A 114,273-nucleotide genomic window follows, 5' to 3' on the forward strand; every position below is an offset into this window, starting at 1 on the left:
ACGCGGTACCGCACATCACTGACCGCCTCTTCGAGGGTCAGCCCTTCATGGGTGATGAGACTGATTCCGAGATTGTGCACCTCATTACCCGCTATTTCCTTCGGGAGCGAGCAGAGGTCGTTGTACCAGGCGGCGAATTCCTGACTGAGCAGGGCCGCCTTCCGGTAGGACGGGTTCTTCCGCACGGCCTCCGGGAGTTCACAGCCCGCACTTGGCTCCAGGAGATCGGTCCAGATCCAGTGCGCGAAGGTGAGCCGACGCAGTTCGAGGTATTCCTCGACGGTGGGGACGATCCCCTCCGTCCGATTGTGGAACTCCCGGTCGTACGCCTCGATCACCGTGTGGAAGTGCCGGGCGAACCGCGCGTTCCAGGTGTCCGGAAGGAACGAGTACAGCCGCCGCACACTGTCCGCGAGCCCGGCCACCAGTGAATCCTCGTGGCACAGGTGGTCCGTGGGGCTGTCGAGGGCCGTGTGCAGCAGGTCCTTCAGCCGCCGCCAGGCGGCGGATCGGCCGTGCACGATGTCGCGGTCGTGACGGTCGTCCCAGACGAAGAACCACGCGCTGTAGTCCGCTATCGCCTGCAGGACCTCGTCGGCGGCGCCTGTGTAGTAGCCCGCCATGAGATCCGTGTAGCACAGGCCGTCGGCATATTCAGTCACCTTGTCGGGCGGCATCAGCCGCTTTTCGAGCAGCCACGCACGGGTTTCCTGCTGGAGCTTCGGCCAATACGGATGGATTTGCCGGGGAAACGCCGCCTCGATCACCGGGAGAGACAGCGCCGGTGGAACCGCGACGACGGTCGGTTTCGATGTGGTGCCGTGTGACAAAGCATGCACGAACAATCCCCTCTCGGCCGCCAGTTGACATGCGCCCGGCCCTCTCTGCCGGGCGTGCGCCGGTGCGTATCCCCGCACCTCCATTCAGCATCACAACTGACGGCTCTGGGAACGTATTTGCTTCATTCGCCACCCCACGGTGCCGAGATCCTCCCCTTGTGTGGCTGGTTTCAGGGTTGACGATCCGTCGAGGGGTCGAACATGTGACGAAAAGACGAACGGCGCCTGGTCCGGAAGGGAATCCGGACCAGACGCCGTGCGCAAGGGAGTTCTGCGCCCCGGGGGACCTGAGGGGCGACAGGGGCCACCGGGCTCCAGGGGGCGAAGGCCGCCGGCGGTCAGTCGTTGGCGACCACGGGATAGCGCGGCTCGTTCTCGGCCATCTGCCGCAGCGCGTCCTTGCGTTCCCGCTTGGACAGCCGGTCGATGTAGAGGTAGCCGTAGAGATGGTCGGTCTCGTGCTGCAAACACCGTGCGAAGTAGCCGGTGCCGCGCACCTTGACCGGGTTGCCCTGCTCGTCCTGACCGGTCACCTCGGCGTAGTCGGGCCGGGCCAGCGGCGCGTACGCGGCGGGTACCGACAGGCAGCCCTCGTTGGTGTCGTCCAGCCGGCGCCTCTCGGCGGGCAGTTCGACCAGCTTGGGATTACAGACCACTCCGGCGTGACGCACGCCGTCGTCGTCCGGGCAGTCGTAGACGAAGACCTTCAGGTCGACGCCGATCTGGTTCGCGGCCAGCCCCACGCCCTCCGCGGTGCGCTGGCTGGCGAACATGTCCGCGACCAACTGCTGGAGTTCGGGGCCGAAGTCGGTAACATCCCTGCACTCCTTGTGCAGCACCGGGTTGCCGACCACGGTGATCGGTCGCGAGGTGCCTCGCTCGACCCAAGCGGCCTCGCGCTCGGCGCAGTCCTCCGTGTCGATGACGTACCCCTCGTCGTCGACGGGGAGCACGCCCGCGTGCTGCTGATCGGTGTCCTGCTGAGCCATGACCGACGTACGCCTTCCTGGAAAACATGGGGGTGATGCTGATACAGGGTACGGTGACCGACCCACCGGCCCCGGTCCCCGCCCCGTGGCCGGCCCGGCGTACGGACCCCGACAGTCGACCTAGCAAACCTCTTCCAGGTCCCGCCAGTCGCGTGATTCCGGACTGTCCGCGACCCAGCCGTCCAGCAGGCCGCGAACCAGCGAGGCGGGCGCGGCGAGCCCGCACTCCCGCTCCGGCACCCACAGCTGCCCGTCGGTGCGGTGACCGAGCGGTCCGGGGCGGCCGGGCTCACTGTGGTCGTGCGGGTCGAGGTGCTCGCCCTCACCCTCGTCGGACGGCATCCGGGACTCCGAGCACATCCGGCACAGCAGCCGCACCGAGGACGACCAGTCCTCGGCGGCGAATCCCGCGTCCGCGGCCAGCTGTTCCAGGGCGTCCCGGTCGGCCTCGCTGGCGGCCTCCAGCAGGACCACCCAGGTCGGCACGGGTGAGGGCGCCCACAGCTCGATCTCGTCGAACACGGGGTAGGTGTGCCCGGCGGCCGTGCTCCGCTCGCCGTGCGGCACCCCGTCGTGCAGGACGACCTCGCCCCAGCGACGGCCGGAGGACGGCAGCGGAATGGACAGCACCTCGATCCGCGCGGGGTCCAGCCGCCGCCCCCAGACGACCTCGGCCTCCCCCTCCGGGGACAGCCGTACGGCCGCGCTGCCCAGGTCCATGCCGAGCGGCTCACCTGAGCCGGTGGGGCTGCCGGGCACCCGGAGCCCGTAGGCCTGCCAGGCGCGGCGGGCCAGCGGCCAGTCCTGCAGGGCGGTGGCGGCGATGCCGACGTTCCACCAGTCGGGCGCCCCCGTGTCCCGGTCGAGCAGCGCGACGGCCCTGAGACCCGCCGCCCGTGCCTGCTCCCAGTCGTGCCGGAACTTGTGCAGCAGCGCGAGGTTGAACCAGGACTCCGACAGCCAGGGTTCCAGGTCGGCGGCCCGGGTCAGCAGCGCGCCCGCGTCCTCGTACCGGCCGTCGCCGATGAGCGTGAACGCGCGGTCCGTGGCCTGCCGCCAGGAGGCGGAGGGCCGGTTCCGTCCCTTGCCGAAGATCCTCACGATTCCCGCCTGCCAGTTCCGTTCGGTGGGCGGCCTAGCCCTCCGGACACCGTCTCCTTCGCATCCAACCACGTACGGCCGGAACGGCGCTCATTACCCATGGGTTACCCAGCCCCGGGCCGGGTAAGGCCGTCCCGTTCGCGGCTCTCGCCACGCTCGATACCCGCCCTCACGCCCCGGCGCCGTCCTCACGGCCTCACATCGCATACCGGTCCCCGCGTTCCCGGAGTTCCCGGGACAGTACCCGGGCCAGCGATTCGACGACCTGGGGCGCGTACTCCCCGGCGGCGCCCAGCCTCAGTTCCTCCAGTGCCGTGAGCGGCCCGCCGGGGCCCCCCGCCCGGGACTTCTCGTCGTACGCGTTCACCACTCGGACGATCCGCGCGGCCAGCGGCTGCTCCCGGTGGGGGTCGGCCTGCCGCTCCACGATCCCCGCCACCCGTGGGTCCACCCCGGTCTGGCGGACCACCGCGCCGCCGAGCAGGGCGATCCGCCGCTGTTCCAGGACGGGCAGGGAGGCGGTGGCGCCCACGGGCACCGGGTCGACGAGGCTGAGCTGGCCGATGTCGTGCATCAGGGCGGCGTACTCCAGCACCGTCAGGTCGGGCTCGGTCAGCCCCAGGTCCCGGCCCACCGACCGGCTGAGCTCGGCGACCCTGCGGGCGTGCCCGGCCGGGGTGCAGCCGGCGATCTCGGTGGCCCGCGCGAGGGAGGTGATGGTCTGCCGGTAGGTCGTCCGGACGGCGGCGTACCGCCGATAGGACAGCTGTGCGAGCAGCAGCGGCACGGAGAGGAGGGGCAGCGCCCACAGTCCCACGACCGCGACGCCGAGTGCCATCACCGCGCCCGTCGCGACGACGGCGGCCACGATGCCGGGCAGGGCCCGCAGTTCGTCGCACAGCACCGGCGGGAAGGGCCAGCCGGTGCGGGAGTGGGCCAGCGCGGCGGCGAGCACGGCGTCGCAGAGCGCGGACAGGGACAGCAGGGCGAGCAGCAGCAGCGCGTGGGCGGAGCCACCCCAGTCGTCGAACGTCCCGCGGCCGTGGAGGGGCTGGAAGCACACGGCGACGAATCCGACGGTCAGTGTCCGGCGGGCCAGGTGGTCGCGGGTGGGTCCGGGACCGCGCCCGACGTGCGGCACGCTGCCGAGCAGGGAGCCGGCGAGGACCACGGTGACGATCTGGGCCGCGTCGTGGTGGGTGGGCCGCCCGCCGGCCTCACCGAGCAGCGCGTACGCCAGCGCCCCGGCAGCGGCGAGCGGCGCGGCCTGACGGACGTGCGGTCCGTTGTGCCGGGTGAGCTCGCCGACGGTGACGAGCACCCCGAAGGCGAGGGCGGCACCGCGGTCCGCGACCCCGTTCCACAGGGTGGCGCCGAGACAGCCGGTGGCGAGCACGGCGGCGCCTGCGTGCACGAGGGTGTGCAGCCGGAGGCTCATCGGCGGGCCCGGGGCTGATCGGTGACGGATCCGGCGGGGTAGGGGGCGTCGAGGTCGGGGGCCGGCACGGGAGCGGGCAGATCGGGGGGCCGGACCTCCTCGGCCGTCACCGCGGGGTGCCAGCCGGCCCGGCCGATCGCCCGTACGAGCGCTTCCACCATCCGCGGGTCGAAGTGACCGCCCGCACACCGCTGGAGCTCCTCCAGCGCCACGGGCACCGGCCGGGCCCTGCTGTAGGACCGGGTGGAGGTCATCGCGTCGAAGGCGTCCGCGACGGCCACCACCCGCGCGGACTCCGGGATCTGCCCGCCCGCCAGCCCGTAGGGGTAGCCGCTGCCGTCCAGCCGCTCGTGATGGTGCAGCACCGCCGCGCGGGCCTCACCCAGGAAGGAGATCCCCCGCACCATCTCGTGCCCGTACTCGGGGTGCAGTTCGATCACCCGCCGCTCCTCGGGGGTCAGCGGTCCGTTCTTGGTGAGCAACCGAGTGGGCACACCGAGCTTGCCGACGTCGTGCAGGATGCCCGCGAAGCGCAGCATCTCGATCCGTTCGTCGTCCATGCCGAGCTCACGCGCGATCATCGTGGAAGCCTGTCCGACCCGCTCGCTGTGCCCGCGCGTGTACCCGTCCTTGATGTCGACGGCCTGCACGAGCGCGCGGATCGTCGCCTGGTGGGCGGCCCGCTCCCGGTGGTACTGGGCGAACGCCCACCACGAGACGTACATCGGCAGCAGCACGAGCAGCGCGGTCACCGGCCCGTAGGGACTGCGCCACAGCAGGGCCATCATCAGTCCGGCGAGCCCGTGCACGGTGACCGGCGCGAGCGAGCGCAGGAACAGCCGCCGCCAGGTGGCCGGCCGGGAGTTCAGGCTCCCGCGCCGGAGCGGCACGCCGGCCGTGAGCGCCACGATGCCGTGGTCCAGCAGAGTGAGTACCAGGCAGAACACCAGTACCGAGGCGCCGACCGCACCCAGCGCCGCCGGCACGTCACCGGCCGCGACCGCGTCCCGGCCGCCGGCCGCCTGGTGCGCCCGGCTCGCGGCCCACACGGCGAGCGTCAGCTGACCGGCCCGCCAGATCCGCCGCGCGAGGAACGGCCGCTGTTCCACCGGGGTGAGCAGCGCGCCGGGCAGCGCGACCAGCGCGGCGGCGGACGGCGGCAGCAGGAAGGCCGCGGCCAGCAGTACGGGGTGGAAGGTGCCGCCCGGATTCGGGACGCCGAGGTACCGGGACCGGACGAGGCACTCGCAGCACGCGTACAGCACGGCGAGCGAGGCGAGCGCGCGCCAGGGAACGTGCGGCACCTGCGGGCCGTGCACGAGCTGCGCGACGTGCAGCGGCAGCAGACAAAGCAGGCCCGCCGCGGCGACACCGGCCACATACACGCGAGCCCGCGCCGGTAACGCCTCCATGAGCCCCTCCCCCGACCGTGCCTGCCGCGCTCGACGGCCTGCCGTCTGTCAGACTCCGGAGCCTAGGGGGCGAACGACGCCTCCGCGGGCCCATGACCCGCGGATTAGCGCGTACGAGTGACGTCGCTCCCCTTTCGGGGGACGTTTTTCGGGAACGAGTTTCCAGATCGACCAGACAGCCAGGTCGGCCAGAGAGCCGGACGGCCGTACGACCGGGCAGCCGGGCGGTCCGGTCTCAGGACTCCTGCGGCGTGGCCTGCGGGGCCTGGGACGGCTCGGAGACCTGCGGGGCCTGGGCCGGAGAAGCCGTGACGTCCTGCTCGGGAACGGCCTGACCGGAGCGGATCAGGTCGAGTCGGCCCATGACCTTGGACCGCAGGTCGCCCGGCACGTTGTCATGCCCGCAGCACCGCTTGACCAGCTTCTTCACCGCCTGCTCGAGTCCGTACTTCTCGAGGCACGGCGAGCATTCCTCGAAGTGGTGCTCGAACTTCACGCAGTCGGCATCCGGCATCTCACGGTCGAGGAACTCGTAGAGATGATCGAGGATCTCGCTGCAATCCGTCTCGTGCGGCTCTCCGCAGCTCATGACCCCGAGCCTTTCGCTTCGTTCGACTGTCCGGCACCCGCCGGGACCAGTCCGCGCTCGCGCGCGTAGTCCTCGAGCATGCCGCGCAGCTGGCGGCGACCACGGTGCAGCCGGGACATCACGGTACCGATGGGTGTGCCCATGATGTTGGCGATCTCCTTGTAGGCAAAGCCCTCGACGTCCGCGAGGTACACGGCGATGCGGAACTCCTCGGGAATCGCCTGGAGCGCTTCCTTGACGTCCGAGTCGGGCAGGTGGTCGAGCGCCTGCGACTCCGCCGAGCGCAGACCGGTCGACATGTGCGACGCGGCACGCGCGATCTGCCAGTCCTCGATCTCCTCGGCGCCGCTGCGCTGCGGTTCACGCTGCTTCTTGCGGTACGAGTTGATGAACGTATTGGTGAGAATCCGGTACAGCCACGCCTTGAGGTTCGTGCCTTCGCGGAACTGGTGGAAGGACGCGTACGCCTTGGCGTACGTCTCCTGGACCAGGTCCTCGGCGTCCGCCGGGTTGCGCGTCATGCGCAGTGCGGCCGAGTACATCTGGTCGAGGAATTCGAGAGCGTCCCGCTCGAAGCGCGCGTTGCGCTCCGCGGGCGATTCGGTGCTCTTGCCGCTCCTGCCGCCCTGGCCCTCGGGCTGCTCCGCCTGGCCGTGTTCGGTCCCTGCGCCGGTACCGGGAACCGGACCCACCTCCTCCAGAGTCGTCGTGCGACCCAAAGCGGTCTCACTCGAATCGGAGGATAGACGACGATCCGGTCCGTCCGCCGCCCGAACAGGGGCGGTCCGGGCCGCGTGCAGCACCGTCCAGTCCAGGTCGGCACGGCTACTGCGCCTCGGGCAATACGTCGACCCCATGCGGCGGACTCCCTCTCTCCTAAGACGTCGATGCCGGCGACCGGCGGATATGTCGGGGTCAACAGCGGGGAGGGCCGGGACATTCCCGAAGCTTTACCCGAGGGGGCCGTGCCGCCGCTGCCCGAGCGCGTCGACCCACCGCACGACCGCGTCGGTGACGACCGTCAGGGCCTCGTCCTGCGTGATGTCCGCCCGCCTGGGAACGCTGAGGCCGTGATCGCCGTGAGCCACCTCCACGAGTTCGTACGCCCACCCGTCTCCCACCACCGCCCTCGCACCGACGCTCTTCCAGAGCTGAACGCCTGGGGGGACCCCCATCGCGCGGCCCCTCCCGTACTCGGGGAACTCCCCGGGCCTGCCGAACGGATCGTTGCCCCCCTGCACGACGAGGGTGGGGACCGCGACGCCGAGCAGTTCCCCGGCGCGGGACTTCTCGGGCCTGCCCGGCGGATGCAGGGGGAAGCTGAGGGCGAGTACGGCATGGGCGCCCAGTTCGCCGGCGGTGCGGCACGCGACGCGGGCTCCGGCGCTGCGCCCGCCCGAGATCACCGGCAGGCCCGGTTTCGTCAGCGCGGGCCAGATGTTCCGCCAGGCGACGTCCAGGGTCTTCGGCGCGGGCGCCACCTTCTTCCCGGCCACCCGCCAGGGCTGCTCGACCAGGGCCACGGTCACGCCGTGCGCGGGGAGCACGGCGGCCAGGGCCCTCAGGTCGCGCGCCTCGATGCCGCCGCCGGCGCCGTGACTCAGTGCGAGGACGAGGCGTGGGGTGCGTCGGGCAGGGTGCCAGGTGATGCGGGCGGGACCGGCTTCCGTCTCGACGGTCTCGACGGCTTTGGCGGTCTCGGCGGTCTCGGCGGTCTCGGCGGTCTCGGCGGAAGGTCTCACGTTCGTCACATCAGAAGAGTGTGCTCTCTTCCGGTGCGGCCAGCTCCCTCAGCAGTTCCGGGCCGTTGTTGCGGACGTTGCTGACCGCCGTGGAGACCGGGAAGGCGCGCATCAGGCCGGGGGGCGGCGGGGTGAGCAGCCCACGCAGGTCCTCGGTGTCGGTCCGGGAGGGGTCCAGCCAGGCGTCCCATCGGTCCGGCGTGAGCATCAGCGGCATCCGCGGGTGGATGTCGGCCAGGGCCCGCGGGCCGTCCTCCGGGGACACCGCGAGCGGCGTGGTCTCCGCCTCGGTGGTGATGACGGAGCACGTCACCCACCAGGCCCGCGGATGGTCGTCCGGCAGGGTCCGGTCCCGCCAGAACTCGTACAGTCCGGCCATCGCGAACACCGAGCCGTCGGCCGGCGTCACGAAGTACGGCTGCTTGCGAGGGCGTTTCCTCTTGCCCTCGACCTCCAGTTCCCGCTCCTGCGTGCCGGTGACCCACTCGTAGTAGCCGTCGGCGGGCAGGATGCAGCGGCGGGTGGCGAAGGCGCGGCGGTAGGACGGCTTCTCGTGCACGGTCTCCGCGCGTGCGTTGATCATCCGGGCCCCGCCCTCGGGCGTCTTGGCCCAGGACGGCACGAGGCCCCATTTCAGCTTCCGCAACTGCCGAACCGGCCGCGGGTCGTCCGCGTCCTTCACTACGCGGTCCAGAACGGCGAAGACCTCTTTGGTGGGGGCCACGTTGTAGTCGGGCTCCAGCGTCTCCTCCGGGTCCCACTTCTGGACGCCGAAGATTTCCGCGAGCTCCTCGGGGCTGCGACTCGCTGCATACCGTCCGCACATACATGCAACACTGCCAGACTCCGTGCCACCCGAGGAGCCCCCACCGAACATGGACAGCACCGCATCCGCCTCGCTCGCCTCGCTCTGGGACGAGGTGTCCGGTACCCAGCCCGACCCGGATCTGTGGGTGGTGATCGCCGCACTGGCCGCCGCGCTCGTCGTCGTCACACCGCACGGGCTGTGGCGGCTCTCCCGCAACGCCATCACCATCGCCCACGAGGGCGGCCACGGGCTCGTGGCACTGCTCACCGGCCGCACGCTCACGGGGATACGCCTCCACTCGGACACCAGCGGCCTGACCGTCAGCCGCGGCAAGCCGACCGGCATCGGCATGATCCTCACCGCCGCGGCCGGCTACACCGCTCCCCCGCTGCTGGGACTCGGCGGCGCGGCGCTCCTGGGCACCGGACGCATCACCCTGCTGCTGTGGCTGGCCACGCTGCTGCTCGTGGCGATGCTGGTGATGATCCGCAATGCGTACGGGGCGTTGACGGTACTGGTGACCGGCGGCACCTTCGTCCTGGTGTCCTGGGTGGCGGGCCCCCAGGTCCAGGCTGCGTTCGCGTACGCCGTGGTGTGGTTCCTGCTGCTCGGTGGGGTGCGTCCGGCCTTCGAACTCCAGGCGAAGCGGGCGCGCGGGGGCATATATGGCAGTCGCGGAGCGTCGTTTGAGGGCGGTGGTGTGCGGCGGGCGGGAGACTCGGACGCGGACCAGTTGTCCCGGCTGACACACGTACCGGCGGGGCTGTGGCTGTTCCTGTTCCACGCCGTGTCGCTGTGCGCGCTGCTCGGCGGGGGACGGTGGCTGCTGGGGCTGTGATGCCGGCGGTGCCGGGGAGGGACGGCGACTGCTGTCGTGACGTCTGACGGCTGACGGTTCCAAGCGACGCCCGGACCGCCCGGGGGCGTCGGCTGCTTGCCGGGGAGAGCGTGCGCGCGGGTGGGTGCGACTCGATCGTGTGGTGGTCGGCGGGCGGGCGTGCGGTGTGGTGGGCCGTGCGGGGTGACGCGCTCGTGCGCTCCGGGACGCCGGGTACGGCGCCTGCCGGGTCCCCTGCTCCACCGGAGTGATGGTTCGGGGCCCCCCGTCGCCTCCGGCCATGCTCGTGCCGCCGGGCCGTGCGGGAGCCGGCCCCCGGGTGCGGACCACGCACCGGATGCGTGTCGCCGCCCCGGGGGCGAGTACGCCGGGGACCCGGGGCACCTCCCCCGCCCTCGAGGCAGCGGGGGAGCGCCCAGGACCGTTCGGGGCGTGCGGCTGAGCGGACTCAACCCTGCTCAGCCCAGAGGAACGGTTCCGTCGGGCCTCCCCCGGGAGAATCCGCTGGGCGGCCCGACCAGGAGTGACTCGGACGCGGGGGTGGCTGACCCGGAGGTCCCGGGCACGCCCGGCGGTCGGGGCCCCCACTAAAGTGGGGCGCATGACCGCTAACCCCGCACACACCTCCCTTTGGCCCGCCCCGCACGCGAGCGGAGCCGTCGACGCGACGGTCCACGTGCCCGGGTCGAAGTCGGTCACCAACCGTGCCCTCGTGCTCGCCGCCCTCGCCTCCGAGCCCGGCTGGCTGCGCCGCCCGCTCCGCTCCCGGGACACGCTGCTGATGGCGGGCGCGCTGCGGGCCATGGGCATCGAGATCGAAGAGGGTGTGGGCCCCGACGGCACCGGTGAGGCCTGGCGGGTGCTGCCCACGAGCCTGCGCGGCCCGGCCACCGTCGATGTCGGGAACGCCTGGCACGGTGATGCGGTTCCTCCCCCGGTCGCCGCACTCGCCGACGGCCCCGTCCGCTTCGACGGCGACCCCCGCTCCTACGAGCGCCCGCTGAACGGCGTCATCGACGCGCTGCGTCACCTCGGTGCCCGGATCGACGACGACGGCCGCGGCGCGCTGCCGCTGACCGTGCACGGCGGCGGCGCACTGGACGGCGGCACCGTGTCGGTGGACGCGTCCTCGTCGTCGCAGTTCGTCAGTGCCCTGCTGCTGTCCGCGCCGCGCTTCAACCAGGGCGTCGAGGTCCGGCACACCGGTTCGACGCTCCCCTCCATGCCGCACATCCGGATGACCGTCGACATGCTCCGCGCGGTGGGCGCCCAGGTGGACAGCCCCGAGTCGGGCGGTGAGCCCAACGTCTGGCGGGTCACCCCGGGGGCCCTGCTCGGACGGGACCTGACGATCGAGCCGGACCTGTCCAACGCGCAGCCGTTCCTCGCGGCGGCGCTGGTGACCGGCGGCCGGGTCGTCATCCCGGACTGGCCCGCCCGCACCACCCAGGGCGGTGACAGGCTGCGGGAGATCTTCACCGACATGGGCGGTTCCTGCGAGCTGACCGAGTACGGGCTCGTGTTCACCGGTTCCGGGTCGGTCCACGGCATCGACGTGGACCTCGGCGATGTCGGCGAGCTGGCGCCGGGCATCGCCGCCGTCGCGGCCCTCGCGGACTCGCCGTCCACCCTGCGCGGCGTGGCTCACCTCCGGTTGCACGAGACGGACCGCCTGGCCGCGCTCACCAAGGAGATCAACGAGCTCGGCGGTGACGTCACCGAGACCGCCGACGGTCTGCACATCCGCCCCCGCCCGCTGCACGGCGGCGTCTTCCACACCTACGAGGACCACCGCATGGCGACCGCCGCCGCGGTCATCGGCCTCGGGGTGGAGGGCGTGCGCGTCGAGAACGTGGCGACCACGGCGAAGACCCTGCCGGACTTCCCCGACCTGTGGACCGGGATGCTCGGGGCATAGGAACGCAGACGATGCGCCGCTACGGCAAGCACACCGACGAGGACGACATCCGCTCCCGCCCGAACCGCAAGGGCAACCGGCCGCGCACCCACATCCGGCCCAAGCACGAGGACGCCGCGGAGGGCCTGGTCCTCACCGTCGACCGGGGCCGGCTGACCTGCCTCGTCGAGGACCGGGTCGTGCTCGCCATGAAGGCCCGGGAACTGGGCCGCAAGGCGGCGGTGGTCGGTGACCGGGTGGCGATCGTCGGCGACCTGTCCGGCGGGAAGGACACGCTCGCGCGGATCGTCCGCATCGCCGAGCGGACGTCGGTACTGCGCCGTACCGCGGACGACGACGACCCCTACGAGCGGGTCGTCGTCGCCAACGCCGACCAGTTGGCGGTCGTCACCGCCCTCGCCGACCCCGAGCCCCGCCCGCGCCTGATCGACCGCTGTCTGGTCGCGGCGTACGACGGTGGGCTGACCCCACTGCTGGTGCTGACCAAGTCGGACCTCGCGCCGCCCGACAAGCTGCTGGAGCTGTACGGCGCCCTCGACATCCCGTACGTCGTCACCAGTCGGGCGGAACTGGAGAGCGGCGCGGCGGCCGGCCGGGTGCGGGAGCATCTGGACGGCCGGATCACGGCGTTCGTGGGGCACTCCGGGGTCGGTAAGACGACGCTGGTGAACGCGCTGGTGCCGGAGGAACGGCGGCGTTCGACCGGGCTTGTCAATGCGGTGACGGGGCGCGGGCGCCATACGACGACGTCCGCGCTGGCGCTTCCCCTGTCGGGCGCGGAGGGATGGGTGGTCGACACCCCCGGGGTGCGCTCGTTCGGCCTCGCCCATGTCGATCCGTCCCGGGTCATCCACGCCTTCTCCGATCTGGAGCCGGGTACGGAGGGCTGCCCACGCGCGTGCAGTCACGACGAACCGGACTGCGCCCTGGACGCCTGGGTCGCCGAGGGTCACGCGGACCCGGCGCGTCTGTACTCGCTGCGGAGGCTGCTGGCGACGCGGGAGCACACGGAAGGCGACTGAGCCGGAGCGGCCGGGAGCAGCCGGGTCCCCTCGAGCCATGACGCGGGGCCGTCGGCCCTCGCGTGTTTGTCATGGCGTGCGGACGGTAAGTCCATAATCGCACCGAGTGGGATCCGAAGCTGTCGAATCCGGCGAAGCGGTCACTGTCAGCGGGGACAACGGGAGGACGACACATGGCGTGGCTCATGGTCGTGGTGGCCGGGTTGCTGGAAACCGGGTTCGCCGTGTGTCTGAAGCTGTCCTACGGCTTCACACGGCTGTGGCCGACGGTCGCCTTCTGCGTGTTCGCGCTGGGCAGCTTCGGCCTGCTGACCCTGTCCCTAAAGAAACTCGACGTCGGGCCGGCGTACGCCGTGTGGACGGGGATCGGGGCGGCGGGGACGGCGATCTACGGGATGGTGTTCCTGGGTGACCTGGTGTCGACGCTGAAGATCGTGTCGATCTCCCTCGTGATCATCGGAGTGATCGGACTGCAGCTGTCGGGATCGGCGCAGTGAGCGCGGGACGCCGATCGCCGTGAGCGTGCGGCGCTACGGCACCGGCTGACGGTTCAGGGCGCTGCGGACCAGGTCGGCGATGCCGCCCTCGGCCGGCGGCGGCGCGGCGACGCAGGACAAAGCGAGGCGCACCACCAGCTCGCAGGAGCGGGCCAGCTCGGCGGTGTCGGCCCTGGGCACACCGGCGCTGGTCAGGGCTGCCACGGCGCGGTCGCGGACGAGGGCGACGAGATCGCCGGGCGAGGGCAGTGGGCCATCGGCGCGGCGCTGGGCGGGCACGGCGGAGCCGGACCGGACCGGCGCCAGGGTCGGGGAGGGAAGGCGCTCGCTCCAGCAGCCGGTGAGCATGGCCCGGACCAGGGCGTTCCCGGCGGCCGTGACGGCGGTCCACTCGGCCGCCGCGGTGAGCCGGTCGCGGGGGTCGTGATGGACGGTGAGGGCGCGGTCGACGCCGGCGAGGTAGCCGTCGGCCTCCCTGCGGACCAGGGCCCTGGCGAGTCCGTCCTTGCTGCCGAACTCGTTGTAGAGCGTCTGCCGGGACACCCCGGCGTCCGCGGCCACGTCCACCATCCGCACCGCGGACCACGGGCGACGCGCGAGTGCCGTGTAAGCGGCGTCCAGCAGAGATTCCCGCGCTGCAGGCATCATCGCCTCCCTCGGGGCGGGCGAGCGGCTCTGCGCTTCAGATTTGACGCGCCGCCGGGCACTGTCAAGGGTCCGCGTGGGGTGCGGAGTTCCGGGGCCGCGGGAGGTGTCCCGGCCGCTCGGCCGGTGCGCGGCCCGTGCCCGGTCCGTACGCGCCCCGCGCGCGCCCCGCGCACGGTCCGTACACGGCGGCGCACAGCGGGCACACGCCCGCGAAACCCCCGGTAGCTCTGGCCCCACCTCGGCAGATACGGTTCGTTGCATGCCCGACTACCTTGACGACCTGCGTCTCGCCCACGTCCTCGCGGACGCTGCCGACGCCGCGACGATGGACCGGTTCAAGGCCCTCGACCTCAAGGTGGAGACCAAACCGGACATGACGCCGGTGACCGAGGCGGACAAGGGCGCGGAGGACGTCGTCCGGGGCCACCTGAAGCGTGCCCGCCCGAGGGACGCGGTCCTCGGCGAGGAGTACGGGGTGGAGGGCACGGGGCCGCGGCGCTGGGTGATCGATCCGATCGACGGCACCAAGAACTACGTACGCGGCGTCCCGGTCTGGGCCACGCTGATCTCCCTGATGGAGGCCGGAGAGGGGGGCTTCCAGCCCGTCGTCGGGCTCGTCTCGGCTCCCGCTCTGGGCCGCCGCTGGTGGGCCGCACAGGGCCACGGCGCCTTCAGCGGCCGCAGCCTGTCCCAGGCCTCCCGGCTCCAGGTCTCCAGGGTCTCCAAGCTCTCCGACGCCTCCTTCGCGTACTCCTCGCTCAGCGGCTGGGAGGAGCAGGGGCGCCTGAACGGCTTCCTCGACCTCACCCGCGAGGTGTGGCGCACGCGCGCGTACGGCGATTTCTGGCCGTACATGATGGTCGCCGAGGGGTCGGTGGACATGTGCGCGGAACCGGAGCTGTCGCTCTGGGACATGGCCGCCACCTCGATCGTGGTCACCGAGGCCGGCGGCAGCTTCACCGGACTCGACGGCCGCCCCGGACCGCACAGCGGCAACGCGGCCGCGTCGAACGGGCTGCTGCACGACGAGCTGCTGGGCTATCTCAACCAGCGCTACTGACGTCCGATCCGAGGGCGTGTCCTCGTTCCGCCGCACACGCCCTCTTGTTGACGCCCTCTTTACCTGCGACTGTGAGAGTCCCCCGCTTGTGAACTTGTGAAACCGTGAACTAGCGGATCGGCCCGACGTCCGCCGGCACGGTTTCCGTAGGAGGTGGCTCCATCCCATGCTCGTCCGCGACGCCATGAGTACGGTGGTCCTCACCATCGGTCCCACCCACACCCTTCGCCAGGCCGCCGTCCTGATGTCCGCCCGCCGCGTTGGCGCGGCCGTGGTCCTCGACCCCGACGGCACCGGCATCGGCATTCTCACCGAACGCGACATCCTCAATTCCCTGGGGCTGGGCCAGGACCCGGACTCCGAGCGCGCCCACTCCCACACCACGACCGACGTCGTCTTCGCCACCCCGTCCTGGACGCTCGAGGACGCCGCTCACGCCATGACGCACGGCGGCTTCCGCCATTTGATCGTCCTGGAGCAAGACGAGCCCGTCGGCATCGTCTCGGTGCGCGACATCATCCGCTGCTGGGCCCCCGTACGGCAGCAGGCCGCCCAGCGCGCACCGGCGTAACCGGAGGGAGGGCCGCGCCCGACGTACGCGCCGGGTGCGGCCCGCATACAAAACGGCCGGGCTCCCCGGAAGGGGGCCCGGCCCGCCGCAACGACAAGCGGTCCAGCGCTGGAATCAGCCGCGCAGGGCCCGGACCGCGGCCTCCAGCCGCTCGCCGAAGTACTCACCCTTGGCCAAAGCCAGCACTGATCCCACAATGGACAGTGTCTAAGTCAAGTAACGCTCCAAAATCACACCTGTTCGGGGCCTGGTCCCTCTAGCTGTTAGGCTGGTGTTCATGAGCGACCTTCTGGAACGACTGCGCGGACGTGGCTGGCGGATGACCGCACAGCGTCGTGTGGTGGCCGAGGTCCTCGACGGCGATCACGTCCATCTGACAGCCGACGAGGTGCACGCCAGGGCCGTCACGAGGCTGCCGGAGATATCCCGAGCGACCGTCTACAACACGTTGGGCGAACTGGTCACCCTCGGTGAGGTACTGGAAGTCGCCACGGACAAACGAGCCAAGCGTTACGACCCGAACGCCCACCGGCCGCACCACCACCTGGTGTGCGCGCAGTGCGGCGCGATCCGGGACGTGCACCCGACGGGCAACCCGCTGGCCGATCTCCCCGACACCGAGCGCTTCGGCTTCACGATCTCGGGCGTCGAGATGACGTATCGGGGCGTCTGCCCGAACTGCGCCGCGGCGTAGGACCCTGCCTGCGCCGTCCTCCTCTCAGACGCACGAAAAAGACCCGGCGGTGCCGGGTCTTTTTCGTGCGTCTGAGAGTCTGAAGAGGGACATACACCGAGGGCCGAAACCCTTTCGGATTCCGGCCCTCGATCTTCAGTAGCGGGGACAGGATTTGAACCTGCGACCTCTGGGTTATGAGCCCAGCGAGCTACCGAGCTGCTCCACCCCGCGTCGATGAACGCAACGTTACGTCAAGGACGTGGACGGAAGCAAATCCCTTTCGTGGGGGCCGTGAGCCCTTGAGGTGCGGGGCCCTTGAGGTGCGGGGCCCTTGAGGTGCGGGCCACGGCCCCGACCCGGGTGCGCCGTCACGCGGACAGCTCCTCGCGGAGCGCGTCACGCAGGCGGATCGCGCGTTCCGCGACCGCCGCCGGGCCCAGCGCCGCCGCGCGGTCGGCCCAGCGCTGGCCCTCGGCGAGCTCGCCCCGGCGCGCGTAGACCAGGGCAAGCCGCAGGGCCGCGCGGCCGTGTCCGGCGTCGGCCGCACGGGTCCACCACACGGCCGCCTCGGGCTCACTGCCCTCCCGGGCCAGCAGCAGGCCCAGGTTGAAGGCGCCGTTGCGGGAACCGGCCTCGGCCGCCTCCCGGTACCAGCGGGCCGCCTCGACCACGTCACCGCGGGCCGCGGCGAGCATGCCGACGCGTACCTGCGCGCGCCGGTGACCCTGGGAGGCCGCGCGCTCGTACCACTCCTCGCACTCGCTGCGGCGGCTCACCGGCTCGCCCAGCTCGTGCGCGGGCTCCGGCGGGCGACGGGCGTCCAGGACGGTGGCCAGGCGGTATGCGGCCTCGGCGCTGCCGCCGCCCGCCGCGCACCGCAGGAACCGCTCCGCCTCACCCTCGTCGCCGTCGCGCAGCCGGGCCATGCCGACCTGGAGCGCGGCTTCCGTGTGCCCGGCGGCCGCCGCCCGCTCGTACCAGCGCAGCGCGGCCTCGTTCTCCCCGGCCCGCGTACAGGATGCCGAGGTTGAAGGCGGCGTCCACGCTTCCCGCCTCCGCGGCCTTGGAGAACCAGGGCTCCGCGCCCGTCTCGTCCCCGGCCGTCAGCAGCAGGATCGCCAGCGCGTTGGCCGCCTCGCGGTGACCGGCGTAGGCGGCCCGGCGGTACCACTGCTCAGCCGGTCCGGTCCGGCCCTGCTCGGCGCAGAGCAGGGCGAGGTTGTACGCGCCGTTGACGTCGCCCGCGTCCATCGCGGCCCGGTACCAGCGTTCGGCGGTCTGGGTCTCGCCGCGCTCGGCGTGCAGGGCGCCCAGCGCGTTGGCGGCGTTGCCGTCGCCGTCCTGGGCCGCGCGCAGCCACCAGACGGCGGCGTTGTCGGTGTCTCCGGCGTCACGCAGCAGGAAACCGAGCGCGCAGGCGGCCCGCACCTCCCCGTCCTTGGCGGACGTCAGGTACCAGCGGCCGGCCTCCTTGAGCTCGCCGCGCTTCTCCAGGATCACGCCGAGGTGCAGTGCGGCCCGGCGGTGCCCCCGCGCGGCGGCCTGCCGGTACCACTGCTCGGCCTCCTCCGTTAACGGGCGGCCTCTGTCGTCGGCCTCCTCCGCGGCCTTCCGGTCCAGCGCCCTGGCCAGCCGGTAGGCGGCCTCCCGGTGCCCCCGCTCGGCGGCGGCCCGCATCCAGCGCTCGGCCCCTGCCGTGTCCCCGCGGTGCTCCAGCAGATCGGCGAGTGCGTAGGCGCCCAGCACGTGGTTCTGCTCGGCGGACTGGCGCAGCCAGTACTCGGCGGCGGGCTCGTCGCCGCGCTCGCGGTGGTGCCGGCCGAGCGCGTGGGCCGCCGGGGCGGAACCGGCGACGGCGGCGACCCGCCACCATCCCGCGGCCTCCTCCGCGTAGCCCCGCTGGAACAGGAGGACGCCCAGGTTGTTGGCGGCGGCGCGGTCGCCCGCGGCGGTGGCGGCACGCAGCTGGGGTTCGGCTCCGGCGAGGTCACCGCGCCGCAGCAGCATGGCGCCGAGGACGCTCATCGCCTCCACGTCGCCGGCTTCGGCAGCGAGCCGCCGACGCAGTTCCTCGGCCGCCTCGTCGGCGGCTTCCCCAGTCTCGTCGCGAGGTTCCTCCCGCAGGGAAGGCTGCTCAAAACGCCCTGTCTCGTACAGAGTTGCCCTATCCCCCATAACGTCCATCGTCGCACCACCTGCAACCTGGGTACACCTGGTATGCCGCAGTCAGTAAGGTCACTTCAGCGTTTTGTCGACATGCCCACAGAGAGACAAGTCAAACACAGATCGGTCAACTCCCGTCGCCGGCGCGGCCGTCGCCGGATTCGGCACATGCGTTCGCACACCACAAAGGCCCGGATTCCTTGAGGAATCCGGGCCTTTGGTGTCGCCACCATCGCGACTTCAGTAGCGGGGACAGGATTTGAACCTGCGACCTCTGGGTTATGAGCCCAGCGAGCTACCGAGCTGCTCCACCCCGCGCCGTTGTGTGTACAACCGTACCACGGCGCGGGGTGGGCCTTTGACCAGGCCGCTTGCTAACTGCTCGGACTCGGATCGGGGCTGGGACTGCTCTTTGATGCGTCCGAGCCGCCGGAACCACCTCCGCCGTCCGCGGCCTGGGCCTCCTCGGCCCTGCGCAAGGCGTCCTCGAGATCCTTCTGCGCCTTGCCGTAGGCCTCCCAGTCGTTCTTCTGCAGGGCTTCCTGGCCGGCCTGGAAGGCGTCCTGGGCGTCGCTCAGGGCCTTTTGGACCGACGGGTTGTCGGACGTCGGCGGCGGCTGCGTGCCTTCGTCCTCGCCCGGTGGCGGCTCGGTGGTCGAGCCCTCCGTCCCGAAGACCTTGTCGAGAGCCTGCTCGAGCGTGTCCTCGAAGGCGGTCTGGCCTCCGTAGGTCACCAACACCTTCCGCAACAGCGGGTACTTGAGTCCACCACCGCGTACGTAGACCGGCTCCACGTACAGCAGTCCGCCGTCGAGCGGGACGGCCAGCAGGTTGCCGTACTCAACCTCGGAGTCGCCGCCTCTCAGCAGCCTGATCGACTCGGCGATGTCCTGTTCGGAGTTGAACTGGCTCTGCACCTGCTTGGGTCCGGCTGCCGTGGTGCTCGTCGGCAGTTTCAGGACTCTGATCTTGCCGTACCCCTCGCTGCCCGCCTCGGCGTCGACCGCCATGAAGGCACTGAGGTTGTCACGGCCGTTCGGAGTGAACGTCGTGGTGAGCGAGAAGGCCTGTTCCTCCTGATCGGGCATCTTCATGCTCTGGTAGTACGGCGGTACCGCGTCGCCCGTCTTGTTCGTCGGGTCGGCCGGCACCTGCCACACCTCGCTGCCGCTGAGGAACGTGGTGGCGTCCTTCACGTGGTAGCGGGTCAGCAGTTCGCGCTGCACCTTGAACAGGTCCTGCGGATACCGCAGGTGGTCCATCAGGCCGCCGGAGATCTCGCTCCTCGGCTCCACCGTGTCCGGGAACGCCTTCATCCACGTCTTCAGAACGGGATCCTGGGTGTCCCACTGGTAGAGCTTGACCTCGCCGCTGTACGCGTCGACGGTCGCCTTCACCGAGTTGCGGATGTAGTTGACCTGGTTCTCCTGGGCCACCACCGCGCGGTTGTCGTTGGTGGCGGTCAGCGAGTCGGCCGTGGTGTCACCGAGGGTCGTCCGCGACGCGTACGGATAGCCGTTGGTGGTCGTGTAGGCGTCGACGATCCACTGGATCCGGCCGTCCACCACCGCGGGGTAGGCGTCGCCGTCGATGGTCAGCCACGGGGCGACCGCCTCGACGCGCTCCTTGGGCGTGCGGTTGTACAGGATCCGAGAGCCCTCGCCGATGGCACCGGAGTACAGGATCTGCGGCTCGCTGAACGCCGCGGCGTAGGCGGCCCGGTTGACCGGGTTGGCGAGGTTGACCCCGCTGTCGCCCTCGTAGCTGGTCGTCTTCTCGCCGCTGTCGTCGGAGTAGTCGATCTCCTTCTGGGGACCGCCGACGATCGAGTACGTCGTCGTCCGCTCGCCGTAGTAGACGCGCTGCTCGTACGTGCCGAGGTCGCCCTTGGACGGCAGATCGGACTCGGTGAACACCGGACGGCCGTCGTCGGCACTGGTGCCCTTGGCGGCAACGGCACCGTATCCGTGGGTGTACCGGAAGTGGTCGTTGATCCAGTTCCGCTTCGGGATGCCGTTGAGGTTGATCTCGCGCAGACCGATGACGGTGTCCTGCTCCGCGCCGGTCTTGGGATCGGGATAGCGGTCCACGTCCAGGTTGGTCGGGAACGCGTAGTAGTTCCTGATCTGCTGGAGCTGCTGGAACGTCGGCGAGACGATGTTCGGGTCCATGATCCGGATGCTCGCCGTCTCGGAGACCTGGTCCCGGAGCTTGGTCTTGTCCTCGGTCTGGCTGGTCCCCGGGTACTCGTCGACCTGGGCGTCGTCGATGCCGTAGGCCTCACGCGTCGCCTCGAGGTTCTTCTCGACGTACGGCGCTTCCTTGGCCTGCTCGTTCGGCTGGACCTGGAACTTCTGCACGATCGCCGGGTACAGGCCGCCGATGAGGATCGCCGACAGCACCATCAGGCCGAAGCCGATCACGGGCAGCTGCCAGGTACGCCGCCACAGGGTGGCGAAGAACAGCAGCGCGCAGATGACGGCGATGCAGAACAGGATCGTCTTGGCCGGCAGATAGGCGTTGGCGTCGACGTACCGCAGACCGGTCCAGTTGTCGGTCGCCTTGAAGTCGCTGGACTTGACGGCCAGGCCGTACCGGTCGAGCCAGTACGCGACCGCCTTCAGGGCGACGAAGACGCCGAGGAGCACCGACAGGTGCCCGGTGGCCGCCGCCGTGGCCCGCGCGCCGGGACTGGTGACCCGCAGCCCGCCGTACAGGTAGTGCGTCAGCGCCGCGGCGATGAGTGACAGGATCGCGGCGGCGAAGCCGAACCCGAGCATGAACCGGTACCAGGGCAGATCGAAGGCGTAGAACGAGACGTCGAGCTTGAACTGCGGGTCCTTCTGGTCGAACGGCACGCCGTTGACCCACATCAGCCAGGTCCGCCACTGACTCGACGCCGAGGCGCCGGCGATCAGCCCCACCAGTGCGGTGATGCCGAGCAGCAGCCACTTCTTGTAGGGCGCGATGCTCATCCGGTACCGGTCGAGGTTCTGCTGCTCCAACGACATGGCACTCAGCGGCGGCCGCATCCGGTGCGCCAGCCAGATGTTGAAGCCGACCGCGAGGGCCATCAGCAGGCCGAAGACGAAGAAGAGCCCGATCTTGGTCCACAGGGTCGTCGTGAACACCGACGAGTAGTCGACCGAGCGGTACCACAACCAGTCGGTCCAGAACCCCGCGAACATGGTGAACACCATGCCGAGGACGGCCAGGACGCCCAAAGTCATGAGCAGGGTCCGGACCCGCCGGGACGGGCGGCCCACTCTCATCCGTGGCCCTGTCGGGCCTCCGCCACGGTCCGGCATCTGGAAAGCCAAGGTAGGCACCTCGAAAATCGCTGTTGATTCGTCAGGTCCGCGAGTTCGTGGACCGTGTGTGGCCCTGTAATCGTGGGCCCCACCTATGCAACTTACTCACCCTTTACTCGGTTCCCGATTCCGGCCATGAACGAGAGAGGATTGTGACCATGTCCAACACACCCATGGCGGCGAGCCCGCTCACCCGGGCCGTACTCGAGATCGACGAGTACGTCTCCGGCCTCGGCTGGGACCAGCCTGCCCGTCTCTTCGCCCTTGTAGACACCGCGCGGCTCCGCGCCGAACAGCCCCTGCTGGCGGACCGGCTCGGTCTGGGCGACGAGCAGGAGACAACCGCCCTCACCCCGATCGAGCAGGACGAGATTCCAACGGGCAAGCCGCTCGACGAGTTCCTGGGCACCATCGCCTGGCCCGACTCGGTGGCCGGCTGTGCCCTGACCGTGGAGCGCCTGATGCTGCCGCCGTCCGCGGAGGCCCAGGTTCCGCAGAATCTGGACGAGGCCGCGCTGGCGGCTTGGGTGGCGAAGCACCCGGAGCGCCAGGAGGTCCGTATGACGGTCGCGGTCCTGCGCGACGGTGCCCGCGATTCCGCGCTGCGGCTGCGGGAGAAGGACTCACCCACGGAGGTCCTCACCGGGTCCGCCCTGGTGCCGGGCCTGGCGGAGGCACTGATGGCGACGTTCGCGGAGTAGCCCGCGCGGGCGGCAGGAGGCGTACCCGCGCGGTCAGGAGGTCGTGCACTTCGGCAGGTCCGCGGTGTCACCGGAGCCGAGGTCCTTCATCGCGCCGAGGGCGTCGTCGATGGTGTTCACCTTGATGAGGGTGAGGCCCTCGGGGGTGTCCTCGGCGGCCGCCGCGCAGTTGTCCGCAGGCGTGAGGAAGTACTGGGCGCCCTTGGCGCGCGCGCCGACCGTCTTCATCTCGATCCCGCCGATCGGCCCGACCTTGCCGGTGTCGTCGATCGTGCCGGTGCCGGCGACGAACGCCCCGCCGGTCAGGCTGCCAGGGGTGAGCTTGTCGTAGATGCCGAGCGCGAACATCAGACCGGCGCTCGGCCCGCCGACGTCGGCGAGCTTGATGTCGATGCTGAACGGGAAGGTGTGGTCGGTCCCGGCGGCGATTCCGACGATGGCGCGCTTGTCTCCCGCGTCGTCGGAGGTCGTGGTGGTGATCGTGACCTTCTCGGTCCGCGTCGGCGTCCGGTTCTCCTTCTCGGCGGCGGCCTGCTCCTTGGCGGGCACGATCGTGAAGGCGACGTCGTCGCCGGGCTTGTGCTTGGTCACGAGCTCGGCGACATCGGCCGGCTTGCGCACCGCGCTGCCGTCGACGCTCTTGATCACGTCGCCTGCGTGCAGCTTGCCCTCGGCGGGGGATCCCTTGACGACCGTGGCGACGATCACCCAGGACTTCACCGGGACGTCGAGTGCCTTCAGTGCCGCGACCTTGGCGCTCTCCTGGGACTGGCTGAACTCCTCGGCGTTCTCCTGGGTGGACTCCTCCTCCGTCTTGCCGTCGGGGTAGAGCGTCTCGTGCGGCACGACCTTGTTGTCGTGCGCGAGCCATCCGTAGACGGCCTCGACCAGGTTCATCCGGTAGTCGGCGCTCGTGACCCGCACCGTGGTCATGTTGAGGTGGCCGTCGGTCGGATAGGTCTTGCGCCCTTCGATGTGCAGCACCGGCTCGCCATCGTGATCGCCCAGAGTGTCCACCGTCGGCCCCGGGGACATCTCCGCGTAAGGCACGGGGAGGAACACACCCGCGCACAGGAGTGCGATCAGCATCAGGGTGGAGGCGAGCATCGTCGCGGTGCGGCGTGGCATGCACCGACAGTACGGGACAGGCCTGTCAGCGCACCGTCAGGGCCGCCCGGACGGGCTGCCCTGACCTTGTCGTACACCGGTGACCTGTAGCTTTCCGGCCCTCAGTCGCCCGACGGCCGGGGCCTCTCCATGGCCTCACGGAAACGGGCGTAACCGACGAGCTCGGGGCCGTCGCTCCGCGCTCTGCGAGTGCGGTTGGCCCAGCTTCCCCACAGTCCCGCGCCGATCGCAGCCACAAACGGAATCAGCAACCAGGCAAGAGCGGCCATACCGACCTCCCAACCCCATGAGCGTCCGCGACTGACTGATCAGCAGATTAACCATCCGCAGTGACAACGCTCATACCCGGGGTGCGGTTACGCAACCGGAGTCCAGAACGGGGCACGGAACACCTCAGCAGGCCCCCACCCACGACGGCGCTACGCGCCGACCCGCCCACCCGTCGCCCGACCACCACCCCACCCATGACGGCGCTACGCGCCGACCCACTCCTCTGTTCCGTCCGAGAACTTCTGGTGTTTCCAGATGGGCACCTCGTGCTTGAGGTCGTCGATCAGCTTCCGGCAGGCCTCGAAGGCCTCGCCCCGGTGCGGGCACGACACACCGACGACGACGGCCAGATCCCCGACCCGAAGCTCTCCCACCCGGTGCACGGCGGCCAGCGCCCGCACGGGGTACTCGGCGGCGACCTTCTCGGCGATCCGCCGCATCTCGTCCTCGGCGCTCGGGTGGCACGAATACCCCAGCTCGTCGACGTCGGTCCCGCCGTCGTGATTGCGCACGGTCCCCACGAACAGCGCCGTCCCGCCGGCCGCGTCGTCGCCGACGGCCCGGAAGATCTCGTCCACGGACAGTGGCGCGTCCCGGATCGCGAGCAGTTTGATCGGATCCTGTGCCGCCTGCTCACCGGGGTGATCATTCGTGGATGCCATGCCCCCATCGTGCCCCACGCCCACGACAACACGGAATAGCCCCGCCACCCCGTCACCCCGCACGCGTGCGGGGTCTCCCGGCCGGTGGCTCCCGCCCGGTTCTCAGATCCGCCGACGGGCCTTCCGCGCCCGCCGCACCACCGCGGCCGCGCCCAGCAGGGCCACCGTCGCCCCCGCGGCGCCCGCCGCCGTCGCGTCCTTGCGGCCGAGTCGCCGCCCGACGACCGTGTGCCGGCCGGAGACCTCCCCGAGCAACTCGGCGAGCACCTCCTCGTTGGTGTAGGCGGGCCGCCACCCTGCGTCGTGCAGCCGGCTCCCGCTGACCACCCAGGGGTGCATCGTGTACGCCAGGTCCCCGGCCGGGGAGGGGGTCAGCCCGATCCGGTGCAGCCGTGCCGCCGCGCCCAGCGCGACCGCCGACGGCAGCTCCATCCGCCGGATACCGCTGAGTTCCTCGACCTCCTCCTGCTCCAGCCATCCGTCGCACCCGACGGCCAGCTCACCGTCGACCTCTTCCCGGACCGCGTACTCCAGAGCGCTGCACAGATCATCGACGTGGCAGAACTGCCACGCGGGCCGCGAGCCGGCCACCACGAGCAGTCGCGGGGACTCAAAGTACCTGGTCAGCGCGGTGTCGGTGCCTCCCACCAGCACAGCGGGCCGTACCACCGTGACGTTGAGCCCGGGGTGCGCGCGGGGCGCCCTGCGCCCGAGCCGCTCGATCTCCAGGAGATCGCCCACGCCAGTGGCCTCGGCCGTGGCCCGCAGTTCCGCGTCCTCGGACAGCGGCAGCTCGTTGTCCGGGAGCGCCCCGTAGACCATCGTCGAGGTGCACAGCACCACCCGGCGCACCCCGGCGGCCGCGGCGGCCGTCAGGACGGTCTGCGTCCCCCGGACGTTGTAGGCCGTTCGGGCGGCGGCATCGGTCTCCAGGTCGAGGTCGAGTGCCAGGTGGACCACGACGTCCGCCCCGCGCAGCTTGTCCGCGATGGCGGGATCCCGTACGTCCAGGATGTGCCACTGCGCCTCGGCGCACTCGCCGCGGCGCTCGTCGATGGCGATGACCTGCTTGATCTCCTTCGAGACGGCGAGCCGCTCGGTGAGCAGCGCGCCGACACCGGCCGCGGCGCCGGTGACCGCGACGACGGGCCCACTCGGGGGCGACGGGCGGGTTGACTCGTTTCGCGCTGCGCGAACCTGCGGATCTGGGGAACTCACCGGGCGTCTCCAGCGGTTGTCTTCAGTACGAGCGCATGCGAAGCATGTGTACCAGGTGGCATCCATCCTGCCGCAGGCCTTCTGTCGGCGAAGCATCGAGGCCCAAACCGCTTCAGGTGTCTACGCTGGGTGGTGTTGTCGGGCAACCGTGCCGCCGGAAAGAACCGGTGGCCCTATCAGCCGAGGAATCCCGTGAGTGACACCCCATTCGGATTCGGCCTTCCGCCGGAGGAGCCGGACGACGGCGACGAGGGCAAGAAGAAGGACCCGCAGAGCGGTGGTGGTCAGGACCCGGCCAACCCGTTCGGTTTCGGCATGCCCGGAGCCGGCGGCTTCGGTGGCCCCGGCGCCGACAATCCGTTCGCCGCGATGTTCGGTTCCCTGAACCCCAACGACCTGGGCGCCGCGTTCCAGCAGCTCGGACAGATGCTCTCCTACGAGGGCGGCCCGGTGAACTGGGACATGGCCAAGCAGATCGCCCGCCAGACCGTCTCCCAGGGCACCTCGGACGGCACGAAGGACGCGAGCGTCGGCCCCGCCGAGCGCAGGGCCGTCGACGACGCCGTCCGTCTGGCCGACCTGTGGCTGGACGACGCCACCTCGCTGCCGTCCGGTGCGGCCTCCTCGGTGGCGTGGAGCCGCGCGGAGTGGGTCGAGGCGACACTGCCGGCGTGGCGGGAGCTCGTCGACCCGGTCGCCGAGCGCGTCGGGACCGCCATGGGCGACGTGCTGCCGGAGGAGATGCAGGCCATGGCGGGCCCGCTGATCGGCATGATGCGCTCGATGGGTGGCGCCATGTTCGGCACCCAGATCGGCCAGGCCGTCGGCGTGCTGGCCGGTGAGGTCGTCGGCTCCTCCGACATCGGGCTGCCGCTCGGCCCGGCCGGCAAGGCCGCGCTGCTACCGGTGAACATCGCGGCGTTCGGTAAGGACCTGGGCATCCCGCAGGAGGAGGTGCGGCTGTACATCGCTCTGCGCGAGGCCGCCCACCAGCGCCTGTTCGCTCACGTGCCGTGGCTGCGCTCGCATCTGTTCGGCGCGGTCGACGGCTACGCGCGCGGCATCAAGGTCGACACCGCCAAACTGGAAGACGTCGTCGGCCAGTTCGACCCGCAGAACCCGGAGCAGCTGCAGGAGGCTCTCCAGCAGGGCATGTTCCAGCCGGAGGACACCCCGCAGCAGAAGGTCGCCCTGGCCCGTCTCGAGACGGCGCTGGCCCTCGTCGAGGGCTGGGTGGATGCCGTGGTGCACGCGGCGGCGAAGCCCCGGCTGTTGTCCGCGGACGCGCTGCGCGAGACGCTGCGTCGCCGTCGCGCCTCGGGCGGCCCCGCGGAGCAGACGTTCGCCACGCTGATCGGTCTGGAGCTGCGCCCGCGCCGGCTGCGCGACGCCTCGCGCCTGTGGGCCTCGCTCACGGACGCGCGCGGGGTCGACGGCCGGGACGCCCTGTGGGCCCACCCGGACATGCTGCCGACGGCCACCGACCTGGACGACCCGGACGGTTTCGTGCACCGCGAGCAGATCGATTTCTCCGAGCTGGACAAGATGCTCGGCGAGGCGGCCGACAAGCCCGACCTCAGGAAGAAGGACGAGGGCAGGAACGGAAGCCCGGACGAGGACACCGGCGAGGACAAGGGCGACGGCACCGAGTGAGCCTGTACGACGACACGGTTCTCGTGCTCAAGGGGTACGAGAACCAGCCGGAACTCCGCCAGGCCTACCTCGACCACCTCACCGCGCACCAGGACGGCATGTGGAAGGCCTGCGACACCGGCCACATCACCGCGAGCGCCCTGGTCATCGATCCCGGGCGCGCCCGGGTGCTGCTGACCCTGCACCGGAAGCTGCGGATGTGGCTGCAGATGGGCGGTCACTGCGAGCCGGGCGACCCCTCGCTCGAGTCGGCGGCTCTGCGAGAGGCCACCGAGGAGTCGGGCATCGCGGGGCTGACGCTCCTGAAGGGCGGGCCGGTGCGTCTGGACCGGCATGCGATCCCGCCGCCCTGCCACAGGCACTTCGACGTCCAGTACGCGGCCGTGGCGTCCCCGGACGCCGCGCACACCATCAGCGACGAGTCGCTCGACCTGCGCTGGTTCCCGTACGACGAGGTGGCGGACGTGGCCGACGCGTCGGTCGTCCGCCTGCTGGAAGCGACCCGGACGAGACTGGGCGTCTGACGCACGGGTGCGCACGCGTGAGGGGCGACCGCCCGTGGCGGCCGCCCCTCACCTCTGCCCCGGCTGAACGCTCAGCTCCAGACGTTGCCCTGGTTCTGTCCGCGGGCGCCCTGCTGGCCCATGCCGTACTGCGCGGCGAGGCCGGAGCCGATCTGGGCGTTCTGCGGCGGCAGCAGCTCGCTGGGCTGGACGAGTGCGAAGCCGCTGCCCATGAAGCTGAGCTCCCAGCCCTCACCGGTGTTGCCGCGGCGCCGCCACACTCCGGAGGAGTGGGTCTGGGCCTGCAACTGCACGCGCAGCCCGGTGGACCAGGCCACGATCGCGTCGGCGTCGCAGTTGACGTACTTGTCCGGCGTCACCTGCATCAGCAGCGGCATGCCGGAGGTCATCAGGGCGACCTTGCCCTGGCCGGTGATGTTGAGCTGGTACTTCCCGGAGCCGGAGATGCCGTACAGGCTGTCGACGGCGATGACCTCGTGGTGCAGCGAGGAGTCCATCGCGAGCACGTAGCTGCTGTCGACGGTCAGCCCCTCATGGTCCACGTCCATGACATGGATGTGCTGGGCGAGGTTGGCGAGGTAGACGATGCCCTGCCCGTGGCAGCGCATCAGGTCCAGCCCCTCACCGGTGCGCGCACGGCTGCGTGACTGACCGCGGCTCTGGTACTCGGCGTCGAACTCGACGAGTCCCTGGTAGGCGATCATGCTGCCCTTGCGGGCGAGGATGTCGTCGTGACCCTCCAGGACGACCCGGAGCATCTGCTTGTTCTGCAGGCTCCAGCGTTCCTGGGTCTGCTGGTCGTTGTAGGCGAAAAGCGGGCTCTGCATGGTGTGGTCGCTCCCCCTCAGCCCCGGACCCGGAGACGGTCGGTGCTGTCCTCACTGGGCTGGACGACGACGATGCCCTGACCGGAGAACGCCATCTGGTAGGCCTCGCCGCTGCCGCGGCCGATCAGCGACTGTGCCCGGAAGCTGCGCTTGCCCTTCACCTTGAGGTTCGGGGACCAGGCGACCAGGGCGTCCGGGTCGACGTACGTCTCGTCCTCGCCACCGCCGCAGTCGACGACGATCGGCTTGCCCCGGGAGGTCAGCGCGACCCAGCCCTGCCCGGAGATCTTGGTGTTCCACAGGCCCTGCCCGGCGAACTTCGCCAGGCCCTTCACCCGCTCCACGCCCCACGACAGGTGGGCGTCGAAGGCGAGCAGGTTGGTGGCGTTGACGGAGATGCCGTCGCCATTGAGGTTGATGACGACGACGTTCGCACCGTAGTCGGCGAGGTAGAGCAGGCCGTCGCCGGAGCACTTCATCAGCGGCGCACCCTCCCCGGTCATCCAGTCCCGCGCGATCTGGCGCACGGCCGACGGGTTGGGCTCGTACTGGATGAACCCTTCGTAGGCGGCCATCGACCCCACGCGCGCGAGGAGGTCGTTTCCGGTCTGCATGGCGACCTTCAGCATGTGATTGCCGTGGTTCTCCATGCGCGCGGTGACGGGGGCGGGGGCGTAGCCCGCGAGTGGCTGGTTCATGACGGGCTCCCTCAGATCTCGTACGGCTGGACGACGATGAAGTTGCCGGGCGCTCCCCGGAACTGGAGGTTGACGCTCTCCCCGGTGTCACCGGGGTAGGAGTTGCGGCGCATCCGCACCTGGCTGGAGACGATCACCTGGGAGGCGGCCGACCAGGCGACCACGGCGTTGCAGTCGGCGAACGTGGTGGGGGTCACCGGCAGCACCACGGGCACACCGTGCGTCTTCACGACGATGGTGCCGGTTCCCTGGAACTGCATCGTGAACAGCGCGCCACCGGGAATGCCGTGCCCCTCGATGCGGCGGACCTCATACTGGAGGCCTTCGTCGAAGGCGAGGACGTTCTCGGCGGAGACGCACACGGCGTCGCCCTGGAGCTCGATCGGGTGCAGCATCGTGGCGTCCTCGGCGAAGAACACCTGGCCCTGGCCCGTGCAGCGCATCAGCTGCATCTCCTGGCCAGTCGCGTTGCCCACGATCCGACCGCTGAACCCCGCGCCCTTGTAGCTGAAGTCGACCTTGCCCTGGTAGAGGACCATGCTGCCCTGACGGGCCAGCACGGGCTGTCCGCCGATGCCGAGGTCGACGCGGACGAGCTTCCCGTTCTGCTGGGTCCAGCGCTGCCCGGTGGGCGTCTCCTTGAACATCTGGAGCGCGCCGAGCACACCCGGGGTCTGCGGTGCGCCCTGGGGGACGTCCTGCGGTGCTCCGTAGGGAGCCTGCTGGCCGAGCATCTGTCCGGGCGGCATCTGTCCGGGCGGCATCTGCTGGCCGTAGCCCGGTGGGGGTGTCGGCTGGCCGTAACCAGGCGGCGGGGCGGGAGCCTGCGGTGCCTGCGGCTGCGCGCCGTAGCCAGGGGGCGCGCTCGGACCGGGAGCGGGCGGGACGGGCGGCGGTGGCTGCTGGCCGGGCCGGCCGAAGGGCGCCGGCGCTGGGGCCGGAGGCGGCACCGGGGAGCCGCCGGGCGGAGTGTGCAGGGGCGCGACGATCGTCTGCGCGGCGTGCACCGACGGTGCCGGAGCCGGTGGCGGGGTGGCGGCGGGGGGAGGGACGAAGCCCTGTGCGGCGGGCTGAGGGGCCGGCGCGGGGGCGCCGGGGACGGCGAACGCGGGCGGCGCGAAGCCGGGGGCGGCGCCGCCCGCCTGCGGCTGCTGCGGGGCGGCGGGCTCCTCCTCCGCCACCTCACCGCCGAAGTTCTTCAGCAGTGCATCGAGCCCGCCGTCGAAGCCCTGACCGACGGCGGCGAACCGCCACACGTCCTTGAAGTAGAAGTCACCCAGCATCACGGCCCGCTCGGTGGAGAACTCCGAGCCGTCGAAGGGGTAGCGGGCCACTTCCTCGCCGCCCGCCACGATGCGGATGTACCCGGGACCGATCTGGGACATCTGCCCGGCGCCGTCGAGCGTCGCCGTGAAGGACAGCTTCTTGATCTGCTGCGGGATCCGGTCCAGCGTCACCCGGAAGGATTCCGTGTCGCCCGCCTGTGCACCCAGGAGCTGCAGGGACTCCTCGGGGGACTTCGGCTGGTTGAAGAAGACGAAGTACCGGTCGTCCGAGAGCCGTTCCTCGGCGTCCAGACCGAAGCAGCTGATGTCGAAGGTGAGCCCGGGGCCGGAGATCTGCACGCCTACGTACAGATCCGTGCCCGCGGTGAGATCACTGATCCTGGCCTTGTGGCCGCGTTGGAATTCCCTGGCCATGCGTACGACCGTCCCCCATCCCGAATGTGAGTGCGTCGCGCCAGGCTAACGGCAAATCCGGACAACCGATGAAGTCGGTACAGACCCGGTACACGACAGGCGCGTGCCCCTACGGTGTGCTCACCTCGGACGGTGTTCCCTCGTCGCGGGTACCGGGCAGATGCGGCAGCCGCTCGGCCGCGACCACGCCTTCGAGGTAGCCCCGGGCCCGTTCCGTCTTCGGATACGCCTCCAGCAGGCGCCAGAAACGGGGCCCATGACCGGGCACCAGCAGATGCGCCAACTCGTGGCAGAGGACGTAGTCGACGACGTACTCGGGCATGCCCTGCAGCCGGTGCGACAGGCGAATGCTGCCCTCGGACGGCGTGCACGAGCCCCAGCGCGTGTTCTGGTTGGTCACCCACCGCACGGAGCGGGGCAGGACCCGCCCGTCGAAGTACTGGGCCGACAGCCGCTCGGCACGCTCGGCCAGTTCGGTATCCCCGAGTGCCCGCCTGCTCTCCTGGGCGGCCAGCTTGTCGAGCATGACGTTCACCCAGCGCTGCTCCTCCGCCTCGGACATCCGGGCGGGAATGAGCACGACGGTGCGATCGCCCTCGCGGTACGCGGAGACCGTTCTGCGTCGGCGGGAACTCCGGCGGACCTCGATCGCGCTGGCCCGTGAGCCGTTCGTCGACTGGCTCGTCGTGCTGCGCTGTGGTGTGGCGGCGCGGTGCGGTGGGTCGGCGGGCACGCCCCGACGTTACCCGCTGCACACGGGGAAGTCCCGGCTCCGGGACGCTTCGATATCGATGCCCCCCACCATGCGCAGGATTTATAAGATCATTCTCTCCATCTGTGGACAACCTCCCGCAGACCGATGCGAAGCCGTGCATGCTGGCATTCGTCGACCGCCCCACGAGCGGGTTCGGCGGTACTGGGTTCCAGCGGTACCGGGTACCGCAGTTCAGCGGTGCCGCGACGGGGTCGGTGACACACGGCACTACGGCACTACGGCAGCGATCAAGGGCATACGGGGACCTGGCATGCATCCGATGGTGAAACCCGCGCTCCGGCGCGGATGGCGCGACCTCAACACCGTGCAGTTCGGGATGACACCCGCGCACGCGTTGACCCTGGGGCCGGTGGACACGGCGACGGGCAGCTTCCTCGACCTGCTCAACGGCACCCGCGGGCTCGATCGCCTGCGCGAGGAGGGCCGGCGCATGGATCTGCCCGACGGCCATGTCGACCGGCTCGTGACCAGACTGTCGCGGGCCGGGCTCCTGGACGACTCCCGGGGCGGCGGTCCGGCCGCCGACGCCCTGCGCGAGAAGCGGGAGGTCCTCGACCGGCTGCGCCCCGATCTGGCGTCGCTGACCCTGACCACCTCCGCACCGGGCGACGCGCTCGGGCGACTCGCCGCGCGCCGCGGCGCGCGGGTGCAGGTGAGGGGCGCGGGCCGGGTGGGCGCGATGCTGGCGGCACTGCTGTCGGGAGCCGGCGTGGGTGAGGTCGACGTGCGCGACATCGGGCGGGTCGAGCCCTGGGACGTCGCACCGGGCGGCCTGCCCGCCGAAGCCGTCGGCGATCGCAGGGACGAGGCGGCCCGCCGTGCCGTACGCCGTGCCGCGCCGGACCGACCGCGGCGCCGGACCGCCCGGTCGCCGCACGAGGGGGGCGATCCCGGATTCTCCCTGGTGATCCTCGCTTCCCGGGACGACGTCGCCGTGCACGCCCCGGACCCGTCCGGGGCCGAGACCCTGGTGGCCTCCGGAACACCCCATCTCTACGCGGGAGTGGCGGAGGGAACCGGTGTCGTCGGTCCGCTCGTCCTGCCCGGTGAGACCGGCTGCGCGGGCTGCCTCCAGGGGGGCCGGACCGACCGGGACCCGGCCTGGCCCCGTATGGTCGCCCAGTGGCGCTCCGGGCGGCAGCGCCGTGTGGGAGCCTGCGACATGGCGCTGGCCGCGACCGTGGCCGGACTGGCCGGCGCCCACGCGCTGGCTCACCTGGACGGCCATGTTCCGTCCAGTGCCGGCGCTCGCTGGGAGGCTTCCCTCCCAGGTCTGCACTGGCATCCGCGGCCGGTCCGGGCGCGTCCCGGGTGCCCGTGCGGAGCGGCGGAGGGGGACGCGGCGAAAGGCATGTCGGAACACACCTCCGAATACGGCCGGACGCACGAGACAATGGCCTCGCAAGGGCCGTCGAAGGAGTCGTGCCGTATGGCGGACGCGGAGCGGCCGGCAGGGACTTGGAGGGCTCATGTCTGATCTTCCCCGGAAGGCGGTCACCCGGACCGCCAAGCTGGCCGCGCTCCCGCTCGGCTTCGCCGGGCGGGCGACCTGGGGGCTCGGCAAGCGGATCGTGGGAGAGTCCGCGGAGATCGTCGGCCGGGAGTTGCAGCAGCGCACCGCGGAGCAGTTGTTCAAGGTGCTCGGCGAACTCAAGGGCGGAGCGATGAAGTTCGGCCAGGCCCTGTCGGTCTTCGAGTCGGCCCTGCCGGAGGACATCGCCGGGCCCTACCGCGCGACGCTGACGAAGCTTCAGGAAGCGGCCCCGCCGATGCCGACCCGCACCGTGCACGCGGTGCTGGAGGAGCGGCTCGGCGAGGGCTGGCACGATCTGTTCCTCGAGTTCGAGGACAAGCCGTCCGCCGCGGCCTCGATCGGCCAGGTGCACCGGGGGGTGTGGCACGACGGCCGCGAGGTGGCGGTCAAGGTTCAGTACCCGGGCGCCGGCGAGGCCCTGCTGTCCGACCTGAATCAGCTGAGCCGGTTCGCCCGCCTACTCGGCCCGCTCATCCCCGGTATGGACGTCAAGCCACTGATCACGGAGCTGAAGGATCGGGTCGCGGAGGAGCTGGACTACGCCCTGGAGGCCCAGGCCCAGCAGGTCCACGCCGAGGAGTTCGCGGACGACCCCGATGTCGTCGTACCGGCAGTGGTCCACCAGTGCGAGCAGGTACTGGTCACCGAGTGGATGGACGGCATACCCCTGTCGGAGATCATTTCGGACGGCACGGAAGAGCAGCGCGACCGGGCCGGTCAGCTTCTGGCCCGGTTCCTGTTCTCCGGCCCGGCCCGCACCGGGCTGCTGCACGCCGATCCGCATCCGGGCAACTTCCGTCTGCTGCCCGGCGGTCCGGACGGCGAGGGCGACTGGCGTCTCGGCGTGCTGGACTTCGGCACGGTCGACCGCCTCCCGGGCGGGCTGCCCACCCCCATCGGCGAGGCACTGCGGATGACACTGGACGGCGAGGCGGAGGCCGTCTACCAGATGCTGTGCGTGGAGGGTTTCGTCAGGGAGACCATCGAGCTGGACCCCGACGCGGTCCTCGAGTACCTCCTGCCGATCATCGAACCGGCGCAGGTCGAGGCGTTCACCTTCACCCGCGGCTGGATACGCGGTCAGGCCGCACGCGTCGGCGACCCCCGCTCCCCCGCCTACCAACTGGCCAAGCAGCTCAACCTCCCTCCGGCGTATCTGCTGATACACCGGGTGACCCTGAGCACGATCGGTGTGCTGTGCCAGTTGGGCGGGACGGTACGGCTCCGCGAGGAACTGCGGGAGTGGCTGCCGGGGTTCCTCCTGGAGGAACCGGACGCGGAGGATGCGGAAGGCGCGGGGGCCCCGGCGGAGGAGAAGTCGGCGGCTCAGGCGTGAGACGCACGGGCCGCGCCCGCCGTCACCACCACTGCGCGTGCAGACGTCCCTCGATCGCCCGCAGGTTCTCGCGGGAGCAGCCCGCGCGGTAGTGCCGACGGGTGCCGTTCTCCACGGAGAGGGCTCGTCACCCGGCGACCATAACGCCGTACCCGACGGCCCGTCCGGCACAACGCACGGCGGGGCCGGCCCGTTCGGCACGGACTGGCCCCCGCGGTGGAGGGGGACCGCTGGGTCAGCCGGATCGGAGAAACCGGCCTGCTCAGCGGAATCGCTGCCGCACGACTACTGCATGACGGCCATGGCGAGCGCGCGGCGGGCGCGCCGGGAGGCACGCTCGGCGCGGCGCTGCATCCGGCGAGCGGTCACGAGACGCACGGCCTGGCGCTCCCGCTCGGCCTCGTGCAGCCGCTCGTGCATATGCGCACGGGCCAGGGCTTCTGGAATGAGTTGCATCTCACGGGTCCTGTTCTGGCGCGAGTCGTTCGCACCACTGGTGGTGAAGTCTTCGGTCGCGGAGCCTGCGGGCTCGTCGGGGGTCGGCATCATCGGGGCCTGCTTCTGCGGGTCGTGCGTGAGGGGGCGGTCGATCGTTCCTGGGGTGTTCATGCCGTGACCGGGTTCTTGCGCGGGCGGCCACGCGGCCGCTTCCGGGCGACGACAACGCCCTGGACGAACAGCTCTCCGCCCCAGACGCCCCACGGCTCACGCCGCTCCTTGGCGCCGGCGAGGCAGGCCTCCATCAGCGGGCAGGTACGGCAGAGGGACTTGGCGTACTCCACGTCCGCCGGCGACTCGGCGAAGAAGACCTCCGGGTCGTAGGAACGGCACGGGACGGGTACGCCGAGGTTCTCGATGGCGTCGTCGAGCGCGGTGAGCGCGGTGAGCGGAGTCAAGGTCGGGTCCTCCGTGGAGCCAGGCTTGGGGATCGTGTCGGAAGGCGGTACGGACGGGACGTGCGCTTCGAGTTGCACGGGTCGTCTTCCTCGTCTGGTCGTTCCGGCCGGTGGGCCGGGTGGCGGCTGGTACCGGGTTCTTGTCTTGTCCCGAGGCGCTTCGGTCCGTCGTCCCCGTTCGGGGACAAACAGAAGGGCCGCGGATCCCGGATGGGGTTCCGCGGCCCTGAAGGCGCCGGCCTGATCGAATCAGGCTGGATCACTCCAGGGTTCTGGCCCACGGAAGGCCCACATCAGGTGGTGCTGCGTCGTCTGCTTCCGGAATCCGGCACCGGCCGCCGCAAAGACATAGGTCTGCGCCTGTGCCTCTACCACTTCCAGTGCCTTGATCGGTCGCTCATCGCGCTCACGGAGGACAAGGCCCGCGGGAGCAACGGAGGACGCCGGACGTGCGGCAGGAATGCCGGACAGACCAGTGCCCTGACTCGAGGCGCCGAGCATGCACGGGGAGACGGCCGAGCGATCGGCCATTTTGACGACGGAGCTGGTGTTGATGCTGATCACAGGACTCGCCTCCTCTCGGCGTATCAGGGGACCGGGGTCAGCCGGTCCGGCGAATATGCAAGTACAACACGGACCCGCGGCCTGTGAGAAGGCCGCCGTTCCCGTGCCTAAGAACCTATGGGGATCCCCGGGGCATGCGCAAACTATTTTCTGGACGAGTTGGAATCAGTCCTGATCCTTGTCATGCGCCCCGTCTCCGCCTGCGCATATGGCCAGTACGTCGGCTCCGTAGCGGCCCAGTTTGCGCATCCCCACCCCGGGGATGCGAGCAAGCCCCGCCGCGTCCTCGGGGACCGCCTCGGCGATGGCCATCAGCGTCTTGTCCGTGAAGACGCAGAAGGCCGGCTGTCCGCTGCGCCGCGCCTGCTCGCCGCGCCAGTCGTGCAGCCGCTCGTAGAGGCCCTCGTCCATGTCCGAGGGGCAGTCCTCGCAGCGCATCAACTTCATCTCGCCCGCGTCCGTCAGTGTGCGGCCGCAGACCCGGCATCGGGCAGGGCTGCGCTGCCTGCGTCGAGGGCCCGGGGCCACAGAGGTGGACGCGGCCGCCCCGGACACACCACGCTCCACACCTCCCGCTCCCCCCGTTGCTCCCGCACCACCCCGGCCACCCGCGGCCGTCGAACCGGAACGCAACCCGTCGAGGAAGCGGCTGGCCCGGCGGTTCGCCCTCCCGCCGGGCGAACGGGAGAGCGCCCAGGAGACATGGAGACGCTCGCGCGCCCGGGTGACACCGACATAGAGGAGCCGACGCTCCTCCTCGATCTGCTCGTCGGTCTTTGCGTAGGTGATCGGCATCATCCCCTCGGCGACACCGACCAGGAAGACGACGTCCCACTCGAGGCCCTTGGCCGAGTGCAGCGAGGCGAGCGTGACGCCCTCCACGGTCGGGGCGTGCTGGGCACCGGCCCGCTCGTCGAGTTCGGCGACGAGATCGGCGAGGGTGGCACCCGGTCTCGCGGCGGCGAAGTCCTGGGCGAGGTTCACCAGAGCGGCCAACGACTCCCAGCGCTCCCGCACCGCCCCCGAGCCCGCCGGCGGCCGGGCCGTCCAGCCCTGGCCGGACAGCACGGCACGCACCTGGGAGGGCAGGTCGACGACATCGTCGAGGATGCTGTCGTTACCGCCGAAACGGGCCGCCCCCCGCAGGGCGACACCCGCCTTGCGCACCTCCGGGCGGTCGAAGAAGCGTTCGGCGCCACGCAGCTGGTACGGCACCGAGGCGTCCGCGAGGGCCTGCTCGTAGGTCTCGGACTGGGAGTTCGTGCGGAACAGCACAGCGATCTCACTGGGCCGGACACCCGCGTCGATCAGTTCGCTGATCCGGCGCGCGGCGCCCTCGGCCTCAGCGGGTTCGTCGGGGTACTCGGCGAAGACCGGCTCGGGTCCCGGACCGCGCTGGGAGACCAGTTCCAGCCGATGATCGGCGGCACGACCACGCGCCTGCGCGAGCAGACCGTTGGCGAGGTGGACGACCTGAGGGGTGGAACGGTAGTCACGGACCAGTTTCACGACGGTGGCACCGGGATGCTTGGTGCGGAAGTCGAGCAGATGGTCGGGCGTTGCGCCCGTGAACGAGTAGATCGTCTGGCTGGCGTCACCGACCACGCACAGGTTCTCCCGGTCGCCGAGCCAGAGTTCCAGCAGCCGCTGCTGGAGCGGGCTGACGTCCTGGTACTCGTCGACGACGAAGTGCTGGTACTGGGCGCGGACCTGTTCGGCGATGTCCCGCCGGTCCTGCAGGACGGCCACGGTGAGCAGCAGCACGTCCTCGAAGTCGATGACCCCGCGCTCCCGCTTGAGGTCCTCGTAGGCGGCGTAGAGCTGCGCGATCTCGACGGGGTCGCGGGGCGCCTCACGCGCGGCCTTGGCCGCGGCGGGCGGGTAGTCGGCGGGGACGGTCTGGGTGACCTTGGACCACTCGATCTCGGCGGTGACGTCCCGCAGCTCGCCCCGGTCGAGGCGGACGCGGCAGGCGGCGGCCGCGTCGGCGACGAGCTGGATCTTCCGGTCGACCAGCCGGGGCAGGGAACCACCGACCGCTTTCGGCCAGAAGTACTGGAGCTGGCGGAGCGCCGCCGAGTGGAAGGTGCGGGCCTGGACTCCGGCGGCGCCGAGCTGGCGCAGCCGGCCACGCATCTCCCCGGCGGCGCGGTTGGTGAAGGTGACGGCGAGCACGCTGGAGGGCTGGAGGATGCCGGCGCGCACCCCGTAGGCGATCCGGTGGGTGATCGCCCTGGTCTTGCCGGTACCGGCGCCCGCCAGCACGCACACCGGGCCGTGCAGGGCGGTGGCCACCTCGCGCTGCTCGGGGTCGAGCCCTTCGAGCACCGCGTCGGCCGAGTCCGGTACCCGCGGGAACAGAGGGGAGTGCGTTGCTGCTGTCACACCGCCATGCTGCCAGGTCGCCGGAGACAGGTGAGCCGGTTGTCCACAGGCAGGGCCTCGCGGTCATACCAATGCAGCGGGCGTCACACGGGAGCGCCAGGGCGGATGCGGGGTGGATCACGCCGCAGGGGAATGCTGGCGCTTTCAAGTACGTTCCTCCCCCATCGAGGATTTCCCCGAGCAGCCGAAGGAGCACGAGAGACATGCCGGGCACTGTGACGATGTACAGCACCACGTGGTGCGGCTACTGCCGCCGTCTGAAGGGTCAGATGGACCGCGAGGGCATCGCGTACACCGAGATCAACATCGAGCAGGACCCGGACTCCGCCGCCTTCGTGGAGAAGGCGAACGGCGGAAACCAGACGGTACCCACCGTTCGGGTAGTTCCCGCCACCGGTGGTGACGAGGTCGTGATGACGAACCCGAGCCTCGCCCAGGTGAAGCAGGCTCTGGCGGTCTGACGCTCCCCAGCGTTGCGCCCCCTCCGGCCGAGGTCGCCGGAGGGGGCGCCTCCGCGTGTTCCCCGGTGCGAGGCTGGGCCCATGTTTGTTCAGTTCCTTGCGGCCACGGGTGTGCTCGCTGTCCTGACCATGGTTCCCGGCCCGGACATGGCGGTGGTGACGAAGCGAGCCATTGCGTCCGGCTGGCAGGACGGTCTTCGCACGGTCGGTGGTATCGCGGCGGGACTGCTCATCTGGGGTGTGCTGACCGTGATCGGCCTGGCCGCCGTCCTGGCGGCGTCCGCCACTGCCTACACGATCGTCAAGCTCTCCGGGGCCGTGTACCTCGGGTTTCTGGGTATCCAGGCTCTGCTGCAAAGTCGGCGCAGCCGTTCGGTGGCTTCGGCGGTAAACGTCCCGTCTCCGTCCGGCAACCCGTGGCGCACGGGACTGGTCAGCAACGTTTTCAACCCGAAGATCGCGGTCTTCTACACCGGCCTCCTGCCCACGCTCGCGCCGTCCGGCTTCTCGCCCCACCTTGGGATGACCCTGCTGTTCCTCATCCACGCGACCCTCACGCTCGTCTGGCTCGGCAGCTACGTGCTGGTGCTGGCCAAGGCCCGCGCCTTCTTCGAGAAGCCTGCCGTACGACGCACCTCGGACCGCATCACAGGTGTCGTCCTGATCGGGTTCGGAGTCGAGGTCGCCGCATCCCGACCCTGAACGCCGTTGGAGCCGCGGCTCCGCGCCCCGTTCCGCTCCTCGCCAGGAAGGCCCCGCGGCCACTCGCACTTCGGTGGCACACGGCCAAGGAGCGATGGCACGGGACATCAGGCTCTCTCGCCGCTCCTTGGCGACGGCGCAAGGGTGCACTGAGGTCGCCTGGGCCGGCGGCAAGGACACCGGGCCGGACGTACACCTTCACCTTGTGCTTCTTCAGGAACTCCCGGCGCTCGTCGACGCCCGACCGCTGCCGGCACTCCGCGTGGCTCTCTCCGCTCCCCTCCACACGTCACGGGCTTCGGCCCCTCCTGGCCGGTGGCCTTCTCGCGTTCCTGGGCGAGGCTGGCGGCCCGCGAGGCGTATGCGACGGCGCTGTTCTCGTCCTGCTGGAGTCCCTTGAGGAGCCGATTCGTCCTGCCGTCGCTCACGGCGCGCTTCGCCGCGCGGCTGTCGTCGATGGTCGTCGTCGACTCCATCCGTTCCAGGTGGCCGATCTCTCCGAGCAGCCCCGACTCCAGCCACCTTGTTGTTGAGCCAGTTGCCCGGAGACGGACGCGTCCACGGCGAGATCGACGCCGCCACGTCGATGTCCACGGCGAAGTCGACCGGCTCCATGCCTTCGGCGTCCGCCCGCTTGCTGATGCGTGTGCGCCGCGTTTCCTCGCCGGTCTGGTTTTCGTCGCCTACAGACGGACGGACCGCGCCGAGCGCCCTGGGCTTGTCGCTCACCCTTGCCCCTCCCCAAGACATGGGCGGCCCTCCTGGCCGCCACAGGCAGGAGGGACATGGACAGACCGTGCCCACCGTGCTCTTCCCGGATGGCCCGACGCTCACCAACCCGTCGCTGGCGCAGGTGAAGCAGAAGACCGACGGCTGAGCGAGTGGCTCACCGGGAGTGGGGTGGGCGCCCCTCGTCAAGGGGCGCCCACCCCACTCCCGGGTGTCAGAAGGTGCGGCGGGTCGGGAGGGGCTTGCCGTACCAGCGCTCGATCAGGCGGGCCGCGATCGAGATGCCGTAGGGCGGGAGCACCTCGCCGGCCTCGAAGGCGGCGCCCAGTTCGTCCCGGGAGAACCAGCGGGCCTCGTGGATCTCGTCGCCGTCGACGTTGATGTCGGTCGAGGTGGCGCGGGCGACGAAGCCCAGCATGAGGCTGGAGGGGAACGGCCAGGGCTGGCTGGCGATGTACTCGACCTCGCCGACGCTGATGCCGACCTCCTCGTGGACCTCGCGGCGCACCGACTGCTCGATGGCTTCGCCCGGCTCGACGAAGCCGGCGAGTGTCGAGAAGCGGCCCTCGGGCCAGTGGACCTGGCGGCCGAGCAGGATGCGGTCGTGCTCGTCGACGACGGACATGATCACGGCGGGGTCGGTGCGCGGGTAATGCTCGGCGCCGCAGGCGGGGCAGCGGCGGATGTGGCCGGCCGCGGCGATGACGGTGCGCTCGCCGCAGCGGGAGCAGAAGCGGTGCAGGCGCTGCCAGTTCTCCAGGGCGACCGCGTGCACCATCAGGCCCGCGTCGCGTGGTGACAGGAACAGCCCGGCCTCGCGCAGTCCTGCCGGACGGGCGGAGTCGTCCATGCGGCCCGGCAGGGCGTCCTTTTGCAGGGCGAAGTAGCTGACGCCGTCCTCGTCGGTGCCGAGGAAGTAGCGGTGCGCTTCGGTGAGCGGCGCCTCGAAGGAGGGTGTCATGACGAGTTCGGTGCGGCCGTCCGTCGTCTCGTCGATGAGGACCTGGCCGCCGGAGACCACGAAGCAGCGCGTCGAGGGGTGGCTCCAGGCCGCCGCGAGCCATGCTTCGTCGAGCCGGTGGTGGGCGGCGCGGTTGATACCGCTCGGGGCGGTGAGCGAGACGGGGCGGTCGGCGATGTGGTCGGTCCAAGTGGTCACGGGTGCTTCCAACTCCCCCGGGGGAACGGATTGGGTCGGCGGTTGGTTCGGCGGGACGTACGGCGGGAGGCGACCGGGTCCGGCGGCACACGCGGCGACTGGGGTGCTTCCAGTGTGCCTGCCCCGCGCGGGCGTCCGGGGCCGGGCGGCCCGAGGGCGTTCAGGGCACGCGCCGCCAGTGCTCGGCGAGGTCGCCCCAGAGGTGTGCGGTGGTCTCGACGCCCTTGAGGAGGAGGTCCACTTCGACCTTCTCGTCGGGCGCGTGCCATCCGTCGGACGGGACGGAGATGCCGAGGAAGAGCACCGGTGCGCCGAGGACGTCCTGGAGGTCGGCGGCCGGCCCGGAGCCGCCTTCGCGGGTGAAGCGGACGGGTTTGCCGAAGGCGCGGCCCATGGCGCGGACCACGGACTCGAGGGCGGGGTGGTCCAGCGGGGTCAGGCACGGGCGGGTGGCGGGGCGGAAGACGATCTCACAGCGGATGCCCTCGGGGATCTGCCCCGCCGTCCAGTCGCGGACGGCTTTCTCGATGTGGTCGGGGTCCTGGCCGGCGACCAGCCGGAAGGACAGTTTGACCATCGCCGAGGACGGGATGATCGTCTTGCTGCCGGAGCCCTGGTAACCGCCGCCGATGCCGTTGACCTCGGCGGTGGGGCGGGCCCAGACGCGCTCCAGGGTGCTGAATCCGGTCTCGCCGCGGGTGCCGTGCGATTTGGCGGTACGCAGCCACTCCCGCTCGTCGAAGGGGAGTTCGGCGAAGAGTTCGCGTTCGCGGTCGGTGAGCTCGACGACGCCGTCGTAGAAGCCGGGGATCGCCACGCGCGCGTGTTCGTCGTGCAGGGCGGCGACCATGCGGGCGACGGCGGTGGCCGGGTTGGGCACCGCGCCGCCGAAGGAACCGGAGTGGATGTCCTGGTCCGGGCCGTGCAGCCGGATCTCGCACTCGGCGAGGCCGCGCATGCCGGTACACACGGTGGGGGTGTCCTCGGACCACATGCCGGTGTCGGAGACGATCACCGCGTCGGCGGCGAGCCGGTCGGCGTGCCGCTCGACGAGTGCCCGGAAGTGGGGTGAGCCGGATTCCTCCTCGCCCTCGATCAGCAGCTTCAGGTGCACGGCGGGGGTGGTGCGGCCGGTCGTGGCGAGGTGGGTCCGCACACCGAGGGTGTGGAGGAACACCTGGCCCTTGTCGTCGGCCGCCCCGCGCGCGTAGAGGCGGTTGCCCCGTACGACGGGTTCGAAGGGCTCGCTGTGCCAGCCGTCCTCGCGGGCGGCGGGCTGCACGTCGTGGTGGCCGTAGACCAGCACGGTGGGTGCCCCGGGGTCGGCCGAGGGCCATTCGGCGTAGACGGCGGGGGCGCCCGGGGTGGGCCAGACCTCGGCGGTCGGGAATCCGGTCGCGGTGAGTTCGGCGGCGAGCCAGTCGGCGCTGCGGCGCACGTCGGGTGCGTGATCGGGCTGGGCCGACACCGAAGGGATGCGCAGCCATTCGACGAGGTCGTCGAGGAAGGCGGCGCGGTGCTGTTCGATGTACGTACGGACGGCGCTGACGGCACTGTCAACGGGCTGGCTCATGGTCTCGAGCCTATCGGCCCGCGGGGGTGTCCTCGGAGTGCGGTATCTCACCGGACGGTTCCCCCAGCAGCAGCCGCTCCAGCGCTTCGCGGCCCGGCAGCACGGCGGGGCGTACGACCTCGCCGGTGCGTACGTACAGGAAGGCGGCGGTGACCGACTCCAGGGAGACGCCCTGCTGCTCGGCCCAGGCGAGCCGGTAGACGGCGAGCTGGAGGGGGTCGGCGGTGCGGTTGCGGTTGGTCTTCCAGTCGATGATCTCGTACGTCGTCCCGTGACCGGTGCCGTCGCCGTCTCCCTTCCCGCCGTCGCCCTGCCGGTAGACGGCGTCGATGCGGCCGCGTACGACGCGGCCGGCGATCGCCAGCTGGAAGGGGGCCTCCACGCGGTAGGGCGTGCGGCGGGCGTACTCGGTGCGTTCGAAGGCGTCCTTGAGGGCCGCGAGGTCGTGTTCGTCGGCGATCTCGGCTTCGCTGCCGGGGAGCTCGTCGGGTTCGAGCATGGGCAGCTTCAGTTCTTCGAAGCGGGTCTCGACCCAGGCGTGGAAGCGGGTGCCGCGGCGCGCGGCGGGCTGCGGTGGGCGTGGCATGGGGCGGGCCAGTTCCCGGGCGAAGCCGTCCGGGTCGGCGGCCAGACGCAGCAGCTGGGACGTGGTCAGCGACGCGGGCAGCGGGACCTCGGTGACGCTGTCGCGGGCGCGCAGCAGTTCGCCGGTGAGGGCGTCGAGGTCGCGGTCCCAGGAGGCGACGGCACGGGCTTCCTCGGGGGTGAGCCGAGGTGTGGAGGGCTCCGGAGCGGTCGCCTGGTGCGGAATCCGGTGCGGGGCGGTGGGGCGGCGGTCGGCGGAGAAGCCGTCGTCGGGACGGCTGTCGGTGGGACGGTCGGCGGTGGGACGGTCGGCGGTGGGACGGTCGGTGGTCCAGGAGTCCCAGTCGCCGGAGTCGTCGTCCACGAAGGGGTCGCCCTCCTCGGGCGGGGGGTACTCGTCGTCCGGTGGCGGGGGCCAGTCCGGGTCGGCGTAGATGCCGGGGGTGTGTACGGCCGTGGGGTGGTCGTCCGAGTGGCCGGCGAGGCTTTCCAGGTGGGCCAGGACGGTTTCGGCGGCGGCGCGGCGGCGGGCGAGGGCGTCGTCGTCCAGCGGGAGGGGCCACACCTGGTCCTGGGTGGCCCGGTGCAGGGCGGGGTTCTCGTCGTCCTCGGCGGGCTCGTCCGCCCAGGCCTCGATCTCGCCGTGCCCGGCGGCGCAGTGGTCGTGGAGGGCCTGCAGGAAGGCGGACGGCCCGCGCGGCTTCTTCTGCGAGGGCCCCCACCAGTGGCCGGAGCCGAGCAGCAGCGAGCGGGGGCGGGTGAAGGTGACGTAGCCGAGGCGGAGCTCCTCGGTGTGCTGGTGCTCCTTCATGGAGTTGTGGAAGGCCTTCAGGCCCCTGGAATCCCAGGACTCGACGTCGGGCAGGGTGTCGGCGTCGCCGCGCAGCCCGTGGGGCAGCACCTTGCCCTGTGCGGTCCACTTCTCGCGGCCCTGGCCGCTGGGGAACGTGCCGGTGACCAGTCCGGGGACGGCCACGACGTCCCACTCCAGGCCCTTGGACTTGTGCGCGGTGAGCACCTTGACGGTGTTCTCGCCGCCCGGCAGCGCGTTGTCGAGGCCCTTCTCGTACTGGGCGGCGGTGCGCAGGAAGCCGAGGAAGGCGAGCAGGGTCGCCTCGCCGTCCCCGGCGGCGAAGGAGGCGGCGATGTCGAGGAAGTTGGACAGGGTCTCGCGGCGGCGGGCGGCGAGGGCGTGCGGGGACGCCGACAGTTCGATCTCCAGGCCGGTGACGGCGAGGATGCGGTGCAGGACGTCCATCAGCGGGTCGGCCAGTGAACGGCGCAGGTCACGCAGTTCGGTGGCCAGCCGGGCGAACCGCACGCGCGCGTCCGGTGAGAAGGGCAGCCCGTCGTCGCCCTGTCCGTCCAGGGGCGTCTCCAGGAACGTGTCGAGGGCGTCGGCGAGTGAGATCACCTCGGCCGGGTCGACCCCTTCGACGGCTGCGGCGAGGCGGCGGTCGGGGTCGTCCTCGCCGTCCACGCGCGCGTGGGACACGAGCATCCGCGCGCGGCGCCCGAGCAGGGCGAGGTCGCGTGGTCCGATGCGCCAGCGCGGGCCGGTCAGCAGACGGACCAGCGAGGCGTTGGCCCCGGGGTCCTGGAGCACCTCGCAGACGGCGACCAGGTCGGCGATCTCGGGCAGGTGCAGCAGCCCGGACAGGCCGACGACCTCGACGGGTACGTCCCGGGCGACGAGGGCGCTCTGGATCTCGGCGAAGTCGGCCGCCGTGCGGCACAGGACGGCGACCTCACCGGGCGCCTTCCCGGTGCGTACGAGGTGGGCGAGGGAGTCGGCGATCCAGTCGAGTTCCTCGGCGTGGGTGCTCAGCAGGGCGCAGCGGACGGTGCCGTCGCGTTCGGCTCCCGGGGCCGGGCGGAGGGCTTCCACGCCCGCGTGCATGGCCCGCAGGGGCTCGGCGAGGCCGTTGGCGAGGTCCAGCAGGCGGCCGCCGCTGCGGCGGTTCTCGCTGAGCGACTGGCGGGTGGCGGGGCTGCCGTCGGCCTGGGCGAAGTGCTCGGGGAAGTCGTCGAGGTTGGCGACGGAGGCACCGCGCCAGCCGTAGATCGCCTGGCAGGGGTCGCCGACGGCGGTCACCGGGTGGCCGGTGCCGCCGCCGAACAGGCCGGCCAGCAGGACGCGCTGGGCGACCGAGGTGTCCTGGTACTCGTCGAGGAGGACCACGCGGAACTCGTCACGCAGGACGCGGCCCACCTCGGGGATCCGGGCGAGCCGCGCCGAGAGGGCGATCTGGTCGCCGAAGTCGAGCAGGTCACGTTCGCGTTTGGCGGCCCGGTAGCGCAGTACGAGATCGGCGAGCTCGCGCCGCGCGGCGGCCGCTTCGGGCACTTTGCGCAGGTCGGCGTTGGTGAGCCTGGTGTTCTCCAGGGTGCGCAGCAGCTCGGTGTCGTGGCCGCGCAGGTCCTCGGGCCGTACGAGGTGTTCGGAGAGTTCGCCGTCGAGGGTGAGGAGGTCGCCGACCAGGTCGGGAAAGGAGCGGGTCAGTGCCGGGTAGGGGCCGGGGGCCTCGCGCAGGACCCGTGCGGCGAGCTGGTAACGGGTGGCGTCGGCGAGGAGGCGGGAGGCCGGTTCGAGGCCGATGCGCAGTCCGTGGTCGGTCAGGAGGCGGCCCGCGAAGGCGTGGTAGGTGGAGATCACGGGTTCGCCCGGCGGGTTGTCCGGGTCGATGGTGTCCGGGTCGGTGACGCCTGCCTTGATCAGCGCCTTGCGGACGCGTTCGGCGAGTTCACCGGCGGCCTTGTTGGTGAAGGTGAGGCCGAGCACCTGTTCGGGGGCGACCTGGCCGGTGCCGACCAACCACACCACGCGTGCCGCCATCACCGTGGTCTTGCCCGAGCCGGCTCCGGCCACGATCACCTGGGGAGCGGGAGGCGCGACGATGCAGGCTGTCTGCTCCGGGGTGAAGGGGATGCCGAGGAGCTCCTTGAGCTGATCGGGATCGGTGAGAGGTGCGGGCACATCGTAGAGGCTAACGGCGATCACTGACACCCGAGGCCGGACAGCGCGCCGGGAGCGGAGGACCGCAGGTCGGCGTGGGCGGTGCGATGCGTCACGCCCGTCACTCGACCACGTGCCGCCCCTCGGGCCGGGCGCTGCACGAGGCCCGGAACGCGCAGTGGGCGCAGTGCTGGCCCGTGCTCGGGGTGAAGCGTTCGTCGAGGACCTTGCCGGCGGCCGTGGCGAGCAGGTCGCCAACCCACTCCCCCTCCAGCGGCTCCTGGGCCTGCACCTTGGGCAGGGTCTCCCCGCCGTCCCGTTTGGCGGCGCCCTGGCGCAGCTGGACCAGTTCGGCACCGCCCGTCTCGGGGCGTGCCCCGTCGAACACCTCGTCGACGGCGCCCTCCTGGACGGCGAGCTGGTAGACGGCGAGCTGGGGGTGGCGGGCCACCTCGGCGGAGCTGGGGGCCTGCTTGCCGGTCTTGAAGTCGACGACGTAGGCGCGGCCCTCGCCGTCGGCCTCGACGCGGTCCATCTGGCCGCGGATGCGGACCTCGTAGTCGCCGGCCTCGAGGCTCACGTCGAAGTCGTGCTCGCTGGCCACCGGGATGCGTCCGGCGCGGTCCATGACGTGCCACTGCAGGAAGCGTTCGAGTGCCACGCGCGCGTCCTGCTTCTCCTGCTGCGACTTCCACGGCGCGTCGAAGGCGAGCGCGCTCCACACGGAGTCGAGACGTTCCATGAGGACGGCGAGGTCGGCCGGGGTGTGCCCCGAGGCCACCTCGTCGGCGAGGACGTGCACCACGTTGCCGAAGCCCTGGGCGGCGGTCGCGGGCGCGTCGGCCTTCACCTCCCGGCCGAGGAACCACTGCAGGGCGCAGGTGTGGGCGAGCTGGTCGAGGGCGCTGCCGGAGAGCACGACGGGCTGGTCGCGGCTGCGCAGGGGCACCTTGCTCCGGGTGGGTTCGTACATGCCCCACCAGCGGTAGGGGTGTGCGGACGGCACCAGTGGGCGTCCGTCCTCGTCGGCGAGGGCGGCGAGCCGGGCGAGCCGGTGGGCGGCGGCCTCCCTGAGAGTGTCGGAGACGCGCGGGTCGACCGTGGTGGCGCGAAGTTCGGCGACGAGCGCGGCGACGGACAGCGGGCGGCGCGGGCGGCCGGTGACGTCCTTGGGCTCGACGCCGAGTTCGGTCAGGAAGCGGGAGGGCTGGTCGCCGTCGTCGGCGGGGGCCTTCACGGCCGTCACGACGAGGCGTTCACGCGCGCGGGTGGCCGCGACGTAGAACAGTCGGCGTTCCTCGGCGAGGAGCGCGCCGGGGGTGAGCGGTTCGGCGAGTCCGTCGCGGCCGATGCGGTCGGCCTCCAGCAGGGAGCCGCGGCGGCGGAGGTCGGGCCACAGGCCTTCCTGGACGCCCGCCACGACGACCAGCCGCCACTCCAGGCCCTTGGCGCGGTGCGCGGTCATCAGCCGTACGGCGTCGGAGCGTACGGCGCGTCGGGTGAGGGTGTCGGCGGCGATGTCCTCGGCGTCGATCTCCTCCAGGAAGTTCAGGGCGCCCCGGCCGCCGGTGCGTTCCTCGGCGCGGGCCGCGGTCGCGAACAGGGCGCACACCGCGTCGAGGTCCCGGTCGGCGTGGCGTCCGGCGGCGCCGCCCCGGCGGGCGGCGCGTTCCAGGCGTGCGGGCCATGGGGTGCCGTCCCACAGGTCCCACAGCGCCTCCTCGGCGGTGCCGCCGCCGGCCAGGCGCTCGCGTGCCGTGCGCAGCAGCGCGCCGAGCCGCTGGGCGCCACGCGCGTACGTGGGGTCGTGCACGACCAGCCGCTCGGGTTCGGCCAGCGCCCGCGTGAGGAGTTCGTCCGAGGGCGGTGGCAGTGGGTTGCCCGCCGCCCGCTCCTCCTCGCGCAGGGCCCGGCCGAGGCGGCGCAGGTCCGCGGCGTCCATGCCGGCGAGCGGAGAGGTGAGCAGGGTGAGGGCGGTTTCGGTGTCGAGCCAGCGGGACTTTCGCCGATCCGGTTCCCTCGGTTCCTGTTCCTGCCCCTCCCCCGGCTCCGGGCCCTCCTTCCGCACCGGGCCCTGCCTCCGCTCCCGCTCTTGTCCCGGGCCGTCGGCCGCCTCCGCCGTCGCCACCGCCCGCAGGGCCGTCAGCAGCGGGGCCACCGCCGGTTCGTGGCGCAGGGGGAGGTCGTCGCCGTCGACGTCCACCGGGACGCCGGCCGAGGTGAGGGCGCGGCGGACGACGGGGAGGGTGCGGAGCCGGCCCGCACCAGGACGGCCATGTCTTTCCAGGCGACGCCGTCCTCCAGGTGGGCCCTGCGCAGGATGTCGGCGATGTTCTCCAGTTCCGTACCGGCGGTCGGGTACGTGTAGACCTCGGCCCGTCCGCCGTCCCGCAGCGGGGCGAGTTCCCGGTGGGCGCGGACCTTCTCGGCGGGAAGGCGGGTCAGCGGCATGCGCTGGGTGACCAGGCGGGTGGCGGCCAACAGGGCCGCGCCGGAGCGGCGCGAGACGCGCAGCACCTCGACCGGGGCCGGGCCGCCGTCCGCGCGGGGGAACACGTCCGGGAAATCCAGGATGCCGTTCACGTCCGCGCCCCGGAAGGCGTAGATCGACTGGTCCGGGTCGCCGAACGCGACCAGGGTGCGGCCACCGCCGGCCAGCGCGTCCAGCAGTCGTACCTGGGCCGGGTCGGTGTCCTGGTACTCGTCGACGTACACGGCGTCGTACCGCGCGGCGAGCTGCCGGGCGACCTCGGGGCGGCGGGTGAGGAGCACCGCGCGGTGGACCAGTTCGGCGTAGTCGAGCACGCCCTGCAGGTCGAGGACGTCGAGATACTCGGCGAGGAAGGCGGAGGCGGCGCGCCAGTCGGGGCGTCCGATGCGGCGGGCGAAGGCGTCCAGGGCGTCGGGGCCGAGGCCCAGCTCCCGGCTGCGGGCGAGCACCGCGCGGACCTCGTCGGCGAAGCCGCGGGTGGTCAGGCAGGCCCGCAGTTCGTCCGGCCAGCGCACGTGTGCCAGACCGAGGCGTTCGAGGTCCGCCTGGCCGGCCAGCAGCTCACGGACGGTGACGTCCTGTTCGGGGCCCGAGAGCAGTCGCAGCGGTTCCACGAAGAGATCGCTGTCCTGGTGGGCGCGGATCAGGGCGTAGCAGAACGAGTGGAACGTGGTCGCCTGCGGGGCGCGTGCGGCTCCTGTCCGCAGGGCCATGCGGTCGCGCAGCTCGACGGCCGCCCTGCGGCTGAACGTCAGCACGAGGATGCGTTCGGAATCACCGCCACGGGCGATGCGCGCGGCCACGGACTCGACGAGTGTGGTCGTTTTCCCGGTGCCTGGACCTGCGAGAACGAGCATCGGACCGGTCTTGTGGTCAACCACGGAACGCTGTGCGGCGTCCAGGCGAGGGGGAGCCGTGCGAGTCGGCGGGGTACGAACCAGTCGATGAGTGCCACGGTTCCCCCGCCGCACCTGGGGGTGCGACAGGCCGTTGGTGGAGAAAGAGGAACTCACGTGGTTCGCCGGTCCTGGTGGGTGTGCTGGTTGCCGTTCCACCGCGTGCGGTGGGCGGTGGCCGTGGGGTCGAGGGGGACACGTGCTGGTGACGCTACGCCGACGGAGAGTACGGAAGCAGGGCTTCCTACTCTTTCCTCTCGACACTGGCGGCACACGTGTCACTTGCTTCACGAACGTACGTCATGGCACGGTCGTGCCCCATTTCCCCCGTACGGATCACAGGTCACCCGGCGGTGCGCCCGATGCCGGAAGCTGGCTGGTGTGACCCTCCGCGTGGCCGCCGCCGTCCCACCGCGCGCGCTTCATCTCGAGGCGCGGCAGGTGCCCTTCTGCGGCCCGGCTCGCCTCTTTGAGCGGAGTGCCCTCCGCGCGGTAGTGGCCGAGGGCTCTCAGCTCCTGACCCGGCAGCAGCACACCGTCCGCGCGGACGACACGCCACCACGGGACGGCTCCGCCGTAGAGCGTCATCACACGCCCTACCTGACGGGGGCCGCCCTCCCCCAGCCACTCGGCCACGTCGCCGTACGTCATGACGCGGCCCGGCGGGATCCGCTCGGCCACCTCGAGGACCCGCTCGGCGTACTCGGGCAGGGCGTCCGCGTGCTGGGGGCCGGTGTCGGACGGAAGGCTCTCCTTACTCATCCGGCCCATCCTGTACCACCCCACCGACAACGCGACCGACCATGTGGCGGGTTACACGCGCGCGTGCTTACGCCTCGCCCGGGGACCGTGCTTCGGGCAGACTGTGCGGCCCCGCACGCGGACCCTGATGCCCCCTTGTGGCGGTACGGCATGCCACCATCGTGCGGGCGGTGACTGGTGATACGAGAGCAAGAAGAGGCGATGAAACAGCAAGGTGCGCACCCCGGGGACACGGCGGGCACCTCTGACGCTTCGTCGCGCCCGGACACCGAGAACACCGGCCCGCAGGACGCCAACGCGAAGGGCACCGGCACCGAGGCGGCCGGGAAGCAGGCAGCTCTGGACCCCGGCGGCACCGATCCGGCGCACAGCGACGAGGTCGAGGGCGACGAACCCCTGCTCCCCGCGCGCGTGCACCGCCCGTCCGATCTCATGCGGCTCGTCGTGGGTGTACTCGCCGTCGGGGTGCTGCTGGCGGTCGCCGCCTTCGCCCTCGGCACCACCTCGGGGCTGGAGCAGGACATCACCAAGGGCACCGGTCGGGCGCCCGACCTGCTCATCAAGATCGCCGGTCTGGCCTCCAGCATCGCGATCCTCCTCGTGCCGGTGGCCTTCGCCATCGAACGGCTGATCAAACGGGACGGACTGCGCATCGCCGACGGGGTGCTCGCCGCCGTCCTCGCGCACGGCGCGACACTCGCCACCGATCTGTGGGTCGCGCGGGCCGCGCCCGGCTCGATCCAGGATGCGCTGACCCAGCCCTCCCCCGGCGACATCCACGCCCTCACCGATCCGGTGCACGGCTACCTGGCGCCGGTCATCGCCTACATGACGGCCGTCGGCATGTCCCGCAGACCCAGATGGCGCGCGGTGCTGTGGGTCGTGCTGCTCCTCGACGCCTTCTCGATGCTCGTCACCGGATACACGACTCCGTTCTCCATCATCCTGACGGTGCTGATCGGCTGGACCGTCGCCTACGGCACCCTCTACGCGGTCGGTTCGCCCAATGTGCGCCCCACCGGACAGACCCTGATGGCGGGCCTGCGGACCGTCGGCTTCCATCCCGTGAGCGCGTCCCGCCAGGAGGCGCCGGACGCCGTCGAGGCCGGGGACCGGGGCCGCCGGTACTTCGTCACCCTGGAGGACGGTCCGCCGCTGGACGTGACGGTGGTCGACCGTGAGCAGCAGGCACAGGGCTTCTTCTACCGCGCGTGGCGCAATCTGACCCTGCGCGGCTTCGCCACCCGCAGCAGCCTCCAGTCCCTGCGCCAGGCACTGGAGCAGGAGGCACTGCTGGCGTACGCGGCCATCGCGGCCGGCGCCAACGCGCCCAAGCTGATCGCGACCTCCGAACTCGGCCCCGACGCGGTGATGCTCGTCTACGAGCACAGCGGCGGGCGCACCCTGGACTCGCTGCCGGACGAGGAGATCACCGACGAGCTGCTGCGTGGCACCTGGCGTCAGGTGCAGGCGTTGCAGTCCCGCCGGATCGCGCACCGCAGGCTGGTCGGGGACGCAATCCTGGTGGATCGTTCCGGCAGGGTGATCCTCACCGACCTGCGCGTAGGGGAGATCGCGGCCGGCGATCTGCTGCTGCGCATGGACGTCTCCCAACTGCTGGTGACGCTCGGGCTCAGGGTGGGCGCCGAACGCGCGGTGGCCTCCGCGCTGAGTGTGCTCGGGCCCGACGCCGTGGCGGACTGCCTGCCGATGCTCCAGCCCATCGCGCTGAGCCGCTCCACACGCGGGACCCTGCGCCGGCTCGCCCGGGAGCGGGCGCAGCGCGACCGCGAGGCGGTCCTGGAGGCCTCCCGGCAGGCCAAGCCGTTCCGCGCGGAACAGGCCGCGGAGCACGCCGAAGGGCCCTCGGCCGGGTTCGCCGCGGCCGGGAAGCCGGACAAGAGGACCATGCGGGCGGAACAGCGGGCCGAGAAGCGTGCCATCGACGAGGCGCTGGACGAGGCCCGCGACGAGGACCTGCTCACGCAGATCCGGCACGAGGTGCTGCGGATCAGGCCGCAGGCGCCGGTGGAGCCGGCCCGGCTGGAGCGGGTGCGTCCGCGCACGCTGATCAGTTTCATCGCCGGCGCCATCGGCGCGTACTTCCTGCTGACGCAGCTCACCCACATCGAGTTCGGACCGCTGATCGCCAACGCCGAGTGGGGCTGGGTGGCGGCCGCCGTCCTGTTCTCGGCGGGCAGCTACTTCGCCGCCGCCCTGGCGCTGCTGGGGTTCGTCCCGGAGCGGGTGCCGTTCGTCAGGACGGTGGCGGCGCAGGTCGCCGGGTCTTTCGTGAAGATCGTCGCCCCGGCGGCAGTGGGCGGTGTCGCTCTGAACACCCGGTTCCTCCAGCGCGCCGGGGTACGGCCGGGGCTCGCCGTGGCGAGTGTCGGCGCGTCGCAGTTGTTCGGGCTGGGCTGCCACATCCTGATGCTGCTGTCGTTCGGCTATCTGACGGGTATCGAGAAGACGCCGTCGCTGTCTCCGTCCCGCACGGTCATCGCGGGTCTGCTGACGGTGGCGGTGCTGGTGCTCGTGGTGACCTCGGTGCCGTTCCTGCGGAAGTTCGTCGTCACGCGCGTGCGGTCGCTGTTCGCGGGTGTCGTGCCGCGGATGCTCGATGTGCTGCAGCGCCCGCAGAAGCTGATCACCGGCATCGGCGGCATGCTGCTGCTCACCGCCTGCTTCGTGATGTGTCTGGACGCCTCCATCCGGGCGTTCGGCGACGAGACGACCTCGATCAGCATCGCCAGTGTCGCCGTCGTCTTCCTCGCGGGCAACGCGTTGGGGTCGGCGGCGCCCACCCCGGGCGGTGTGGGCGCGGTCGAGGCGACCCTGACGGTCGGTCTGATCGCGGTGGGGCTGCCCAAGGAGGTCGCCGCGCCGGCGGTGCTGCTGTTCCGGCTGCTGACCCTGTGGCTGCCGGTGCTGCCGGGATGGCTGGCCTTCAACCACCTCACCCGCAAGGAAGCGCTGTAGTTCGAGGAGCTGTGCCGAGCGGGGACCGTCTGCTCCTGCACTCCGTGAAGTGGCAGGTCAGAGGGTTATCCACAGGTTTTCCCGGTGAACCCGGGATCTGCCTACCATGGCCTGACCGCCATCCGCCGCACGGTGCGGACGGCCCGCGAGGGGGGATGTGGCACATGACGCGTTTCGTACGGTGGACGGCTCTGGCGGTCTCCGCCGCGCTCCTGACGGCGGGGTGCAGCGGCGGCTCGTCCGATGACGAGAGCGGCAGGGCGGCGCTCGACTGGGGGCGCTGCGAGGCCTCCGGCGGCGCGCCCGCCCCCGGTGACGACTGGCAGTGCGGCACGCTCGAGGTGCCGCTCGACTGGTCGGAACCGGACGGCGAGACGATCGGGCTGGCCCTGATCCGGGCGAAGGCCACGGGAGGCGACCGCCTCGGGTCGCTGCTGTTCAACTTCGGCGGCCCCGGTGGCTCCGGCGTGTCCATGATGCCCTCCTACGCCGCGAACGTCTCGAAGCTGCGCGAGCGGTACGACCTGGTGAGCTGGGACCCGCGGGGAGTGGCCGCCAGCGAGGGCATCCGCTGCCGGGAGAACGGGGAGATCCAGGCGGCCGAGTCGGTGGACACCACCCCGGACACCCCGGCCGAGGAGCGGGCCTACCTCAGGGACGCCGCGGACTTCGGGCAAGGCTGCCAGGAGGCGGCGGGCAAGCTGATGGCACACGTGTCGACCGCCGACACCGCCCGCGACCTGGACCACATCCGGCAGACGCTCGGCGACGACAGGCTGAACTACTTCGGGATCTCGTACGGCACCGAACTCGGCGGGGTCTACGCCCATCTGTTCCCCGAGAAGGTGGGCCGGATGAACCTCGACGCGGTCGTCGACCCGACCGCCGACACGGTGGGGCACGCCAAGAACCAGGCGCGCGGTTTCCAGCGCGCGCTGGACAACTATCTGAAGTCCACCGGGCGGGATCCCGAGCAGGGGACGCGCGAGGTCGCGGAGCTGCTGGACCGGATCGACGCCGAGCCGCTGCCCACGTCCTCGGCCGGCCGGGAGCTGACCCAGACATTGGCGCTGACCGGCATCGTCCTCCCGCTGTACACCAAGGAGGGCTGGCCGGCGCTGACCAGCGCCCTGCGGGCCGCGGAAGAGGGGGACGGCTCGGAACTGCTGGCGCTGGCCGACGGCTACAACGAACGCGACGCGTCGGGTCACTACGGCACGACGACCCACTCGCAGCGGGTCATATCGTGCTCGGACGACAGGCAGCGGCCGACGGCGGCGCAGACGAAGAAGCTGCTGCCGGAGTTCGAGCGGATCTCGCCGGTGTTCGGGTCGTCCCTCGGCTGGGACATGGCGGGCTGGTGCCACGACTGGCCGGTGCCGGGCCGACACGACACCCCGGAGGTGAGCGCGCCGGGTGCGGCGCCGGTCCTGGTGATCGGCAACACCGGCGACCCGGCCACCCCGTACGAGGGTGCCCGGCGGATGGCGGACGAACTGGGCAAGGACGTGGGGGTCGTGCTCACCTGGAAGGGCGAGGGCCACGGCGCGTACGGCAGTGGGAGCGACTGCGTCGACTCCACCGTGAACGCGTATCTGCTGGACGGCACGGTGCCGAAGGACGGCAAGGTCTGCTCATGACAACGGCGGGGGCCTCGCGCACCCGTGGTGCGCGAGGCCCCCGCCTCGGCCTCTCGTGCGGATCAGGCCGACATCGCGGTGGTGACCCGGGGTCAGTAGATCGGCTTCGTCGGCTCGATCTGGTTGACCCAGCCGACCACGCCGCCGCCGACGTGGACGGCGTCGGCGAAGCCCGCGGACTTCAGGACCGCGAGAACTTCCGCACTGCGGACACCCGTCTTGCAGTTCAAGACGATCTTCTTGTCCTGCGGAAGGGCCTCCAGGGCGTTGCCCATGAGGAACTCGTTCTTCGGGATCAGCCGGGCGCCGGGAATGGAGACGATCTCGAACTCGTTCGGCTCGCGGACGTCGATGATCTCGATGTTCTCGCCCTCGTCGATCCACTCCTTGAGCTGCTTGGGAGTGATCGTGGCATCGGCGGCCGCCGCCTGGGCCTCCTCGGAGACGACGCCGCAGAAGGCCTCGTAGTCGATGAGTTCGGTGACGGTCGGGTTCTCGCCGCAGATCGCGCAGTCGGGGTCCTTGCGGACCTTGACCTGGCGGTACTGCATCTCCAGGGCGTCGTAGATCATCAGGCGGCCGACCAGCGGCTCACCGATGCCGGCGAGGAGCTTGATGCCCTCGTTGGCCTGGATGGAACCGATGGACGCGCACAGCACGCCCAGGACGCCGCCCTCGGCGCAGGAGGGGACCATGCCGGGGGGCGGGGGCTCCGGGTAGAGGCAGCGGTAGCAGGGACCGTGCTCGGACCAGAACACGGAGGCCTGGCCGTCGAAGCGGTAGATCGAGCCCCAGACGTAGGGCTTGTTCAGCAGCACGCACGCGTCGTTGACCAGGTAGCGGGTCGCGAAGTTGTCCGTACCGTCGATGATCAGGTCGTACCCGCTGAAGATGTCCATCACGTTGTCGGCCTCGAGCCGCTCTTCGTGCAGGACCACGTTCACGTAGGGGTTGATGCCCTTGATCGTGTCTCGCGCGGACTCGGCCTTCGGCCGGCCGATGTCGGCCTGGCTGTGGATGACCTGCCGCTGCAGGTTCGACTCGTCGACCTCGTCGAACTCCACGATGCCGAGCGTGCCCACGCCCGCCGCGGCCATGTACATCAGCCCTGGCGAACCCAGGCCACCGGCGCCGACGAACAGCACCTTGGCGTTCTTCAGCCGCTTCTGCCCGTCCATCCCCACATCGGGGATGATCAGGTGGCGGGAGTACCTGCGAACCTCGTCTACGGTGAGCTCGGGGCCGGCTCGACCAGGGGTGGCAACGACACGGGGACTCCGTTGGTCGGTCAATCACTACAGTTGTCCTCCCCCCAACAGTGCCATGGCCTTTTTCATTCCGAGACACCCATCCCGATCCGCGAGACGAGATCGTCCCAGTAACCGGGCAGCGGTTCCCAGGGACCGGTTCGGCCGTCGCGGTCCGTGCGGTCGGTGAAGTAGATGGTCGCGGCGCCCTGCCAGCGGGCGATGCGCAGCGCCTCCTCCAAGTGCGGGCCGGGCACTCCGTGGACGATGTGGCAGAACCGCTCGGGCGGATGGTCGGCGGTCCACTCCGCCACCTGCGACCAGCGGTAGTCGCTCCACGGACCGGAGAAGGTGACCAGTTGGTCCGCGATCTCGGCGTGGCCCGGGTGCGGGTGGATGCCGTGACCGAGGACGATGTGGGCGTCGCCACGGATTCCCCGGAGCGTGCCGACCGTGCGCCGGACCTCGGGGAGCGCGGCACGGTCCGCGGGGCAGCGGTCCAGGAGGAATCCGTCGGCCTGATACCAGTCGATGAACCGGTGGGCGTCCGAGATCAGCTCGCCGAAACCTCTCAAGCCATATGCCGAGTCGAGATGACCCAGGATGCGGACACCGGCGTTGCGCAGGCCAGGCCGCCTCCAGGCAGTGCGGGTCGGGTTGTACGCCGGGTCCGTTGGCCACGTTCAGGACGACCCAGTGCAGAGGGCTTCCGTCTCCCGGGCGGGTGAGTGCCTTCCACTCGGCCGGGGCGAGGAGGGGGTGCGCCAGGCCGGGGACGCCGAAGCCGGTACGGATACCGGTGCCGGGCCTGAGCCGGGGGATCAGATACGACATGCCGCCTCCATCCAGATGTCGGCGAGGGACTCCTCGAGGTTGGTTCTGGGGCGCCAGCCGAGCCGGTCGCGCGCGGTGCGCACGTCCGCCTGCTGCCAGCTGCCGCAGCCGTCCGGGTACGGGTACGCGACCGACGCCCCTTGGTGGTCGGACTCGTTCCGCGGATGGCCGATGCCCGGCCTGAGATGCGGGGTGTGGGCGGTGTGGCCTGTGTGGGTGACGTGGCCGCCGTGGATGACGTGAGTGCCGGACGGGCCGTCGAGTTCGTGGAGGACACCGCCGTATCCGGCCACGCGGGCGAGGACCGCGGCGGCGTCACGCAGGCGGACGGCTCGGCCCGAACCGATGTTGATGACGCCCTGTGCGGCGGACAGCGAGGCGGCGTGCACGGCGCGGGCCACGTCACGGACGTCGACGAAGTCGCGCTGGGCACCGAGACCGCCTAGCTTCAGTTCGCCGTCGCCGGACTGCATGGCGCGGCGCATCGCCTCGGCGAGGCGGCCGAGCGGGGAGCCGGCGGGGGTGCCGGGCCCGGCGGGTGAGAAGACCCGCAGGACCACGGCGTCCAGCCCGGAGCCGAGAACCAGTTCGGTCGCGGCGAGCTTGCTGACACCGTACGGGCCGCCTGGACGGGGGACGGCGTCCTCCGCCGTGGAGGAACCGGGCTGGCTGGGGCCGTACTCCGCGCTGCATCCGATCTGTACGAGGCGGGCGCCGCAGCCGCTGCGGCGCAGGGCCTCGCAGACGGTGGCGACGGCGACGGTGTTGTGCCGGGTGAGTTCGCGGGCACCGCCACGGGTGGCACCGGCGCAGTTGACCACCACGCCGGGGTGGACGGCGTCGAGGAATCGGGTGAGCGCGCCGGGGCTGCCGGTGGCGAGGTCGAAGCGGACGTCGGCGTCGTCGCCGCGGCCGAGGACGGTGAGCTGGACGGCCGGGTCGGCGAGCAGACGGTCGGCGACGAAACGGCCGATGTACCCGTTGGCTCCGATCAGCAGAACTCTCATCGGGCGGCTCCTGTGGCGGCCGAGGCTGCTGGGCGGGTGATCATGTGGGATCTCCTTGGAGTGGTGCCTGCGGCTGGGCGTGCGCCGAGGCTCGGGTGAGTGTGCGGGCTGCGTGGATCAGGAGGGTCAGGGCCGCCGCGCCGCAGATGAGAGTGGGGACGGCGGTGGGCCCCCAGGCGGTGACCAGGCTCTCCACGGGCGCGGCCAGCGCGCCGCAGCCGGGGAGGCGGGCCGCGAAGACCGTGGCCAGGGCTGCTGCCTGTGCCAGGGCGGCGGCGACGAGGATCACCTTCGGGGCGCGGGTGAAGCCGTGGAGGGTGAGGAGACGGGCCAGGAAGAGGAGGGCGCCCAGGGAGAGCGCCTCGGAGTGGGTGAAGGGTTCGTCCAGGGCCGCCGCGCAGAGGGAGAGGAGAACGGCCAGAGCGCACAGGAACAGCGTGAGGACGCCGAACAGCAGGGGGCGTACGGAGGCGGTGAAGTCTTCGAGGCCTCGGCTGGACGCGAGTCTGCGGCGGGCTCGCACGGTGAGCAGGTGGGCGAGCCAGGCACCGGGGGCGCAGACCAGGGTGAGGGCCAGGGCCGGAGCGACGGTGAGCGGCCAGTCGCCGTCGGCGGCACCGGTGGGCGGGCCGTCGGGGCCGCCGGTGATCGCGGCGTGGAGCAGGCCGTCGCCCAGGACGGCGTAGCCGATGAGCCAGCAGGTCCACGTCGCCGTGCCCGAGGCCGGCGGGCGGGCGGCGCTCAGCGGGCCCCGGCGCAGAGCCGCGCGCGCGGCCAGGGCGACGGCGAGCACTCCCGCGGCGACCGCGTAGAGACGGGTCTGGCCTTGGATGAGGCGCAGGGCGGTCACCGACGCGACGCCGAGGGCGCCGGGGAGCAGCGTGAGGGCGATCCAGCCGGCGCGCACCTCGGGAGCGGCGGTGGCGGAGGGGCTGGGGGTGTCGTGGTCACGGGGGATCCGGGCGTACAGCTCCTCCGCGAGGGAAAAGACGTCCCGGTGGCGAAAGCGTGCGGCGGTCCGGTCGGTGACGCCGTGCGCCTCCAGGCCGGCCGCGATCTCCAGGGGGTCCACCGCGCGTTCGCACAACTCACGGTGGCGGTGCAGCAGCGCCTTCACGGGGTCGGCGGTGTCTGGGCGGTTGGTGGCGGGCCGGGCCGGCTCCCGGTCCAGTTCGTCGAGTCCGGTCATCGCGCCGCCTCCGTCGCGGGGACCAGTGGTGTGGCCTGCACCGGGGTGACCGGCACCGGGATGTCCGTGGCCCGCACGGCGGCGTCGGTGGCCCAGGCGGGGACGGTGCGGGACGGCGGGCGGGAGGCGGGACCGGACCAGTCGCCGGGGACGTGGACCTCGGCGGGGGTGGCGAAGGGCAGGGGGTCACCGGTGCCGTTCAGGAGGACGCGGTGGACCGGGCTCCGTGCGACGATCTCCAGGTACAGGTCGTGGAACGCGGCGACGTTCTGCTCGACGGTGAACAGTTCGAGTGCGCGGGCGCGCGCGGCGGCGCCGAGGCGCGCACGGCGCTCGGGGTCGCGCAGCAGCGTCACGCAGGCCTCGGCGAGCGCCCGCGGGTCGCGCGGCGGTACGACGAGACCGGTTCCGCCGATGACCTCGACCACCGCGCCGACGTCCGTGGACACCGTCGCGCGGCCGGTGAGCATCGCCTCGGCGAGACCGGCCGGGAACCCCTCCACGACACTCGACAGGACGATCACGGCGCCCGAGGCGTACGCCTCGGCCCGGCCGGTGGATTCCGGGTCGCCGCTCTCCTCGAAGGACACCGGGCCGGCGCTGGCGGAGTGCGGGCCCTCGGCCCCGTCCGGGAAGAGCCTCGCGGCCAGCGCCCGGCAGTGCTCGAGGTAGGCGGCACCCTCCGGGCCGGTCGGGCCGCCGATGATCCGCAGGCGGGCCCTGGGCTCTTCCTCGCGGATGCCGGCGAACGCGCGCAGCAGCGAGACCAGGTCCTTGGCGGGCTCCACGCGGCCGATCCACACGAGGGTGTGCGGATCCGCGCGCTCCGGGGACTCCTCCGCCTCCGCGAAGGGCGCGGCTTCCATACCGGGGTAGACGGTGCGGATCTTCGCCCGGTCGGCACCGCAGCGTTCCTGCCAGCGGCGGGCGTGGGTGTTGCCCGGGGTGACGAACGCGGCCCGCCGGTAGGTCTCGGCGGCGAGCCGGCCGTGGAAGGCCGCGAGCAGGGACCGGACCGCGGGTGGGGCGTCCGGGCGGGTCAGGTAGTGCGTGCGCAGCCGTACGCCGTACTCGGTCACCAGCAGGGGGACGTCGAAGAAGTGGCCGGCGAGCAGGCCCGGCAGGGCGGCCGTGCCGCCGGAGGCGGCGTGGCACAGGTCGACCGCGCCGAGCCCGTCCTCCTCGTACCAGTCGAGCGAGAGGGGGCGCAGGGCGTGGTGCAGACGGGCGGCCACGGCCAGCAGGTCCGGTACCCGGGCCTCCCGCGCGGCGCGCAGCACGCGGGGCGCACGACAGGCGCGCTCCAGGGTTCGTACGGCGGTCTCGGAGCGGAGAGCGTCGCCGAGACCGCCCTCGTCGTGGGCGAGCTCGGCAAGGCCGTACAGCGCGTGGGCGAAACGGTCCGCCTCGGCCGGGGCACGGGTCGTCGCGGGGTCCGCCGCGCTGAGCACGGCGGCGAGTTCGCCGTAGTGCTCGATGAAGCGGCGGCGCGCGCGCCTGCCGTACACCACCCCGTCATCCTCGGCCGCCCACAGCGGCGCGGTACGCACCCTGGTGACCTGCGGCGGCAGCGGCACCCAGCCGGCGTCCTCCTGGGCTTCGCTGCGGCTGAACGCGTAGACGTCGAACTCGTGGTGCCCGAGTCCGCGCACGAGACGGTCGCACCAGAATCCGGCGTCACCGCCCACATACGGATAGCCACCCTCCGTAAGCAGTCCGATGCGCACGAGTGCACCCCCGATCTCCCGTATGGGGAGCCGCCGTTGGCCCGGCGGCTCGCAGCGGGACGAACGTATGCGGACAAGGTGGGGGTGTGATGGACGGTTGTCCGTCGCACCACCACAAGGGGTGAACAGTCGTAACTTTCTCGCACGGGGCGCGTTTGGTGGCGCTATGCGATCAAACGGCGACGGGCGCGCCCGGTGCGCCCGGCCGGTGCGTCAGCCCTTCGGATACGGCCAGGGGTTCGGCCGGCAGCTGATTCCACCGTGGTCGAGGAACTTGGTCTGCTGCTGCATGACCGGGGCCAGCTCGCCGTCCTTGTCGCAGGTGAGGTGGTTGTACCCCAGGCGGTGGCCGATCTCGTGGTTGATCAGCATCTGGCGGTAGGCGAGAAGCTCGTCGCCGTACGTCTCGGCGCCCTGCGCCCACCGGAACGCGTTGATCATCACGCGCTCGGTGGCCGCCGAGTCGCAGGAGACGTTGTCCACCGTGGTGTCGAGTCCGGACTTGGCGCACCAGTCGGCGGTCGTCTCGGGGCTGGCGAGGGTGATGACGAAGTCGGGGCGGCCCGAGTGGATGCGCTCGAAGACACGGGCGCCGTTGTGCGACCAGCTTCGGTTGTCGTTGAGCGTCCGCCGCACCGCCTCGGCGAAGAGTTGGCCCTCGAGGCCGAGCCCCTGCTCCACATCGACGCGGTAGGTGATCTTCTGCCCCTTGCCCTGCGCGTGGTCGATTCCGGGGATCGCGTCGAACTTCCCCGAGCCCGCGCGGGAGTCGGCGATCGGGTACCTCTTCTCCATCTTCTGCGCGTACGTCAGCGGCCCGGCGCCGGACGACGCCCCCGAGGCGTCGTCCCGCTCGCCCCCGCGCGAACCGGAGTCCCGGACGTCGTGCGCCGCCTGACCGGTGACGGACTGCGCCTGTACGTCGTCGGCGGCATCGTGTTCGTCGGCGACCTGGCCGGCCACGACCACGGCCAGCACGGTGGTGACGGCGGCGGCCGCGATCCCGGTGAACGCGCGCCCCTTGGCGCCCTTGGTCTCCGTCGGCGCCCCGGCGGGTGGCGCGTCGTCGTGGAGGTCGGCCGGGGCGCGGGCGGCCGACGCGGTGTCCCAGTCGGTGACGGCGGCGTGGGAGTCCGCCGGGTACGCGGAGTCCGTGGCGGAGGTCCGGCGGGCCGTGTCGCGGGGCGTGAAGAGGTCGTCCCCCTCGTCGAAGGCGTCGAGGTAGTCCTGTCGCGGGCCCCGCGGCCCCCCGGGGGGCGCCTGACGCTGTCGCGGCAGGGGCACGCCGCCACTGGCCGGCCCGGGATGCCCCGGGTACCCGGCTGCCGGGTCCTTCCCCCTCAACTCGCCCCAGCCACCGCCGGGTTCCCGCTGTTCGGGATGGCCGCCGCCACGGACGCGCGGAACGCCGTGAGCGGGGGTGCCGTCGGGCAGCCGCGGCACTCCACGCGCGGGCGTCCCGTCCGGAAGCCATCCGTCCGGCAGGCGCGGCACCCCGTGAGCGGGGGTCCCGTATCCCGCGGGCGGGCCGTGACCCGGCACTCCACGACCGGACGGAACCGGGCCGTGCACCCCGGTTCCGTCGAAGGTCGCCCCCTGCCCCGGACGGCCCTCGCGCCGACCGTCCGGCCAGGCCCCTCCCCGGCCGCCCCGGGCCTCCCGGTCGGCACGTGCCGCCGTCGGATCCGCGGTGCCGCCCTTGGGGGCGGGTCCACGACGGCTGTGGCGTCCCACGTGGTGCCTCAGCCCCTCAGGTTCTCGGCGGTGGCCCCGCCGTCGGCGGTCTCGTCCGCAGCGGTGTCGGCGGCCGAGCCCGGGGCGCCCTTCGCGCCCGGCTCCAAAGTATCCCCCTCAGCCACTGAATCCGTTGTGTCCACGAGGAGTTCACGGAAAGCGGCGGCCACGATCTCGGGATATTCCATCATCGCCACGTGCCCCGCGTCGGGCAGGGTGACCAGTCTGGAGTCGCGGAACGCGCGGGCCGCGCGCCCGGCCATGCGGAAGCCGACGAGCTGGTCCCGGCCGCCGTACAGCAGCAGCGTCGGCGCGAGCACCCGCTCGGCCTGGCGCCACAAACCGTGCTGACCACCCAGGGTGTACGCGTTGACGAGTCCCCGCGCGGAGCGCGCCATGGCGTCCCAGAAGTACGGCAGCCGCATTCGCCGCTCCATCTCCTGCACGGCGTTGCGGAACGCCTCCGGCGACACCTGCGCGGGGTCCCCGTAGCAGAGCGCGACGATGCCGCGGACTCGCTGCTCCGCCGACCACCCCTGGGTGATCCGGGTGAAGAGCTGGGCCACCCCGGGCACCGCCAGCAGTCCCGTGGGCACCGCGGTGCGCTGCACCCGCAGCTCGGGGAGGGCCGGTGACACGAGCGTGAGCGTGCGGACGAGGTCGGGGCGTACGGCGGCGACGCGGGTGGCGACCGCACCGCCGAGCGAGTTGCCGAAGAGGTGCACGGGACCGCGCCCGGACGAGTCGAGATAACGGATCACCGCGCGCGCGTGCGCGGAGATCGAGTAGTTGCCGTCGTCCGGGGGCGGCGAGTCACCGAAGCCCGGAAGGTCGACGGCCTCACTGTCGACGACGTCGTCCAGGTGCGTCATCAAGGCCGACCAGTTCTGCGACGACCCTCCCAGCCCGTGGATGTGGAGGGCGGGCGGCAGGCCCTCACGCGCGGGCGGCCTCGACCGCACCGACAGGGTGACGCCGGGCAGTTCGACCGATCTGAGGCGCTCACCCTCCGCGACCCTGACGGCGGCCACCCTGGGTAGCACGGTCGCGGGCGGCACGGACGGCAGGTCGGTCGAAGACATGCCGCAATGTTACGAGACGATCACGCGGGGACTCATGTGTTCGCGGTCACAGGGGCGGCGCCGGCACCGGTCGGCCACCGTCGACTCCGCCGTGCGCACCGTGTCACAACCCGATCGCGGATCGCATAGCGTCCGGATCGGGTGTCTCCTAGGCTCATACCGAGGGCACCCGCATGTGGCCCCTGCACTCTCCGGGGACGTTCATAGGAAGGGAGCCCAGCCATGGCCGTAGACCCCACCGACCCCGAGACGTTCGAGGAAGCCGAGGACGCTCGCGAGGGCCAGGAGTACGACGTCGAGGCACCCGAGGTCGACGCGGCCGAACAGCGCGCGGACCTCGAGCAGGACCGCGACGAACCGCTGACCGGCGCCGACGCCGACCGCGCCAATGAGGCGGACCTGGCCGAGCAGGCCCGGGTCGTCTCCCTCGACGAGGACGACTACCGGTGAAGGCGACATCACACGAGAGGGAGGCGGCACCCTGCCCCCTTTGACAGATTTTGAAACCGTCCGTGCCGCTTTCGCCGTAGTCCGGTACGTGAAATTCTGCGCTCTCAGCGCGCACACCACGGTTACCGAAAAGTACGATGGCGGCGCGGCTCACACCGCACGTGGACGAAAATGGGAGGCGGCGTGACAGCCATCGAGCAGACAGAGACCGTGCGCCCGAAGGGTACACGCCTGCCGCGCCGTGCCCGACGGAACCAGTTGCTGGGCGCCGCCCAGGAAGTATTCGTCGCGCAGGGCTACCACGCGGCGGCGATGGACGACATCGCCGAGCGTGCGGGCGTCAGCAAGCCGGTGCTCTACCAGCACTTCCCGGGCAAGCTCGATCTCTATCTGGCGCTGCTGGACCAGCACTGCGAGGCGCTGATCCAGTCGGTGCGCCACGCGCTCGCGTCGACCAGCGACAACAAACAGCGCGTACGGGCGACCATGGACGCCTACTTCGCGTACGTCGAGGACGACGGCGGTGCCTTCCGCCTGGTCTTCGAGTCGGACCTGACGAACGAGCCCGCCGTACGCGAGCGCGTCGACAGGGTCACCAACGACTGCGCCGAGGCAATCTGCGACGTCATCGCCGAGGACACCGGTCTGTCGCGCGAGGAGTCGATGCTGCTCGCCTCGGGGCTGGGCGGTCTGGCCCAGGTGGTGGCGCGGTCATGGCTGCACAGCGACCGCAGCGTGCCCCGCGACCAAGCGGTGCAGTTGCTGACCTCGCTGGCCTGGCGGGGCATCGCCGGATTCCCGCTGCACGGCAACGAGCAGCAGTTCTGACAGCCTCCAGGAGCGCCGCCGGGCGCGCGGGGGTGGTCGTTTGTTCCCGTCGGGTGTTCGCTCCTGGCGTTGCGGGGGCAGAGCGTGCGCGTCCCCTCACCGGGCTAATGTGTGCTGGGTACGGCGCGGAAGGTCGCGCACTTCACTGACCGTCGGAGGGACATAGCCGTGGAGGTCAAGATCGGCGTGCAGCACGCGCCCCGCGAGATCGTTCTGGAGAGCGGTCAGAGTGCCGAGGAGGTCGAGCGCGTGGTGGCCGAGGCATTGGCCGGGAAGTCGCAGCTGCTGAGCCTCGTGGACGAGCACGGCCGCAAGATCCTGGTCCCGGCCGACCGTCTCGCGTACGTCGAGATCGGCGAGCCGGCCCCGCGCAAAGTGGGCTTCGGCGCGCTGTAGGCGACGACCGGCAGACAGGGCAAGGGCCCGGCGGTTTCGGAATTCCGATACCGCCGGGCCTTTCCGCGTCCCTCCCCCGTTGTTGAACCGTTCAGCCCCTCTCCCTTGCTGTTCTCCCCTACGTCACCGGCCGTTTCCCCCGCTGTCTCCCGCCACCCCGCTCTTCACGGACGGAGCACAGGTCGCACGCGGAGGAGGATTGGATTTCGCAGGTCAGGGGTAAGACGGGCTACGACCGATGCGATCAGGCCGGCCATGTGGGAGGGACCCCGACATGCTCTTGGAAGCGCTCAGTTCAGCGATCCTCGGCCTGGCCCTGGCGTGGGCGGCCACGCGCCGCCTGCCGCACCGCCTCCCCGCCCGCGCGCTGGTCCTGTCGACCGGTGTGGCCGGGGCCGTGTTCGGCGCGCTGATCACGCACAGCGCGCTGGACGCGAGCAGCCCGCTGACGGTCCTGTTCGGCGCCGTGATCGTCTCCGCGGCCTCGGTGTCACTGCTGCTGCGCCCCGCGGGGAGGCTCCGCGGCCGGTCGGCGACCGCCTGACGGCCGCCGACGCCGGTACGGGACCTGACCGGTTCTCAGGCCGCCAGCCCCAGGGCGGCCATTCGCTTGGTGTGGGCCTCGGTGATCCGGGAGAACATCCTGCCGACCTCTGCGAGGTCGAAGCCGTCCGCGACACCGCCGACGAGCATCGTCGACAGCGCGTCCCGGTCGGCCACCACCCGCTGCGACTGGGACAGCGCCTCACCCATCAGCCGACGCGCCCACAGCGCGAGCCGTCCGCCCAGGCGCGGGTCCGCGTCGATCGCCGAGCGCACCTTCTCCACGGCGAAGCCGCCGTGCCCGGTGTCGTCGAGCACGGTCAGCACCAGAGCGCGGGTGTCGGAGTCCAGCCGGACCGCGACCTCCCGGTAGAAGTCACTGGCGATGGAGTCGCCGACGTAGGCCTTGACGAGGCCCTCGAGCCAGCCGGAGGGCGCCGTCTGCTTGTGGAAGCCCTCGTACGCGGCGACGAACGGCTCCATGGCGGCGGTCGGCTCCTCGCCGATCTCGGCCAGCCGGTCGCGCAACCGCTCGAAGTGGTGGAACTCGGCCGACGCCATCTTCGCCAGCTCCGCCTTGTCCTCCAGCGTGGGAGCCAGCTTGGCGTCGTCCGCGAGCCGCTCGAACGCCGCGAGCTCTCCGTACGCGAGCGCGCCGAGCAGATCCACGACGGCGGCGCGGTACTGCGGGTCGGCGGAGGCGGCCGTCCAGTCCAGGGCGGCGACGCCGGTGGGTGCGGCCGGGGTGTCGGGGGTGTCCTCGGCGTGGTCAGGCTTGTCAGAGCTCGTCATAAACCGCACAATAGCCCGCTCATCGGGAGCCGGAAGGTGCTGGTCAGCAGGTGCGATGACGACTACGTGGCCAAATCGCCCATGGCGTGTGCGCGAATCCGGGGTATGGTGGTAATGCGCCTGCCGAATACTCTGATGTATTCGGCAGGGCGTATGTATGAGGATGCCCGGTCGGAGGCCCGATCGGCTCCGCCCCGACCGCTCTCCCTGACCGTACGGCACATCGCGTACGACGATCGGAGGGACCCTCAGCGGTACGAGCGCTAGAGCGTCGGCAGTGGTCCCGTGCCCTACGGCATCCCCGTAAGGCAGCCGACGTCCCCGGCACGGTCCATAGACGACCCCCCGCGCTCGCCTCGCACCGCGCACACAGAAGAGGCAGCACCCTGACTACGTTCCGAGAGCTCGGGATTCTCCCCGAGACCGCCGAAGCCCTGGAAGCCGTCGGCATCGTCACCCCCTTCCCCATCCAGGAGCTGACGCTCCCCGTGGCCCTGTCGGGCACGGACGTCATCGGCCAGGCCAAGACCGGCACCGGAAAGACGCTCGGCTTCGGCCTCCCGCTCCTCGAGCGCGTGACCGTCCCCGCGGACGTGGAGGCCGGGCGCGCGAAACCCGAGGACCTCACCGACACCCCGCAGGCGCTGGTCGTCGTTCCCACCCGCGAGCTGTGCACGCAGGTCACCAACGACCTGCTGACCGCCGGCAAGGTGCGCAATGTGCGCGTCACCGCGATCTACGGTGGCCGGGCCTACGAGCCGCAGGTCGAGGCCCTGAAGAAGGGCGTCGACGTGATCGTCGGCACCCCGGCCGGCTGCTCGACCTGGCGGGGCAGAAGAAGCTGAACCTGAAGCATGTCAAGGCCCTCGTCCTCGACGAGGCCGACGAGATGCTCGACCTGGGCTTCCTGCCCGACGTCGAGAAGATCATCAACCTGCTGCCGGCGCGCCGCCAGACCATGCTCTTCTCGGCCACCATGCCGGGCGCGGTCATCGGGCTGGCCCGCCGCTACATGTCGCAGCCCACGCACATCCGCGCCACCACGCCGGACGACGAGGGCGCGACGGTCGCGAACACCACGCAGTTCGTCTACCGCGCGCACAACATGGACAAGCCCGAGCTGGTCTCGCGGATACTGCAGGCCGACGGCCGGAGCCTGGTCATGGTCTTCTGCCGCACCAAGCGCACCGCCGCCGACCTCGCCGACCAGCTCAAGCAGCGCGGCTTCGCCTCCGGCGCGGTCCACGGCGACCTCGGCCAGGGCGCCCGCGAGCAGGCGCTGCGCGCCTTCCGCAACGGCAAGGTGGACGTGCTCGTCTGCACCGACGTCGCCGCCCGCGGCATCGACGTCGAGGGTGTGACGCACGTCATCAACTACCAGTCGCCCGAGGACGAGAAGACGTATCTGCACCGCATCGGCCGTACGGGCCGCGCGGGTGCGAAGGGCACGGCGGTCACGCTGGTCGACTGGGACGACATCCCGCGCTGGCAGCTGATCAACAAGGCGTTGGATCTGGGCTTCAGCGATCCGCCGGAGACGTACTCCACCTCCCCGCACCTGTTCACCGACCTCGGCATCCCCGAGGGCACGAAGGGTGTCCTGCCGCGCTCGGAGCGCACTCGCGCCGGGCTCGACGCGGAGGAGTTGGAGGACCTGGGCGAGCCGGGCGGCCGCGGCGGGCGCGGTGGCCGCAACGACCGGAGCGGCCGGGACGACTCCCGGCCCGCCGAGCATGAGCGTCCGGCCCGTACGCCGCGCCGCCGTCGCCGTACGCGCAGCGGTGCCCCGCTGGGCGACTCGGCGCAGCCGGCGGCCCCGGCCGTCGAGGGCACCGATGAGGCCGATACCGCTTCCCGCACCCCGCGCCGCCGTCGCCGTACGCGCGGTGGGTCCGTCGCCGAGGCGACGACCGTCCCGGTGACCGCGGTCGAGTCCCCCGAGCCCGCGCAGTCCCCCGAGCCCGCGCAGTCCCCCGAGCCCGCGCAGTCCGTCGAGCCTGCCGAGTCGGCTGTCGCGACGGCCGAGGACAGCGCAGTCGGAGATGCTCCGGAGACCCTGTCGACGCCGCGCCGCCGCCGAACCCGCAAGGCCACGGCTGCTACGGCCACTGCGGCTCCTGCGGCCGAGGCGGTGGTGGACAGCGTCGAGGGAACCACCGAATCCGCCCCGGAGGCGGCCGAGGCGAAGCCCAGGGTCCGTCGCACCCGCAAGGCCGCCACCGCCCTGCAGGAGCCGGAGGCCGCGGCGGACGCCACGGCCGAGGCGAAGCCCCGGCGTGCCCGGAAGACGGCAGCCGCCGCCGAGACCGCGCTCGACACCGCCGAAGCCGCCGAGACCAAGCCGCGCCGCACCCGCAAGGCCGCCGCGACCACCGAGACCGCCGCGACCACCGCCGACATCCCGGCGCAGGCCGCACCGGAGGCGGAGGCGGCCGAGGCGAAGCCCAGGGTCCGTCGCACCCGCAAGGCCGCCGCGGCGGCCACCGCGGAGCCCACGAAGGCCTGACGCACCACCCCGAAGGCCCGGTCCCGCACCCGTGGGGCCGGGCCTTCGGCGTCGGCCGGCACCTGCCCGCCCCCCTGCTGCCCGCTACCCTCACCCCGTGACCAGCCACCCCGCCCCCGCCCCCACTCCCCCTCCGAGGCCGGCCCCCGCCTCCGCCCCGCCCGCCGGCGCTCGGGCGTACCGGCTCCGCACGTCCCGTGGGGAGTTCGCCGTAGTCGACGTGCCACCGGCCGACGGCGTCGAGCCGAAGGGGGTCGTGCTGTCACTGCCCGGGTTCACGGGGAGCAAGGAGGACTTCACGCTGCTGCACGGGCCGCTCGCCGCACGCGGGTACCGCAGCGTCGCCGTGGACGGGCGGGGACAGTACGAGTCGGACGGTCCCGCCGACGACGAATCCGCTTACGCTCAGGCCGAGTTGGCTCGGGACGTGCTCGCGCAGGCGGAGGCGCTCGGCGCGGCTGCGCCGCTGCACCTCGTCGGGCACTCGCTCGGCGGCCAGATCGCCCGTGCGGCCGTGCTCGAGGACCACTCCCCCTTCCGTTCGCTCACCCTGGTCTCGTCGGGCCCCGGCCGGATCTCGGTCTCCCAGGAGCAGCGCGTGAAGCTGCTGCGGGACGCGCTCGCCCAGATGTCGATGGCGCAGTGCTGGGAGGCGATCCTGGCCATGGGCCCGCCGGAGGAGGTCGGCGGTCCCGCCCGTGGGCTCGGCGACCAGGAGCATCTGCGCCGCCGCTGGCTGGCCACCAGGCCCGCACAACTACTCGCCACAGGAAGGCAGTTGTGTACGGAGCCGGACCGGGTCGCCGAACTCACCGCCGTGCCGCTGCCGTTCCATGTGCTGTCGGGTGCGCACGACGACACCTGGCCGGTACCGGACCTCGATGCCATGGCCGTACGGCTGAACGCGCACCGCACGGTCGTCGCCGGTGCCGAGCACTCCCCCAACGTCGACCGGCCCTCGCCCACGGCACACGCCCTCGCCGCCTTCTGGGACCGGCTCCACGACGACGGCACCGGCACCCGGCACCACGGCTAGTGCGGCCCCGGGAGCGCGCCGTCAGTACTGCGCCTGGAGATGGGCCCAGAAGCCGTCGCGCAGGGCGCGTCTCAGGTCTGCCTGGCCGCGCAGGGAGTACTGCAGCAGGCCCTCGGCCTCCACCAGCAGGTCCTGGTCGACCGAGCCGGGCAGGTAGGGGTGGCCGGGCAGCAGCTCCACCAGCGTGTCCCGCCCCCGTTCGGCGAGCCACTTCGCGGCGATCTGCGCACCGACGAAGCGGACGTCCTCGCGGGTGGGCCGATCTGTCGCGGGCTCGTACGCGGGGGCCGCGCGCCGGGAGACGTACGGCTTGAAGAAGTCGAGCTCGAAGGTGCGCTGGCTGTCGACCTCCCAGAGCAGCGGCTCGGCCTGGTTGCGGCCCTCGGGGGTTTCGATGCCCCAGAGGTGGACGCGGGCGCCGTACCCCTGGGCGGCCTCGACCGCCGAGACCAGGTCCTCGTCGCCGCCCAGCAGGGCCGCGTCGCTGATGGCGCGGTGCCGGGCCAGTGACTCCAGGTCGGAGCGGATCAGGGAGTCGACGCCCTTCTGCTGGTTGTTGGAGTTGAGGTTGCCGAGGCGGACCTTGACGTCGGGGAGTTCCGCGATGGTCTGCTGCTCGGCGGTGTGGATGCGGCGCCGGGCCCCGTCGTACCAGTAGACGCGCAGCAGCCTGCTGTCCGCGAAGATGGTGCGGGCCCGGTCGATGAGCGCGTCGATGAGTCCCTCGGCGTCGAGGTCGAAGGCCCTGCGGTCCTCCGTCCCGGCCACCAGCCGGCCCGCCGCCGCGTACAGGTAGCCGGCGTCGACGAAGATCGCGTGTGTCGAGGGTGTCTTCGCCACCTCGGCAAGCATGCGCTGGAGCAGCTCGTTCGTGCGGTCGATACGGGAGTTCAGGTCCGCGAGGTCGTCGTTCATCGTCTCTATTGTCCTGGCGGTCACTGTGCGAACACAACCGGTCCCGGTCGGTCTCCTTCGGTACCGCCGTGCACAGCACCTTGTGGACGCCGCCTCCGTCAACCGTACCGTTCGCCAGGCCGCCGCCCTCGGGCAGCGCCTGTGGATCCGCCCGGCCGACACACCCGCCTCCTCACGGGGGACGCGCACCGCGGCGCGGTCAGCCGCCCTGGATCACCTGCGTGACCCCGTTGATGATCTGCTGTACGGCGATCGCGGAGAGCATCATGCCCGCGAGGCGCGTCACCAGGACCACCCCGCCGTCCTTGATGATCCGGATGATCAGCAGCGAGTACCGCATCACCAGCCACAGCACGACATGGATGGCGAGGATCGCCGCCCACACCGACACCTGGGCGGTCGTGCCGTCCGCCTCCTGCACGGCGAGGATGACCGACACGATCGCGCCGGGACCGGCCAGCAGGGGCATGCCGAGCGGGACCAGCGCGACGTTGACGTCCTTGGTCTGCTTGGGTTCGTCGGTCTTGCCGGTGAGCAGGTCGAGCGCGATCAGCAGAAGCAGCAGCCCACCCGCGATCATCAGCGCGGGCACCGACACATGCAGGTAGTCGAGGATCTGCTGCCCGATCAGCCCGAACAGGACGATCACACCACCGGCCACGCAGACGGCCTGGAAGGCCATCCGCTTCTGCACCTTGGCGGGCCGCCCCGCGGTCAGGGCCAGGAAGATCGGGGTGATCCCGGGGGGATCCATGATGACGAAAAGGGTCAGGAAGAGAGAGCCGAAGACGGCGACGTCGAACATGAGTGCCTTGCCGGGAACGAGCGAGCGCGGAACGCTCGAGGAAAGAGCCCAAGAATGAGCGGGGGAAAGAAGGGCGTCGACGTCCCGGAAAGGGGGCGATGAGCCGGAGGAGCGTGTGAGGCGTACGGGCGTGGGACTCAGGCGCCGCCGGCCCCGGCACCGGGAACGCGCCGGTCGCGCGCCGCGTGATCTCGCCGTACACCTCAGGGTCCGTCGTGAACTCGCCGAGCTCGCAGCTCTTCCGGCTGCCGTGGTAGTCGCTGGACCCGGTCACCAGCAGCCCCAGTTCCTTCCCGAGACCTCGCAGCCGCGCCCGGGTCTCGGGGTCGTGGTCCATGTGGTCGACCTCGATGCCGTCGAGGCCGGCCGCGGCCAGCTCGGCCATCACGGACTCCGGTACGGTCCGGCCGCGCTTGGTGGCGGCCGGGTGTGCGAACACCGCGACCCCGCCCGCGCCCTTGACCAGCCGGAGCGCTTCGAAGGGGTCCGTCTCGTGCTTCTCCATATGGGCCCGGCCGCCGTCGGCCAGCCACTGAGGGGTGAACGCGTCGTCCACGGTCGCCACCACGCCCAGCTCGACGAGTGCGGTGGCCACGTGCGGGCGGCCCACCGAGCCGTCGCCGGCGATCCGGGCGACCTGCTCCCAGGTGACGGGCACGCCCAGGGCGTTCAGCTTGGCGACCATGCCCCGGGCCCGCGGCACCCGGTCGTCCCGGACCAGCTCGCGCTCGGCGAGCAGGGCCGGTTCCTCGGGGTCGAAGAGGTAGGCCAGCATGTGCATGCCGACACCGTCGAGCCGGCAGGAGAGCTCGGCGCCGGTCACCAGCGTGAGCCCCGCGGGGAGCGCGGCGAGGGCCTCGGCGTGGCCGCGGGTGGTGTCGTGGTCGGTCAGCGCGACGACGTCGAGACCGGCAGCGGCGGCCTTGCGGACCAGGTCGGCCGGGGAGTCCGTACCGTCGGACGCGGTGGAGTGGGTGTGCAGATCGATGCGCACGACGCGTTGCTCCAAGCGGTGGCCGACGGGCAGGGACGCTTCAGGATAACCGTATTTCCGCACGCTCCTGTCACACCCGAATCCACCCTGCGCCCCCTACCGCTCCCGCCGCCGGCTCCGCACGGGACTACGGCGTCCTCTCCATCAGCCGCGGTGACAGCGCCCCGCAGGGCACCAGTTCCAACTCGGCCCCGGCGTCCCGGAGGTCGGTGAGGACCAGCTCCTCGTACATCAGGAGCCCGCACTGCTCGGGCCAGACCACCGCCCACAGCCACATCCCGAGCGCCTCGCCCGCGAAGACCGCCCGGTCGTCCGGCGTCTTGGAGACGTGCCAGAGCGGGGTCGGCCGGCCGGCGGCCAGCACCTTGGTGTCGGCGGGCTTCTCGACGTTCAGATACGGGCCGGGGTCCGGGCCGTCGACGCCCGCGTACCGCGCGCCCAGCCCGACGCCGATTTCCTCGGCCACGAGGATGAGCTCACCCATGCCGCCGAGCGGTCCGGGCCCGGTGCAGGCGACGGCGGTGGCCCGGCCGCCGCTGCGGTCGTCACCCGCTGAGACCACGCCGGTGAACAGCCAGCCCACCGGCAGTGGCCACGGCATCCACACCGGCACCTGGGTGCGGTGCACGACGACGTTGAGGGCATCGACGCTCGGCGGTATCACGGGCTGGACCGGGTGCACCGTGCCGTGCACATCGCACTGCCACGCATCGGAGAAGAGGCCGGGAGCCCTGACCCGGCCACCACACTTCGGGCAACTGGGTTCGCCCCTCATAGGGCCCCACGGTCCTACCCCCGCACCGCCACGTCAAGGACGATCACCCGTCCGGACCGAACCGGTCACCCGGAACCGGACGCGGCCCACTCGGCCCGTCCGGCCGTCCGGGCCGATCCACCGGCCCGGACGACACCTTGCGCCCGCTCGTCAACGTCGGTCCGGAGCCGGCCAGTTGGCGAGGAGGGCGGCCGGGGTGAGCTTGCTCACCCCAGCGGGACGGAGGCGCGGGCGGGATGCCTCAGGTCGGTGCCCCGGGTCAGCCAGCGCTCCTGGAGCGCCTGGGCGCCGTGCACCCGCTTCCAGGCGGCCTCGTTCGGAGTCATCGGCAGCAGTGGCAGGAACCGTACGGGCTCCATGGGCTCGTCGAGCTCCAGGTCCTCCACCAGACCGCCCGGCTCGGCGACCAGCACCGAGGTGAACGGGGCGTCGGGCCACAGCGGTTCACCGACGTCGAGGGAGGCGCCGGGGGCCACGACCACACCCTCGACCTGCGGCGACGCGGCGAGCACGGCGAGCGGACGGAGCACCTTGTCGGTGTCGGCGAGGCCGGCCCGTACGGACAGCACCAGCTCCACGCGCGGGCCCGCGACCGGATCCGCGAGCACCGCCGTGGGGTCGGCCATGGGCTGCGCGGACATGCCGAGGGTGGCGTAGCGCACGATGTCGCCCTCGTGGAAACGCAGCACCTCGAAGCGGTCCGTACCCAGGAAGGTGACCGCCGCGCGTGCGTCCGGTTCGCCCAGAGCCGTACGCAACCGGGCCTCGACCAGAGGAAGAACATCAGCCATGCGGCGAGCATAGAACTCGCCGGTAGCAGGTGAAGCGGCGCCTTGACACATCGGTCGGCTGCTACTCTGGCCCGGTGGTTCGGGGCAGCACGCAGGAGACCGCCCAGGCATCGCGCAGGCCTTGAGGACTTCACTTCGGGGCATCGCCCCAGTGCGCTGGAAAAGGTCAGTCCGCGTCCCGAGCCCCGATGTGACACTTCCCCCCACGGGGGAATCCCCTGAATCCCCTCAGGGGATGAGGATCGTCCCTCACGAGGGACCGGCCGGAGGAGGTGGGGCTGGCATGGACCGAAGTCGACCGTGCAGTAGCACCCGCTCTTCCACCCGCTGATGTAGCCGCTCCGTACTGGCTGCCACCCCTCATCATCGCGTCTTCACCGGAAGAGCATCTCGTTTCGTTGTGCCTGATCTGCCCCAGTAGCCGTATCAGCGACGAAACCCGCCACCGCGACGGTTCGGTGCTCCCCGCTTTGTGGACGTGCCAAACATCCTGCGCCTCAATTCTTCTCGGAGGCAGGGAAATCCCTGGTCAGGACGTCCTCATTCCGGGTGGTTCCACCCGTCGTACCGGCGCCTTTCGTTGCCCGTTTCGCGAAGGAGCCCGCCATGTCGATGATCCGCGACCTGCGCGCCGTGGTCCGTCCCTCCCGTGTCACGCCGCGCAAGGAGAGCAGCGGCCCTTACGACACCACCCGCGACCCGGCGACGACCACCGCGGTCGTCGACTGCGCCATCTACCGCGACGGTCGGCGCGTGGCCACCGAGAGCCCGCTCACCCCGCAGGAGGCGATGCGCCTGGTGCGCCGTGACTCGGGCTTCGTGTGGATCGGCCTGCACGAGCCGACCGAGGACGAATTCGCCGGTATCGCGCGCGAGTTCGGACTGCACCCGCTGGCCGTGGAGGACGCGGTCCAGGCCCATCAGCGGCCCAAGCTGGAGCGCTACGACGACTCGCTCTTCACGGTCTTCAAGACCATCCACTACCTCGACCACGACCGGCTCAACTCGAGCAGCGAGGTCGTCGAGACCGGTGAGGTGATGTGCTTCACCGGCCGGGACTTCTTCATCACCGTCCGGCACGGCGGCCAGGGCTCCCTGCGGGCCCTGCGGCACCGCCTCCAGGACGACCCCGAGCTGCTGGTCAAGGGTCCCTCGGCCGTCCTGCACGCCATCGCCGACCATGTCGTCGACGGCTACATCGCGGTCGCCGACGCGGTGCAGGACGACATCGACGAGGTGGAGACGGAGGTGTTCTCGCCGGGCCGCAAGGGCACCCCGCGCGGCACCGACGCCGGGCGGATCTACCAACTCAAGCGTGAGGTGCTGGAGTTCAAGCGAGCGGTGTCGCCGCTGCTGCGACCCATGCAGCTGCTGAGTGAGCGGCCGATGCGGCTGGTCGACCCGGAGATCCAGAAGTACTTCCGGGACGTGGCCGACCACGTGGCCCGAGTGCACGAGCAGGTGATCGGCTTCGACGAGCTGCTCAACTCCATCCTCCAGGCCAATCTCGCGCAGGCGTCCGTGGCGCAGAACGAGGACATGCGCAAGATCACCTCGTGGGCCGCCATCATCGCCGTGCCGACGATGGTCTGCGGGGTGTACGGCATGAACTTCGACTACATGCCGGAGACGCACTGGAAGTACGGCTACCCGGTGATCCTCAGCGTGACCGTGGTCCTCTGCCTGGGCATCCACCGCACGCTGAAGCGCAACGGCTGGCTCTGAGAGAGCGGCCGGCTCCGAGGGAAGGCCCTGCCCCGTGCGGGCCCTGGATAGGCTGGGCCCATGACAAGTGCGACCAGTGCGCTGCTCGACCGGGCCCTCATCGAGGAGGCCACGAAGAAGTCCGGCCTCGTCTGGGTCGAGGGGCCCGGTGTCCCGGCCCGGCCGTTGTGGCACGTGTGGCACGAGGGTGCGATGTGCCTGGTCGGCGACGGACCGGGGGAGCAGCCGCTGCCGGGGCTGGCCGACGGCGTGTCGGCCGAGGTGACGGTGCGCAGCAAGGACAAGGGCGGCCGGCTGGTCTCCTGGGCCGCGAAGGTCGTGGAGCTGCCGTCCGGCTCCGAGGAGTGGGACGCGGCGGTCGCCGTGCTCAAGGGCAAGCGCCTCAACGCGCCCGACGGAGAGGCGATGACGGAGCGCTGGGCCCGTGAGTGCCGTGTGCTGCGCCTGGAGCCGACCGGGGCGACGGCGCCACTGCCCGACGGCTCGCTGGCCGAGGCCCCGCTGCCGACTCCGGTGACGACCCGGCGTCCGCTCCCCGCGGGCCTCCCCCGGCTGCTGGCAGGGAAGACGGCGGGCGAGCGGAGCCTGAAGGAGCGGCGGAAGAAGCGCCGTTAGCCGGTCGTGCCCCTCCCGCAGCTACGAGGTCGGGAGCTCCCCGCCGTAGTCCAGGGTCTCGCTCTCGGCCGGTCTCTCCAGGGCGAAGTCACTGCCCCAGGCCGAGAAGGTGAGGGTGCCCGCCTTGCCAGGCCCGCACCAGGCGCAGGGGATACGGCTTGCCCTCCAGGGAGACGTCCAGGGTGCCGCCGGAGCCCTTGTCGCCGGTGATGCGGATGCTCCGGACGCCCTCCTGCTCATGGTGGCCGTCCGTGGCCAGCTTGCCGTGCAGGGTCAGCAGAGCGCCGAGGAGGACATCCTTGTCCGCGAAGCCGATGAACTTCTTGTACGACGGGTCGTCCTCCGGCACCTTCACGTACTTCTCGGCGAGCTTGCCGGCCGCCGCCGTGTCCGACGCACCGCCGCCCTCGTCGCTCGCACCCGTGCCCTCGCCCTCCGTACCGTCCTTGCCGCCCTTGCCGTTCGCCCAGAACTCCGCGTCGGCCTTCAGGAAGAGTTCGTCGTCGACCTTCAGCAGCCGGAACGTCTGCCCCCCGGCGGTGACCGAACCGATGCCGCCCTCGGGTGCGAGCCGCATGTCGAGCTTGTAGGTGTTCCCGCTGGTGACCACGCTTCCGTGCAGCCGCACGGTGTCGACCGACGTGGCGGCCGCCAGGGTGCTCTTCTGGATCTCGTCGGCGGTCAGTCTGCCGACGCCGTTGGTGCCCTCGTTCGGGTCCACTTCCTCGGAGCATCCCGTGAGCGCCATTCCGGTCACGAGCAGCGCGCACACGGCACGCGCCAGCGCGGTGGTGCGGGAACGGCCCTGGGAGATCGGAGTCACAGGTTGCGCTGCCTCTCTGAGGGGGACCTGAAGGGCGTACCGCAGATTACCGGGACCGTACGGTCCGGCCGGAGGCAGTCCGTCCGGGCCGGCCACAAGGGCACCTGCGATCAGGACGGGCTAGCCTGAAACCCACCCGAGCGGGGCATCCGGACACCGAACACGGCAGGACGTCCGGCCGGGCGGGACCGGACCGGTGCGGGCCCGGAGCAGACGGGGGCAGGCAGGAAAGGACAGGCAGAGGCAGGAACAGAGCAGGCAATACCACGCACGGCACGACCCCGCATGAAAAGGAGCCGCCGCCATGGCAGCGGGCGCCCCCCGGTTCTTCGTCTCGCACCTCTCCGGCGTCGCCGCCTTCGATCCGGTCGGCGACCAGGTGGGGCGCGTGCGCGACCTGGTCGTCATGCTGCGGGTCGGCCGCCGTCCACCGAGACTGCTCGGCCTCGTCGTCGAACTCCCCACCCGGCGCCGCATCTTCCTGCCCATGAACCGGGTGATCGCCGTGCAGTCCGGCCAGGTCATCACCACCGGCGTACTCAACGTCCGGCGCTTCGAGCAGCGGCCCACCGAGCGGCTCGTCTTCGGGGAGCTCCTGGACCGCAGGGTGACGCTCGTGGAGACCGATGAGGAGGTCACCGTCCTCGACCTGTCGGTGCATCAGCTGCCGGCCCGTCGGGAGTGGGAGATCGACCGCGTGTTCGTCCGTAAGGGCAGGAAGGGCAAAACGTTTCGGCGCGGCAAGGGGGAGACGCTGACCGTCGAGTGGTCCGCGGTCACCGGCTTCTCCTTGGAGGAACAGGGTCAGGGCGCCGAGAACCTGCTCGCCACCTTCGAGCAGCTGCGCCCCGCCGACCTGGCCAACGTCCTGCACCACCTCTCCCCCAAGCGCCGCGCCGAGGTCGCCGCCGCCCTGGACGACGACCGCCTGGCGGACGTGCTGGAGGAGCTGCCCGAGGACGACCAGGTGGAGATCCTCGGCAAGCTGAAGGAGGAGCGCGCCGCCGACGTCCTGGAGGCCATGGACCCCGACGACGCCGCCGACCTGCTCTCCGAACTGCCCGAGGCGGACAAGGAACGGCTGCTCAGCCTGATGCAGCCCGCCGACGCGGCCGACATGCGGCGCCTGATGTCGTACGAGGAGCACACGGCGGGCGGTCTGATGACGACCGAGCCGATCGTGTTGAGGCCCGACGCGACCGTCGCCGACGCGCTGGCCCGCATCCGCAACCCCGATCTGTCCCCGGCGCACGCGGCCCAGGTCTACGTCTGCCGACCGCCGGAGGAGACCCCGACCGGCAAGTACCTGGGCACGGTCCACTTCCAGCGCCTGCTGCGCGACCCTCCGTACACCCTGGTCGGTTCGATGCTCGACGACGACCTGCAGCCGCTGGAGCCGGACGCGGCACTCCCCGTGGTCGCCGGGTTCTTCGCCACGTACGACATGGTGGCGGCGCCCGTGGTCGACGAGGCGGGCGCGCTGCTGGGCGCGGTGACGGTGGACGACGTACTGGACCACATGCTGCCGGACGACTGGCGGGAGACCGAGTTCCATCTGGACGACGACAGCACAGGCAACACAGATAATGCGGACAGCACAGGCAACACAGGCGACACGGTCGACGCGAACGGCAGGGACACCGAGGACGGCGAGGGAGTGGTGACCGATGACTCCTGAGCGAGACAGTGTGCGCGAGCGCCTGCCGGCGGGTGCCACGGCCGCCGGGCGCCCGCGTACGCCTCGGCTGGACCAGCCGCGCCCCCTCGGCGCCGGCTCCTGCCCGAGTGGGACCCGGACGCCTTCGGGCGGCTGTCGGAGCGCATCGCGCGTTTCCTGGGCACCGGGCGGTTCATCGTCTGGATGACGGTCGTCATCATCGTGTGGCTGGTGTGGAACGTGTCCGCGCCGAAGGAACTGCGCTTCGACGAGTACCCGTTCATCTTCCTGACCCTGATGCTGTCCCTCCAGGCCTCCTACGCCGCCCCGCTGATCCTGCTCGCGCAGAACAGGCAGGACGACCGCGACCGGGTCAATCTGGAGCAGGACCGCAAGCAGGGCGAGCGGTCGATCGCGGACACCGAGTACCTGACCCGGGAGATCGCCGCCCTGCGGATCGGGCTCGGGGAGGTCGCGACGCGGGACTGGATCCGCTCGGAACTGCAGGAAGTGGTGAAGGAACTGGAGGACCGCCACAACGGACACCGGGATCACCACGGCTCATTTCCGGTGATGCGGGCGCAGCGGCCTCCGGGACGTGACGCAGACGACCACTGACGGGCTTACCGGGGGATGCACCGGGCGCCGTACCATCGACACCATGGCTACGGAAGACGCGGTGCGCGAAGCACTGGCGACGGTGAACGACCCCGAGATCAACCGGCCCCTCACCGAGCTCGGCATGGTCAAATCTGTGGAGATCGGCGCGGACGGGGCGGTCGCGGTCACCGTGTACCTGACGGTTTCCGGCTGCCCCATGCGGGAGACGATCACGCAGCGGGTGACGGACGCGGTCGCCGAGGTCGAGGGCGTCACCCGCGTCGACGTCACGCTGGACGTGATGAGCGACGAGCAGCGCAAGGAGCTGGCGAACGCCCTGCGGGGCGGTCAGGCCGAGCGCGAGGTGCCCTTCGCCAAGCCGGGCAACCTGACCCGGGTGTACGCGGTCGCCTCCGGCAAGGGCGGCGTCGGCAAGTCGTCGGTGACGGTGAACCTGGCGGCGGCGATGGCGGCCGACGGCCTGAAGGTCGGGGTCGTGGACGCCGACATCTACGGTCACTCGGTGCCGCGCATGCTGGGTGCCGACGGGCGTCCGACCCAGGTCGAGAACATGATCATGCCGCCGTCCGCGCACGGCGTGAAGGTCATCTCCATCGGCATGTTCACCCCGGGCAACGCGCCGGTCGTGTGGCGCGGCCCGATGCTGCACCGCGCGCTGCAGCAGTTCCTGGCGGACGTGTACTGGGGCGACCTGGACGTGCTCCTGCTCGACCTGCCCCCGGGCACCGGTGACATCGCGATCTCGGTCGCCCAGCTGGTCCCGAACGCCGAGATCCTGGTCGTCACCACGCCTCAGCAGGCGGCGGCCGAGGTGGCCGAGCGGGCGGGTTCCATCGCCGTGCAGACCCACCAGAAGATCGTCGGCGTGGTCGAGAACATGTCCGGCCTGCCGTGTCCGCACTGCGGCGAGATGGTCGACGTCTTCGGCACCGGCGGCGGCCAGTCGGTGGCCGACGGGCTGACCCGGACCACGGGCGCCAACGTCCCGGTACTCGGCTCCATCCCCATCGACGTGCGTCTGCGCGAGGGCGGCGACGAGGGCAAGCCGGTCGTCCTGTCCGACCCGGACTCCCCCGCCGGTTCGGCGCTCCGCTCGATCGCCGGCAAGCTCGGCGGCCGCCAGCGCGGCCTGGCGGGCCTGGCACTGGGCATCACGCCGCGCAACAAGTTCTGAGCACTCCAGCGGCCCGTAGGGGGCCGGGAGCCGCCGCAGCGCACTCACGCGGGGCGCCGTCCGTCGGGGCGGCGCCCTTCGCCGTACGGGTCGGCCGTACGGTCCGCACGGAACGGCCGTACGGTCCGCGGCTCAGGCCCCCGCGTAGGCGCTGATGTCCTTGACCACGGCGAAGCCCAGTCCGTACGCGCTCATGCCTCTGCCGTACGCGCCGACGTGCACGCCCGCCTGCGTCGATCCCGCGAGCACCCAGCCGAACTCGGACTCCCGGTAGCGGAACGGCGTCGGCACCCCGTCCACGGGGAGGGAGAGCGTCGACCAGTCCGGTCCGGCGAGGTCGTCCGCGAGCACCCAGGCCGTCTCCGTCTGCTGCTCCAGCCAGTCGTCGCGCAGGGTGTGGTCCATCTGGCCCGGCCAGGTGAACGACAGCAGCCCCACACCGGCGAGCCAGGCGGCGGAGGACACCGAGGTGGCTTCCAGCAGGCCGGTGCCGTCCGCGCTGCGGCGCACCGGGTTGGCGGCCACGGTCACGGCGACCGCGAACTTCTCCTTGGCCTCCCGGCCGGTCCCGGCCGTGCACTCGCTGCGCACCGAGGGCTCGTCGCCGTGTCCGATCGACCCGTGCTCGACGGCCCCGTCGGCCGTGGCTCCCACCTGCATCAGCCAGCGCCGTCCCGTGAACGCCTCGTCGAGGCCGTACCAGGGGAAGGGCGCGCTCAGATAGCCGTCGACCGTACGCCGGGCGGAGGGGGCTCGTCCTCCGTCCTCCGCGGCCGACGCCTGCGCGACTGCCCGACTCGTCGTCTTCATGCCCGGACGCCTCCTCGCTCTGGTCGGACCGGGGCGGCCCGCCCCCCTTCGGGCGTACTCGTCCGGACCGCACAACAACTCGGGCAGCATAGCCACCTCGTCGGCGTGTGCCGGGAAAAGCGCCCGGCGCGTGGGTCGCGTGGATGTCCGGTTCAGGCCGTGCGGGACCCCTGTGGAGTATGAAACGCGTCACGTGCGCGGAGCGTACGCTTCCGCGCGTCCGGCAGGGCGTGGCTCAGGTGGCGTCCGCGTCGAAGGGCGGGCGGTCGTCGGCGGCCGAGGGCTCGGGCTTCTTCGTCATGTCGATGCGGCCCCCCGCTGAGGACGCAGCCGACGCAGAAGAGGAGGAAGAGGACGACTCGGAGTCGCGGCCGTGGACGGCGTCCGTGACGTCGGCCATCTCCTTCTTCAGGTCGAAGCCGTTGCGGATCTCCTTGAGCCCCAGCTCGTCGCTGTCCAACTGCTTGCGGATGAACGTCTTGGGGTTGAGGTCCTCGAACTCGAAGTCCTTGAACTCCGGGCCGAGTTCCTCGCGGATGTCCTGCTTGGCACTGTCCGAGAAGTCGCGGATCTTCCGGATCGTCCTGCTCACGTCCTGGATGACCTTGGGGAGCTTTTCCGGACCGAAGACGAGCACGGCGAGGACGATGAGCGTCACCAGCTCGAGCGGTCCTATGTCATTGAACACCTGAAGCTCCTTGCGATGTTCTCGGTCCTCGGCCCTCGGCCCTCGGTGGTCGGTGCGTCGACGCGGCCGTGCGTCCGTGCGTCCGTGCGGTCTTCCGTGGTCCGGGCCGGATCCACGGTACCCGCCACCCCGTACGACCGGTACCGTCCCGTGGCTTCCGGGTGGGTGTACGCGGTGGCTCTTCCCCGCCCGTTCGCCTTCTCGTGGCGTGCGGTACGCCTTGCTCTCCGCCGCTCAGTCACCGCCGGAGGACCCGAGCACCAGCGAGATCTCCCGCTCCTCGCCGTCCCGCTCCAGGGTGAGCTCCAGCCGGTCCCCGGGGCGGTGGGCGCGGGTCTTGACGATGAGTTCCTCACCGGAGTGGACGCGTCGGCCGTCGACCTTCGTGATGACGTCACCGGCCCTGATCCCGGCCCTGGCTCCGGGCCCGCCGGTGCTGACCGGGGGTCCGCCGTCGCTGCCCTTGGTGCCGACGCGGGCGCCGTCGCCGGCGTAGTCCATGTCCAGGGTGATGCCGATCACCGGGTGGGTCGCCCTACCGGTGTTGATCAGTTCCTCGGCGACGCGCTTGCCCTGGTTGATGGGGATGGCGAACCCGAGCCCTATGGAACCGGCCCGGCCGCTCTCCGCCTCGCCGCCGCCGCTGTCGGCGGAGCGGATGGCGGAGTTGATGCCGATCACGCGGGCCTGGGCGTCGAGCAGGGGGCCGCCGGAGTTGCCGGGGTTGATCGGCGCGTCGGTCTGCAGGGCGTCGACGTACGACACGTCGCTGCCGTCGCCCCGTCCGCCGCCCGCCGTGATGGGGCGTTCCCGCGCGCTGATGATGCCGGCGGTGACCGTGCCGGCCAGGTCGAAGGGGGCACCGATGGCGATGACGGGGTCGCCCACCCGCACGTTGTCCGAGTTGCCGAGGGGCAGGGGGTCCAGTCCGCTGACGCCCTTGACCCTCACCACGGCGAGGTCGTAGCCGCTGTCCCGGCCGACGACCGTGGCCTTCGCGGTGTCGCCGCTGTGGAAGGTGACGGTGATCTCGCCGTCGCTTCCGGCGGGCTGCACGACATGGTTGTTGGTGAGGATGTGTCCGCGGTCGTCGAGCACGAACCCGGTACCGGTGCCCGCCGACGCGGCACCGCTGACGTGCAGGGTGACGACGCTGGGCAGGGCCTGCGCGGCGATCCCGGCGATGCTCCCGGGTTCCCGCCCGGCGGGCTCCTCCCCGGCCTGCGGCAGTTCCACGGCACCCACACCGCCGTTGCGCTCCAGGTGGGCGCCGACGACCCCGCCGACGCCGCCGGAGGCGAGCGCGACCACCAGCATGAGGCCGATGAGCACCCTTCGCGCGCGCTTGCGCCGCTGATCCTTCGTGGGCACCGCGCCCCCGGTCTGCTGCAACGGCGCGCTCGCACCGGCGGCGGCCGCCGCCCAGGGGTCGTAACGCTGCCAGGGGCCGGCTGCCGCCGGGGCGTCCGTGGCGGAGGCGTCCAGGGCCGGGGGCACGGGTGCGGTGTGGCTCGTGGCCGGGGCGCCGGGCTCGGGCACGGTGGGAACGGTGGGGGGTGCGGCGGCCGGGACGGGCACGCCGTGCGCCGGCGCGTCCGACGCCGGATACCGCACCAGGCGCGGGACCGCCGTGCCCTGCGCGGGAGTCGCCGCCGGATGCTGGACCGGGGGCGCGGGCGCCCAGGGCCCCGGCTCACCGTACGGCGGGGTGCTGTAGGGGTCGGGATCGTGCAGCGGCCGGGGCTGCTCGGCCTGCCCCGGACCGTATCCGGCCACGGCGGGCTCGGTGGCCCCGGCGGCCACACCGGGCTCCTGGTGCCCGGCGGGCTCGACGGCCCCAGCGGGACGGCCGACCACCGCTGCCTCGCCGGTCTCCGCGGCTTCCGTGGTCTCGGCGTCCAGGGGCCGGTGCAGTGCGTAGTCGCCCCCGGGGGTGGTCGGAGGTGTGGCGGGCCGCGCGAGTTCGAAGTCCCCGTCGGCGCCCCGCGCACGCTCTCCGTGGGGCGCCGCGTCCCGGTTCTCCGCCCCGGACGGGGCGGCTCCGGCCGCTACCGGCTCGGCGGGCTCCTCCCGCTCTCCCGTTGGGCTCGCCTTCGTGGGCTTCCCCTCGTTCATGCTCTCCCCACAGCTGGCCGCAGATCTCGACTCCGTGGCTCCGTACGCCTCCGCGCGTCAGAGCCGGTCCGGCACCCGGCTGCAGTCGGCCTGGGCGCGCCACCTGGATTCAACCAGGTTCGCACGCCCGTGCGCAGCGGACCGGGTCGATGCACAGATCAGCGGAGCATGCGGGAAGAAGCCGAGGAAGCCGCGGACGCGGTGGGGGCGGGAGCCGCGGTCGCGCCGACCGTGGAACCAGTGACCGGCGAGCCAGTGGCCGTCGCGGTCGCGGTGGAACCGGGGGCGGTGGGGAACGAACCGGGTGTCCTGAGCCCGGGGGTCGTCTCCCACGCGGACAGCACGAGCGGCGGGGCCGTGCTGAGCGGCGGTATCAGCGGGGACATCGGGGCCGCGTCGGCCATGACCGGGGCGGCCAGGGCGCTGTGGTGCCGGTGGGCGGGCGGCGGCACCCCGGGAAGCAGCGGCGTGGCGGCCTGCGTCGGGGCGGCCGGGGCGTCGCCCAGGGCGCTCTGGCCCTGCAGCTGACCGACCGACGGAGTGGTGCCGCGGCGCCGCTGGGAGTCGGGCGCGGTCGCCGCCGCGCTGCCGCTGCCCTGGGTGCGCATCGGTGTCACATTGCTGCCGCTGCCCGAGCCGCGGGCCGCCGTGTCGGTGGGTGCGACGCCGGCGACACCGCCGAGGGCGATCGCGGCCAGCGAGACCGCCCCGGCGGCTGCGGCGGCGAACCGCAGCCCGCGTGAGGCGGGCCGGTCCGGCTCGGGCCGGCTGACGTCATGGATGCGGAAGCCCCGGTCGGCTCCGATCGCGCCCGACGGAGACGCCGGCAGCGGGGCATGCCGCCGGGAGGGCGCGTAGGCGAACTCGAACCGCTCGCCGCGCCTGCCGGTCCCGAAGGCTCCGGAGACCTGACCGAGCGACACGGACGGGGCGCCCGGCAGCCCTCCTCCGTCCAGCGGGGAGCCACCGCCGAGGTCAGCGCCCGCCGGCAGACCCTGGAGGCGGGCCAGGAAGCTCTCGGAGGGCGGCGGCGGGGCCGCCTCCGCGAAGACGTTTTTCAGGCGGCGCTGCGCGTCCACCTCCGTTTTGCACTTCGCGCAGGTGGCGACGTGTGCCAGTACGCGCTCGCGCGCGTCATGACCGAGTTCTCCGTCCACCAGGGCGGAGAGTCGGTCTCCCAGGTGCTGCTCTGCGAGGTGTCCCTCGGCAGGTTTCGGCCGTGATCCACTCACGCGCTCGTGCCCCCTCCTCCCAGTGCGGGAACACGCGGCACGAAGGAGCGGCGCTCCGCGCGCGCCTGGGGCGAGCGGTGAGCGAGGGCCTTGCGCAACTGGGAGCGCCCGCGGTGGATCCGGGACCGGACCGTGCCGAGCTTGACGCCGAGGGTCGCGGCGATCTCCTCGTACGACAGCCCCTCGATGTCGCAGAGGACGACCGCGGCGCGGAACTCCGGAGCGAGGGTGTCGAGGGCCTGCTGGACGTCCGCGTCGAAGTGGGTGTCGTTGAAGACCTGCTGGGGGGTGGGCTCCTTGCTGGGCAGCCGCTCGGCCGCGTCGTCGCCCAGCGAGTCGAACCGGATGCGCTGCTTACGGCGCACCATGTCCAGGAAGAGATTGGTGGTGATGCGGTGCAGCCAGCCCTCGAAGGTGCCCGGCGTGTACGTCGACAGCGAGCGGAAGACGCGGACGAAGACCTCCTGGGTGAGGTCCTCCGCGTCGTGCTGGTTACCGGTGAGACGGTAGGCGAGCCGGTAGACCCGGCCGCTGTGCGTGCTGACGATCTCCTCCCAGGTGGGTGGAGTCCACGCCTGCCCGTCCGCGTCGGTGGAGAAGCTCGCGGTCTGGGCAGGCTCAGCGGCGTGGATGTGGTCAGCAGCGGTGTCGTTCACGGATTTCGGCCTGCCCGCCGATCCGAGGAAGCGCCTCAGCACTCCGCCCCGATCCACAGGCGCAGCCGCACCTCCCCTATCGGCTCTGGTGGTGTCCAGTGGAGCCCCTACCATAACCACCTCGCCCGTTAGCTCCGGATAAGCGGTTTTACGGGAAATTGATCTGGGCTGGCACGGCTCGTGGGCCTGCGTCAGCACTTGCTCGGTGTCCTCGCTCATTCGCCTACCCCCTCACGGCAGACGCCGCTTGCTCTTCCCCTTGAACGACCGGTCCCATCAGTGGGTTCCCGACGCCAACGGATAAAGTCACGCCGAGGCAACCACGGGGACAGGAGAGGGTCATTACCGCCAACCGGCAGACGAGCTGGGCGTTCGCGGACGCCTATGTCGCCGAGGACGAGGCGCTGCACTGGGCCCGGGACCGGGCTCGCGAGGCAGGGCTGCGCTCGGTGTCGCCCGGTACGGGTGCGGCTCTGCGGTTGCTCGCGGCCACCGTGGACGCCAAGGCGGTCGCGGAGATCGGCACGGGGTGCGGAGTCTCCGGGGTCCACCTGCTGCACGGCATGCGGCCGGACGGGGTGCTGACCACGGTCGACCAGGAGCCGGAGCACCAGCAGTCGGCCCGCCAGGCCTTCCGTACGGCGGGCTTCGCCGCCAACCGGGCCCGCTTCATCCCCGGCCGGGCCCTGGACGTCCTGCCCCGTCTCGCGGACTCCGGCTACGACCTCGTCTTCTGCGACGGGGACCGGCTCGAGTACCAGGACTATCTCGCCGAATCGTTGCGCCTGCTGCGCCCGGGAGGCCTGGTCGCCTTCGAAGGGGTCTTCGCGAGCGGCCGGACGGTGGACTCCGGTCCGCAGCCCACCGAGGTGCTGCGGCTGCGGGAACTGGTGCGGGCCCTACGCGAGAGCCAGGAGCTGGTGTCGTCGCTGCTGCCCGTGGGCGACGGACTACTCTGCGCGGTGAAGCGGTAAGCAGGCCCCCAGACATGCGCTCAACCCACCAAACAACGCTCTGACCTGCTAAAACAGTCGCCCCGGCACCGCGTGCGGCACCGGGGCGACTGAAAGGGTATGGTCGCTTGCGCGTTAGCCGACGACCTTCTTGAGGGCGTCGCCGAGCGCGTCGGCCTCGTCCGGGGTCAGCTCGACGACGAGCCGACCGCCGCCTTCGAGCGGAACGCGCATGACGATGCCCCGCCCCTCCTTGGTCACCTCGAGCGGGCCATCACCCGTCCGCGGCTTCATGGCCGCCATGCTCGTTCCCCTTCCTGAAACCCAGCTAAACCGTCTGAAGCCGACGGCCCACTGAAAGGCACCTGCGGTCCTTGAAGCAGGACACACGCCACCGGCATCGAACACATTGCTTCCAGGTCATTATCCCGCATCGCAGGACCCGATGACCAACCTCGGTCGGCATCGCTTGGGCAACGCGCGCGAGCAAAACCACTCAATTCGGCGATGTGACTGCGATACTGCGCCACCGCGCGCAGCTCCACCGAGCGAAAACGGCCGGTAATTCTTTGACGCAGGTCACATACCGGCGCCGCGCCACCGCCGGTGATCTCCGTCATGCTGTCCTGCACAGGGGCGTACCGACCGGTACGTCCCCGAGCCGCCACGCGGAGGGGATACACCATGGCCGACACCGTGCTCTACGAGGTGCGCGACGGACTCGCGACGATCACGCTGAACCGCCCGGAGGCGATGAACGCGCTGAACGTGGCGGCGAAGGTCGCGCTCCGGGACGCGGTCCGGGCCGCCGCGGACGACGACGCCGTGCGGGCCGTGCTGCTGACCGCCGCCGGTGACCGGGCGTTCTGCGTCGGGCAGGACCTCAAGGAGCACATCGGGCTGCTGGCCGCCGACCGCGAGGACGGTTCGGGGCGGACGATGAGCACGGTGCGCGAGCACTACAACCCGATCGTGAAGGCGCTCGCCGGGGCCGCGAAGCCGGTGGTCGCCGCGGTGAACGGGGTCGCGGCCGGGGCGGGCTTCGGCTTCGCGCTGGCGGCGGACTACCGGATCGTGGCCGACACGGCGGCGTTCAACACGTCGTTCGCCGGGGTCGCGCTGACCGCGGACTCCGGGATCTCCTGGACCCTGCCGCGGGTCGTCGGGCCCGGTCGTGCGACCGATCTGCTGCTCTTCCCGCGCAACATCCCGGCCCAGGAGGCGTACGACCTCGGGATCGCGAACCGACTGGTCCCCGCCGCCGAGCTGCGCGCGGAGGCGGAGAAGACTGCGCGGGCGCTGGCCGCGGGGCCGACGGTGGCGTACGCGGCGCTGAAGGAGTCGGTGGCGTACGGGCTCAGCCACTCCCTGGAGGAGACGCTGGAGAAGGAGGACGCGCTCCAGACCCGGGCGGGTGCCTCCGAGGACCACGCGATCGCCGTGCAGGCGTTCGTCAGCAAGGAGAAGCCGAAGTACCTGGGCCGCTGACCGACGGCCCAGGGTTCAGGGCCGCCCGGGGTTCGGGGCCGCCCGGGACTCGGGACCGCCCGGGACTCGGGACCGCCCGGGACTCGGGACCGCCCGGGACTCGGGGCCGTGAGGCTCAGGGCCGCCGGGCGACGCATTCCTTCAGGTGGTCGTCGACCAGGCCGCAGGCCTGCATCAGCGCGTAGGCCGTGGTCGGGCCGACGAAGCGCAGGCCCTGTTTCTTCAGCGCCTTGGACAGGGCGGTCGACTCGGAGGTGACCGCGGGGACGTCGGCGAGGGTCCTCGGCGCCGGGCGGCCTGCCCGGTCCGGGGCGTGGGACCAGATCAGGGCGTCCAGATCACCGGGCGCCCACCCGGCCAGCACGCGCGCGTTGGCCAGGGTCGCGTCGATCTTGGCGCGATTGCGGATGATGCCGGCGTCGGCCAGCAGGCGCTCCCGGTCCGCGTCGGTGAACTCCGCGACGGCCGCGATCCGGAAACCGGCGAAGGCGGTACGGAAGCCCGGGCGGCGGCGCAGGATCGTGATCCAGGACAGGCCGGACTGGAACGCCTCCAGGCTGAGCCGCTCGAAGAGGGCGTCGTCTCCGTGGACCGGGCGGCCCCACTCCTGGTCGTGGTAGGCGATGTAGTCCTCGGTGGACAGGGCCCAGGGGCAGCGCGGGGCGCCGTCCGGGCCGGCGAGGGCGGCGCCGCCGGTCACCGTTGTTCGCCCTCCGGGCGCGCGGCGGGCTTCTCCGTGGAGAGGTGCGCCGCGACGGCGCGGGCACCGGCCAGCGCGGCCTCCAGGTCGGCGATCCGGGCGTCGCGCTCGGCGAGCTCGGCGCCGAGACGGCTGAGGGCGTCGTCCACGTCGGCCATGCGGTAGCCGCGGGCGGCGAGCGGGATGCGGAGACCGTCCACGTCCGCGCGGCTGACCGGGCGGTCCAGCGGCAGGGAGTCCGTCAGGCGGTCGGGGGCCGCCTCGGGCAGCGGGCCGTTCTCGCCGCCGCCCACCACGGCGAGGGTCACCGCGGCGACCACTACGGCGAGCGCGACGACCAGGAACAAGAACATAACCATCGCTGGGGTCCCCACGGTTGGATCGAGTCGGATGGATCGGCTCAGACGGATCGGATGGTGGATCGGAGTCGGGTGTGTGGCTCCGATCGTGCCATGCGAGTCTGACAGTCAGGGTCACAGGCGGTCAGGGACGGCCGCGGACCGGACGAACCCTGACGAAAGAAGAGAGGTCACAGGGGATGCTCAGGCTGGGCAGGCGGGAATTCGCACCGCACGAGCCGGTGATCATGGCGATCGTGAACCGGACCCCGGACTCCTTCTACGACCAGGGCTCGACCTTCCGCGACGAACCGGCGCTCGCGCGCGTGGAGCAGGCGGTGGCGGAGGGTGCCGCGATCATCGACATCGGCGGGGTGAAGGCCGGGCCGGGCGAAGAGGTGTCCGCCGAGGAGGAGGCGCGGCGGACGGTCGGTTTCGTCGCCGAGGTGCGGCGGCGCTTCCCGGACGTCGTGATCAGCGTGGACACCTGGCGGCACGACGTGGGCGAGGCCGTGTGCGAGGCCGGGGCGGATGTGCTCAACAACGCGTGGGGCGGGGTCGATCCGCGGCTCGCGGAGGTCGCCGCGCGGTACGGCGCGGGGCTGGTGTGCACACACGCGGGGGGCGCCCGACCGCGGACCCGGCCGCACCGGGTGACGTACGAGGACGTGATGGCCGACATCCTCGAGCGGACCGTGGGGCTGGCGGAGCGGGCCGTGGCGCTGGGGGTGCCGCGGGAGTCGGTGATGATCGACCCCGGGCACGATTTCGGGAAGAACACCCGGCACAGTCTCGAGGCGACGCGGCGGCTGGACGAGATGGTCGCCACCGGGTGGCCGGTGCTGGTGTCGTTGTCCAACAAGGACTTCGTCGGGGAGACGCTGGACCGGCCGGTGAAGGAGCGGGTGCTGGGGACGCTGGCGACGACAGCGGTGTCGGCGTGGTTGGGGGCGCGGGTGTACCGGGTGCATGAGGTGGCGGAGACGCGGCAGGTGCTGGACATGGTGGCGTCGATCGCGGGGCATCGCGATCCCGCGGTGGCCCGGCGGGGGTTGGCGTAGGGCTCCGCCTCCGTAGGGGGTGTGCGGGCCTCCGCCCCCGCTCCCCGACGGGGTCGCTGCCCCTGACCCGCCAGGGGCAGCGCCCCCGGACCCCGGGCCCGTGCCCACCCACCGCCCGTCCCGGTGGGTCAGAAGTGGCCGCGCGGTACCTCGGTGGGGCGAAAGCAACTCCACGGGCCGCGCCGTCTCGGTGGGGCGAAAGCGACGCACGGGCCGCGGCAGCTCAGCTGGGCAAATGCGCCCCCGGACGCGTGCCCCCGCGCTCTACCGTCTCAGCGGCCCGCTTCCTTGGACACCAGGGCCACCGCTTCGTCGACGTCGTCCGTGACGTGGAAGAGGAGGAGGTCCTTGTCGGCCGCCTTGCCCTGGGCGATGACCGTGCCATGCAGCCAGTCGACCAGGCCGCCCCAGTAGTTGGTGCCGAACAGGACGATGGGGAACTGGGTGATCTTCTGCGTCTGGACCAGGGTCAGGGCCTCGAAGAGTTCGTCGAGGGTGCCGAGTCCGCCGGGCAGGACCACGAAGCCCTGCGAGTACTTGACGAACATCAGCTTGCGCACGAAGAAGTACCGGAAGTTCAGGCCGATGTCGACGTAGCTGTTCAGCCCCTGCTCGAACGGCAGCTCGATACCGAGGCCGACCGAGACGCCCCTGGCCTCGTATGCGCCCTTGTTGGCCGATTCCATGGCCCCGGGGCCACCGCCGGTGATCACCGCGAAGCCGGCCTCGACCAGGCCCCGGCCCAGCCGGACACCGGTCTCGTACTCCGGTGAGTCCACCGGTGTGCGGGCCGAGCCGAAGACGCTGATGGCGGGCGGCAGCTCGGCGAGCGTGCCGAAGCCCTCGATGAACTCCGACTGGATGCGCAGCACCCGCCAGGGATCGGTGTGCACCCAGTCCGAGGGCGCGCGCCCGTCCAGCAGCCGCTGGTCCGTGGTGCTCGTCTGGACCTGGCTCCGCCTGCGGAGCACCGGGCCCAGGCGCTGCTCCTCCGGTGGGCGCTTCTTGCCCTCGGGGTTGCCAGTAGCCATATGTGCTCCCTCCGGTTGCGGTCTCCCCGCTCGGGGATGCCGAGGTGCCGGGGAGAGATCGTTCCACTTCAGCGTAGATCCACGCGGGTTACGTACGGGGGACGTCAGCATGTCCGCGGGACGGCGTTCCAAAACGCCCTCACGCGGTCAGCCAGGACCGCAGCCGCTCCTCCCCCGCCAGGATCTTCGCCGTGTCCACGCGTTCGTCCCGCTTGTGCGCCAGGTGCGGGTTGCCGGGACCGTAGTTGACCGCCGGGACGCCCAGCGCCGAGAAGCGGGAGACGTCCGTCCAGCCGTACTTGGGCTGGGGGGTGCCGCCCACGGCCTCGATGAAGGCCGCCGCGGCCGGGTGGGACAGGCCGGGCAGGGCCGCGCCGCTGTGGTCGTCGACGACGAACTCGGCCACGCCGCAGTCCGCGAAGATTTCACGCACATGGGCCAGGGCCTCGGCCTCCGAGCGGTCGGGCGCGTAGCGGAAGTTGACGGTGACGACGCACTCGTCGGGGATGACGTTGCCGGCCACGCCCCCGGAGATCGCCACCGCGTTCAGGCCCTCCCGGTACTCCAGGCCGTCGATCACCGGATGGCGCGGCTCGTAGGAGGCGAGGCGGGCGAGGATGGGGGCGGCCGTGTGGATCGCGTTGGAGCCCAGCCAGCTCCGCGCGGAGTGGGCGCGCTCGCCCGTGGTCTTCAGCAGCACCCGGAGGGTGCCCTGGCAGCCGCCCTCCACCTGGCCGTCGGAGGGCTCGAGGAGTACCGCGAAGTCGCCCTCCAGCCAGTCGGGGTGCTGCTCGGCGACGTGCTTCAGTCCGTTGAGGTCCGCGGCGACCTCCTCGTTGTCGTAGAAGACGAAGGTCAGGTCCCGGTTGGGGGCGGGGACGGTGGCCGCGATGCGCAACTGGACCGCCACGCCCGCCTTCATGTCGCAGGTGCCGCAGCCCCACAGCACGCCGTCCGCGTCGAGCCGGGAGGGGAGGTTGTCCGCGATCGGGACGGTGTCGATGTGACCGGCGAGGATCACACGCTCCGCGCGCCCCAGGTTCGTCCGGGCCACGACGTTGTTGCCGTACCGGTCGACCGTGAGGTGCGGCAGGGCGCGCAGGGCGGACTCGATCGCGTCCGCGAGCGGCTTCTCGGTGCCGCTGACGGAGGGGAAGTCGACGAGCCGCGCGGTCAGTCGTGCCGCGTCCAGGGTGAGGTCAAGTGGGGTGTCGGCCATGGCGACGACCCTAACGCGCGGGCCCGGGCACACTGTCCCCACCCGGCACACACACCTCGTACTCTCCAGTACCTTGTACGCGTGTCAGAGCCACCCCTTCCTTCCAAGCGCCGTGGCCGCCTCTTCCGCTTCGGGGCGGCCTCCGTGGTCCTCCTCGGAGTCGCCGGGTACCTCGCGGTCCAGTACGACTCGGGGGGCAGCGGCGGACCGGGCTGCCGAGTCGTGTCCGGCAAGGGCGACGGAGCCACGTACGAGTTCACGCCGGAGCAGGCGGTGAACGCGGCGACGATCACCGCTGTGGGCACCGCGCGCGAACTGCCCGAGCGTGCCGTGACGATCGCGCTGGCGACGGCCCTCCAGGAGTCGGCGCTGCGGAACATCGACTACGGCGACCGTGACTCGCTCGGCCTGTTCCAGCAGCGCCCCTCGCAGGGCTGGGGCACACCGGAGGAGATCATGGACCCGGTGTACTCGGCGGGGAAGTTCTACGACGGCCTGGAGAAGGTGCCGGGGTACACCCGGCTCCCCCTCACCGTCGCCGCGCAGCGGGTGCAGCTCAGCGGCTTCCCGCAGGCATACGCCAAGCACGAGCCGGACGCCACCCTGCTGGCCGCCGCCCTCACCGGTCACTCGGCGGCCACCCTGACCTGCAAGGGCCGTCCGGGGGCGACCCGCGCGGCGGATACGGACGCGGTACGCGCGGCGCTGGCGCGGGACTTCGGGCGGGACACGCTGGAACCGGCCGGCGCCGAGGTGAGCGACACGGCGGACTCCTCGGCCCCCTCTCCGGCCTCGTCCGCCGCCCCCACCGCTCCCTCGGGGGACGCCGCCGTCGACTCCGACGGGCGGACCGTGACGCTGCCGGTCCGCGCCGGCGCCGACGCGGGACGGAAGGCCGGGGCACAGGGCTGGCAGCTCGCGCACTGGGCCGTGGCCAACGCCTCCGAGTTGCACATAGAGCGGGTGGCGTACGCCGGGCGGGAGTGGACCGCGGGGGGCGCCGACGACCAGTGGCGCGTGCTCGACGGCGAGACCGACGGCAAGAACACCGAGGCCGCGGGCGACGGCGCGGGCGAGGTCCGGATCACGACCGCGCCGTAGTGCCGCACAGTGGTGCGAGAGGTCGCTCCCAGGGGTTGCGCGGAGCGCGGGCCGCCGACGGTGTGCGCGGGTTTCCGCCTCGCCACCCCTGGTGCGGCGGTACCCCTTGGGGCTGCGCCGCTGTAACCATTCGGCAGCCCGCCGAACCGCGTACCGTTCGTCCGTTTTTCTACGCAGCCGATAATGCGACGCATTACCAACTCTTTACGTCGCCCTACCGCAACCTTCCTGGCCTTCGAGCGGTAGTCACTGCGTCCGAGCCCGGAGATCAACCGCCGGGTCCGGCTGGACACGTCATCGTTCCCTCCCGCTCAAGGAGCACCATGTCCCTCCCCCTGACCCGCCGGATCGCCCGTGCCGCACTGCTCGTCGCCGCCGGAGCGGCCGCCGGGGTCGGTGCGGCCGGTTCCGCCGTCGCGGCCCCCGAGCTGCCGGCCACCCCGAACGTCGGCGGGCTGACCGCCCTGGACGGGTCGAACCTGGCCGGCCCCGTGAACGACACGACGCAGGTCGTCAACGAGACCGCGGGCACCACCGGCTCCCTCCCCCTGGACGGCGTGCCGACGGCCCAGACCCTGCCGGCCACGTCGCTGCCGCTCGGCTGATCCGACCCGCCCCCGGCGCGTGCGCCGGTATGTATGCCCCTGCGCCGACGGGGCCCGGGGTTCTCCCCGGGCCCCGTCGGCGCATGTCGTGCCCCCGCGGCGTCACACCCGCCGCGTCACGCCTTCAGGCGTTCCACCGCCGCGCGGACGCGCTCGTCCGTGGCGGTCACGGCGACGCGTACGTACTTCTCGCCCGCCGGGCCGTAGAAGTCGCCCGGCGCGACCAGGACGCCGCGCTCCGCGAGGCGGCCGACGGTGTCCCAGCAGGACTCGTCGCGGGTGGCCCACAGGTAGAGCCCGGCCTCGCTGTGTTCGATGCGGAAGCCGTGCCCCAGCAGGGCCATCCGCAGGGCGGAGCGGCGGGCCGCGTACCGCTCACGCTGGACGCGCACGTGTTCGTCGTCGCTCAGGGCCGCCACCACGGCCGCCTGGGTGGGCGCCGAGGTCATCATGCCGCCGTGCTTGCGGATCTGCAGCAGCGGTCCGAGGACGTCGGGGTCACCGGCCAGGAAGGCGGCGCGGTAGCCCGCGAGGTTGGACCGCTTGGACAGCGAGTGCACGGAGACGATGCCCTCGTACGAGCCACCGTTGACGTCCGGGTGCAGCACCGAGACCGGGTCGGCGTCCCAGCCCAGTTCGAGGTAGCACTCGTCGGAGAAGACGAGGACGCCGTGCTCACGGGCCCAGGCGACGATCCGGGTCAGCTCCGCCTTGGAGAGCACCCGGCCCGTCGGGTTGGACGGGGAGTTCAGCCAGAGAAGCTTCAGGCCCGTCGGGTCCAGGTCGGTCGGATCGTCGTACGCCTCGTGCTCCGCGCGGGCCAGGCGGGCGCCGACCTCGTACGTCGGATAGGCCAGGCGCGGGTACGCCACCCGGTCGCCGGGGCCGAGACCCAGCTGGGTGGGGAGCCAGGCGACCAGTTCCTTGGAGCCGACGACCGGCAGCACATGGCGGTGGGTGACCTCGCGGGCGCCCAGGCGACGCTCCACCCAGCGGGTGAGCGCGTCGCGCAGTTCCGGGGTGCCCCAGACCGTGGGATAGCCGGGGGAGTCCGCAGCGGCGATCAGGGCCTTCTGGATCCGCTCGGGGACCGGGTCGACGGGGGTGCCGACCGAGAGGTCGACGATGCCGTCGGGGTGCCCGGCGGCCGTCTTCTTGTAGGGCTCCAGCTTGTCCCAGGGAAAGGTGGGCAGCCGGTCGGAGACTGCGGACACGGGTTCTGGCTCACTTTCTGGTGCGGCACTGCTACTGCGCTGCTGCCGCACCGGTACGGCAAACGCCTCGGCCCCGCGCGGCGATCGGGTCGATCGGACCGTACGGAACCGAGGCGGCACAGACGTGCGGGCCGGGCTGAGCGACAGGCCCCCGGGTTCCGGGGCGTGTCGCCGCTACAGGAGCAGCGCGTTCTAGGCCTGCGGCGGCAGCGCGGCGATGAAGGGGTGGTCTCGCTCGATCAGCCCCAGCTTGCTGGCGCCGCCGGGTGAGCCGAGGTCGTCGAAGAACTCGACGTTCGCCTTGTAGTAGTCCTTCCACTCCTCGGGAGTGTCGTCCTCGTAGAAGATGGCCTCGACCGGGCAGACCGGTTCACAGGCGCCGCAGTCGACGCATTCGTCCGGGTGGATGTACAAGGACCGCCGGCCCTCGTAGATGCAGTCGACCGGGCACTCCTCGATGCACGCCTTGTCCTTCACGTCGACACAAGGCTGCGCGATGACGTAGGTCACGCTGTCGTTCCTCCTCGGTAGGGCGCCGGCGGGCCTCCTCAGGCTCCGCCGCCTGGCGCGCGGGAGCGCGGCGTCGTCGATGCCCGCCCCTAGTATCTCCGTTCCTGGGCATGATCCGAACAGGAGGGGTGAACTGACCTGTGGAAATCTCTGCGGCCGGGCGTCTCGAGGTCCGCATCACCGCTGCTGACGTGGGCAAACGGGTCTCCGTACGGAGCTTGATCGAAGACGGCCCGCCGGGTGAGAGGTTCACCGACGCGGTCGGAGTTCTCACATCATGGGACAACGGTGTGCTGCGGATCACACGAAAGAACGGGGAAAGCGTCCACATCGCGGAATCCGCACTGGTCGCGGGCAAGGTGGTGCCCGCCCGCCACCCGACCGCCGCCCCTCGAGGAGGCGCTCCGCGCCACGAGACGGCCGCACCGGCCCGCAGGCGCGGTCCTGCCGCCTCGTACGAGGAACTGGCGCGGGTCTCCGCGCGGGCGTGGCGGCCCGTGGAGAGCGCGCGGCTGGGCGACTGGGAGCTGAGGGCTGCGGCCGGCTACACGCGCCGGGCCAACTCCGTGCTGCCGCTCGGCGACCCGGGCATGCCGCTGGACGAGGCGCTGACGGCCGTATGCCGTTGGTACGCCGACCGGGGGCTGCCCGCCTACCTCCAGACGGCGACCGGCGCCGCGGGGACGCAGGAGCAGCTGTGCGCGGAGCTGGAGCGGCGGGGCTGGGTACGCGAGGTGACCGCCGAGCTGTGGATCGGCGGCCTCGCCCCGATCGCCGACGCGGAACCCTCTGGGCCGCGGGACGTGGAGGTCGTGCTGTCCCGGGAGGCCGACGAGGCGTGGCTCGCGCGCTACCGGCGCAGGGGCGTGAGCGAGGTGGCCCTGAAGGTCCTGGGACGGGGGTCCCCCCGCTCATGGGGATCCCCCCGCTCATGGGGGTCCCCCCGCTCGAGCGAAGTCGAGAGTGGGGGAGAAGTCGAGAGTGGGGGAGGGCCCTCCGTGTGGTTCGCGACCGTGCCGGGTGAGCCCGCACCTGCGGCGATCGGGCGGTGCGTCGTCGACGGGCGGTGGGCGGGCTTCGCGGCGGTCGAGGTGGATCCGGCCCAGCGGCGGCGCGGACTCGCGACGGCCGTGATGGCGGCGCTCGCCCGGCGGGCGCTCGACGAGGGCGCGTCGGCCGCGTGGCTCCAGGTCGAGGACGACAACGCGGAAGCGCGCGCCCTGTACGACAGGATGGGCTTCGCCGTACATCACGCGTACCACCACTACCGCGCGCCCGACTCACCGGCTCCGGCAGGTGACGGATCGCCGTGAGAGGGCACTGACCGGTTATGCGCTCCCCCCACCCGCCGCCCCCTGAACGGTCCGCCGAGCTGCGGCGGCGGTTCACCGAGGAGGCCCGGTCCGAGCGGCCGGATCTGGCCACGCTCTGCCTGCTGGTCGGCGCGGAGGCGGACGGCACCCTGGACGAGGCCGGCATGGACGCCGCGCAGATCGAGTTGGACGCGCTGGCCGGCCGGCTCCCTACCGGCCCGGCGCACCGCGCGCCTGGGCGTCGGCGCTGCGGGAGCTGCTGGGCGAGCGGTACGGCTTCCACGGCACCCCGGGCGACTACCAGCGCCTGGAGTCGTCGCTGCTGCACGAGGTACTGCGACGCCGGCGCGGGCTGCCGATCCTGCTGTCGGTGGTCTGGCTGGAGGTGGCCCGGCGAGCGGGCGCCCCGGTGTACGGGGTCGCACTCCCCGGACATTTCGTGGTGGGCTTCGGAAAGGCGGAGCAGCAGGTGCTCGTCGATCCCTTCGACGGGGGCCGGGTGCTGACCGGGGCCGATGCGGAGCTGCTGGTCGCCGGGGCCACGGGGACACCGCTGGACGCGTCGATGCTGACGCCGGCCGATCCGCTGGACGTCGTCCTGCGCATCCTGAACAACATCCGGGCGTGGGCGGCCGCCCGCCCGGAGCGGTCGGACGTGGCGCTGTGGGCGGTGGAGCTGTCCCTGCTGCTCCCCTCCCGGCCGGCCCGGCTGCGGTACGAGCGGGCCCAGCTGCTGGTGCAGCGCGGTGACTTCGCCGGCGGCGCGGACGAGCTGGAGGCGTACGCCGAGGTGGTGGCCGCGGTGGACGAGCCGGCCGCGGACCGGATCCGAGGCCAGGCCCGAGCGGCACGGGCACTGCTCAACTAGCTCGGCCGGGCTTGTCACCGGCTCAGCCGGGGCCGTCGGCCCGAGGCGCGCCGCGAGATCCGGCACACACCTCGCTTGACATAGGTATGATCTAATACCTACTGTCTTCTGGTGTCCACAAGCAGTGCCTCCGAACAGCGCGTCGCACACGTGAGCTCCGAGCTCGCGGCGTGCCTGCCCGTGCTGCACCGGGCCCTGGACCGGCGGGTGGCGAGCGAGTATCCGCACCCGAAGCCGCCCGAGGGACAGCTCGCACTGCTGAGGTTCGTCGCCCAGCACGAGGGCGCCACGGTGCGCGAGGCGGCCGAGGCACTGCTGATGAAGCCCAACAACGTCAGCGCACTGGTCTCCCAGCTCACGGAGCGGGGAGAACTGGAGCGCCGGCAGGACGGCATCGACAAGCGCGTCGCCCACCTCCACCTCACGGAGTCCTCGCGGCAGCGCATCACAGAGGTGAGCGCTCTGGAGCAGAGCCACCTCGGCCGGGCGATGCAGTCCCTCACCGACGGTGAGCTGGACGCGCTCGGTTCCGCCGTGGGTGCGCTGAAAGCACTGACCCGGCACCTTCACTCAGCGGCCCGCTGACGAGGGCGTCAGCAGCACGGGCCCACGCGTCGCGCGTGTTCCCGCGCTGAGGCGTTCGGCTTCCCGCTGTCCCTCTCCCTTTCCCCCAAGGCAGTCCTGCCCGGGGCAGTCCCCCGTGGGCGGCCCCGATCACGGCTCGGCACGCCCGGCTGCCCGATCACGACCCCCGGCCATTCGCCGTGCGGTTCGTTCGTCCCCCTTTGAGAAAGAAACGGCTCTCTTCATGGCGTCCACACCCGTGGATCACTCCGCCCCCGCCCCCGACACGGCTGCTCCCCCGCAGTCGACGCTCGAGCGCCTCCGGGCCAACCCCTGGCTCGCGCTGATCGCGGTGTCGTTCGGCCTGCTCATGGTGCAGCTCGACGGTTCCGTCGTCGCCATCGCCAACCCGGCGATCGGCAAGGACCTCGGGGCCAGCACCGCGGAACTGCAGTGGGTCACCAACTCCTACCTGATCGCGCTCGCCGCCTCGATGATCCTCGGCGGCAAGCTCGGCGACCGGTTCGGTCGGCGCTTCTACTACCTCGTCGGCGTCGGCGGGTTCGTCGTCACCTCGGTCGCGATCGGCCTGGCCGGCAGTATCGAGGGCGTCATCCTCTTCCGCGCCCTGCAGGGTCTGGCCGGCGGCATCCTGATGCCCAACACGCTGGGCATCCTGCGCGCCGTCTTCCCGCCGAAGCGGTTCGCGCTCGCGGTGGGCATCTGGGGCATGGTCTCGGCCGTGTCGACCTCGCTGGGCCCGATCGTCGGCGGTCTGCTCGTCGAGCACGTCAACTGGGAGTCGGTCTTCTACCTGAACGCGCCGATCGGCGTCATCGCGCTGCTGTTCAGCATGGCGGTCCTCTCCGAGTCCAAGAGCCCCACCGGCCGGCACCGCTTCGACATCCCCGGCGTCGTCCTGCTCGCCGCGGGCATGGTCGCCCTGGTCTTCGGCATCGTCAAGGGCGAGACGTGGGGCTGGGCCTCCGCCGGAACCCTCGGCTCCCTCGTCCTCGGCCTGGCGCTCCTGGCCGTCTTCGGCTGGTACGAGACCCGGCAGGAGCACCCGCTGCTGCCGATGCGCCTGTTCCGCAACCGGTCGCTGACCACCGGTGCGGTCATCACCCTGCTGAACTTCTTCGTGATGCTCGGCGGCATCTTCTTCATCATGCTGTACCTGCAGAACGTGCGGGGCTACACGCCGGTCGAGGCCGGTATCAGCACGCTGCCGATGTCGATCGCGTCGCTGTTCGCCTCTCCGATCGGCTCCCAGCTGACCACCCGCTTCGGCGCCCGCGTCACGATTCCGCTGGGTCTGGCCCTCTCGGCCGCCGCCATGTTCGGCATGCTCACGTGGACCGTCGACTCGTCCTACGCGACGATGTGGCCGCCGTTCCTCGCGATGGGCCTCGGCGTCGGCATCGTGCTGCCCGCCACCGCCGCCACGATCATCGGCAACGCGCCGGTCAAGGACGGCGGTGTGGCGTCCGGCCTGCAGTCCACGATGCTGCAGATCGGTGGTGCGCTCGGTACCTCGGTGCTGATCACCGTGATCGCCGGCAAGGTCGGTTCCTCGCTGTTCGGTGAGCTGACCACCGCGGGGGTCCCGACGGGCATGGCGCACGGCCTGGAGCAGGCCGAGGACGCCGTCACGATGGGCATCGCCCCGGTCTCCGGCGACATGTCGGCGGAGATCAGGGCCGCCGTCATCGAGGGCAGTGGCCAGGCGTTCGTCAACGGTCTGCACTCCGCCGTCACCGTCACCGGCATCCTGTGCGTCCTCGGTGCCGTGGCCGCCGTCCTCGGCGTCAAGAGCCGCGCCGAGGAGGCGAAGGACATGCGTGCCCAGTCGGCGAACGCCGAGGAGCCCGTAGTGGTCGTCGCCGCTCACTGAGCGACAGCACACGCGTGCGCGCGTGGGAAGCGGCGCTGCCGGGGCCGAGTTCGGCCCCGGCAGCGCCGCTTCCGCGTCTTCGCGGGTCGCCCCTGCGCGGATACGGCTGCGGTGCGCGGGACAGGACGAACGCGGGGATACTGGGGAGGTGCAGCGCCTCGCGTGACGCGACCGACGGTGAGTGGTGAGCGCCGTGGCCATCGACGGCTTCCCGGAACGGGACACTCCCGGCCTCCCTGGTGTCGATCCCCGGGGGGACCCGTTCCTGCGGACCCGGTACGCCGTCCCCCGAGACCCGTCACCTTCCTGCGCCGGGAGCGCCTGATCCGGCGTCTCGACGGTGCCCTCGCCACACCTCTGACGCTCGTCAACGGGTCGGCGGGAGCCGGCAAGACCCTGCTCGTCGCGGACTGGGCGGCCGGCCTCGACCGGCCCGTGGCCTGGTTCACCACCGACGCGGCGGATCTGCGTCCCGGCGTGTTCTGGGCGTACGTACTGCGGGCCCTGCGCGCCGCCGGGGTGCCGGTGCCCGCGGCGGTGGGCTGTCCCGCCGATCCGAGCCGGGTGGACGAGACGCTGCTGAACCGGCTGGCCGCCGAGCTGAGCGGCCCGGCGGCGCGGCGGCCGGCGGTCCTCGTGCTCGACGAGTTCGACCGGGTCGCCGCGCCGGAGACGGCCGCCCAACTGGACTTCGTCCTGCGGCACGCGGGACCGGGCCTGCGTCTGGTCGTGGTCTCCCGTACGGAACCGCTGCTGCCGCTGCACCGCTACCGGGTCGCCGGGGAGCTGACGGAGATCCGGGACGCGGAACTGGCGTTCACCGCGCGGGAGGCGCGCGAACTCCTCGACCGGCACGGACTGTCCCTCTCCGTGCCCCGCGCGAACGCCCTCGTGGACCGCACCCGGGGGTGGGCCGCCGGGTTGCGGCTGTGCGCGCTGGCTGCGCGGGAGAGCCCCGACCCGGAGGCGTATCTGAAGGAGTTCGAGGCCGGGCAGAGCACGGTGGCCGACTTCCTGCTGTCCGAGGTGCTGAACATCCAGCCGCCCGGTACGCAGGACATGCTGCTGCGGGTCAGTGTCCTGGAGCGGTTCTGCCCCGACCTGGCGAACGCGCTGACGGGGCGCTCCGACGCCGGGCCCGTACTGCACTCCCTGCACCGCCGCAACGCCTTCGTGCAGCACCTCGGGCACTCCTGGTACCGCCTGCACCCGTTGTTCGGGGAGATCCTGCGGGCGCATCTGGGGATGCGGTGCCCCGGTCTGGCACCGGAGCTGCACCGGCGGGCCGCGCGCTGGCTGGAGGAGGCGGGATTCCGCCCGGAGGCGCTCGTCCACGGTGCCGCCGCCGGTGACTGGGACTTCGCCGCCGGCACCCTGGTCGCCGATCTGGCCATCGGCCAGCTGTTCACCGGGCTGCGCTCGGCCGGTCTGGACGACCTGTTCTCCCGTATGGCGCCCGGCGCCACGGGCCCCGCGCCGGAACTCGTACGGGCCGCCCGCGGCCTCGCCCGCGGCGATCCGGGCCGGGGGTCGGCTCATCTGGAGCGCGCCGGGAGGCAGCTTGCCGAGGGGGTCCCGGACCCGGCGGCGCGGCTGTGCTGGGCTCTGCTGGAGGTTTTGGCGGCCCGCCTGACGGGGTCTTCGGCGCGTGCGGAGCGGGCCGCCCGGCTGGCCGGGGAGTTGCGCGGTGCCGTACCCGCCGATCTGCTGGACCGGCATCCCGAGCTCACCGCGCTGCTGCTGACCCATCTGGGCTCGGCCCGGCTGTGGGCGGGCCGCTTCGAGGACGCCCGGACGGCCCTGACCGCGGCCGCCGCCGGGCCCGAGGGGGCGTCGACCGCGCTGCCCAGGGAGGACGCCCTGGCCCAGCTCGCGCTGATCGACCATCTCCACGGCTGGCCGGGGCGGGCGGAGCACAGAGCGTCCCGGGCGCTGGCCGAGACCGCGCGGTACAGCCTTCCCGGCCCTCCCGGCACCGGCATGGAGCAGTTGGTGCTGGCGGCGGTGGCGGTGGACCGCGACGAGTTGGACCGGGCACAGGAACTGCTCGACGAGGCGGCCACCCCCATGGAGAACGCGTCGCACCCCGCGACGCGCCCCGGATCGCGATCGCCCGCGCCCTCCGCCTCGCACGACCCGGTCGCGCTGGCGGGGCGGGCCGTCGTCACGGCCCGGCTGCTGCTGGCCCGCGGTGATGCGCGCGCCGCCGTCCGGGCGGCCGGGCCGGACGTCACCGCCGAGGTGCCCTCCCCCTGGGTGCGGGGCCACGCGGCCCTGGTGGAGGCCGCCTCGCACCTGGCCGGGGGACGGCCGGAGGCAGTCGTCGAGGCGCTCCACGAAATACCCCTCGACCAGCCGGCCTGTGTCGTGGAGGCCGCCAGGATGCAGCTCGCCGTGGGCAATCCCGGTGAGGCGGCCGAACTCCTCGACGCGCTGCGCGACGCGGGCCGGACCGGACCCGGGGTGTCCGTGCGGGCCGCACTGGTACGGGCCCGGATCGGGCACCTGGCGGGGGACCCGGCCACCGCCCGCCGGTGGCTCGCCGCGGCGCTGCGCGGCGCCCGGCACGGGCATCTGCGCCGCCCCTTCGTGGACGCCGGGCCGTGGATCGGGCCGCTGCTGGACACGGCCCCGCTACGGGGGCTGGCCGCGGGCTGGCTCGTCACCGGGCCCGCCGACGTGCCGCCGCCCGTGGTGCCGCCCGTAATGGAGGAGCTGAGCGGCCGGGAGCGGGATGTGCTGCGGCGGCTCGCGCGGATGATGACGACCGAGGAGATCGCCGCCGATCTGTACGTGTCGGTCAACACGGTCAAGACCCACCTCAAGAGCGTCTACCGGAAGCTCGACGTCAACCGCCGCGCCGACGCCGTACGCCGGGCCCGCGACCTGCGGCTGCTCTGAGACGGCCGCCACCCGCATGCCGCCTCCGCTCACCTGCCGCGGGTGAGGGTGGGTGGCCGGGCGGGGTGGACGATCGCAGGGTGGCAGCAGCCTGCCGCCTGCCCGAGCCGTGGGAGGAGGGGCGCGTGCACTACGAGATCCGCGTCGACGGACACATGTCGGACACGCTGACCGAGACCTTCCCCGAGCTGGACCATGTCGTGATCCGGGGCCAGACCGTGCTGTTCGGCAAGGTCGTCGACGAGGCACATCTGTACGGGCTGCTGGCCCGCCTGCGCTCCCTGGGTCTCCGCGTGGTCGAGATGCGCCCGACTCCCCGCTGACGCCACGCTGCCCCGACGGGGCCGGAGGCCCCACGGGTCGCACATCCGGCCTGGGGATCGATGGAACCGTGGTCGGGTTCCGCGACATGCCCCTTTGCAGACCCGGGGCCTCCAGGATCACCCGTCGGGGGTGAGGCCGCACGGTCGTCACCGTGGGCAGCCTGGATACCGGTGCGCATCTCCCGCGCCGGACGGAGGAGAGCCATGAGCCCCGCGACGTACCTCGCGTACGACTACCCCCTGCTCGGGGCCTTCTGGACGATGCTGCAGCTGTTCCTGTGGGTCACGTGGTTCGTGCTGCTGTTCCGGGTCGTCGTCGACATCTTCCGGGACGACTCGCTGAGCGGCTGGGCCAAGACGGGCTGGATGATCTTCGTCATCGTGCTGCCCTTCCTCGGCGTGTTCGTCTACGTCATCGCCCGCGGCCGGAACATCGGCAGGCGGCAGATCGCGCAGGCCCGGGCGCAGCAGGAAGCGTTCGACAGCTACATCCGGGAGACCGCGGCGGGCCGCGGCGGGCAGACCGTCACCGTTGACGAACTGCACCGGCTGTCCGAGATCCGCTCGCGCGGCGACCTCACCGACGAGGAGTTCGACCGGGCCAAGGAACTGGTGCTCAGCGGCCACGGCGCCGGGCGCGCCCGCTGACGACGGAAAGGGACGGAAAAATGGCTACGGGTCGCACCCATCACCCACATGCCCAAGCACGCGCGTACGCGCCCTCCGCGAAGCGCCAGTGGGCCGGCGGACTGACCGTCTTCGGCGGCGTCATGCTGATGCTCGCCGGAATCCTCAACATCGTCCGGGGCATCGCCGGGATCGCCGAGGACGACGTCTTCGTCGCGACGAACGACTACGTCTTCAAGTTCGACCTCACGTCCTGGGGCTGGATCCACCTGATCCTGGGCGCGGTGGCCGTGCTCGTCAGCGTCGGGCTGTTCCAGGCCAGTACGTGGGCACGGGTGGCCGGTGTGGCGATCGGCGGGCTCATCATGATCGCCAACTTCGTCTCGCTGCCGTACTTCCCGGTCTGGTCGGTCGTGATGATCGGCCTCTCCGGCGTCATGATCTGGGCCCTGTGCACGGTACGGCGCGAGGACGTCTGAGGCGGGGTCCTCCGGGTCCTCCGGGAGGACCCCGGCCGGCGCTCGGCCTTCCGGCCGCCGCACGACGGATGTCGTGCGGCGGCCGGGGTCGGTCTCGGTGCGGCCGGGGATCGGTCTCGTTCAGCCGGGGCCGGTCTGGGTCAGCTGGGGTCGGTCTCGATCACGGCGACGCGGTCGCTGGTGCTCAAGAGCGCGGGACGCAGGGCGCCGATCACGTCCTCGACGGTGACCGGGGTCTTCTCCCCGTTGCCGCGGGTGATCAGCACGCCGTCGAAGACGTCACCGTAGAGGTCTTTGAGCGCCTTCCGGTCGTAGTACTCGACCAGCTTGCCGTCCTGCGCCTTGACGCCGAGGAACTTCCACAGCGATTTCTCCGGGCTGAAGGAGATCTGCTGGGCTGCGTCGATCTGGACCGTGACCAGGCCGGACATCGCCGGCTCGGCGAACTCCTTCATCATCCGGTCGACCTCGGCCTTGGAGACCGTGGGCTCCCGGGTGGTGGTCGGGACCTTCACCGGGGACGAGGAGCCGGTCTCCACCTGGGTCCGGTACGCCTCCTCGACCGCGTCGGTCGACTTGTCGACGTCGATGCCCGCGCCGGGCTTGCCGTAGACGGGGACGGCCTTGCCGGACTCGAACTTGATCGTGCCGTCGTTGCCGGAGCCGCCGCCCGCGGACTCCAGGGCGGCGTGCAGCTTCTCCTCGTCGACGGGGATGACGGGGGCGACGACGCGGCTGTTGCCGAAGAGCGAGCCGATCACGGAGACCGGATGGTAGTCGCTCTTCGCCGCCGCGCCGACGGTGGCGTCGGTGTCGAACTGAAGTCCGGCGTTGTCCGGCTGCAGTTCGACGGTCTTGTCGCCGACGACCAGCTTGAGCGGCTTGTTCAGCCGGTCGGCGAGGGCCTTGTCGAGCGTCTTCACGGCCTCGTCGCGGGTGCCGCCGCCGATGTCGACGCCGAGCACGGTGGTGCCCTTGGGCACGTCGGAGTGGTTCATCAGCAGGCCGGCGCCGTAGGCGACCCCGATGAGGAAGACCACGCCGCCGCCGATCAGGGCGAGCTTGTTGCGCCCCTTCTTCTTCGGCGGCTTCGAGGACGTCGCCGGGGGCGGGGTCGGGGCGGCCGGTTCGGGGAACCTGGAGGGCGTGAGGGGGCCGGGGTCACCGGCGGGGGCGTCCGCGTCGAAGGCGGCGCTCGCCGGGACGACCGGGGCGCCGCTGGTGGCGGTGTGCCCGGAGACGTTGTGGTGGCGGGCGCCGTAGCCCGGGGCGTCAGGTCCGGGAGCGGGGATCTGCGGGGTGAGGCTCGCGGTGTCGTCGCTCAGCCCGCCGCCGGAACCGCCCGGGCCGTGGGGGCCACTGCCGCGCGACGGGATCACCGGCCCCTGGCCGGTGACCGGACCGGTCGTGGGACCCTCGGGCCCACCCTTGTACAACGCCGATCTGGGCTGCCCGGGCGGCCCGGACGCACCGGGCTGCTCGGGATGGTCGGGGTACTCGGGATGCCCGGGGTACTCGGGATGCCCGGGGTGCCCGGGGTACTCGGGATGGCCGGGGTGCCCGGCCTGGCCGCCGCCGGCCAGCGCCTCGGTCACGTCGAAGGAACCGGTGCCGCCGCCGTGCCCGGGGGCCACCGGACCGCCGGTCGCGCCGGAGAGCCCGCCGACCTTGCCTGCGCCGGCCCCGGGTGCGGAACCGTTCGCGCCGGCGGGGCCGCCGGCGCCGCCGGGCCGGGAGCCCCCGCTCGTCACACTCATGCCGCCGGCCACGCCGGCCGGACGTCCTCCCGTCCGCGCACCACCGGGCGCACCGGCGCCGGAAGCACCGGAGGGGCCGCCCGCGGGCGCCGCGGGACCCGAACCGCTCGGCGTACCCGCTCCGTTGCCGGAGCCGCCGCCCGTACCGCCCTTGCCCGCGCCGGACTTGCGGGGCGCGAACCAGTCGCTGGTCGGCTTCTCCGCCGGGGCCGACTGCTGCGGGGCCGACCTCTGCGGAACCAACTGCCCCGAGCCGCCGGGCTGCGCGCCCGGAGCCGCCACGGCCGGCGGCTCGACGGGACCGGCGCCGATACCTGTACCGGTGCCCGCGGGCCTGGGCGCACCAGGCGCCGACGTCTGCCCCTCGGCACGGGTGCCGCTGTCGTCCGTGCCCTCGCCGTCCGTGACGGGCTTGCGCACGACGACCGGCGGAATGGGCCTGGATCCGGGGATGTTGATCCGGATTCTGGTCGTCAGGGTGGTCTCGGTCTTGCGTTCGTCCGGACGCCGTCCGTCCGGCCGCGCGGCCGGACGGCCCACGGCCGCCGCCTCGTCCGGAACCGCCGGAATCCCGTAGGGCGGAGTGCCCGACGGGTACGCGGCTCCGCCGCGCCCGTCGGGCCCGGTGGACGGAGTGTCAGTTTCACGACTCAAGGCAGGTTCTCCCGGTTGGCTCCGCCGCCCGTCACGACCTCACGGTGGGGTCCCCCCACTCGACCGGAGCCGAGAGTGCGGGGAGGCTCAGCGGCGCGCGCACCACCATACTGGCCGCATCCGGCCCGTATCTCAGGACCGCCGGGGAAACCCGCACGGGACCCGCACGCGCGTACCGCGGCGAAGTGGTACGTCACTTCCCAAGTCGGACGGTGTGGCCGCCCGGTTGCCGCACCGGCGCGAGGGTGGCGCAGATCACAGCCACGGCGATGCCGCCGAGCAGGAAGAGATAGGTACCGGCTCCCGCGGTGAACAGGAAGTCACCTTCCGGGCGGGTAACGGTGAGCAGGAGGACGGCGATCACCCAACCACCGGCGGCCGACGCGGCTCCGGCCCGGCTGCGGAGGGCGAGGCCCGCGCCGAGACAGATCCCGGCCTCGCCCGCGAGGGCGAGCAGCAGCCCGCCCGGGAACCAGGCGGGCTGTACCAGCGCCCCGGCCGCACCGACCACGGCACCGAGGAGGAACAGCCCCACACAGGCGGCGAGCCGCCCGGCGGAGGGCAGGCGCAGCGGCTGGGCCAGCATCGAGGTGGGCTGCCCGTTCCGGTCGTTCACGACGCCTCCCCCGCACCGACTCCGGTGTCCACTCCCGCGAACAGGTCGCGCTCCCGGCCGACGGAACGTTCTCCGCGCACCAACTCGTAGTACTCGGTGGTGAACAGCGGCTGCGCGAGTGCGTTGGAGAGCACGAAGTACGGCTCGGCCACCGTGATCTGGGTGGCGTGCGCCCGCATGGCGGCGGCCTTGGCTGCGGCATACGCCGTACCGTCGACCTCGGCGGTGACGTGCGCGTCGGAGACGACGCCGGGTACGTCGCCGACACTGCCCGCCTTGTCGAACGGCAGCCCGGACAGTTCGTCGTTCAGACGCGCGAAAGCCGCCTCGGCGACGGAGCGGGGCACCCGGTTCCAGTACACCTTGGGGACGTCCCACCCGTCCGCCGCGGCCCTCGCGGCCAGCTCGACGGCGCGCATGGCGACACGGTGCGCCTGGATGTGGTCGGGGTGCCCGTAGCCGCCGTGCTCGTCGTACGTGACGAGCACCTGGGGCCGGACCTCGCGGATCACCTCGGCGAGCAGACCGGCGGCCTGGTCGACGTCGGCCTGCCAGAAGCACCCGGGGTCGTCGTTGTCGGGCAGGCCCCTCATCCCGGAGTCGCCGTAGCGCCCGGCGCCGCCGAGCAGCCGGAAGTCGTCGACACCGAGCGCGCGCATCGCCTCGGCCAGCTCACCCATCCGGTACTGCCCGAGGGCGGCACCGCTCAGGTGGGCCAGCTCGGGCGGAATGACCTCGCCGCGCTCACCGAGCGTGCAGGTGACCAGTGTCACGTGGGCCCCCTCGGCGGCGTACCGGGCCATGGTGGCGCCGTTGTTGATCGACTCGTCGTCCGGGTGGGCGTGCACCAGCATCAGCCGCCGGGCGGAGCGAGAGGGGGGTCCCCCCGGCCGAGGGCTGGGGGAGGGCTGTTCCGTCATGCGCTCCACCCTATGAGGACAGGGTGGGTGAACCCGGCGGGCCGGGGGTGTGGAGCCGCGAAACTGTGCCACTTCTCCGGAATGTGTCACAGTCTGCGGCCGGGACACCCCGGATCACCGACACGGGTCCAGAGGCCCGGTACCACCGGGTGGATTCGACCAACGGCTTCCACGAGGTGCCGGGCCCTCCTCGCTCACACCCGGGGGCGCGTTTCACCGTCCCGGCCTGGAAACAGCCATGTGCACCCCCGCGATCGCTCTTCGCCACGATCTTCACGAACACGAGCACGATCGCAGAGCCGCCGGGGAGGATGGGTCGAGCCAGGACGGGGGGCCCGGGCGAAGGTCGCCGAAACAGTCTCCTCCGTTTCCGGATCACGCCTCTGAGGACTCGGCGGACCCGGTCTCTTCCGCACCGCCGTCCCGGTAGCGCGGCAGGCCGCTCGTGGCGATGGTCCACTCCCCGATGGTGACGTCCTCGCCGTAGACGAAGTCCTTACGCGTGGCGTAACGGGGGCCGTCCGGAGTGGGGTGGATGTCGGTGAGGACAGCGCCACTGCCGGTGCGGGGGTCGAAGATCGCGTAGACGGGGATGCCGAGCAGCGGGTAGTCGCGCATCTTGCCCACCCAGTCGTTCCGTGGATTGGATCGGGAGACGACTTCGATGGCCGCGATGAGCGTACGGGCGTCGAAGGATCCCTCGATGTCCATGTCCTCTTCGGCGATCACCATGACGTCAGGCCGGCGCATGACGCCTTCAGGCTCGTCTTCCACATCAGGCTCACCCGTATGGGCCACAAGCTCCTCCGGCATGACCTTCTCCAGGCGTTTCCGGAGTCGCAGTGTGGTCAGCTCGTGCCGCCCGCTGGGCGACATCATGTCGTGGACGATCCCTTCCTTGGTGATCTCGAATTTGCCCGGCAGCGTGTCGCCCGTCGACTGAACGAAGTCGCGCATGGCCCGGTACGGGTGAGAGGCGCCCTGGTACGTGTCGTCAGGTGCGATGGTCATGGCGCTCGCTCCTCGTCGTCTGTGCCCAGGGGCAAGGATCGTCACGTTCATGCTAGGCGGCCTCCTGGAGATCGGTTCGGCAGTCGCGGCAGCGGGCTTCGGGGTGGAGGGAGCGGAATCCGCGGTCGCAGCCGTCGCAGTTGCGCATCTTGTACTCGACGGGTGGGGGTCCGGTCGGGGCACGAAACGGGGGCGGCGGTGGGAGTTGGGTGGTGAGGCGGTGGGCCAGGAGGGCGGCGGGGCGGTGTACGCCCTCGGGCGGCAGGTCGGTGGTCAGGGCGTGGCGCAGGGCGGTGGGGCTGACGTCCCGCTCCAGCCAGGCGGCGACGCCGGGGGCCAGGTGGGCCGTGTCGCAGGCGGAGAGGAGCAGCCGGGGGTCGCGGCGGCGGAGGTCCGCGAGGAGATCGGTGGCGGCATGAAGCAGCGCGGGGGCGGGATACGCGGGGCGCGGCACGTCCGGGAGCGGCTTGCGGGGCTCTCGCTTCCCGCGTGTCCCGTGCTGCGTGCCTTCCTGGCCCTCGCCCTCGCCTTCGCACGCCTCCTGCCGCTCTCGTCGCTCCGGCCGCTGCGGTTCCGGGGCCGTCGGACGGCTGATGGCGGGGGCCGGGGCGGGTGTCCTGGCGTGGTGGCGGACCGCCGCCGGCTGGTTGCAGGAGGTCGTACGGGTGACGATCCGGCCGGAGGAGGTGCGAACGCGTTCGCGGCGCAGGTAGCCGTGGGCTTCCAGCTCGCGCAGGGCGGCGGCGATCCGGGTGGCTCCCTCGGGGAACCGGGCGGTGAGGGTCTTGATGTCGGCCGGGGCGCCCTTCGGCAGCGACTGGAGATGCGTGCCGAGCCCGATGGCGAGCAGCGAGAGTTCCCGGTGCTGGGCGAGGTGGTTGCCGATCACCGTGAAGCGGGCGGTGTGGCGGGAGTTGTCGTGGAGCAGCCCGCCGGTGCGGTGGCCCCGGTTCGGGTGCTTGTTGCCCGCAATACGGGCCTGGGCGTGCGGAGGCACGCTAGGGTCCTGGGTACCCATCGGGAAGGTCCTGTCTTCCTCGGTGGTCAGGCCCTCGCACTGGGATTGCCGTCCCGGCGGGGGCCGTCGCATGTCTGCTGTTGTCCTGCGCTGAGCGTCGGGCCTGGAGGGCACGAAATCCAGCCGGACCGGGGATGTTCACCCGCCCGAGTGAGCACAAACCACGGGCGGGAGGGGTGGGGCTTGGTGGGGTTCTTTCTCCCCCACGTTCTTTGTCTTTCAGTCGTCGACGCCGCCGGAACGCGTGGGGACGGGTTCCGGTGGTGTGAGGCGCAGTTCGGGCCCACACGGTCTTCCGCGGGAACCGCCCCCCGACCACTCCCCAGCGGTCGGCCAGCGCCTCGACGAGCAGCAGCCCACGGCCCGACTCGGCCCCCGCGTCGGGCTCTTGACGCGGGGGAAGCCGGTCGCCCGCGTGTCGGTGGCCTCGATGCGGAGCGTGGCGCCGACCACGTACAGCGTGAGGCGGAAGCTGCGGCCGGGCAGACGGCCGTGCGTGGCCGCGTTGGCCGCCAGCTCCGCCACGACATGGCTCGCCGCCTCCTCCGGGAGGCCCCGGCTCCGCAGCGCGTCCACCGCGAGCAGACGGGCGAGGTGGGCACCGCACGGGGACGACAGCAGCATCGTGACGTTGCGGACTTCACAGCCGGGTGGGGTCCCCGTCCCGGCGATCTCCTGAGTTTTCTGATGGGGGAGACATGATCCGCAACACCTCGTCCAGGGACATCAGCGACCTGACGTGGTTCAAGAGCAGTTACAGCAGCGGGGCGGAGACGGACTCCTGCGTCGAGATCGCCACCGGCCCCGGCACCGTCCACGTCCGTGACTCCAAGGACATGGAGGGCCCCCGCCTGGCCTTCGCCCCCGCCGCGTGGGCCGACTTCGTGCCGTACGCGGTCGGGGACTGACGGGACTGCTCCTTACGCGACTTCGGCCTACGGCACCCGTCCGCTACGAAGCCACCGTGCTGGTCGCGGCCCTCAACGAGTGGCTGTGACCAGCACGTTCACAACAGACCCTGGCCTGCCTTCTCCTCCAGCCCTCGAGTGGTCGGCCGCTCGCGACCCCAGGCGGCCAGCGGCTGGAGTGCGTCGTTGAGGCGCTTGCCGTCCTCGGTCAGCGAGTACTCGACGCGGGGCGGCACCTCGTCGTAGGAGACGCGGTGCACGACGCCGTCCGCTTCCAGCTCACGCAGGTGAGAGGCCAGCACCTTCTCTGTGATCCCCGGAAGCAGTCGACGCAGCTCGCCGAAGCAACGGCAGGGGCGCTCGTGGAGCGCCCACAGGATCAGCACCTTCCACCTGCCGCCGATCACCTCCATCGCGGTGTCGATGCCGCAGACGTGTCCGTCCGGTGCGCCCGGCCGGTTCAGCGTCGTCATGCCCCACCCCTTTGACGTGCTCGCTCACCCCGGGGTAACCACCCACTACCAAGTGCGTACTTGATCACCTCCGGGCCTGCGACCAGCCTAATCGGCATGACACAGAACACTGTTGAGAAGACCCCCGTCACGCTGCTGGGACTCGGCGCGATGGGCACCACGCTGGCCCGCACCTGGCTTGCCGCCGGCCACCCGCTCACCGTCTGGAACCGCACTCCGGCCCGCGCCGCGGCACTCGCCGCCGAGGGTGCACGGGTCGCGGACACCGCCGCTGCGGCGGTCGCGGCGAACCCCCTGGTCGTCGTCTGCCTGTGGGACGACGCCTCGGTCGACGAGGTGCTGGCCGGCACCGACCTGGCCGACAGGGACCTGGTCAACCTGACCACCAGTACCCCCGCCCAGGCCCGCGCCCGCGCCCAGTGGGCCCACGAGCGCGGCGCCCGCTACCTGGACGGCGGGATCATGGCCGTCCCTCCGATGATCGGCGTCCCGGAGGCCGGCGGCTACGTCTTCTACAGCGGCTCGCCAGAGCTG

92 protein-coding genes, 2 tRNA genes and 13 pseudogenes (2 of these 107 running past the window's edge) are annotated in these 114,273 nt (G+C 71.8%); 44 read left to right on the forward strand and 63 right to left on the reverse strand.

The window, feature by feature from the left end; translation table 11 throughout:
• The 9 genes from cyc1 to WJ438_RS14320 form a co-directional block, all read right to left on the reverse strand.
• A protein-coding gene (cyc1, locus tag WJ438_RS14280) for an epi-isozizaene synthase (protein WP_406725576.1) crosses the window boundary here: on the reverse strand, positions 1-839 show its 5' portion. It extends 247 nt beyond the left edge of the window; only the first 839 of its 1,086 coding nucleotides appear in the window; the start codon lies at positions 837-839; the stop codon falls past the left edge of the window.
• A 338-nt stretch (positions 840-1,177) separates the two neighbouring features.
• Positions 1,178-1,828 (reverse strand): peptide deformylase, encoded by a 651-nt coding sequence (def, locus tag WJ438_RS14285; protein ID WP_406725577.1) that lies wholly within the window; start codon positions 1,826-1,828, stop codon positions 1,178-1,180.
• Positions 1,829-1,948: 120 nt separating this feature from the next.
• Complete coding sequence (locus WJ438_RS14290; protein ID WP_406725578.1) at positions 1,949-2,929, reverse strand: tetratricopeptide repeat protein; 981 nt, start codon at positions 2,927-2,929, stop codon at positions 1,949-1,951.
• A gap of 196 nt (positions 2,930-3,125) precedes the next feature.
• Positions 3,126-4,367: an HD-GYP domain-containing protein gene (locus WJ438_RS14295; RefSeq protein WP_406725579.1), complete on the reverse strand. Its 1,242-nt coding sequence runs from the start codon at positions 4,365-4,367 to the stop codon at positions 3,126-3,128.
• Complete coding sequence (locus WJ438_RS14300) at positions 4,364-5,779, reverse strand: HD-GYP domain-containing protein (RefSeq protein ID WP_406725580.1); 1,416 nt, start codon at positions 5,777-5,779, stop codon at positions 4,364-4,366. The genes WJ438_RS14295 and WJ438_RS14300 overlap by 4 nt, the downstream gene beginning before the upstream one ends.
• A 235-nt stretch (positions 5,780-6,014) precedes the next feature.
• A complete protein-coding gene (rsrA, locus tag WJ438_RS14305) occupies positions 6,015-6,368 on the reverse strand; it encodes a mycothiol system anti-sigma-R factor (protein ID WP_406725581.1) in 354 nt (117 codons plus the stop codon).
• Positions 6,365-7,060, reverse strand: a complete 696-nt coding sequence (locus tag WJ438_RS14310) for a sigma-70 family RNA polymerase sigma factor (protein WP_406729687.1) — start codon at positions 7,058-7,060, stop codon at positions 6,365-6,367. Before WJ438_RS14310 ends, rsrA begins: the two co-directional genes overlap by 4 nt.
• 258 nt (positions 7,061-7,318) lie before the next feature.
• Complete coding sequence (locus WJ438_RS14315) at positions 7,319-8,110, reverse strand: alpha/beta family hydrolase (RefSeq protein ID WP_406729688.1); 792 nt, start codon at positions 8,108-8,110, stop codon at positions 7,319-7,321.
• Positions 8,111-8,120: 10 nt separating this feature from the next.
• Positions 8,121-8,936: an SOS response-associated peptidase gene (locus WJ438_RS14320; RefSeq protein ID WP_406725582.1), complete on the reverse strand. Its 816-nt coding sequence runs from the start codon at positions 8,934-8,936 to the stop codon at positions 8,121-8,123.
• A 49-nt stretch (positions 8,937-8,985) separates the two neighbouring features.
• Between WJ438_RS14320 and WJ438_RS14325 the strand changes: the two genes are divergently transcribed.
• The 4 genes from WJ438_RS14325 to WJ438_RS14340 all read left to right on the forward strand — a co-directional run bounded on the left by WJ438_RS14325 (position 8,986) and on the right by WJ438_RS14340 (position 13,193).
• The gene (locus WJ438_RS14325) at positions 8,986-9,756 is read left to right on the forward strand and encodes a M50 family metallopeptidase (RefSeq protein ID WP_406725583.1); all 771 of its coding nucleotides are present in this window, start codon (positions 8,986-8,988) and stop codon (positions 9,754-9,756) included.
• Positions 9,757-10,357: 601 nt separating this feature from the next.
• The gene (gene aroA, locus WJ438_RS14330) at positions 10,358-11,674 is read left to right on the forward strand and encodes a 3-phosphoshikimate 1-carboxyvinyltransferase (RefSeq protein WP_406725584.1); all 1,317 of its coding nucleotides are present in this window, start codon (positions 10,358-10,360) and stop codon (positions 11,672-11,674) included.
• 11 nt (positions 11,675-11,685) lie between these two features.
• Positions 11,686-12,696 carry a ribosome small subunit-dependent GTPase A gene (gene rsgA / locus WJ438_RS14335; protein ID WP_406725585.1) on the forward strand — a complete coding sequence of 337 codons (1,011 nt, stop codon included), beginning with the start codon at positions 11,686-11,688 and terminating at the stop codon, positions 12,694-12,696.
• A gap of 173 nt (positions 12,697-12,869) precedes the next feature.
• Complete coding sequence (locus WJ438_RS14340; RefSeq protein WP_406725586.1) at positions 12,870-13,193, forward strand: DMT family transporter; 324 nt, start codon at positions 12,870-12,872, stop codon at positions 13,191-13,193.
• 33 nt (positions 13,194-13,226) lie between these two features.
• On the opposite strand, the gene WJ438_RS14345 is transcribed toward WJ438_RS14340, so the two are convergent.
• On the reverse strand, positions 13,227-13,841 hold the full coding sequence (locus tag WJ438_RS14345) for a TetR/AcrR family transcriptional regulator (RefSeq protein WP_406725587.1): 615 nt from the start codon (positions 13,839-13,841) through the stop codon (positions 13,227-13,229).
• Positions 13,842-14,100: 259 nt separating this feature from the next.
• Between WJ438_RS14345 and hisN the strand changes: the two genes are divergently transcribed.
• From hisN to WJ438_RS14360, 3 genes are all read left to right on the forward strand, one after another.
• The gene (hisN, locus tag WJ438_RS14350; RefSeq protein WP_406725588.1) at positions 14,101-14,901 is read left to right on the forward strand and encodes a histidinol-phosphatase; all 801 of its coding nucleotides are present in this window, start codon (positions 14,101-14,103) and stop codon (positions 14,899-14,901) included.
• Positions 14,902-15,067: 166 nt separating this feature from the next.
• A complete protein-coding gene (locus WJ438_RS14355) occupies positions 15,068-15,472 on the forward strand; it encodes a cyclic nucleotide-binding/CBS domain-containing protein (protein ID WP_406725589.1) in 405 nt (134 codons plus the stop codon).
• Between the two features lie 277 nt (positions 15,473-15,749).
• Entirely contained in the window at positions 15,750-16,166 is a 417-nt protein-coding gene (locus WJ438_RS14360) for a Fur family transcriptional regulator (protein WP_406725590.1), read from the forward strand.
• A gap of 139 nt (positions 16,167-16,305) precedes the next feature.
• Here the strand turns inward: WJ438_RS14360 and WJ438_RS14365 are convergent.
• The 4 genes and pseudogenes from WJ438_RS14365 to WJ438_RS14380 all read right to left on the reverse strand — a co-directional run bounded on the left by WJ438_RS14365 (position 16,306) and on the right by WJ438_RS14380 (position 21,619).
• Positions 16,306-16,379 (reverse strand) — tRNA-Met (locus WJ438_RS14365).
• A 137-nt stretch (positions 16,380-16,516) separates the two neighbouring features.
• Positions 16,517-18,332 (reverse strand): annotated as a pseudogene (locus tag WJ438_RS14370) (tetratricopeptide repeat protein).
• Positions 18,333-18,555: 223 nt separating this feature from the next.
• Positions 18,556-18,629, reverse strand: a tRNA-Met gene (locus WJ438_RS14375).
• Positions 18,630-18,685: 56 nt separating this feature from the next.
• Positions 18,686-21,619: a UPF0182 family protein gene (locus tag WJ438_RS14380; RefSeq protein WP_406729689.1), complete on the reverse strand. Its 2,934-nt coding sequence runs from the start codon at positions 21,617-21,619 to the stop codon at positions 18,686-18,688.
• A 161-nt stretch (positions 21,620-21,780) separates the two neighbouring features.
• Here WJ438_RS14380 and WJ438_RS14385 point away from each other — a divergent pair, with 161 nt between their 5' ends.
• Positions 21,781-22,323, forward strand: coding sequence for a PPA1309 family protein (locus tag WJ438_RS14385; protein WP_406725591.1), 543 nt, complete (start codon positions 21,781-21,783; stop codon positions 22,321-22,323).
• Positions 22,324-22,356: 33 nt separating this feature from the next.
• Here the strand turns inward: WJ438_RS14385 and WJ438_RS14390 are convergent, their stop codons facing one another.
• The 3 genes from WJ438_RS14390 to WJ438_RS14400 form a co-directional block, all read right to left on the reverse strand.
• A complete protein-coding gene (locus tag WJ438_RS14390) occupies positions 22,357-23,451 on the reverse strand; it encodes a PDZ domain-containing protein (RefSeq protein WP_406725592.1) in 1,095 nt (364 codons plus the stop codon).
• 473 nt (positions 23,452-23,924) lie between these two features.
• Entirely contained in the window at positions 23,925-24,383 is a 459-nt protein-coding gene (locus tag WJ438_RS14395; protein ID WP_406725593.1) for a molybdenum cofactor biosynthesis protein MoaE, read from the reverse strand.
• 102 nt (positions 24,384-24,485) lie between these two features.
• Positions 24,486-25,601, reverse strand: coding sequence for an SDR family oxidoreductase (locus WJ438_RS14400; RefSeq protein WP_406725594.1), 1,116 nt, complete (start codon positions 25,599-25,601; stop codon positions 24,486-24,488).
• A 192-nt stretch (positions 25,602-25,793) separates the two neighbouring features.
• Between WJ438_RS14400 and WJ438_RS14405 the strand changes: the two genes are divergently transcribed.
• Positions 25,794-27,254, forward strand: coding sequence for a zinc-dependent metalloprotease (locus WJ438_RS14405; RefSeq protein WP_406725595.1), 1,461 nt, complete (start codon positions 25,794-25,796; stop codon positions 27,252-27,254).
• Positions 27,251-27,778 carry an NUDIX hydrolase gene (locus tag WJ438_RS14410; RefSeq protein ID WP_406725596.1) on the forward strand — a complete coding sequence of 176 codons (528 nt, stop codon included), beginning with the start codon at positions 27,251-27,253 and terminating at the stop codon, positions 27,776-27,778. Before WJ438_RS14405 ends, WJ438_RS14410 begins: the two co-directional genes overlap by 4 nt.
• Before the next feature lie 71 nt (positions 27,779-27,849).
• Here the strand turns inward: WJ438_RS14410 and WJ438_RS14415 are convergent, their stop codons facing one another.
• From WJ438_RS14415 to WJ438_RS14430, 4 genes are all read right to left on the reverse strand, one after another.
• The gene (locus WJ438_RS14415) at positions 27,850-28,605 is read right to left on the reverse strand and encodes an AIM24 family protein (protein ID WP_406725597.1); all 756 of its coding nucleotides are present in this window, start codon (positions 28,603-28,605) and stop codon (positions 27,850-27,852) included.
• A 17-nt stretch (positions 28,606-28,622) separates the two neighbouring features.
• Positions 28,623-29,303 carry an AIM24 family protein gene (locus WJ438_RS14420; RefSeq protein WP_406725598.1) on the reverse strand — a complete coding sequence of 227 codons (681 nt, stop codon included), beginning with the start codon at positions 29,301-29,303 and terminating at the stop codon, positions 28,623-28,625.
• A gap of 11 nt (positions 29,304-29,314) precedes the next feature.
• On the reverse strand, positions 29,315-31,003 hold the full coding sequence (locus WJ438_RS14425; protein ID WP_406725599.1) for a TerD family protein: 1,689 nt from the start codon (positions 31,001-31,003) through the stop codon (positions 29,315-29,317).
• Positions 31,004-31,112: 109 nt separating this feature from the next.
• Positions 31,113-31,736 (reverse strand): M48 family metallopeptidase, encoded by a 624-nt coding sequence (locus WJ438_RS14430; RefSeq protein WP_406725600.1) that lies wholly within the window; start codon positions 31,734-31,736, stop codon positions 31,113-31,115.
• 292 nt (positions 31,737-32,028) lie between these two features.
• Here WJ438_RS14430 and WJ438_RS14435 point away from each other — a divergent pair, with 292 nt between their 5' ends.
• Both WJ438_RS14435 and WJ438_RS14440 read left to right on the forward strand, forming a co-directional pair.
• Positions 32,029-33,255: a ThiF family adenylyltransferase gene (locus WJ438_RS14435; protein ID WP_406725601.1), complete on the forward strand. Its 1,227-nt coding sequence runs from the start codon at positions 32,029-32,031 to the stop codon at positions 33,253-33,255.
• Positions 33,248-34,648: an ABC1 kinase family protein gene (locus tag WJ438_RS14440; protein ID WP_406725602.1), complete on the forward strand. Its 1,401-nt coding sequence runs from the start codon at positions 33,248-33,250 to the stop codon at positions 34,646-34,648. Before WJ438_RS14435 ends, WJ438_RS14440 begins: the two co-directional genes overlap by 8 nt.
• Before the next feature lie 285 nt (positions 34,649-34,933).
• Here WJ438_RS14440 and WJ438_RS14445 read toward each other — a convergent pair whose 3' ends face one another.
• The 4 genes from WJ438_RS14445 to WJ438_RS14460 all read right to left on the reverse strand — a co-directional run bounded on the left by WJ438_RS14445 (position 34,934) and on the right by WJ438_RS14460 (position 38,493).
• The gene (locus WJ438_RS14445) at positions 34,934-35,257 is read right to left on the reverse strand and encodes a hypothetical protein (RefSeq protein ID WP_406725603.1); all 324 of its coding nucleotides are present in this window, start codon (positions 35,255-35,257) and stop codon (positions 34,934-34,936) included.
• Positions 35,254-35,622, reverse strand: a complete 369-nt coding sequence (locus WJ438_RS14450) for a WhiB family transcriptional regulator (protein ID WP_030835084.1) — start codon at positions 35,620-35,622, stop codon at positions 35,254-35,256. The genes WJ438_RS14445 and WJ438_RS14450 overlap by 4 nt, the downstream gene beginning before the upstream one ends.
• A 171-nt stretch (positions 35,623-35,793) precedes the next feature.
• Positions 35,794-36,108: a hypothetical protein gene (locus WJ438_RS14455; RefSeq protein ID WP_406725604.1), complete on the reverse strand. Its 315-nt coding sequence runs from the start codon at positions 36,106-36,108 to the stop codon at positions 35,794-35,796.
• A gap of 165 nt (positions 36,109-36,273) precedes the next feature.
• Positions 36,274-38,493: an ATP-dependent DNA helicase UvrD2 gene (locus WJ438_RS14460; RefSeq protein ID WP_406725605.1), complete on the reverse strand. Its 2,220-nt coding sequence runs from the start codon at positions 38,491-38,493 to the stop codon at positions 36,274-36,276.
• Between the two features lie 203 nt (positions 38,494-38,696).
• On the opposite strand from WJ438_RS14460, the gene WJ438_RS14465 reads away from it, so the two are divergent.
• From WJ438_RS14465 to WJ438_RS14475, 3 genes and pseudogenes are all read left to right on the forward strand, one after another.
• Positions 38,697-38,954 (forward strand): mycoredoxin, encoded by a 258-nt coding sequence (locus WJ438_RS14465; RefSeq protein WP_406725606.1) that lies wholly within the window; start codon positions 38,697-38,699, stop codon positions 38,952-38,954.
• A gap of 81 nt (positions 38,955-39,035) precedes the next feature.
• Positions 39,036-39,656, forward strand: a complete 621-nt coding sequence (locus tag WJ438_RS14470; RefSeq protein ID WP_406725607.1) for a LysE family translocator — start codon at positions 39,036-39,038, stop codon at positions 39,654-39,656.
• A 781-nt stretch (positions 39,657-40,437) separates the two neighbouring features.
• Positions 40,438-40,533 (forward strand): annotated as a pseudogene (locus tag WJ438_RS14475) (NrdH-redoxin); the annotation flags it as partial.
• A 66-nt stretch (positions 40,534-40,599) separates the two neighbouring features.
• Here the strand turns inward: WJ438_RS14475 and nudC are convergent.
• The 5 genes and pseudogenes from nudC to WJ438_RS14500 all read right to left on the reverse strand — a co-directional run bounded on the left by nudC (position 40,600) and on the right by WJ438_RS14500 (position 50,807).
• The gene (gene nudC / locus WJ438_RS14480) at positions 40,600-41,556 is read right to left on the reverse strand and encodes an NAD(+) diphosphatase (protein ID WP_406725608.1); all 957 of its coding nucleotides are present in this window, start codon (positions 41,554-41,556) and stop codon (positions 40,600-40,602) included.
• Positions 41,557-41,704: 148 nt separating this feature from the next.
• Positions 41,705-43,117, reverse strand: a complete 1,413-nt coding sequence (locus tag WJ438_RS14485; RefSeq protein ID WP_406725609.1) for a dipeptidase — start codon at positions 43,115-43,117, stop codon at positions 41,705-41,707.
• A gap of 10 nt (positions 43,118-43,127) precedes the next feature.
• Positions 43,128-46,679, reverse strand: a complete 3,552-nt coding sequence (locus WJ438_RS14490) for a UvrD-helicase domain-containing protein (RefSeq protein WP_406725610.1) — start codon at positions 46,677-46,679, stop codon at positions 43,128-43,130.
• A gap of 100 nt (positions 46,680-46,779) precedes the next feature.
• A pseudogene (locus tag WJ438_RS14495) lies at positions 46,780-50,030 on the reverse strand (ATP-dependent helicase).
• A gap of 351 nt (positions 50,031-50,381) precedes the next feature.
• Positions 50,382-50,807, reverse strand: coding sequence for an MGMT family protein (locus tag WJ438_RS14500; protein WP_406725611.1), 426 nt, complete (start codon positions 50,805-50,807; stop codon positions 50,382-50,384).
• A gap of 201 nt (positions 50,808-51,008) precedes the next feature.
• On the opposite strand from WJ438_RS14500, the gene WJ438_RS14505 reads away from it, so the two are divergent.
• Positions 51,009-53,786, forward strand: a complete 2,778-nt coding sequence (locus tag WJ438_RS14505; protein ID WP_406725612.1) for a lysylphosphatidylglycerol synthase domain-containing protein — start codon at positions 51,009-51,011, stop codon at positions 53,784-53,786.
• Between the two features lie 164 nt (positions 53,787-53,950).
• Positions 53,951-55,426 (forward strand): alpha/beta hydrolase, encoded by a 1,476-nt coding sequence (locus WJ438_RS14510; RefSeq protein WP_406725613.1) that lies wholly within the window; start codon positions 53,951-53,953, stop codon positions 55,424-55,426.
• 92 nt (positions 55,427-55,518) lie between these two features.
• On the opposite strand, the pseudogene moeZ reads toward WJ438_RS14510, so the two are convergent.
• The 7 genes and pseudogenes from moeZ to WJ438_RS14545 all read right to left on the reverse strand — a co-directional run bounded on the left by moeZ (position 55,519) and on the right by WJ438_RS14545 (position 64,246).
• A pseudogene (moeZ, locus tag WJ438_RS14515) lies at positions 55,519-56,696 on the reverse strand (adenylyltransferase/sulfurtransferase MoeZ).
• 63 nt (positions 56,697-56,759) lie between these two features.
• Positions 56,760-57,507, reverse strand: a pseudogene (locus WJ438_RS14520) (spherulation-specific family 4 protein).
• On the reverse strand, positions 57,495-58,514 hold the full coding sequence (locus WJ438_RS14525) for an NAD-dependent epimerase/dehydratase (protein WP_406725614.1): 1,020 nt from the start codon (positions 58,512-58,514) through the stop codon (positions 57,495-57,497). The pseudogene WJ438_RS14520 and the gene WJ438_RS14525 overlap by 13 nt, the downstream one beginning before the upstream one ends.
• Positions 58,515-58,554: 40 nt before the next feature.
• Positions 58,555-59,703 (reverse strand): hypothetical protein, encoded by a 1,149-nt coding sequence (locus WJ438_RS14530; protein ID WP_406725615.1) that lies wholly within the window; start codon positions 59,701-59,703, stop codon positions 58,555-58,557.
• Positions 59,700-61,430: a DUF3492 domain-containing protein gene (locus WJ438_RS14535; protein WP_406725616.1), complete on the reverse strand. Its 1,731-nt coding sequence runs from the start codon at positions 61,428-61,430 to the stop codon at positions 59,700-59,702. The genes WJ438_RS14530 and WJ438_RS14535 overlap by 4 nt, the downstream gene beginning before the upstream one ends.
• Before the next feature lie 213 nt (positions 61,431-61,643).
• Positions 61,644-63,164 carry a DUF3152 domain-containing protein gene (locus WJ438_RS14540; RefSeq protein WP_406725617.1) on the reverse strand — a complete coding sequence of 507 codons (1,521 nt, stop codon included), beginning with the start codon at positions 63,162-63,164 and terminating at the stop codon, positions 61,644-61,646.
• Positions 63,165-63,172: 8 nt separating this feature from the next.
• Positions 63,173-64,246 carry an alpha/beta fold hydrolase gene (locus WJ438_RS14545; protein WP_406725618.1) on the reverse strand — a complete coding sequence of 358 codons (1,074 nt, stop codon included), beginning with the start codon at positions 64,244-64,246 and terminating at the stop codon, positions 63,173-63,175.
• A 222-nt stretch (positions 64,247-64,468) separates the two neighbouring features.
• Between WJ438_RS14545 and WJ438_RS14550 the strand changes: the two genes are divergently transcribed.
• From WJ438_RS14550 to WJ438_RS14565, 4 genes are all read left to right on the forward strand, one after another.
• A complete protein-coding gene (locus tag WJ438_RS14550; protein WP_406725619.1) occupies positions 64,469-64,696 on the forward strand; it encodes a hypothetical protein in 228 nt (75 codons plus the stop codon).
• A 183-nt stretch (positions 64,697-64,879) separates the two neighbouring features.
• Complete coding sequence (locus WJ438_RS14555; protein ID WP_406725620.1) at positions 64,880-65,524, forward strand: TetR/AcrR family transcriptional regulator; 645 nt, start codon at positions 64,880-64,882, stop codon at positions 65,522-65,524.
• Between the two features lie 168 nt (positions 65,525-65,692).
• Positions 65,693-65,920: a DUF3107 domain-containing protein gene (locus WJ438_RS14560; RefSeq protein ID WP_019522837.1), complete on the forward strand. Its 228-nt coding sequence runs from the start codon at positions 65,693-65,695 to the stop codon at positions 65,918-65,920.
• Positions 65,921-66,194: 274 nt separating this feature from the next.
• Positions 66,195-66,464, forward strand: coding sequence for a hypothetical protein (locus tag WJ438_RS14565; RefSeq protein WP_406725621.1), 270 nt, complete (start codon positions 66,195-66,197; stop codon positions 66,462-66,464).
• 35 nt (positions 66,465-66,499) lie between these two features.
• Here the strand turns inward: WJ438_RS14565 and WJ438_RS14570 are convergent, their stop codons facing one another.
• Entirely contained in the window at positions 66,500-67,255 is a 756-nt protein-coding gene (locus WJ438_RS14570) for a ferritin-like fold-containing protein (protein ID WP_406725622.1), read from the reverse strand.
• Positions 67,256-67,743: 488 nt separating this feature from the next.
• On the opposite strand from WJ438_RS14570, the pseudogene WJ438_RS14575 reads away from it, so the two are divergent.
• The 3 genes and pseudogenes from WJ438_RS14575 to WJ438_RS14585 form a co-directional block, all read left to right on the forward strand.
• Positions 67,744-68,177 (forward strand): annotated as a pseudogene (locus tag WJ438_RS14575) (DEAD/DEAH box helicase); the annotation flags it as partial.
• Positions 68,178-68,417: 240 nt separating this feature from the next.
• A complete protein-coding gene (locus WJ438_RS14580) occupies positions 68,418-69,761 on the forward strand; it encodes a helicase-related protein (RefSeq protein ID WP_406729690.1) in 1,344 nt (447 codons plus the stop codon).
• A 97-nt stretch (positions 69,762-69,858) separates the two neighbouring features.
• Positions 69,859-70,797 (forward strand): alpha/beta fold hydrolase, encoded by a 939-nt coding sequence (locus WJ438_RS14585; protein WP_406725623.1) that lies wholly within the window; start codon positions 69,859-69,861, stop codon positions 70,795-70,797.
• Positions 70,798-70,818: 21 nt separating this feature from the next.
• Here the strand turns inward: WJ438_RS14585 and WJ438_RS14590 are convergent, their stop codons facing one another.
• The 5 genes and pseudogenes from WJ438_RS14590 to WJ438_RS14610 all read right to left on the reverse strand — a co-directional run bounded on the left by WJ438_RS14590 (position 70,819) and on the right by WJ438_RS14610 (position 75,077).
• On the reverse strand, positions 70,819-71,712 hold the full coding sequence (locus WJ438_RS14590; RefSeq protein WP_406725624.1) for an NYN domain-containing protein: 894 nt from the start codon (positions 71,710-71,712) through the stop codon (positions 70,819-70,821).
• 199 nt (positions 71,713-71,911) lie between these two features.
• A complete protein-coding gene (locus WJ438_RS14595; protein WP_406725625.1) occupies positions 71,912-72,517 on the reverse strand; it encodes a MarC family protein in 606 nt (201 codons plus the stop codon).
• Between the two features lie 151 nt (positions 72,518-72,668).
• Positions 72,669-73,511, reverse strand: a pseudogene (locus tag WJ438_RS14600) (PHP domain-containing protein); the annotation flags it as partial.
• A 127-nt stretch (positions 73,512-73,638) separates the two neighbouring features.
• Positions 73,639-74,286 (reverse strand): DUF6758 family protein, encoded by a 648-nt coding sequence (locus WJ438_RS14605; RefSeq protein WP_406725626.1) that lies wholly within the window; start codon positions 74,284-74,286, stop codon positions 73,639-73,641.
• 206 nt (positions 74,287-74,492) lie between these two features.
• Entirely contained in the window at positions 74,493-75,077 is a 585-nt protein-coding gene (locus WJ438_RS14610; protein WP_406725627.1) for a suppressor of fused domain protein, read from the reverse strand.
• Between the two features lie 606 nt (positions 75,078-75,683).
• Here WJ438_RS14610 and WJ438_RS14615 point away from each other — a divergent pair.
• Together WJ438_RS14615 and WJ438_RS14620 are read left to right on the forward strand one after the other, a co-directional pair.
• A complete protein-coding gene (locus WJ438_RS14615; protein ID WP_406725628.1) occupies positions 75,684-76,802 on the forward strand; it encodes a magnesium and cobalt transport protein CorA in 1,119 nt (372 codons plus the stop codon).
• 60 nt (positions 76,803-76,862) lie between these two features.
• The gene (locus tag WJ438_RS14620) at positions 76,863-77,417 is read left to right on the forward strand and encodes a hypothetical protein (RefSeq protein ID WP_406725629.1); all 555 of its coding nucleotides are present in this window, start codon (positions 76,863-76,865) and stop codon (positions 77,415-77,417) included.
• 21 nt (positions 77,418-77,438) lie between these two features.
• Here the strand turns inward: WJ438_RS14620 and WJ438_RS14625 are convergent.
• Positions 77,439-78,240, reverse strand: a pseudogene (locus WJ438_RS14625) (hypothetical protein).
• A 304-nt stretch (positions 78,241-78,544) separates the two neighbouring features.
• Between WJ438_RS14625 and WJ438_RS14630 the strand changes: the two are divergent.
• From WJ438_RS14630 to WJ438_RS14640, 3 genes and pseudogenes are all read left to right on the forward strand, one after another.
• Complete coding sequence (locus WJ438_RS14630) at positions 78,545-79,918, forward strand: magnesium transporter MgtE N-terminal domain-containing protein (RefSeq protein WP_406725630.1); 1,374 nt, start codon at positions 78,545-78,547, stop codon at positions 79,916-79,918.
• Positions 79,908-80,515, forward strand: a pseudogene (locus WJ438_RS14635) (DUF1003 domain-containing protein). The gene WJ438_RS14630 and the pseudogene WJ438_RS14635 overlap by 11 nt, the downstream one beginning before the upstream one ends.
• Before the next feature lie 43 nt (positions 80,516-80,558).
• On the forward strand, positions 80,559-81,692 hold the full coding sequence (locus tag WJ438_RS14640) for an Mrp/NBP35 family ATP-binding protein (protein ID WP_406725631.1): 1,134 nt from the start codon (positions 80,559-80,561) through the stop codon (positions 81,690-81,692).
• Between the two features lie 132 nt (positions 81,693-81,824).
• Here the strand turns inward: WJ438_RS14640 and WJ438_RS14645 are convergent, their stop codons facing one another.
• From WJ438_RS14645 to sigE, 5 genes are all read right to left on the reverse strand, one after another.
• Positions 81,825-82,502, reverse strand: a complete 678-nt coding sequence (locus WJ438_RS14645) for a hypothetical protein (protein ID WP_406725632.1) — start codon at positions 82,500-82,502, stop codon at positions 81,825-81,827.
• Between the two features lie 235 nt (positions 82,503-82,737).
• The gene (locus tag WJ438_RS14650; protein ID WP_406725633.1) at positions 82,738-83,190 is read right to left on the reverse strand and encodes a sec-independent translocase; all 453 of its coding nucleotides are present in this window, start codon (positions 83,188-83,190) and stop codon (positions 82,738-82,740) included.
• A gap of 234 nt (positions 83,191-83,424) precedes the next feature.
• Complete coding sequence (locus WJ438_RS14655; RefSeq protein ID WP_406725634.1) at positions 83,425-85,305, reverse strand: trypsin-like peptidase domain-containing protein; 1,881 nt, start codon at positions 85,303-85,305, stop codon at positions 83,425-83,427.
• Positions 85,306-85,463: 158 nt separating this feature from the next.
• A complete protein-coding gene (locus WJ438_RS14660; protein ID WP_406725636.1) occupies positions 85,464-86,537 on the reverse strand; it encodes an anti-sigma factor family protein in 1,074 nt (357 codons plus the stop codon).
• Positions 86,534-87,235, reverse strand: coding sequence for an RNA polymerase sigma factor SigE (sigE, locus tag WJ438_RS14665; protein WP_406725637.1), 702 nt, complete (start codon positions 87,233-87,235; stop codon positions 86,534-86,536). The genes WJ438_RS14660 and sigE overlap by 4 nt, the downstream gene beginning before the upstream one ends.
• 233 nt (positions 87,236-87,468) lie before the next feature.
• On the opposite strand from sigE, the gene WJ438_RS14670 reads away from it, so the two are divergent.
• The gene (locus WJ438_RS14670; RefSeq protein WP_406729691.1) at positions 87,469-88,167 is read left to right on the forward strand and encodes an O-methyltransferase; all 699 of its coding nucleotides are present in this window, start codon (positions 87,469-87,471) and stop codon (positions 88,165-88,167) included.
• 114 nt (positions 88,168-88,281) lie between these two features.
• On the opposite strand, the gene WJ438_RS14675 is transcribed toward WJ438_RS14670, so the two are convergent.
• Complete coding sequence (locus tag WJ438_RS14675; RefSeq protein WP_003966491.1) at positions 88,282-88,449, reverse strand: DUF3117 domain-containing protein; 168 nt, start codon at positions 88,447-88,449, stop codon at positions 88,282-88,284.
• Between the two features lie 381 nt (positions 88,450-88,830).
• On the opposite strand from WJ438_RS14675, the gene WJ438_RS14680 reads away from it, so the two are divergent.
• Positions 88,831-89,634 (forward strand): enoyl-CoA hydratase/isomerase family protein, encoded by an 804-nt coding sequence (locus WJ438_RS14680; protein WP_406725638.1) that lies wholly within the window; start codon positions 88,831-88,833, stop codon positions 89,632-89,634.
• Between the two features lie 115 nt (positions 89,635-89,749).
• On the opposite strand, the gene WJ438_RS14685 is transcribed toward WJ438_RS14680, so the two are convergent.
• Positions 89,750-90,334: a DNA-3-methyladenine glycosylase I gene (locus WJ438_RS14685; protein WP_406725639.1), complete on the reverse strand. Its 585-nt coding sequence runs from the start codon at positions 90,332-90,334 to the stop codon at positions 89,750-89,752.
• Entirely contained in the window at positions 90,331-90,687 is a 357-nt protein-coding gene (locus WJ438_RS14690; RefSeq protein ID WP_406729692.1) for a DivIVA domain protein, read from the reverse strand. Before WJ438_RS14690 ends, WJ438_RS14685 begins: the two co-directional genes overlap by 4 nt.
• Positions 90,688-90,872: 185 nt before the next feature.
• Between WJ438_RS14690 and folP the strand changes: the two genes are divergently transcribed.
• On the forward strand, positions 90,873-91,733 hold the full coding sequence (folP, locus tag WJ438_RS14695; RefSeq protein WP_406725640.1) for a dihydropteroate synthase: 861 nt from the start codon (positions 90,873-90,875) through the stop codon (positions 91,731-91,733).
• 272 nt (positions 91,734-92,005) lie between these two features.
• On the opposite strand, the gene WJ438_RS14700 is transcribed toward folP, so the two are convergent.
• Together WJ438_RS14700 and dapE are read right to left on the reverse strand one after the other, a co-directional pair.
• Complete coding sequence (locus WJ438_RS14700; protein WP_406725641.1) at positions 92,006-92,764, reverse strand: TIGR00730 family Rossman fold protein; 759 nt, start codon at positions 92,762-92,764, stop codon at positions 92,006-92,008.
• Positions 92,765-92,903: 139 nt separating this feature from the next.
• Positions 92,904-93,983, reverse strand: a complete 1,080-nt coding sequence (gene dapE / locus WJ438_RS14705) for a succinyl-diaminopimelate desuccinylase (RefSeq protein ID WP_406725642.1) — start codon at positions 93,981-93,983, stop codon at positions 92,904-92,906.
• A gap of 81 nt (positions 93,984-94,064) precedes the next feature.
• Here dapE and WJ438_RS14710 point away from each other — a divergent pair, with 81 nt between their 5' ends.
• Together WJ438_RS14710 and WJ438_RS14715 are read left to right on the forward strand one after the other, a co-directional pair.
• Positions 94,065-95,084 (forward strand): heavy metal transporter, encoded by a 1,020-nt coding sequence (locus WJ438_RS14710; protein ID WP_406725643.1) that lies wholly within the window; start codon positions 94,065-94,067, stop codon positions 95,082-95,084.
• Between the two features lie 323 nt (positions 95,085-95,407).
• Positions 95,408-95,653 (forward strand): annotated as a pseudogene (locus tag WJ438_RS14715) (ATP-binding protein); the annotation flags it as partial.
• Positions 95,654-95,805: 152 nt separating this feature from the next.
• On the opposite strand, the gene WJ438_RS14720 reads toward WJ438_RS14715, so the two are convergent.
• Together WJ438_RS14720 and fdxA are read right to left on the reverse strand one after the other, a co-directional pair.
• Complete coding sequence (locus WJ438_RS14720; RefSeq protein WP_406725644.1) at positions 95,806-96,903, reverse strand: bifunctional succinyldiaminopimelate transaminase/glutamate-prephenate aminotransferase; 1,098 nt, start codon at positions 96,901-96,903, stop codon at positions 95,806-95,808.
• Positions 96,904-97,095: 192 nt separating this feature from the next.
• Entirely contained in the window at positions 97,096-97,413 is a 318-nt protein-coding gene (fdxA, locus tag WJ438_RS14725) for a ferredoxin (protein ID WP_042172700.1), read from the reverse strand.
• Positions 97,414-97,553: 140 nt separating this feature from the next.
• Here fdxA and WJ438_RS14730 point away from each other — a divergent pair, with 140 nt between their 5' ends.
• The 8 genes and pseudogenes from WJ438_RS14730 to WJ438_RS14765 all read left to right on the forward strand — a co-directional run bounded on the left by WJ438_RS14730 (position 97,554) and on the right by WJ438_RS14765 (position 106,382).
• Entirely contained in the window at positions 97,554-98,726 is a 1,173-nt protein-coding gene (locus WJ438_RS14730; RefSeq protein WP_406725645.1) for a GNAT family N-acetyltransferase, read from the forward strand.
• Positions 98,727-98,743: 17 nt separating this feature from the next.
• Positions 98,744-99,594 (forward strand): annotated as a pseudogene (locus tag WJ438_RS14735) (SirB1 family protein).
• Positions 99,595-99,705: 111 nt separating this feature from the next.
• On the forward strand, positions 99,706-100,179 hold the full coding sequence (locus WJ438_RS14740; protein WP_406725646.1) for a MarR family winged helix-turn-helix transcriptional regulator: 474 nt from the start codon (positions 99,706-99,708) through the stop codon (positions 100,177-100,179).
• Between the two features lie 223 nt (positions 100,180-100,402).
• Positions 100,403-102,052, forward strand: coding sequence for an MFS transporter (locus tag WJ438_RS14745; protein WP_406725647.1), 1,650 nt, complete (start codon positions 100,403-100,405; stop codon positions 102,050-102,052).
• Positions 102,053-102,233: 181 nt separating this feature from the next.
• A pseudogene (locus tag WJ438_RS14750) lies at positions 102,234-104,953 on the forward strand (LuxR C-terminal-related transcriptional regulator).
• Positions 104,954-105,078: 125 nt separating this feature from the next.
• Complete coding sequence (locus WJ438_RS14755; RefSeq protein ID WP_406729693.1) at positions 105,079-105,276, forward strand: hypothetical protein; 198 nt, start codon at positions 105,079-105,081, stop codon at positions 105,274-105,276.
• Between the two features lie 204 nt (positions 105,277-105,480).
• Positions 105,481-105,924 carry an SHOCT domain-containing protein gene (locus WJ438_RS14760; protein WP_406725648.1) on the forward strand — a complete coding sequence of 148 codons (444 nt, stop codon included), beginning with the start codon at positions 105,481-105,483 and terminating at the stop codon, positions 105,922-105,924.
• 20 nt (positions 105,925-105,944) lie between these two features.
• Complete coding sequence (locus WJ438_RS14765) at positions 105,945-106,382, forward strand: hypothetical protein (protein ID WP_406725649.1); 438 nt, start codon at positions 105,945-105,947, stop codon at positions 106,380-106,382.
• 140 nt (positions 106,383-106,522) lie between these two features.
• Here WJ438_RS14765 and WJ438_RS14770 read toward each other — a convergent pair whose 3' ends face one another.
• The 6 genes and pseudogenes from WJ438_RS14770 to WJ438_RS14795 form a co-directional block, all read right to left on the reverse strand.
• Complete coding sequence (locus tag WJ438_RS14770) at positions 106,523-108,793, reverse strand: hypothetical protein (protein ID WP_406725650.1); 2,271 nt, start codon at positions 108,791-108,793, stop codon at positions 106,523-106,525.
• A gap of 193 nt (positions 108,794-108,986) precedes the next feature.
• Positions 108,987-109,379 (reverse strand): DUF6113 family protein, encoded by a 393-nt coding sequence (locus WJ438_RS14775; protein WP_406729694.1) that lies wholly within the window; start codon positions 109,377-109,379, stop codon positions 108,987-108,989.
• Positions 109,380-109,405: 26 nt separating this feature from the next.
• Positions 109,406-110,329: an N-acetyl-1-D-myo-inositol-2-amino-2-deoxy-alpha-D-glucopyranoside deacetylase gene (gene mshB / locus WJ438_RS14780; protein WP_406725651.1), complete on the reverse strand. Its 924-nt coding sequence runs from the start codon at positions 110,327-110,329 to the stop codon at positions 109,406-109,408.
• 375 nt (positions 110,330-110,704) lie between these two features.
• Positions 110,705-111,340: a Uma2 family endonuclease gene (locus WJ438_RS14785; protein ID WP_406725652.1), complete on the reverse strand. Its 636-nt coding sequence runs from the start codon at positions 111,338-111,340 to the stop codon at positions 110,705-110,707.
• Positions 111,341-111,392: 52 nt separating this feature from the next.
• Positions 111,393-112,358, reverse strand: a complete 966-nt coding sequence (locus tag WJ438_RS14790) for a helix-turn-helix domain-containing protein (protein WP_406725653.1) — start codon at positions 112,356-112,358, stop codon at positions 111,393-111,395.
• 219 nt (positions 112,359-112,577) lie between these two features.
• Positions 112,578-112,982, reverse strand: a pseudogene (locus WJ438_RS14795) (ATP-binding protein).
• Between the two features lie 74 nt (positions 112,983-113,056).
• On the opposite strand from WJ438_RS14795, the gene WJ438_RS14800 reads away from it, so the two are divergent.
• Positions 113,057-113,266 (forward strand): DUF397 domain-containing protein, encoded by a 210-nt coding sequence (locus WJ438_RS14800; RefSeq protein ID WP_406725654.1) that lies wholly within the window; start codon positions 113,057-113,059, stop codon positions 113,264-113,266.
• A 98-nt stretch (positions 113,267-113,364) separates the two neighbouring features.
• Here the strand turns inward: WJ438_RS14800 and WJ438_RS14805 are convergent, their stop codons facing one another.
• Positions 113,365-113,739, reverse strand: coding sequence for a winged helix-turn-helix transcriptional regulator (locus tag WJ438_RS14805; RefSeq protein ID WP_406725655.1), 375 nt, complete (start codon positions 113,737-113,739; stop codon positions 113,365-113,367).
• A gap of 96 nt (positions 113,740-113,835) precedes the next feature.
• Here WJ438_RS14805 and WJ438_RS14810 point away from each other — a divergent pair, with 96 nt between their 5' ends.
• Positions 113,836-114,273 carry the 5' end (the start) of an NAD(P)-dependent oxidoreductase gene (locus WJ438_RS14810; RefSeq protein WP_406725656.1) on the forward strand. It continues 444 nt past the right edge of the window, so only the first 438 of its 882 coding nucleotides appear in the window; it begins with the start codon at positions 113,836-113,838; its stop codon lies off the right edge, out of view.

It is taken from the genome of Streptomyces sp. GD-15H, from assembly GCF_045291515.1.
Classification (GTDB): Bacteria; Actinomycetota; Actinomycetes; order Streptomycetales; family Streptomycetaceae; genus Streptomyces.

Excerpts from the sequence above, each read along its gene's own strand:
- def (WP_406725577.1), bottom strand. The coding sequence starts at position 1,828 with ATGGCTCAGCAGGACACCGATCAGCAGCACGCGGGCGTGCTCCCCGTC.
- WJ438_RS14295 (WP_406725579.1), bottom strand. The coding sequence starts at position 4,367 with ATGAGCCTCCGGCTGCACACCCTCGTGCACGCAGGCGCCGCCGTGCTC.
- WJ438_RS14300 (WP_406725580.1), bottom strand. The coding sequence starts at position 5,779 with ATGGAGGCGTTACCGGCGCGGGCTCGCGTGTATGTGGCCGGTGTCGCC.
- rsrA (WP_406725581.1), bottom strand. The coding sequence starts at position 6,368 with ATGAGCTGCGGAGAGCCGCACGAGACGGATTGCAGCGAGATCCTCGAT.
- WJ438_RS14320 (WP_406725582.1), bottom strand. The coding sequence starts at position 8,936 with ATGTGCGGACGGTATGCAGCGAGTCGCAGCCCCGAGGAGCTCGCGGAA.
- WJ438_RS14325 (WP_406725583.1), top strand. The coding sequence starts at position 8,986 with ATGGACAGCACCGCATCCGCCTCGCTCGCCTCGCTCTGGGACGAGGTG.
- aroA (WP_406725584.1), top strand. The coding sequence starts at position 10,358 with ATGACCGCTAACCCCGCACACACCTCCCTTTGGCCCGCCCCGCACGCG.
- rsgA (WP_406725585.1), top strand. The coding sequence starts at position 11,686 with ATGCGCCGCTACGGCAAGCACACCGACGAGGACGACATCCGCTCCCGC.
- WJ438_RS14340 (WP_406725586.1), top strand. The coding sequence starts at position 12,870 with ATGGCGTGGCTCATGGTCGTGGTGGCCGGGTTGCTGGAAACCGGGTTC.
- WJ438_RS14345 (WP_406725587.1), bottom strand. The coding sequence starts at position 13,841 with ATGATGCCTGCAGCGCGGGAATCTCTGCTGGACGCCGCTTACACGGCA.
- hisN (WP_406725588.1), top strand. The coding sequence starts at position 14,101 with ATGCCCGACTACCTTGACGACCTGCGTCTCGCCCACGTCCTCGCGGAC.
- WJ438_RS14355 (WP_406725589.1), top strand. The coding sequence starts at position 15,068 with ATGCTCGTCCGCGACGCCATGAGTACGGTGGTCCTCACCATCGGTCCC.
- WJ438_RS14360 (WP_406725590.1), top strand. The coding sequence starts at position 15,750 with ATGAGCGACCTTCTGGAACGACTGCGCGGACGTGGCTGGCGGATGACC.
- WJ438_RS14380 (WP_406729689.1), bottom strand. The coding sequence starts at position 21,619 with ATGCCGGACCGTGGCGGAGGCCCGACAGGGCCACGGATGAGAGTGGGC.
- WJ438_RS14385 (WP_406725591.1), top strand. The coding sequence starts at position 21,781 with ATGTCCAACACACCCATGGCGGCGAGCCCGCTCACCCGGGCCGTACTC.
- WJ438_RS14390 (WP_406725592.1), bottom strand. The coding sequence starts at position 23,451 with ATGCCACGCCGCACCGCGACGATGCTCGCCTCCACCCTGATGCTGATC.
- WJ438_RS14395 (WP_406725593.1), bottom strand. The coding sequence starts at position 24,383 with ATGGCATCCACGAATGATCACCCCGGTGAGCAGGCGGCACAGGATCCG.
- WJ438_RS14415 (WP_406725597.1), bottom strand. The coding sequence starts at position 28,605 with ATGCAGAGCCCGCTTTTCGCCTACAACGACCAGCAGACCCAGGAACGC.
- WJ438_RS14420 (WP_406725598.1), bottom strand. The coding sequence starts at position 29,303 with ATGAACCAGCCACTCGCGGGCTACGCCCCCGCCCCCGTCACCGCGCGC.
- WJ438_RS14425 (WP_406725599.1), bottom strand. The coding sequence starts at position 31,003 with ATGGCCAGGGAATTCCAACGCGGCCACAAGGCCAGGATCAGTGATCTC.
- WJ438_RS14435 (WP_406725601.1), top strand. The coding sequence starts at position 32,029 with ATGCATCCGATGGTGAAACCCGCGCTCCGGCGCGGATGGCGCGACCTC.
- WJ438_RS14440 (WP_406725602.1), top strand. The coding sequence starts at position 33,248 with ATGTCTGATCTTCCCCGGAAGGCGGTCACCCGGACCGCCAAGCTGGCC.
- WJ438_RS14445 (WP_406725603.1), bottom strand. The coding sequence starts at position 35,257 with ATGAACACCCCAGGAACGATCGACCGCCCCCTCACGCACGACCCGCAG.
- WJ438_RS14465 (WP_406725606.1), top strand. The coding sequence starts at position 38,697 with ATGCCGGGCACTGTGACGATGTACAGCACCACGTGGTGCGGCTACTGC.
- WJ438_RS14470 (WP_406725607.1), top strand. The coding sequence starts at position 39,036 with ATGTTTGTTCAGTTCCTTGCGGCCACGGGTGTGCTCGCTGTCCTGACC.
- WJ438_RS14485 (WP_406725609.1), bottom strand. The coding sequence starts at position 43,117 with ATGAGCCAGCCCGTTGACAGTGCCGTCAGCGCCGTCCGTACGTACATC.
- WJ438_RS14500 (WP_406725611.1), bottom strand. The coding sequence starts at position 50,807 with ATGAGTAAGGAGAGCCTTCCGTCCGACACCGGCCCCCAGCACGCGGAC.
- WJ438_RS14505 (WP_406725612.1), top strand. The coding sequence starts at position 51,009 with ATGAAACAGCAAGGTGCGCACCCCGGGGACACGGCGGGCACCTCTGAC.
- WJ438_RS14510 (WP_406725613.1), top strand. The coding sequence starts at position 53,951 with ATGACGCGTTTCGTACGGTGGACGGCTCTGGCGGTCTCCGCCGCGCTC.
- WJ438_RS14525 (WP_406725614.1), bottom strand. The coding sequence starts at position 58,514 with ATGAGAGTTCTGCTGATCGGAGCCAACGGGTACATCGGCCGTTTCGTC.
- WJ438_RS14530 (WP_406725615.1), bottom strand. The coding sequence starts at position 59,703 with ATGACCGGACTCGACGAACTGGACCGGGAGCCGGCCCGGCCCGCCACC.
- WJ438_RS14545 (WP_406725618.1), bottom strand. The coding sequence starts at position 64,246 with ATGTCTTCGACCGACCTGCCGTCCGTGCCGCCCGCGACCGTGCTACCC.
- WJ438_RS14550 (WP_406725619.1), top strand. The coding sequence starts at position 64,469 with ATGGCCGTAGACCCCACCGACCCCGAGACGTTCGAGGAAGCCGAGGAC.
- WJ438_RS14565 (WP_406725621.1), top strand. The coding sequence starts at position 66,195 with ATGCTCTTGGAAGCGCTCAGTTCAGCGATCCTCGGCCTGGCCCTGGCG.
- WJ438_RS14570 (WP_406725622.1), bottom strand. The coding sequence starts at position 67,255 with ATGACGAGCTCTGACAAGCCTGACCACGCCGAGGACACCCCCGACACC.
- WJ438_RS14580 (WP_406729690.1), top strand. The coding sequence starts at position 68,418 with ATGGTCTTCTGCCGCACCAAGCGCACCGCCGCCGACCTCGCCGACCAG.
- WJ438_RS14590 (WP_406725624.1), bottom strand. The coding sequence starts at position 71,712 with ATGAACGACGACCTCGCGGACCTGAACTCCCGTATCGACCGCACGAAC.
- WJ438_RS14595 (WP_406725625.1), bottom strand. The coding sequence starts at position 72,517 with ATGTTCGACGTCGCCGTCTTCGGCTCTCTCTTCCTGACCCTTTTCGTC.
- WJ438_RS14605 (WP_406725626.1), bottom strand. The coding sequence starts at position 74,286 with ATGAGGGGCGAACCCAGTTGCCCGAAGTGTGGTGGCCGGGTCAGGGCT.
- WJ438_RS14610 (WP_406725627.1), bottom strand. The coding sequence starts at position 75,077 with ATGGCTGATGTTCTTCCTCTGGTCGAGGCCCGGTTGCGTACGGCTCTG.
- WJ438_RS14615 (WP_406725628.1), top strand. The coding sequence starts at position 75,684 with ATGTCGATGATCCGCGACCTGCGCGCCGTGGTCCGTCCCTCCCGTGTC.
- WJ438_RS14620 (WP_406725629.1), top strand. The coding sequence starts at position 76,863 with ATGACAAGTGCGACCAGTGCGCTGCTCGACCGGGCCCTCATCGAGGAG.
- WJ438_RS14630 (WP_406725630.1), top strand. The coding sequence starts at position 78,545 with ATGGCAGCGGGCGCCCCCCGGTTCTTCGTCTCGCACCTCTCCGGCGTC.
- WJ438_RS14640 (WP_406725631.1), top strand. The coding sequence starts at position 80,559 with ATGGCTACGGAAGACGCGGTGCGCGAAGCACTGGCGACGGTGAACGAC.
- WJ438_RS14645 (WP_406725632.1), bottom strand. The coding sequence starts at position 82,502 with ATGAAGACGACGAGTCGGGCAGTCGCGCAGGCGTCGGCCGCGGAGGAC.
- WJ438_RS14655 (WP_406725634.1), bottom strand. The coding sequence starts at position 85,305 with ATGAACGAGGGGAAGCCCACGAAGGCGAGCCCAACGGGAGAGCGGGAG.
- WJ438_RS14675 (WP_003966491.1), bottom strand. The coding sequence starts at position 88,449 with ATGGCGGCCATGAAGCCGCGGACGGGTGATGGCCCGCTCGAGGTGACC.
- WJ438_RS14680 (WP_406725638.1), top strand. The coding sequence starts at position 88,831 with ATGGCCGACACCGTGCTCTACGAGGTGCGCGACGGACTCGCGACGATC.
- WJ438_RS14690 (WP_406729692.1), bottom strand. The coding sequence starts at position 90,687 with ATGTTCTTGTTCCTGGTCGTCGCGCTCGCCGTAGTGGTCGCCGCGGTG.
- folP (WP_406725640.1), top strand. The coding sequence starts at position 90,873 with ATGCTCAGGCTGGGCAGGCGGGAATTCGCACCGCACGAGCCGGTGATC.
- WJ438_RS14700 (WP_406725641.1), bottom strand. The coding sequence starts at position 92,764 with ATGGCTACTGGCAACCCCGAGGGCAAGAAGCGCCCACCGGAGGAGCAG.
- dapE (WP_406725642.1), bottom strand. The coding sequence starts at position 93,983 with ATGGCCGACACCCCACTTGACCTCACCCTGGACGCGGCACGACTGACC.
- WJ438_RS14745 (WP_406725647.1), top strand. The coding sequence starts at position 100,403 with ATGGCGTCCACACCCGTGGATCACTCCGCCCCCGCCCCCGACACGGCT.
- WJ438_RS14760 (WP_406725648.1), top strand. The coding sequence starts at position 105,481 with ATGAGCCCCGCGACGTACCTCGCGTACGACTACCCCCTGCTCGGGGCC.
- WJ438_RS14765 (WP_406725649.1), top strand. The coding sequence starts at position 105,945 with ATGGCTACGGGTCGCACCCATCACCCACATGCCCAAGCACGCGCGTAC.
- WJ438_RS14775 (WP_406729694.1), bottom strand. The coding sequence starts at position 109,379 with ATGCTGGCCCAGCCGCTGCGCCTGCCCTCCGCCGGGCGGCTCGCCGCC.
- mshB (WP_406725651.1), bottom strand. The coding sequence starts at position 110,329 with ATGACGGAACAGCCCTCCCCCAGCCCTCGGCCGGGGGGACCCCCCTCT.
- WJ438_RS14785 (WP_406725652.1), bottom strand. The coding sequence starts at position 111,340 with ATGACCATCGCACCTGACGACACGTACCAGGGCGCCTCTCACCCGTAC.
- WJ438_RS14790 (WP_406725653.1), bottom strand. The coding sequence starts at position 112,358 with ATGGGTACCCAGGACCCTAGCGTGCCTCCGCACGCCCAGGCCCGTATT.
- WJ438_RS14800 (WP_406725654.1), top strand. The coding sequence starts at position 113,057 with ATGATCCGCAACACCTCGTCCAGGGACATCAGCGACCTGACGTGGTTC.
- WJ438_RS14805 (WP_406725655.1), bottom strand. The coding sequence starts at position 113,739 with ATGACGACGCTGAACCGGCCGGGCGCACCGGACGGACACGTCTGCGGC.